Annotated in this window: 111 protein-coding genes and 9 pseudogenes (2 of these 120 cut by a window edge); 63 read left to right on the top strand and 57 right to left on the bottom strand. The window is 59.9% G+C overall.

Going from position 1 to position 112,044, the window contains the following annotated elements:
* The 3 genes in view from RGR602_RS33350 to RGR602_RS33340 are tightly spaced (at most 23 nt apart) and all read right to left on the bottom strand, a layout consistent with a single transcriptional unit that may run on beyond the window.
* A protein-coding gene (locus RGR602_RS33350; RefSeq protein ID WP_040116185.1) for a DUF2249 domain-containing protein crosses the window boundary here: on the bottom strand, positions 1-124 show its start. 401 nt of this gene lie to the left of the window's left edge; the window shows 124 of its 525 coding nt (coding positions 1-124); it begins with the start codon at positions 122-124; the stop codon falls past the left edge of the window.
* 5 nt (positions 125-129) lie between these two features.
* Positions 130-1,482: a hypothetical protein gene (locus tag RGR602_RS33345; RefSeq protein WP_052451880.1), complete on the bottom strand. Its 1,353-nt coding sequence runs from the start codon at positions 1,480-1,482 to the stop codon at positions 130-132.
* Between the two features lie 23 nt (positions 1,483-1,505).
* Positions 1,506-1,790: a DUF2249 domain-containing protein gene (locus RGR602_RS33340; RefSeq protein WP_040116184.1), complete on the bottom strand. Its 285-nt coding sequence runs from the start codon at positions 1,788-1,790 to the stop codon at positions 1,506-1,508.
* Between the two features lie 227 nt (positions 1,791-2,017).
* Here RGR602_RS33340 and hemN point away from each other — a divergent pair, with 227 nt between their 5' ends.
* On the top strand, positions 2,018-3,370 hold the full coding sequence (gene hemN, locus RGR602_RS33335; RefSeq protein ID WP_040116700.1) for an oxygen-independent coproporphyrinogen III oxidase: 1,353 nt from the start codon (positions 2,018-2,020) through the stop codon (positions 3,368-3,370).
* A gap of 62 nt (positions 3,371-3,432) precedes the next feature.
* Here the strand turns inward: hemN and RGR602_RS33330 are convergent, their stop codons facing one another.
* The 6 genes from RGR602_RS33330 to RGR602_RS33305 all read right to left on the bottom strand — a co-directional run bounded on the left by RGR602_RS33330 (position 3,433) and on the right by RGR602_RS33305 (position 8,912).
* Entirely contained in the window at positions 3,433-5,322 is a 1,890-nt protein-coding gene (locus RGR602_RS33330; RefSeq protein ID WP_040116183.1) for a nitric oxide reductase activation protein NorD, read from the bottom strand.
* Between the two features lie 10 nt (positions 5,323-5,332).
* A complete protein-coding gene (locus RGR602_RS33325; RefSeq protein WP_040116182.1) occupies positions 5,333-6,145 on the bottom strand; it encodes a CbbQ/NirQ/NorQ/GpvN family protein in 813 nt (270 codons plus the stop codon).
* A gap of 32 nt (positions 6,146-6,177) precedes the next feature.
* Positions 6,178-7,521, bottom strand: a complete 1,344-nt coding sequence (locus RGR602_RS33320; protein ID WP_040116181.1) for a cbb3-type cytochrome c oxidase subunit I — start codon at positions 7,519-7,521, stop codon at positions 6,178-6,180.
* 20 nt (positions 7,522-7,541) lie between these two features.
* Positions 7,542-7,994 (bottom strand): c-type cytochrome, encoded by a 453-nt coding sequence (locus RGR602_RS33315; RefSeq protein ID WP_040116180.1) that lies wholly within the window; start codon positions 7,992-7,994, stop codon positions 7,542-7,544.
* A gap of 133 nt (positions 7,995-8,127) precedes the next feature.
* On the bottom strand, positions 8,128-8,412 hold the full coding sequence (locus RGR602_RS33310) for a cytochrome C oxidase subunit IV family protein (protein WP_040116179.1): 285 nt from the start codon (positions 8,410-8,412) through the stop codon (positions 8,128-8,130).
* A complete protein-coding gene (locus tag RGR602_RS33305) occupies positions 8,409-8,912 on the bottom strand; it encodes a cytochrome c oxidase subunit 3 (protein ID WP_223844098.1) in 504 nt (167 codons plus the stop codon). The genes RGR602_RS33310 and RGR602_RS33305 overlap by 4 nt, the downstream gene beginning before the upstream one ends.
* A gap of 160 nt (positions 8,913-9,072) precedes the next feature.
* Between RGR602_RS33305 and RGR602_RS37905 the strand changes: the two genes are divergently transcribed.
* Positions 9,073-9,228: a hypothetical protein gene (locus RGR602_RS37905; protein ID WP_170250291.1), complete on the top strand. Its 156-nt coding sequence runs from the start codon at positions 9,073-9,075 to the stop codon at positions 9,226-9,228.
* Between the two features lie 13 nt (positions 9,229-9,241).
* Complete coding sequence (locus RGR602_RS33300; RefSeq protein WP_040116177.1) at positions 9,242-9,694, top strand: hemerythrin domain-containing protein; 453 nt, start codon at positions 9,242-9,244, stop codon at positions 9,692-9,694.
* A gap of 41 nt (positions 9,695-9,735) precedes the next feature.
* Here RGR602_RS33300 and RGR602_RS33295 read toward each other — a convergent pair whose 3' ends face one another.
* The 5 genes from RGR602_RS33295 to RGR602_RS33275 all read right to left on the bottom strand — a co-directional run bounded on the left by RGR602_RS33295 (position 9,736) and on the right by RGR602_RS33275 (position 15,474).
* Complete coding sequence (locus tag RGR602_RS33295) at positions 9,736-11,367, bottom strand: copper resistance CopC/CopD family protein (protein WP_040116176.1); 1,632 nt, start codon at positions 11,365-11,367, stop codon at positions 9,736-9,738.
* A gap of 23 nt (positions 11,368-11,390) precedes the next feature.
* Positions 11,391-11,918 (bottom strand): YcnI family copper-binding membrane protein, encoded by a 528-nt coding sequence (locus RGR602_RS33290; RefSeq protein WP_040116175.1) that lies wholly within the window; start codon positions 11,916-11,918, stop codon positions 11,391-11,393.
* A gap of 90 nt (positions 11,919-12,008) precedes the next feature.
* Positions 12,009-12,455: a pseudoazurin gene (locus RGR602_RS33285; RefSeq protein ID WP_040116174.1), complete on the bottom strand. Its 447-nt coding sequence runs from the start codon at positions 12,453-12,455 to the stop codon at positions 12,009-12,011.
* 338 nt (positions 12,456-12,793) lie between these two features.
* Positions 12,794-14,719, bottom strand: a complete 1,926-nt coding sequence (locus RGR602_RS33280; protein WP_040116173.1) for a hybrid sensor histidine kinase/response regulator — start codon at positions 14,717-14,719, stop codon at positions 12,794-12,796.
* A 23-nt stretch (positions 14,720-14,742) separates the two neighbouring features.
* Positions 14,743-15,474, bottom strand: a complete 732-nt coding sequence (locus RGR602_RS33275) for a Crp/Fnr family transcriptional regulator (protein WP_040116172.1) — start codon at positions 15,472-15,474, stop codon at positions 14,743-14,745.
* Between the two features lie 284 nt (positions 15,475-15,758).
* Between RGR602_RS33275 and ccoN the strand changes: the two genes are divergently transcribed.
* The 9 genes from ccoN to ccoS all read left to right on the top strand — a co-directional run bounded on the left by ccoN (position 15,759) and on the right by ccoS (position 24,025).
* Positions 15,759-17,375, top strand: a complete 1,617-nt coding sequence (ccoN, locus tag RGR602_RS33270) for a cytochrome-c oxidase, cbb3-type subunit I (RefSeq protein WP_040116699.1) — start codon at positions 15,759-15,761, stop codon at positions 17,373-17,375.
* A 9-nt stretch (positions 17,376-17,384) separates the two neighbouring features.
* The gene (ccoO, locus tag RGR602_RS33265; RefSeq protein ID WP_040116171.1) at positions 17,385-18,116 is read left to right on the top strand and encodes a cytochrome-c oxidase, cbb3-type subunit II; all 732 of its coding nucleotides are present in this window, start codon (positions 17,385-17,387) and stop codon (positions 18,114-18,116) included.
* Between the two features lie 9 nt (positions 18,117-18,125).
* Positions 18,126-18,278, top strand: coding sequence for a CcoQ/FixQ family Cbb3-type cytochrome c oxidase assembly chaperone (locus RGR602_RS33260; RefSeq protein WP_040116170.1), 153 nt, complete (start codon positions 18,126-18,128; stop codon positions 18,276-18,278).
* Position 18,279: 1 nt separating this feature from the next.
* Positions 18,280-19,143, top strand: coding sequence for a cytochrome-c oxidase, cbb3-type subunit III (gene ccoP / locus RGR602_RS33255; protein WP_040116169.1), 864 nt, complete (start codon positions 18,280-18,282; stop codon positions 19,141-19,143).
* Positions 19,144-19,152: 9 nt separating this feature from the next.
* On the top strand, positions 19,153-19,341 hold the full coding sequence (locus RGR602_RS33250) for a hypothetical protein (RefSeq protein WP_040116168.1): 189 nt from the start codon (positions 19,153-19,155) through the stop codon (positions 19,339-19,341).
* Between the two features lie 169 nt (positions 19,342-19,510).
* Positions 19,511-21,088 (top strand): cytochrome c oxidase accessory protein CcoG, encoded by a 1,578-nt coding sequence (gene ccoG, locus RGR602_RS33245; protein WP_040116698.1) that lies wholly within the window; start codon positions 19,511-19,513, stop codon positions 21,086-21,088.
* A complete protein-coding gene (locus RGR602_RS33240) occupies positions 21,085-21,582 on the top strand; it encodes a FixH family protein (RefSeq protein WP_040116167.1) in 498 nt (165 codons plus the stop codon). Before ccoG ends, RGR602_RS33240 begins: the two co-directional genes overlap by 4 nt.
* Positions 21,579-23,870 (top strand): cation-translocating P-type ATPase, encoded by a 2,292-nt coding sequence (locus tag RGR602_RS33235; RefSeq protein WP_040116166.1) that lies wholly within the window; start codon positions 21,579-21,581, stop codon positions 23,868-23,870. Before RGR602_RS33240 ends, RGR602_RS33235 begins: the two co-directional genes overlap by 4 nt.
* Positions 23,867-24,025, top strand: a complete 159-nt coding sequence (gene ccoS, locus RGR602_RS35215) for a cbb3-type cytochrome oxidase assembly protein CcoS (RefSeq protein ID WP_063828742.1) — start codon at positions 23,867-23,869, stop codon at positions 24,023-24,025. The genes RGR602_RS33235 and ccoS overlap by 4 nt, the downstream gene beginning before the upstream one ends.
* A 44-nt stretch (positions 24,026-24,069) precedes the next feature.
* On the opposite strand, the gene RGR602_RS33230 is transcribed toward ccoS, so the two are convergent.
* Positions 24,070-24,732 carry a Crp/Fnr family transcriptional regulator gene (locus RGR602_RS33230; RefSeq protein ID WP_040116165.1) on the bottom strand — a complete coding sequence of 221 codons (663 nt, stop codon included), beginning with the start codon at positions 24,730-24,732 and terminating at the stop codon, positions 24,070-24,072.
* Between the two features lie 248 nt (positions 24,733-24,980).
* On the opposite strand from RGR602_RS33230, the gene RGR602_RS33225 reads away from it, so the two are divergent.
* The 12 genes and pseudogenes from RGR602_RS33225 (at position 24,981) to RGR602_RS33180 (ending at position 33,447) form a co-directional block, all read left to right on the top strand.
* Positions 24,981-25,709, top strand: a complete 729-nt coding sequence (locus tag RGR602_RS33225; RefSeq protein WP_040116164.1) for a response regulator — start codon at positions 24,981-24,983, stop codon at positions 25,707-25,709.
* Positions 25,710-25,811: 102 nt separating this feature from the next.
* Complete coding sequence (gene ccmI, locus RGR602_RS33220; RefSeq protein WP_040116697.1) at positions 25,812-26,948, top strand: c-type cytochrome biogenesis protein CcmI; 1,137 nt, start codon at positions 25,812-25,814, stop codon at positions 26,946-26,948.
* Complete coding sequence (gene ccmE / locus RGR602_RS33215) at positions 26,945-27,397, top strand: cytochrome c maturation protein CcmE (RefSeq protein ID WP_039844359.1); 453 nt, start codon at positions 26,945-26,947, stop codon at positions 27,395-27,397. Before ccmI ends, ccmE begins: the two co-directional genes overlap by 4 nt.
* Entirely contained in the window at positions 27,394-29,382 is a 1,989-nt protein-coding gene (locus RGR602_RS33210) for a heme lyase CcmF/NrfE family subunit (RefSeq protein ID WP_039844360.1), read from the top strand. The genes ccmE and RGR602_RS33210 overlap by 4 nt, the downstream gene beginning before the upstream one ends.
* The gene (locus tag RGR602_RS33205; protein ID WP_040116163.1) at positions 29,379-29,831 is read left to right on the top strand and encodes a cytochrome c-type biogenesis protein; all 453 of its coding nucleotides are present in this window, start codon (positions 29,379-29,381) and stop codon (positions 29,829-29,831) included. The genes RGR602_RS33210 and RGR602_RS33205 overlap by 4 nt, the downstream gene beginning before the upstream one ends.
* A gap of 173 nt (positions 29,832-30,004) precedes the next feature.
* Positions 30,005-31,219, top strand: a complete 1,215-nt coding sequence (gene hemA, locus RGR602_RS33200; RefSeq protein WP_040116162.1) for a 5-aminolevulinate synthase — start codon at positions 30,005-30,007, stop codon at positions 31,217-31,219.
* A gap of 91 nt (positions 31,220-31,310) precedes the next feature.
* Positions 31,311-31,430, top strand: a pseudogene (locus RGR602_RS39060) (EAL domain-containing protein); the annotation flags it as partial.
* Between the two features lie 90 nt (positions 31,431-31,520).
* A complete protein-coding gene (locus tag RGR602_RS39335; RefSeq protein ID WP_267285126.1) occupies positions 31,521-31,937 on the top strand; it encodes a type IV toxin-antitoxin system AbiEi family antitoxin domain-containing protein in 417 nt (138 codons plus the stop codon).
* The gene (locus RGR602_RS39330; protein ID WP_040116160.1) at positions 31,918-32,349 is read left to right on the top strand and encodes a type IV toxin-antitoxin system AbiEi family antitoxin domain-containing protein; all 432 of its coding nucleotides are present in this window, start codon (positions 31,918-31,920) and stop codon (positions 32,347-32,349) included. Before RGR602_RS39335 ends, RGR602_RS39330 begins: the two co-directional genes overlap by 20 nt.
* Positions 32,346-32,792: a nucleotidyl transferase AbiEii/AbiGii toxin family protein gene (locus RGR602_RS39980; RefSeq protein ID WP_052451879.1), complete on the top strand. Its 447-nt coding sequence runs from the start codon at positions 32,346-32,348 to the stop codon at positions 32,790-32,792. The genes RGR602_RS39330 and RGR602_RS39980 overlap by 4 nt, the downstream gene beginning before the upstream one ends.
* Positions 32,793-32,799: 7 nt before the next feature.
* Positions 32,800-33,114, top strand: a pseudogene (locus tag RGR602_RS39975) (nucleotidyl transferase AbiEii/AbiGii toxin family protein); the annotation flags it as partial.
* A gap of 168 nt (positions 33,115-33,282) precedes the next feature.
* Positions 33,283-33,447 carry a hypothetical protein gene (locus RGR602_RS33180; protein WP_052451878.1) on the top strand — a complete coding sequence of 55 codons (165 nt, stop codon included), beginning with the start codon at positions 33,283-33,285 and terminating at the stop codon, positions 33,445-33,447.
* Positions 33,448-33,525: 78 nt separating this feature from the next.
* On the opposite strand, the gene RGR602_RS33175 is transcribed toward RGR602_RS33180, so the two are convergent.
* Positions 33,526-34,557 (bottom strand): LacI family DNA-binding transcriptional regulator, encoded by a 1,032-nt coding sequence (locus tag RGR602_RS33175; protein ID WP_040116159.1) that lies wholly within the window; start codon positions 34,555-34,557, stop codon positions 33,526-33,528.
* 164 nt (positions 34,558-34,721) lie between these two features.
* Between RGR602_RS33175 and RGR602_RS33170 the strand changes: the two genes are divergently transcribed.
* The 3 genes and pseudogenes from RGR602_RS33170 to RGR602_RS36735 form a co-directional block, all read left to right on the top strand.
* Positions 34,722-35,669, top strand: a complete 948-nt coding sequence (locus tag RGR602_RS33170) for a dihydrodipicolinate synthase family protein (RefSeq protein ID WP_040116158.1) — start codon at positions 34,722-34,724, stop codon at positions 35,667-35,669.
* A gap of 238 nt (positions 35,670-35,907) precedes the next feature.
* Positions 35,908-37,290, top strand: a complete 1,383-nt coding sequence (locus RGR602_RS33165) for an MFS transporter (RefSeq protein ID WP_040116157.1) — start codon at positions 35,908-35,910, stop codon at positions 37,288-37,290.
* 333 nt (positions 37,291-37,623) lie between these two features.
* Positions 37,624-37,770, top strand: a pseudogene (locus tag RGR602_RS36735) (conjugal transfer protein TraH); the annotation flags it as partial.
* Positions 37,771-38,345: 575 nt separating this feature from the next.
* On the opposite strand, the gene RGR602_RS33155 reads toward RGR602_RS36735, so the two are convergent.
* Complete coding sequence (locus RGR602_RS33155) at positions 38,346-39,140, bottom strand: ion transporter (protein WP_040116155.1); 795 nt, start codon at positions 39,138-39,140, stop codon at positions 38,346-38,348.
* 484 nt (positions 39,141-39,624) lie between these two features.
* Between RGR602_RS33155 and RGR602_RS39045 the strand changes: the two are divergent.
* Positions 39,625-39,767: pseudogene (locus tag RGR602_RS39045) on the top strand (LysR family transcriptional regulator); the annotation flags it as partial.
* A gap of 68 nt (positions 39,768-39,835) precedes the next feature.
* Here RGR602_RS39045 and RGR602_RS33145 read toward each other — a convergent pair.
* Positions 39,836-40,450 (bottom strand): LysE family translocator, encoded by a 615-nt coding sequence (locus RGR602_RS33145; RefSeq protein ID WP_040116153.1) that lies wholly within the window; start codon positions 40,448-40,450, stop codon positions 39,836-39,838.
* A 445-nt stretch (positions 40,451-40,895) separates the two neighbouring features.
* A complete protein-coding gene (locus RGR602_RS33140; protein WP_040116152.1) occupies positions 40,896-41,510 on the bottom strand; it encodes a LysE family translocator in 615 nt (204 codons plus the stop codon).
* 796 nt (positions 41,511-42,306) lie between these two features.
* On the opposite strand from RGR602_RS33140, the gene RGR602_RS33135 reads away from it, so the two are divergent.
* From RGR602_RS33135 to ansP, 3 genes are all read left to right on the top strand, one after another.
* On the top strand, positions 42,307-42,534 hold the full coding sequence (locus RGR602_RS33135) for a hypothetical protein (protein ID WP_040116151.1): 228 nt from the start codon (positions 42,307-42,309) through the stop codon (positions 42,532-42,534).
* Positions 42,535-42,648: 114 nt separating this feature from the next.
* A complete protein-coding gene (locus RGR602_RS33130) occupies positions 42,649-46,239 on the top strand; it encodes a hypothetical protein (protein WP_040116150.1) in 3,591 nt (1,196 codons plus the stop codon).
* 253 nt (positions 46,240-46,492) lie between these two features.
* Positions 46,493-47,977 carry an L-asparagine permease gene (gene ansP, locus RGR602_RS33125; protein ID WP_040116149.1) on the top strand — a complete coding sequence of 495 codons (1,485 nt, stop codon included), beginning with the start codon at positions 46,493-46,495 and terminating at the stop codon, positions 47,975-47,977.
* Positions 47,978-48,042: 65 nt separating this feature from the next.
* On the opposite strand, the gene RGR602_RS33120 is transcribed toward ansP, so the two are convergent.
* The 13 genes from RGR602_RS33120 to RGR602_RS33060 all read right to left on the bottom strand — a co-directional run bounded on the left by RGR602_RS33120 (position 48,043) and on the right by RGR602_RS33060 (position 59,349).
* A complete protein-coding gene (locus RGR602_RS33120) occupies positions 48,043-51,168 on the bottom strand; it encodes a LysM peptidoglycan-binding domain-containing protein (RefSeq protein ID WP_040116148.1) in 3,126 nt (1,041 codons plus the stop codon).
* A gap of 189 nt (positions 51,169-51,357) precedes the next feature.
* Complete coding sequence (gene sctT / locus RGR602_RS33115; RefSeq protein WP_040116147.1) at positions 51,358-52,179, bottom strand: type III secretion system export apparatus subunit SctT; 822 nt, start codon at positions 52,177-52,179, stop codon at positions 51,358-51,360.
* Between the two features lie 8 nt (positions 52,180-52,187).
* Positions 52,188-52,457: an EscS/YscS/HrcS family type III secretion system export apparatus protein gene (locus RGR602_RS33110; protein ID WP_040116146.1), complete on the bottom strand. Its 270-nt coding sequence runs from the start codon at positions 52,455-52,457 to the stop codon at positions 52,188-52,190.
* Positions 52,458-52,462: 5 nt separating this feature from the next.
* On the bottom strand, positions 52,463-53,116 hold the full coding sequence (gene sctR, locus RGR602_RS33105) for a type III secretion system export apparatus subunit SctR (RefSeq protein WP_040116145.1): 654 nt from the start codon (positions 53,114-53,116) through the stop codon (positions 52,463-52,465).
* A complete protein-coding gene (sctQ, locus tag RGR602_RS33100) occupies positions 53,109-54,164 on the bottom strand; it encodes a type III secretion system cytoplasmic ring protein SctQ (protein WP_040116144.1) in 1,056 nt (351 codons plus the stop codon). Before sctQ ends, sctR begins: the two co-directional genes overlap by 8 nt.
* A 4-nt stretch (positions 54,165-54,168) precedes the next feature.
* Positions 54,169-54,657 carry a type III secretion system stalk subunit SctO gene (gene sctO / locus RGR602_RS36730; RefSeq protein ID WP_082046750.1) on the bottom strand — a complete coding sequence of 163 codons (489 nt, stop codon included), beginning with the start codon at positions 54,655-54,657 and terminating at the stop codon, positions 54,169-54,171.
* Positions 54,654-56,000, bottom strand: coding sequence for a FliI/YscN family ATPase (locus tag RGR602_RS33090; RefSeq protein ID WP_040116142.1), 1,347 nt, complete (start codon positions 55,998-56,000; stop codon positions 54,654-54,656). Before RGR602_RS33090 ends, sctO begins: the two co-directional genes overlap by 4 nt.
* On the bottom strand, positions 55,997-56,602 hold the full coding sequence (locus RGR602_RS33085; protein WP_040116141.1) for a FliH/SctL family protein: 606 nt from the start codon (positions 56,600-56,602) through the stop codon (positions 55,997-55,999). Before RGR602_RS33085 ends, RGR602_RS33090 begins: the two co-directional genes overlap by 4 nt.
* Positions 56,599-57,288 (bottom strand): hypothetical protein, encoded by a 690-nt coding sequence (locus RGR602_RS33080; RefSeq protein WP_040116140.1) that lies wholly within the window; start codon positions 57,286-57,288, stop codon positions 56,599-56,601. The genes RGR602_RS33085 and RGR602_RS33080 overlap by 4 nt, the downstream gene beginning before the upstream one ends.
* Positions 57,285-58,085 (bottom strand): type III secretion system inner membrane ring lipoprotein SctJ, encoded by an 801-nt coding sequence (gene sctJ, locus RGR602_RS33075; RefSeq protein WP_040116139.1) that lies wholly within the window; start codon positions 58,083-58,085, stop codon positions 57,285-57,287. Before sctJ ends, RGR602_RS33080 begins: the two co-directional genes overlap by 4 nt.
* The gene (locus tag RGR602_RS33070) at positions 58,082-58,513 is read right to left on the bottom strand and encodes a hypothetical protein (RefSeq protein ID WP_040116138.1); all 432 of its coding nucleotides are present in this window, start codon (positions 58,511-58,513) and stop codon (positions 58,082-58,084) included. The genes sctJ and RGR602_RS33070 overlap by 4 nt, the downstream gene beginning before the upstream one ends.
* Positions 58,514-58,543: 30 nt before the next feature.
* Complete coding sequence (locus tag RGR602_RS33065) at positions 58,544-58,729, bottom strand: hypothetical protein (protein WP_040116137.1); 186 nt, start codon at positions 58,727-58,729, stop codon at positions 58,544-58,546.
* Positions 58,726-59,349 carry a type III secretion protein gene (locus RGR602_RS33060; protein WP_082046777.1) on the bottom strand — a complete coding sequence of 208 codons (624 nt, stop codon included), beginning with the start codon at positions 59,347-59,349 and terminating at the stop codon, positions 58,726-58,728. Before RGR602_RS33060 ends, RGR602_RS33065 begins: the two co-directional genes overlap by 4 nt.
* A gap of 404 nt (positions 59,350-59,753) precedes the next feature.
* Here RGR602_RS33060 and RGR602_RS37890 point away from each other — a divergent pair, with 404 nt between their 5' ends.
* The 10 genes from RGR602_RS37890 (at position 59,754) to RGR602_RS33015 (ending at position 68,251) form a co-directional block, all read left to right on the top strand.
* Positions 59,754-59,915 (top strand): hypothetical protein, encoded by a 162-nt coding sequence (locus RGR602_RS37890; RefSeq protein ID WP_166677379.1) that lies wholly within the window; start codon positions 59,754-59,756, stop codon positions 59,913-59,915.
* 124 nt (positions 59,916-60,039) lie between these two features.
* On the top strand, positions 60,040-60,948 hold the full coding sequence (locus RGR602_RS33055; protein WP_040116135.1) for an FHA domain-containing protein: 909 nt from the start codon (positions 60,040-60,042) through the stop codon (positions 60,946-60,948).
* Positions 60,949-60,972: 24 nt separating this feature from the next.
* The gene (locus RGR602_RS33050; RefSeq protein WP_040116134.1) at positions 60,973-61,347 is read left to right on the top strand and encodes a hypothetical protein; all 375 of its coding nucleotides are present in this window, start codon (positions 60,973-60,975) and stop codon (positions 61,345-61,347) included.
* Positions 61,344-61,679: a type III secretion protein gene (locus RGR602_RS33045; protein WP_040116133.1), complete on the top strand. Its 336-nt coding sequence runs from the start codon at positions 61,344-61,346 to the stop codon at positions 61,677-61,679. The genes RGR602_RS33050 and RGR602_RS33045 overlap by 4 nt, the downstream gene beginning before the upstream one ends.
* Positions 61,676-63,823: a type III secretion system export apparatus subunit SctV gene (sctV, locus tag RGR602_RS33040; RefSeq protein ID WP_040116132.1), complete on the top strand. Its 2,148-nt coding sequence runs from the start codon at positions 61,676-61,678 to the stop codon at positions 63,821-63,823. Before RGR602_RS33045 ends, sctV begins: the two co-directional genes overlap by 4 nt.
* Positions 63,824-63,905: 82 nt before the next feature.
* A complete protein-coding gene (locus RGR602_RS33035) occupies positions 63,906-65,249 on the top strand; it encodes a type II and III secretion system protein family protein (protein ID WP_040116131.1) in 1,344 nt (447 codons plus the stop codon).
* Positions 65,239-65,685 carry a hypothetical protein gene (locus RGR602_RS33030; protein ID WP_040116130.1) on the top strand — a complete coding sequence of 149 codons (447 nt, stop codon included), beginning with the start codon at positions 65,239-65,241 and terminating at the stop codon, positions 65,683-65,685. The genes RGR602_RS33035 and RGR602_RS33030 overlap by 11 nt, the downstream gene beginning before the upstream one ends.
* Positions 65,682-66,524: a tetratricopeptide repeat protein gene (locus RGR602_RS33025; RefSeq protein WP_040116129.1), complete on the top strand. Its 843-nt coding sequence runs from the start codon at positions 65,682-65,684 to the stop codon at positions 66,522-66,524. The genes RGR602_RS33030 and RGR602_RS33025 overlap by 4 nt, the downstream gene beginning before the upstream one ends.
* Positions 66,521-67,555 carry an EscU/YscU/HrcU family type III secretion system export apparatus switch protein gene (locus RGR602_RS33020; protein ID WP_040116128.1) on the top strand — a complete coding sequence of 345 codons (1,035 nt, stop codon included), beginning with the start codon at positions 66,521-66,523 and terminating at the stop codon, positions 67,553-67,555. Before RGR602_RS33025 ends, RGR602_RS33020 begins: the two co-directional genes overlap by 4 nt.
* Before the next feature lie 27 nt (positions 67,556-67,582).
* Positions 67,583-68,251 (top strand): L,D-transpeptidase, encoded by a 669-nt coding sequence (locus RGR602_RS33015; protein WP_040116127.1) that lies wholly within the window; start codon positions 67,583-67,585, stop codon positions 68,249-68,251.
* 228 nt (positions 68,252-68,479) lie between these two features.
* On the opposite strand, the pseudogene RGR602_RS36725 reads toward RGR602_RS33015, so the two are convergent.
* Positions 68,480-68,923: pseudogene (locus RGR602_RS36725) on the bottom strand (oxidoreductase); the annotation flags it as partial.
* 325 nt (positions 68,924-69,248) lie between these two features.
* A complete protein-coding gene (locus RGR602_RS33010; protein ID WP_052451877.1) occupies positions 69,249-69,956 on the bottom strand; it encodes a TetR/AcrR family transcriptional regulator in 708 nt (235 codons plus the stop codon).
* Between the two features lie 87 nt (positions 69,957-70,043).
* Between RGR602_RS33010 and RGR602_RS33005 the strand changes: the two genes are divergently transcribed.
* On the top strand, positions 70,044-70,817 hold the full coding sequence (locus tag RGR602_RS33005) for an SDR family oxidoreductase (protein WP_040116126.1): 774 nt from the start codon (positions 70,044-70,046) through the stop codon (positions 70,815-70,817).
* A 23-nt stretch (positions 70,818-70,840) separates the two neighbouring features.
* On the opposite strand, the gene RGR602_RS33000 is transcribed toward RGR602_RS33005, so the two are convergent.
* Positions 70,841-71,062 (bottom strand): hypothetical protein, encoded by a 222-nt coding sequence (locus RGR602_RS33000; RefSeq protein WP_040116125.1) that lies wholly within the window; start codon positions 71,060-71,062, stop codon positions 70,841-70,843.
* Between the two features lie 321 nt (positions 71,063-71,383).
* On the opposite strand from RGR602_RS33000, the pseudogene RGR602_RS37885 reads away from it, so the two are divergent.
* From RGR602_RS37885 to RGR602_RS32990, 3 genes and pseudogenes are all read left to right on the top strand, one after another.
* Positions 71,384-71,557 (top strand): annotated as a pseudogene (locus RGR602_RS37885) (ATP-binding protein); the annotation flags it as partial.
* A 252-nt stretch (positions 71,558-71,809) separates the two neighbouring features.
* Positions 71,810-72,118: a type II toxin-antitoxin system RelB/DinJ family antitoxin gene (locus RGR602_RS32995; protein ID WP_040116124.1), complete on the top strand. Its 309-nt coding sequence runs from the start codon at positions 71,810-71,812 to the stop codon at positions 72,116-72,118.
* Positions 72,115-72,407 (top strand): annotated as a pseudogene (locus RGR602_RS32990) (type II toxin-antitoxin system RelE/ParE family toxin). Before RGR602_RS32995 ends, RGR602_RS32990 begins: the two are co-directional and overlap by 4 nt.
* A 164-nt stretch (positions 72,408-72,571) precedes the next feature.
* On the opposite strand, the gene RGR602_RS36715 reads toward RGR602_RS32990, so the two are convergent.
* On the bottom strand, positions 72,572-72,982 hold the full coding sequence (locus RGR602_RS36715; protein ID WP_082046749.1) for a GFA family protein: 411 nt from the start codon (positions 72,980-72,982) through the stop codon (positions 72,572-72,574).
* A 284-nt stretch (positions 72,983-73,266) separates the two neighbouring features.
* Entirely contained in the window at positions 73,267-73,857 is a 591-nt protein-coding gene (locus RGR602_RS32985) for an SOS response-associated peptidase (RefSeq protein ID WP_040116123.1), read from the bottom strand.
* Positions 73,858-73,914: 57 nt separating this feature from the next.
* Here RGR602_RS32985 and RGR602_RS32980 point away from each other — a divergent pair, with 57 nt between their 5' ends.
* Positions 73,915-74,412, top strand: a complete 498-nt coding sequence (locus RGR602_RS32980) for an SOS response-associated peptidase family protein (RefSeq protein ID WP_040116122.1) — start codon at positions 73,915-73,917, stop codon at positions 74,410-74,412.
* Here RGR602_RS32980 and RGR602_RS39040 read toward each other — a convergent pair.
* From RGR602_RS39040 to RGR602_RS39035, 8 genes and pseudogenes are all read right to left on the bottom strand, one after another.
* Positions 74,409-74,501, bottom strand: a pseudogene (locus tag RGR602_RS39040) (DNA polymerase IV); the annotation flags it as partial. The gene RGR602_RS32980 and the pseudogene RGR602_RS39040 sit on opposite strands and share 4 nt — an antisense overlap.
* A 45-nt stretch (positions 74,502-74,546) precedes the next feature.
* Positions 74,547-75,836, bottom strand: coding sequence for an amidohydrolase family protein (locus tag RGR602_RS32975; RefSeq protein ID WP_040116121.1), 1,290 nt, complete (start codon positions 75,834-75,836; stop codon positions 74,547-74,549).
* 26 nt (positions 75,837-75,862) lie between these two features.
* The gene (locus RGR602_RS32970) at positions 75,863-76,807 is read right to left on the bottom strand and encodes an ABC transporter permease (protein ID WP_040116120.1); all 945 of its coding nucleotides are present in this window, start codon (positions 76,805-76,807) and stop codon (positions 75,863-75,865) included.
* On the bottom strand, positions 76,804-77,853 hold the full coding sequence (locus tag RGR602_RS32965; RefSeq protein WP_040116119.1) for an ABC transporter permease: 1,050 nt from the start codon (positions 77,851-77,853) through the stop codon (positions 76,804-76,806). The genes RGR602_RS32970 and RGR602_RS32965 overlap by 4 nt, the downstream gene beginning before the upstream one ends.
* Positions 77,843-79,375 (bottom strand): ABC transporter ATP-binding protein, encoded by a 1,533-nt coding sequence (locus tag RGR602_RS32960; protein WP_040116118.1) that lies wholly within the window; start codon positions 79,373-79,375, stop codon positions 77,843-77,845. Before RGR602_RS32960 ends, RGR602_RS32965 begins: the two co-directional genes overlap by 11 nt.
* Positions 79,372-80,784, bottom strand: coding sequence for an amidase (locus RGR602_RS32955; protein ID WP_040116117.1), 1,413 nt, complete (start codon positions 80,782-80,784; stop codon positions 79,372-79,374). Before RGR602_RS32955 ends, RGR602_RS32960 begins: the two co-directional genes overlap by 4 nt.
* 8 nt (positions 80,785-80,792) lie before the next feature.
* Positions 80,793-81,776: a BMP family protein gene (locus RGR602_RS32950; protein WP_040116116.1), complete on the bottom strand. Its 984-nt coding sequence runs from the start codon at positions 81,774-81,776 to the stop codon at positions 80,793-80,795.
* Positions 81,777-81,854: 78 nt separating this feature from the next.
* Entirely contained in the window at positions 81,855-82,019 is a 165-nt protein-coding gene (locus tag RGR602_RS39035) for a hypothetical protein (RefSeq protein WP_223844170.1), read from the bottom strand.
* Here RGR602_RS39035 and RGR602_RS39970 point away from each other — a divergent pair.
* Positions 81,949-82,365 (top strand): PHB depolymerase family esterase, encoded by a 417-nt coding sequence (locus RGR602_RS39970; protein ID WP_223844164.1) that lies wholly within the window; start codon positions 81,949-81,951, stop codon positions 82,363-82,365. The two genes, RGR602_RS39035 and RGR602_RS39970, sit on opposite strands and share 71 nt — an antisense overlap.
* A gap of 48 nt (positions 82,366-82,413) precedes the next feature.
* On the opposite strand, the gene RGR602_RS32940 is transcribed toward RGR602_RS39970, so the two are convergent.
* Positions 82,414-82,995 carry a dienelactone hydrolase family protein gene (locus tag RGR602_RS32940; RefSeq protein WP_040116114.1) on the bottom strand — a complete coding sequence of 194 codons (582 nt, stop codon included), beginning with the start codon at positions 82,993-82,995 and terminating at the stop codon, positions 82,414-82,416.
* Positions 82,996-83,540: 545 nt separating this feature from the next.
* Here RGR602_RS32940 and RGR602_RS32935 point away from each other — a divergent pair.
* Positions 83,541-83,762 carry a hypothetical protein gene (locus RGR602_RS32935; RefSeq protein ID WP_040116113.1) on the top strand — a complete coding sequence of 74 codons (222 nt, stop codon included), beginning with the start codon at positions 83,541-83,543 and terminating at the stop codon, positions 83,760-83,762.
* Between the two features lie 913 nt (positions 83,763-84,675).
* Here RGR602_RS32935 and RGR602_RS32925 read toward each other — a convergent pair.
* The 3 genes from RGR602_RS32925 to RGR602_RS36705 all read right to left on the bottom strand — a co-directional run bounded on the left by RGR602_RS32925 (position 84,676) and on the right by RGR602_RS36705 (position 87,388).
* Positions 84,676-85,467, bottom strand: coding sequence for an AMP-binding protein (locus tag RGR602_RS32925; RefSeq protein WP_040116111.1), 792 nt, complete (start codon positions 85,465-85,467; stop codon positions 84,676-84,678).
* Between the two features lie 455 nt (positions 85,468-85,922).
* A complete protein-coding gene (locus tag RGR602_RS32920) occupies positions 85,923-86,297 on the bottom strand; it encodes a VOC family protein (RefSeq protein ID WP_040116110.1) in 375 nt (124 codons plus the stop codon).
* A gap of 758 nt (positions 86,298-87,055) precedes the next feature.
* Entirely contained in the window at positions 87,056-87,388 is a 333-nt protein-coding gene (locus RGR602_RS36705; protein WP_082046747.1) for a YciI family protein, read from the bottom strand.
* 792 nt (positions 87,389-88,180) lie between these two features.
* Here RGR602_RS36705 and RGR602_RS36700 point away from each other — a divergent pair.
* Complete coding sequence (locus RGR602_RS36700; RefSeq protein ID WP_407692059.1) at positions 88,181-88,276, top strand: CGNR zinc finger domain-containing protein; 96 nt, start codon at positions 88,181-88,183, stop codon at positions 88,274-88,276.
* Between the two features lie 88 nt (positions 88,277-88,364).
* Here the strand turns inward: RGR602_RS36700 and RGR602_RS32905 are convergent, their stop codons facing one another.
* The 3 genes from RGR602_RS32905 to RGR602_RS32895 all read right to left on the bottom strand — a co-directional run bounded on the left by RGR602_RS32905 (position 88,365) and on the right by RGR602_RS32895 (position 90,722).
* Complete coding sequence (locus RGR602_RS32905; RefSeq protein WP_040116108.1) at positions 88,365-89,135, bottom strand: class I SAM-dependent methyltransferase; 771 nt, start codon at positions 89,133-89,135, stop codon at positions 88,365-88,367.
* A 25-nt stretch (positions 89,136-89,160) separates the two neighbouring features.
* Positions 89,161-90,024 (bottom strand): alpha/beta fold hydrolase, encoded by an 864-nt coding sequence (locus tag RGR602_RS32900; protein ID WP_040116107.1) that lies wholly within the window; start codon positions 90,022-90,024, stop codon positions 89,161-89,163.
* Between the two features lie 113 nt (positions 90,025-90,137).
* Positions 90,138-90,722, bottom strand: coding sequence for a glutathione S-transferase N-terminal domain-containing protein (locus RGR602_RS32895; RefSeq protein WP_040116106.1), 585 nt, complete (start codon positions 90,720-90,722; stop codon positions 90,138-90,140).
* 625 nt (positions 90,723-91,347) lie between these two features.
* On the opposite strand from RGR602_RS32895, the gene RGR602_RS32890 reads away from it, so the two are divergent.
* Positions 91,348-94,227 (top strand): helix-turn-helix transcriptional regulator, encoded by a 2,880-nt coding sequence (locus RGR602_RS32890; protein ID WP_040116105.1) that lies wholly within the window; start codon positions 91,348-91,350, stop codon positions 94,225-94,227.
* Between the two features lie 335 nt (positions 94,228-94,562).
* Here RGR602_RS32890 and RGR602_RS32885 read toward each other — a convergent pair whose 3' ends face one another.
* Positions 94,563-94,796, bottom strand: a complete 234-nt coding sequence (locus RGR602_RS32885; protein WP_040116104.1) for a hypothetical protein — start codon at positions 94,794-94,796, stop codon at positions 94,563-94,565.
* 138 nt (positions 94,797-94,934) lie between these two features.
* On the opposite strand from RGR602_RS32885, the pseudogene RGR602_RS37880 reads away from it, so the two are divergent.
* Positions 94,935-95,143: pseudogene (locus tag RGR602_RS37880) on the top strand (IS110 family transposase); the annotation flags it as partial.
* Between the two features lie 168 nt (positions 95,144-95,311).
* On the opposite strand, the gene RGR602_RS39325 reads toward RGR602_RS37880, so the two are convergent.
* From RGR602_RS39325 to tauA, 4 genes are read right to left on the bottom strand one after another with little or no spacing between them, the layout of a single operon-like run.
* Complete coding sequence (locus RGR602_RS39325) at positions 95,312-95,437, bottom strand: hypothetical protein (protein ID WP_267285115.1); 126 nt, start codon at positions 95,435-95,437, stop codon at positions 95,312-95,314.
* 37 nt (positions 95,438-95,474) lie between these two features.
* The gene (locus RGR602_RS32875; protein ID WP_040116102.1) at positions 95,475-96,329 is read right to left on the bottom strand and encodes an ABC transporter permease subunit; all 855 of its coding nucleotides are present in this window, start codon (positions 96,327-96,329) and stop codon (positions 95,475-95,477) included.
* Complete coding sequence (locus RGR602_RS32870; RefSeq protein WP_040116101.1) at positions 96,326-97,114, bottom strand: taurine ABC transporter ATP-binding protein; 789 nt, start codon at positions 97,112-97,114, stop codon at positions 96,326-96,328. The genes RGR602_RS32875 and RGR602_RS32870 overlap by 4 nt, the downstream gene beginning before the upstream one ends.
* A 55-nt stretch (positions 97,115-97,169) precedes the next feature.
* A complete protein-coding gene (gene tauA / locus RGR602_RS32865; protein ID WP_040116694.1) occupies positions 97,170-98,186 on the bottom strand; it encodes a taurine ABC transporter substrate-binding protein in 1,017 nt (338 codons plus the stop codon).
* A gap of 474 nt (positions 98,187-98,660) precedes the next feature.
* Between tauA and RGR602_RS32860 the strand changes: the two genes are divergently transcribed.
* The 12 genes from RGR602_RS32860 to RGR602_RS32810 form a co-directional block, all read left to right on the top strand.
* Entirely contained in the window at positions 98,661-99,134 is a 474-nt protein-coding gene (locus RGR602_RS32860; RefSeq protein ID WP_040116100.1) for an Hsp20 family protein, read from the top strand.
* Positions 99,135-100,239: 1,105 nt separating this feature from the next.
* Complete coding sequence (locus RGR602_RS32855; protein WP_040116099.1) at positions 100,240-101,586, top strand: Do family serine endopeptidase; 1,347 nt, start codon at positions 100,240-100,242, stop codon at positions 101,584-101,586.
* A gap of 358 nt (positions 101,587-101,944) precedes the next feature.
* Complete coding sequence (locus RGR602_RS37875) at positions 101,945-102,379, top strand: hypothetical protein (protein WP_203226222.1); 435 nt, start codon at positions 101,945-101,947, stop codon at positions 102,377-102,379.
* A gap of 84 nt (positions 102,380-102,463) precedes the next feature.
* The gene (locus tag RGR602_RS32850; RefSeq protein WP_040116098.1) at positions 102,464-103,558 is read left to right on the top strand and encodes a glycosyltransferase family 4 protein; all 1,095 of its coding nucleotides are present in this window, start codon (positions 102,464-102,466) and stop codon (positions 103,556-103,558) included.
* Between the two features lie 11 nt (positions 103,559-103,569).
* Positions 103,570-105,771: an amylo-alpha-1,6-glucosidase gene (locus RGR602_RS32845; RefSeq protein ID WP_040116097.1), complete on the top strand. Its 2,202-nt coding sequence runs from the start codon at positions 103,570-103,572 to the stop codon at positions 105,769-105,771.
* A 496-nt stretch (positions 105,772-106,267) separates the two neighbouring features.
* Positions 106,268-107,314 (top strand): Gfo/Idh/MocA family protein, encoded by a 1,047-nt coding sequence (locus tag RGR602_RS32840; RefSeq protein ID WP_210263401.1) that lies wholly within the window; start codon positions 106,268-106,270, stop codon positions 107,312-107,314.
* Positions 107,315-107,989: 675 nt separating this feature from the next.
* Positions 107,990-108,433 (top strand): acetyl-CoA carboxylase biotin carboxyl carrier protein, encoded by a 444-nt coding sequence (locus RGR602_RS32835; protein WP_040116096.1) that lies wholly within the window; start codon positions 107,990-107,992, stop codon positions 108,431-108,433.
* Positions 108,433-109,824, top strand: a complete 1,392-nt coding sequence (accC, locus tag RGR602_RS32830) for an acetyl-CoA carboxylase biotin carboxylase subunit (protein WP_040116095.1) — start codon at positions 108,433-108,435, stop codon at positions 109,822-109,824. Before RGR602_RS32835 ends, accC begins: the two co-directional genes overlap by 1 nt.
* Positions 109,821-110,243: an acetyl-CoA carboxylase gene (locus tag RGR602_RS32825; RefSeq protein WP_040116094.1), complete on the top strand. Its 423-nt coding sequence runs from the start codon at positions 109,821-109,823 to the stop codon at positions 110,241-110,243. The genes accC and RGR602_RS32825 overlap by 4 nt, the downstream gene beginning before the upstream one ends.
* Positions 110,240-110,947, top strand: coding sequence for a 5-oxoprolinase subunit PxpB (gene pxpB, locus RGR602_RS32820; RefSeq protein ID WP_040116093.1), 708 nt, complete (start codon positions 110,240-110,242; stop codon positions 110,945-110,947). Before RGR602_RS32825 ends, pxpB begins: the two co-directional genes overlap by 4 nt.
* The gene (locus RGR602_RS32815; RefSeq protein ID WP_040116092.1) at positions 110,944-111,939 is read left to right on the top strand and encodes a 5-oxoprolinase subunit C family protein; all 996 of its coding nucleotides are present in this window, start codon (positions 110,944-110,946) and stop codon (positions 111,937-111,939) included. The genes pxpB and RGR602_RS32815 overlap by 4 nt, the downstream gene beginning before the upstream one ends.
* A 31-nt stretch (positions 111,940-111,970) precedes the next feature.
* Positions 111,971-112,044, top strand: the 5' end (the start) of a protein-coding gene (locus RGR602_RS32810; protein ID WP_040116091.1) for a 5-oxoprolinase subunit PxpA. The gene runs 694 nt beyond the window's last position; 74 of the gene's 768 nt are visible here — the first part of the coding sequence; it begins with the start codon at positions 111,971-111,973; the stop codon falls past the right edge of the window.

Raw genomic sequence — 112,044 nt, 5'->3', positions numbered from 1 at the left:
AGATCACGCGGAGACGGAGACTTTCATCCGGATGCAGCGACTGGACTGTTTCCATGATGACCTGGAACGGCATGCCGCCGTCCTTCAGGAGTTGCCTGACATCGAGTTCTCGAACTGGCGACATTGTCGTTACCTTTCTGAATTGATTTTGGCGATCAACAGAGCTGGTTGATGGAAGGGGCTGCTTTTGGCGACGGCATCGACATGGGCAAGGATACGAACCTGGAACAATTCGAAGCTCAGGCCTGCAGAACATATCAGTTGAGCAAAGGCCGATATCTGAAATCCCGCGTCGGTGTTTACTGCGATCGATGCAGCGGCTGAAACGACCGCAAGGTAAAATCCGCCGAGCCAGAACGATGCGCGCCGCTCCTTGATCAGGTCTTGCAGCCGTGGCGTCGGGCGCCGGCCGAGCAGGGGACCGAAGGCTTCGAGCCAGGTTAGGAAGGGGACGATCTTCAGCAACTGTGCCAGACCAAGCCCAGTTAGCCAACCGAAGACGAAGAGATAGACGATTGCGGCACGAATACCTTCACCCGCATTGAGCGGCATGGAAATGACGAGTGCTGCCATCGACAGCGCCAGCAGCACAAATGCCGGAACGGAACCGATGCTGTTGAGCTCCAGCGTTTTGCGGCGTCTCGTGCGGTAGATGCTGCGCATTTCGGTCGCGTAGATTGCAATCGTTCCCAAGAACACGACAGCCGAAATGAAGCTGAGAGGCTCAATCACGTCCCGACGCGAAAACAGGCAGAACAGGGCGATGCTGAGCATCAGAATCGTGGAAGCGCCGCCCGCCAGCACCATCTGTGTTCGTAAGGTATCGGGTGACAGCAGGAACATGCTCATGAGTTTGTAGCTGACGCCGATGGCGGCAAGACTCATCCATCCTCCGAGCCCGAAACTGGCATGCAGCGGCACGGCGCCCAGCGCAAGATCGACGATCAGGGGAGCATCTGTTGCTCCCGATAGCACCAGCGCGAAACTAGCGCCCAATAGCACAGTGACGGCCAGGCAAATGATGCCAAGAAGAACAAATGGCGCGGCGGCATGAGCGCTGCGCCCGCGCCACAATCCGGTAAACAGCACGGCACCTATGCCAAGCAGGCCGGCAGCGAGAAGTGCGGTCGCGACCGGCATTGTCAAGCCGGCCGCTGACGATCCGTTCTTGATCGCGGCAAACCCGCAAATCAGCGCCGCAAGGCCGGCAACGATGGCGATGAGGGCGGGCAGGTTGAAACGTTCCGTAGCCAGCCCCACCCCCGTCAATACGGGTGCAAATTGCAACAATGCACCGATCATCAAAAGGCCGAGCCAGCCGATCGTCACGCAATGCACGATGATGAGCGTGATGGGATCACCGATGTCGACGGAGGGTCTCCAAAGACCCGCCGCGAGCATGCCCTCCGCCATAAGCAGAAAGAGCAGCGCTGCAGCGAAATAGGACATTGTCCATCGCGAGAGTGTTGCACCAGGGATCATCGACGCTGCCCGATTAACGCCGGTCAGTGGCTGCCGCAGCAGCAGTCACATCCCGATTCGAGTCGGGCGATCTCCACACGCCATACCTCAGGTCCTTGCTCTAGATATTCCCAGGCGAACTTGCCGGGATATCCGGTTTCGAGTTGATAGTGCAGCGGCCGGGGATCATGGTCGCTGGCAATCAGCAGCGAACCGCCTGGCGCAAGCGCATTGAGGGTATTGAAAATGCGCGGATGCCGTTCAGCCGGCGCCAGCGTGCGCACATCGATCAATGGCTTCTTGCTTTCAGTGATCGTCGCTTCAGTCATGGATTGGAACCTTTATGGGCCGCAGGCGAATGAACTCCGGGTCAAACCGCAGCCGTGATTTGCCGGATGGTCAAAAGCCTAATGGCAATTGCGGCAACGCAATTTGACTGTAAGCAAACAATTTCCTGGATTCTCGAAAATGCGCTGGCATCGTCATTGACCTATGACAAGGACAGCATCGCGCAGCGCCTTCAAAGTCGCCAAAACGTCTTATGAAGGAACGCATCATGTCTCATCCCCTCGTCGAGAAATATGGCGAAGCGCGGCTGCCGCGCTACACGAGTTACCCGACCGCGCCTGCCTTTTCTTCCGCGATCGGTGCGGGTACCTACGGGGATTGGCTGGCAGAGCTCGACAACAGGCACTCGGTCTCGCTCTATCTTCATATCCCTTTTTGCCGGTCGATGTGCTGGTATTGCGGGTGTCACACCACGATCACCAAGCAGGACCGGCCGATCCTCGACTATCTGGATGTTCTCCGTCAGGAGATCGCCCTGGTCGCGTCGAGGGCGAAGCAACCGCTGCTCGTCCAGAATGTGCATTTCGGCGGCGGCACGCCGACGATCATGCGGCCGAAGGAGTTCGTGGATTTGATGAAGCATCTGAGGAACGCCTTCAAATTGAGGTCGGGAGCGGAAATCGCCGTAGAGATCGATCCGCGTACACTCGCCAGAGAAATGGTCGGCGCGCTCGCTGAGGGCGGCGTTTGTCGTGCAAGCCTTGGGGTCCAAAGTTTCGATCCCGTCGTCCAGGCGGCCATCAACCGCAACCAGACTTTCGAGCAGACGGAGGCCGCCGTGCAGCAATTGCGAAAGGCGGGTATCGGCGGCATCAACTTCGACCTGATCTATGGCCTGCCACATCAGACGGTCGCATCTTGTATCGATACCGTGCAGAAGGCGGTCCGGTTGCGCCCCGATCGCTTTGCGGTCTTCGGCTATGCGCACATTCCGGCCTTCAAGAAGCACCAGCGCCTTATCGATGAGGCGACCTTGCCGAATGCAGAAGAGCGCAACGCTCAGGCCGAAGCGACCGCAGAAGCGCTGGTCGAGGCCGGCTACGTGCGGGTCGGCCTTGATCACTTCGCCCTGCCCGAAGATGAACTTTCGATGGCCAGTGCGCGCGGGGATCTGAGGCGGAACTTTCAAGGCTACACGACGGATACGTGCGAGACTCTGATTGGGCTCGGGGCGTCCGCGATCGGTAAGCTCCCGGCGGGTTATGTCCAAAATGAAGTCGCCCCCGGAGCCTACGCGCAACGGATTGCGTCCGGAAGCCTGGCGACCGTGAAGGGATACCATTTGACTGGGCAGGATCGGTTCCGCGCTGCAATCATCGAGCGGCTGATGTGTGATTTCGCCGTCGACCTCAATCGGCTTGAAGCATCTTTTGGCTATGAAGCCGAGCTGGTTCTTAATGGCAACGACCGGCTGCGTGCACTCGAAAGCGATGGCGTCGTAACAGTCCGCGACGGGCTCATCACCGTGCGCAAGGATCTCAGGTTCATGATCAGGGCGGTGGCGGCAGCCTTCGACGCCTATATCGGCGCATCCGGCCGTACCCATAGCAAAGCAGCTTGAAGGGGTGGAGAGACCCGAAGCCGCCCCAGCCGGTCGGGTCTCTCCTTCGGAGCTGGCACCCCTCAGCAAACCAGCCCGCGATAAATGGCCGGCAAAGCGGCCGGCAGCTTGGTGATGTCCGAAACGAGAGCGAATCCGCCTCTTCCGAAAATGGCGGGAAGATAATCCTGGGCATTGCGGTCAATCGTCACTGCGAAAACGGAAAGCCCCAACACCCGTGCCTCGCCGACAGCGCGCCGGCTGTCCTCCAGCGCGAATCGACCTTCATAATGGTCGACATCGTTGGGTTTTCCGTCTGTGAGTATCAGCAGCAGCTTCTTGCGACTGCTTTGCCTGGAGAGCTCCGCCGTCATATGGCGGATCGCCGCTCCCATGCGTGTGTAGTAGCCGGGCCGCATTGCGCTGATGCGCGAGACCGTTCGGAATGAAAAAGCTTCGTGGAAGGCTTTCACCGTTTCGATGCGCACCCAGGAGCGCCGCCGCGACGTGAAAGTGCTGATGGCGAAGTTGTCGCCGCAGGCGTCGAGCCCACGGGCGAAAACGTCGAGCGCCTGTTTTTCGACGTCGAGAACACGGCGATTGTCAACCCAGGAATCCGTTGATAGCGAAACGTCGACAAGGATCGACGTCGCAAGTTCATGGGCCATCGGCCGCGTGGCCTGATAGATGCGATCGTCGGGCTGTCCCGTCGCCAGGAAATCCGTCCGGGACCGAACCACCGCTTCGAGGTCGAGTTCATTGCCATCAAGCTGCGCTCTGAGGAGCTCCCGGCGGGGCCGCAATGTCTCGAATTGCCGCTTTACCTTGCGCACGAGCATATCATCGACGGCTGGCGCGGACGATGGAAGGGGCTCTTCCATCGATGTGACGACGACACGGCAATAGTCTTCCAGATAGGACTGCTTGCGGTAATTCCATTCGGGATAAGTCAATTCGGCTTCGATCCGGCTCGGATCGACGGCCTCCGGGGATAGGTCGAGGTCAAAGTGAAACCGTGATTTCGGACGGTCCTTCGTTTCGCTGAGCGACATCTCGTCCAGTTCGTTGGCGGCTTTTGCCTCATCATCGTCGCGGTCATCGGTCGGCCGGTCGACATTGACCATCTCGGCCATCGCAAGGATCTTCTCGAACCGGTTGAGAATGAACGGATCCCGCTTGCGGTCGTCGCGATCCTGCTTCCGGGTCGCTGCATGCGCCTGACGATCATTGGAGCCAACGTCGCCTTTCGAGGGAAGATCCTCGCGTTCGGTCGCGGCGATTTCGGACTTCGCCACAAAGTCCGGCCACAGGGGAACAGGCAGTATCGGCAGGTATCCCGCCGGCGCCCGCGAAGCCGATGGCATCGCATTTTCCGGCAACGAGTGACCAAGGGGATAGGTCAACGCCAGACGGACGAACGCCTCTACCTGGCTCTCGACGCCCGGCAGTCGGCCGCGGCTTCGCGCCGCAAGCACGCCCTGGCACAGGCGGTGGTAGCGCGAGCGCATTCCGGGAAACGATCTGACCACGCGCGCGGCGATGCTGCGGCCAAGCGCGATCTTGTGCAGGTCGAGGAGCAAGGGATCGGCAGGCGAGGGCACAGCCTCGCCCATCACCGCCATGTAGGCGGCCGTCCAGAAATAGAGGTCGCGGTTTAAGCCCTTGTCGGCAAAAAGGTCGATCTGGGCCGGCAGCATGATGGCCGACTCGTCACGCCGGGGTTGATCGCTCCGCTCTTCGCCAAGCCCGATGACCTGGCGCAGTTTCAGCCGGTGCAGCGATGTCTGTGGGCGCACCGTCTGTAATTGAACCGTTGCCTCTCCTCCGAACGCCCGGAAGCACACGCCCAGCGGCGCCTCCAGATCACTCAAGGCAACCGCGTGATCCGGGAAGCGCGGCCATGAACGTGTGTCACCCACCCACCGGTGCCAGGCCCGACCGACGGCCTCTTCAAGTTCGAGAAATTCCAGCATGTCCGTTCCTTCAAGCGACGACGGCGTTTGCGACCTCGATCAGGGCTGCCTTGACGTCGGGCTCGTCGGTCAACGGTTCGATCAATGCGGAGCGCACGGCATCGCGCACCTGCAGACCGCTATCGATGAGGCTGGCGCAATAGACGAGCAAACGCGTCGACACGCCTTCTTCAAGATCGTGTCCCTTGAGCGCGCGCAACCGCCGTGCGAGCTCGACCAGCGGCGCCACACGGGCTTCATCCAGCCCGCTTTCGGACGAGACCACGGCGATCTCCTGGTTCTTCGGCAGAAAGTCGAACTCGATTGCAACGAAGCGTTGGCGGGTACTGGGCTTCAGCGCCTTCATCAGGTTCTGGTAGCCGGGATTGTAAGACACGACGATCATGAAGTCCCGATGGGCCTGAAGAAGTTCGCCGGTCCGCTCAAGCGGCAGGATTCGCCTGTCGTCGGTGAGAGGATGCAGGACAACGGCGACATCCTTCCTGGCTTCGACAATCTCGTCGAGATAGCAAAGCCCGCCGTCGCGCACGGATCGCGTCAGCGGTCCATCCACCCAGACGGTGTCGCCGCCCTTGAGGAGATAGCGGCCGGTCAAATCCGCGGCGGTCAAATCGTCGTGGCAGGAAACGGTCGACAACGGCAGGCCGAGCCGCGCGGCCATATGATGGACGAACCGCGTCTTGCCGCATCCTGTCGGCCCCTTGAGCAGCAGCGGCAGTTGCCGCGTCCAGGCGCTCTCAAAGAGGATGCATTCGTTGCCGGATGGAACATAGGCTGGAATATCCGGCGGCAGAGGCAGCGGCTTGGTGAGGGCGATCGTCATGGCGAACTCCAATCTAAGGGGAGGGAGCCCGCCTATTCGGCGGGCTGTGCTGCGCTATTTGCGGCGGCGCGCTGCCGCCCGGGCACGAAGAGCGCCCACAGGAACATCAGCGCCGAGAGGAGGACGAAGACCCCTGAACCCAAACGGATCCAGTAGAACATCGCCAATTGGTCCTGCACGTCCATGTAGCCCTCGCCAAGGACGCGCTGCAGATGAACCTGGAGAACGCCGGCGAAGGTCAGTGCAAAGGTCATGACCGACATCGCCGTGCACATGATCCAGAAGCTGACTATCGAAAGTATCTGGTTATACGGGCTGCGGCCGCGTATTTCCGGTACTGCGTAGGCCATGACGGCGAGATTCAGCATCACATAGGCACCGAAGAAGGCGAGGTGGCCGTGGGCTGCAGTGACCTGGGTTCCATGGGTGTAGTAATTGACGGAGGAAAGGGTGTGCAGGAAGCCCCAGACGCCAGCTCCGAAGAAGGCCATGACCGAGCAGCCGATTGACCAGAGAAGTGCTGCGCGGTTCGGATGCTTGCGGCCGGCCCTCCAGGTCATCAAGAAGGTGAAGATGACCATGGTGAAGAAGGGCGCAACTTCAAGCGTCGAGAAGAGCGAGCCGATCCACTGCCAATAGCCCGGAGCGCCGATCCAGTAGAAGTGATGGCCGGTGCCGAGAATGCCCGAGAACAGGGCAAGGCCGACGATGACATAGAGCCACTTCTCGACCACTTCGCGGTCGATGCCGTTCAGCTTGATCATTAGGAAGGCAAGAACCGAAGCCATGATGAGCTCCCAGACACCTTCCACCCACAGATGGACGACGTACCACCAGTACATCTTGTCGAGTGCCAGGTTTGCCGGGTTATAAAAGGCGAACAGGAAGAAGATTGCGACACCCCACAGGCCGAAGATCAGGATGTTCGTGACGACCGTCTTGCGCCCTTTCAATACCGTCATGGTGATATTGAACAGGAACATGAGGCAGACGACGACGATCCCGACCTTGATGACGAACGGCTGTTCCAGGAACTCGCGGCCCTCGTGTATCTTGAAGAGGTATCCGACGACGGCGACCGCCGCTGCCGCTAAGAAGATCCAGAACTGGGCGATGGCGAGTTTCGGGCTGAAGAGCTCCGTCTCCGCCTCTTCCGGCAGGAGATAATAGGTGGCACCCATGAAGCCGATAAGCAGCCAGACGATCAGCGCATTGGTGTGCACCATGCGCACGATGTTGAAGGGAAGGAGTTCCGACAGCGTGTTCGGCAGGACGTAGATGGTACCTGCAAGCACGCCGAATAGGACCTGGGCGACGAAGAGGCCGAGCGCGCCGTAGAAATACAGCATCGCGACCTTCTGGGTTTGATATTTCATGATGATTCCTTCCCCTGAGATCAACCGGCGTCGTTCGGCGGCCAGTTCTGGGTCTTGATCTTGCTGGTCCACTCCAGGAAGTCTGCGAGATCGTCGAGTTCCTGTTCGGTCAGATCGAATTGCGGCATCTGCCGTCTGCCTTCGATCCCCGTCGGCTGGGCGGCCATCCAGGCCTTCAGCGTGGAGCGGGCGGTACCCGGGTCGGTATCTCCCCCCCAGCGCTTCCACACATTGCCGAGTTCCGGCGCGAAATAGGCGCCTTCACCCAGAAGCGTGTGGCAGTTGATACAGGAGTTCTTCTCCCAGACGTGCTTACCGCGCGCGACAGAGTCGGTCAGTGTGGTCTCGTCGGTGGAGGAGGTGCGCATATAATAGTGGCTGTGGGCCGTCAGCCCGACAAAGATCGTGAAGAAGAATATAGACCCGCCGTAAAAGACGTTCCGGGCCCCGGTTTTTGTTAGGCGTTCTGCCATCGATCATCCTTTCATCGTCGAGGGGCGCAAACGCCGCAGCTCGGCCGTTGAGCCGTCTGGCTCCTGAGCGTCAGCATCTAAAGGATCGATCGAAACCGTCTTTGCTATCGCGCAAATAAAATCCAAAGCGGCGTTAGCCGGTACCGGCGGCTAAGAGTGCAATCAGCTTGAGGCATGCCATCGTCAGCACAAGCGCCGCCCAGGCAACGACAGACGGAACGAGCGGACTTGCCCGCCCACGCAGATGCAGGAATTCCAGCAGAACGAGCCGCACTTTCATGAGCCCTACCGGTGCGGCGGCTATGATGAGGACACCCGGTCCAGCGACCGCATGTGCGAAATAGGCGATTGCAGATGTCAGGGCAGTCAGGGCGATCAGATACACAAGCGCACGATCGGCGAGCTTCTCGGACGTCATATCGCGTAAACCACCGGAAACATGACCAGCCAAACGATGTCTATGACATGCCAGAGTGTCGTGATGATCGCGACGTTCTCGCGCCCCGGCCGGCAAGCGACGACGATGAGCACCAGCGACCCGAAAATTACATGAACGAGATGAAAGCCGGTTGTCAGGAAATAGAGCTGGTTGAAGGTCTCGAGCCGCTCATCCGACAGGTGCGGCAGCTCTCGCAGATATTCGGCGATCTTGACGGCAGTGAACGCAAAACCGCCAGCTGCGGCACCCACCAATGCCGTTCGCTGCTTCGGCGCGCCGGTAGGGTAGCAAGCGGCTTTCGCGGCGCACCAGCCGCTGGAAAGCAGGATGACGGTGTTTAGCAGCGGATACCATAGAGCGAGATGACCACGTCCCTCGGCGAAGGCGGCTGGCTGGACGTAACCGGCGACCAGGAAGGCACTCAGGAGAGCGCCGAAGGCGACGAGTTCGCTCCATCCAAGCACCCATGCCAGGAGCATGTCATTGTCCTCAGATGCAGGGTGCACACGGCCGTTTTGCATTTCCGTCCATTTTTCTGGTTTCAGCCGACTTATTCCCTCAGCGGCAACAGCTCTTTGATCCAGAGCAAAGATTTTTGCGGCCTTCAGCGCTAGGTCACTGGTTGTTTGGAGACGCAAAATGACAGACGCACAGATCGGCCTATCGGTGGCCACCCCGGTCATCATCCTTTTTGCCATTACGCTGAACCGCATGGGCGTCCTGCAACGCGGCGCGACGCTTGCGGCAGTGTTTGCCGCCGGTGTGATCGCGGCCAGCCTGTTCTTGCAGAGATGATGGAAACGCAGCCATGAACATGATGCCGAAAACAGGTGACTTTGCTGAGCTCGAAGAGAATTATCGCGAGCTACTGTCATGGTGCAGTGTTCTGGAGGCTGTCGCCGACTTTCTCCCATGCCGCATTGACGAGCGGGTCTGCGAAGGAATCTGCTCGCGCCTGCTTCCCGTTTTGGAGACGACGCAGGCGCTGGAAGAAAGTCTGGTGTTTCCGCAAATGGAAAGCTGCTTCGGTCATGAAACTGCAGCCGATGCGATCGCTAGGCGTCGCGACGATCATCACTGGGACCGCAACGCTGCCCAGGAGATCGTCATCACACTCGGCGAGTTGAAGGCGGGCGGCTCAAGGCTATCGTGGAATTCGATCGGTTACATGCTGCGCTCGTTCTTCTGCTGCATGCGGCGCCATATCGTGGCTGAGCAGGAGGTGCTGAGAATGCTCAAGAAGGCGAAACTCGCCCGGTAAATAGGCTTTGGCCTATCCCCTGCAAGAAGAAGAGGCTGTCGTCACCGCCGAATTTCGGGAACAGTGATAAATCCGTCCAGATGAACTGCTTTGAAGTCCGATATCAGGATATCGACCGTCACTGCCCAACGCCCGCTGCGGACGAAGGGGATGCCATTGACCATCCAGCTGTGGTCGGCTTCCGGAACGGCCTTGAACTTCAACGGCTCTATTCCCTGTTCCGGGTTTGAAAGCCGCAGACCAACCTCCTTTACGGCCATCACACGCTGCCCCTGGTCTATGACCGAGATCGACGCCGAGCCGGTGCCGGCCGATTGAATGGCGATCTCCAGCTGCGCCATTGCGCTCGAAGAATGCAAGTGCGCCTGCAATCTCGCCGGTTGGCTCGCCAATGCAGCACGCGGCGGCTCGGTAAAACGCCACCCGGCGACAGCAGCAAAGATCGCCACCACGATGACGACTTCAGCAGAAACAGAGCGGCGCAACTTCAGACGCGCGCGCTCGTCGCCCCGAATGGCCGGAGCCGTGAGCCAGAATCGATTGAGGCAGGCCAAGGCGAGCAATGTCATGACGAACAGAAGCTTGATCGTCAAAATCAGGCCGTAGGATGACGTCCACAAGGACGACAGTTTTGGAACCTGCAGGCCGATGACGACCGCGCCTGAGACAATGAGGGCGGTAAGCGGAAGCGGGATGAGGCGGGAAAAGACCTCTAGGGCTCCTTCTTCCTTGCGATGCGCGCCCAGGCAGCGTTTCAGCAGAACCGGCAGGCTGCCGACCCAGAACATCGATGAGCCACTGTGAATGAAGATTGCCGAACGCGCCAGCCATCTCGGTTCGGCGGTGCTTGCATGGCCGGTCGAAGAAAAGGCAGCGGCCGCGGCAAGCAACGCCATCAATCCGATCCAACGGCGGCCATCTCCACGCGGGCGCATCCGCCAGGCGAGGCAAAAAGCTGTGACGCCAAAGGTTATCGAGACGCCGTAACCGCCATGGAAGGCGAAAACCAACGGAGCAAGCTGAGGTCTCGCCACAAAGGGAAGACCAAGTTCATCAAGGCCCTGCAGGTAGGCGGAGCCGACAAGGAGCGCGAGGCCCACCGGCGCCCAGTTGCGGCTGAGACTGGAGCTAGAAGCCGTGTCCTTCAGGCAAGTCTCGAAAAAAGCGCCCCCGACTGCGAAAGAAAAGCAGAGATAAAGTAGCCAACGCGTCATCCAGATCGACCAGTGCAGGACAGCCGGTTTCGGTTCCATCACAGTTGACGGCGAGGGGCTCGGCGCCCCCATCGAGAAGGCGATCGTGCCGGCAACCGGATGGCCATCTTCGGAGACGACGCGGAAACTGAAGAGGTAGGTACCAAGCGCCTCGAGATTGGGATCGGAAACAACAATCTTTGTACCGTCGGCTGCCGCCTGAAACGATCGGCTGCTCCCGTCTGGTGTACTTGCGGTCAGAGCGAGCGGAGCAACGGCTTCGTTGAACTCGAGAACGATAGCGCCCGGTGGTGCCGCGATCACGGCCCCTTGGGCGGGTGTCGATCTGACGAGGGAGGCGTGGGCAAATGCGGCGACCGGCTCGAGCAGCGTTATCAGGATAGCGAGAGTCGCAAGCCAAAGAAATGCACCCAGAGGGATGGAGGAACGCGCCACATTCCGGTTTCGCAACTCAGCCATGGCGGTTCCTCGATCGCTCTGTCTCAAGAGCGCGGCTGTGCGACGACTTCGAAGAAGGGAGCCGGCGTCTCGTAATCGTCCGAGGTCTTGCCAGCGGCGGGGATATCGATCCACCGCTCGACGGCACCTTCCGGACACTCCTGGACGACCGGGATGTAGACCCTGGTGCCGGGAGCGAGCTCGTTGGCAACGACGCCGCGGAATACGAACTCGTCATACTCGTCGTCGGCAAGATTACCTCCGGACCAGACGAGTTCGGTAACGCCTTCGGCTACCGGCTTGCCATAAAGCTCGTATGCTCTTGCATATTTTCCCGTGGCCTTTTCGATCGTCCAGCCGGATTTCGGCATGGGCTTGACCGAGAGAATGCCTTCCGGAATTTGCACGCGGATCTTGGTCGTAGGCTTGCCGTCGCAACCATGTCCGACGCGCAGGATCGCCTTATAGGCCTTGCCGGCGGGGGTTTCCGCCTTTTCAAGCGTCACATGGGCACTGGCGGAAGCTGCGCCTGCAACGCAAAGGCCAAGTGCGATGATGGTTGTTTTCAGCACTGTCGTTCTCCTGGGTCTGATTGCCGCTGGAAGCCCGCCTGCCGCTGGGCCGTGAAAGCCCAGCGCAGGGCATTTCAAGCGATAAGCTGATTATTGGGTGATCTTGGCGATGTCCGCATCGAGGCGCTTGCGGACCATGTTCGGGAGTTTAGCGGTCTTGACGGCCTCAAGATTTGCCGGCGCATCGCCGACCTGGACCAGCGCAACCATCCCCATGGCGACGTGCGGCGTGCACTTGATTACATAGGCGCCGGGCGCATCGAACTTGATCTGAACCTGCTCGCTTGGCTTCGACTTGAATGCAGCTGCGCCCTCTGGAATCAGACCTTTGAAGGACTCGACATTGTGAGACTTGTCAGTCGGGACAAAAGTGATGGTGTCGCCAGGGGCGACCTTAGTGAAGCTCGGCTCAAACACCATGGCACCGGCGGCGCCCTTGTTGAGCATCTTCACTTCGTGGTCGGCTGCCATCAGCGGCATGGTGGTAGCAGCAAGCACGGCCGTCGCGGCAAGAAGGCCTGCAAATATCGAACGCATTTCATATCTCCTAGTTGAATGACGGCTGAACTGGCCGTCGCTGATGTGATACGCGCGTTAACCGGGTGCTTCTTTGACGTTGGTCAAATAGAGCCATCAACATTCCAAAGAGACGATTGCCGAGGCTCGTTGAACGTGAGGGGAAAGGACGCTTGCAATGCTGAAGGCCGTGAGCCTCTCGGTGTGCCGCATCTGGACGGCAATGACCAAGCATCGTGCGTCACGATCGCTGGGGCAGTAGATCGTCAGTTGCTTGTGGATTCTGGGCGCTGACGAGCAGCTTCGCGCCCGGCTGCGTGCACGCCCTATCGATCAGCGCTCTGGCGATTAGAGGATCATCAGTCCAGCAATTCGCGAACCCGCACGGCCAGATCTTTTGCCGTATAGGGTTTGCGCAGCCAGCTGCCCGGCGTTGCGAACTCGCGGCCGCCGAGACCTGGCTCGGCGTAGCCCGACGTAAAGAGGATCTTCAGGTCGGACCGCATGACGCGTGCTTCCTTGGCGAGTTCGTCGCCTGTCATGCCTCCAGGCATTACAATATCGGTGAACAAAAGGGCGATCGTGGGATCTTCAGCCAGGATCTCGAGCGCGGCCTGAGCGTTACCGACCTCGATAACCTTGTAGCCCATCGACGACAAGCGCGCGACGGCAACCCGGCGCACCCGAGCGTCGTCCTCGACCACCAGCACCGTCTCGGCGCCGCCCGGCAGCACATCACGCGAATCGGATCGCGTGTCGGGAACCTCAATTTTTGCCGCTGCTGCCTGAACCCAGGGAAGATAGATGCGGATCGTCGTGCCGCGCCCGACCTCGCTATAGAGCTGCAGATGACCGCCTGACTGCTTTACGAAGCCATAGACCATGCTGAGGCCGAGGCCCGTGCCAGAACCGACATCCTTGGTAGTGAAGAATGGTTCGAAGGCGTGCTCCTTGACCTCATCCGACATGCCGACGCCGGTATCGGTGACGGAAATGAGAACGAAGTCTCCGGTACGCACCTGCGGATACATTTTTGCGTAGTCCGCATCGAGATAGACGCGCTTGATTTCAGTTGTCAGACTGCCGCCGCGCGGCATTGCGTCGCGGGCGTTCAGCGCAATATTCAAAAGCGCGTTCTGAAGCTGGGAGCTGTCGACCAGTACATTGTGGTTCGAGCCGACAATGACCGTCTTCAGGTCGATGTTTTCGCCAAGCGTCCGCCGCAGCAGATCGGAAAAGCCCGATACGAGCTGCCCGAGGTCCGCAAGCGTCGGATTGAGCGGCTGGCGGCGCCCGAACGCCAAAAGTTGCTCCGTCAGCTTAGCCCCATCGCCGGCCGCGTCCTGCGCCTCCCGCAAGAGCAGGCTGAGCGGCCCCTCTGGAAGCTTCGCTTCAATCATTTCGAGGTTGCCGCTGATCACCGTCAGAAGATTGTTGAAGTCGTGGGCAATACCTCCAGTCAATTGCCCAACGGCTTCCATCTTTTGCGCCTGCCTGAGATCTTCCTCGATCTTGTATCGGCTCGTTAGATCGCGGACGAAGCCGGTGAATATCCGCTCACCGTTTGCAGTCGTCTCCCCGACATGAAGTTCCATCGGAAATTTCGAACCGTCGGCTCGCTGGCCGGTCACGACCCGACCGTAGCCGATAATGCGGCGCTCTCCCGTCCTGATGTAGCGCGAGAGATAACCATCGTGGGCGTCACGATCGGGGTTCGGCATAAGATTGCTGATGTTCCGACCGCAAATATCGTCTGCCTGGATGCCGAACAGCTTTTCTGCTGCAGTGCTGAACGAGATGACAATTCCGCGCTCATTGATCACGATCATAGCTTCGGGGACAGTCGCGAGAATGGACCGGAGGTGGGCCTCGCGCGCGTTAACCTCGCTCTGGGCCAGCTTGAGATCGCTGATGTCATTGTTGGTCTGGACGATGACTGCTTCGCCGTCGGAGAGATTCACCACCATGCAGCGCGACGCCACATAGACTTCATAGCCATCCTTGTGGCGATGGGTGATTTCGCCTTGCCACGAATTATTTTCGCGCAGTTGCCGGTGAATCTCTTCAATTGATTCGGGAAACTGCGTCGCAAGAAGGTCGTCAACGGCTTTGCCGACAGCCTCGTCACGCATCCAGCCATACATATTTTCGCATCCGGCCGACCATTCGGTGATGACGCCGTCAAAGCCCTGCACGATGATGTTGTTGGCGCCGCCCATGATGCGGACTATGGCGCCGAGTTCTTCGGGCGATGTTGTGCGCGGTGAAATGAAGCGATGCGGCATATCTGTTTAACCTGTCGAGCCCATTAGTGAATACTGCAGCTATGGCTCTTTTCCAAAGAGAAATCATCCCCATTGCCGGACAATTGAATGAGACGCTTCAGGCTCAGGATCTTGATGTCGTGGCGTCCAGTCGGGACGAGAACGTTGCGGCCGGCGAGTTTGCTGATGGTGCGCGACACCGTCTCAATGGTAAGGCCAAGATAGTCGGCGATGTCGAGCCTGTTCATCGGTAGGGTGACGAGGTCGCCTGCCGCATTCGTCATTTCCCGGGAGATGAGCTGGAGCAGGAAACTGCACAAGCGCTCCTCTGCGTTCTTCTTGGACAGCAGCACCATCTGATCGTGAGCCGCAGCCATTTCCTGACACAGCAGCGATATGAAATCGGGACGCAGACAGGCCGAGCGGGAGATTTCGTCATGGAAATTCTTCCGGGCGATGCGGCGGACCTTGCAATCCGTAACGGCCTCGGCGGTGTAGAGGTAGCGCTCCTGTAGCGACGTACCGACGAGGTCGCCTGGATAAAGAAAGGCAGTGATAACGCGCCTGCCATCGCCGATGATGCGGTAAAGCCGAATGACGCCTTCAGCAAGTTCAAAAAGGTGGCTTGTGGCGTCGCCTTCCCAAAACAGCGCCTTGCCGGCTTGAAGCACTTCCTGTGGAATAGAATGAAAAAGTGATTTCAGGGACATCTGTCCCGCAATGTCATTCACCGAACCCTTGATGGTTTCGAACGCGGTATTTTTTTGCATCAACATCTGTGAACCCTCTGTCCCATTTGATGAGGGCAATAAAAACGGTTCGCGTTACACCGGAATGCTCGCAGCGTGCGTATTGGTGCGAAAGTGTAACAGTTTGTAACAGCGCACAGATTTGCTGGGGATGGAGACCAATCCACACACTGCCAGTTCGCCCGCCGTGAACATTGGCGATCGTTGACATAGATCAAGGATCAGCCCCCGCGCTCGTGTCAGCTCTCCCAGTACAAGATCGGAAAGAAGATTGCGCTTTTGCGTCGTCGTCTGTGCTTGGGGACAACGAGATGAACTATACGATGGAAACCGTGATCATCGCCGTGTGTGCGTTCTTCGCGCTGCTCGGCGCTGCTTTTGCGCACGACCACCTCTTTGCAGCACACATGTGGGTGCTGTTCTTCGTGCTGATGGGAAGCACGCTTGTGCTTCTTCGACGCGTCAATTTTGCGCCGGCGGGCCAGCGACCCAAGCCAGCTTCGTCCGAATATTTCGACGAAGTTGTTCGATACGGCATCATCGCCACTGTGTTTTGGGGCGTGGTCGGCTTTTTCGTCGGGGTCGTCGTCGCCCTTCAGCTCGCCTATCCCGATCTGAACATCGCTCCATATTTCAACTTTGGGCGTCTGCGGCCGGTCCACACGTCCGCAGTCATTTTCGCTTTCGGCGGCAACGCGCTGATTGCCACATCCTTCTATGTCGTCCAGAGGACCTGTCGGGCCCGCCTTTTCGGTGGCAACCTCGGCTGGTTCGTATTCTGGGGCTACCAGCTCTTCATCGTCATGGCCGCGACCGGCTATCTCTTGGGCATTACCGAGGGGCGGGAATATGCAGAGCCCGAGTGGTATGTCGACATCTGGCTGACGATCGTCTGGGTCGCCTATCTTCTTGCATTCCTCGGAACACTTTTGAAGCGCAAGGAACCGCACATCTATGTCGCGAACTGGTTCTACCTGGGCTTCATCGTCACCGTGGCGATGCTGCATGTCGTCAACAACCTGTCCGTGCCGGCTTCCTTGCTCGGCTCGAAGAGCTATTCAGCGTTCTCCGGCGTTCAGGATGCTCTGACCCAGTGGTGGTACGGCCACAATGCGGTTGGCTTCTTCCTGACCGCTGGCTTCCTGGGCATGATGTATTATTTCGTGCCGAAGCAGGCGAACCGGCCGGTCTATTCCTACCGCCTGTCGATCATCCACTTCTGGGCCTTGATCTTCATGTACATCTGGGCAGGTCCGCATCACCTGCACTACACAGCGCTGCCGGATTGGGCGCAGACGCTCGGAATGGTGTTTTCCGTCATGCTCTGGATGCCCTCGTGGGGCGGTATGATCAACGGCCTGATGACGCTCTCTGGCGCCTGGGACAAGATCCGCACAGACCCGATCATCCGCATGATGATCATGGCAATCGCCTTTTATGGGATGTCGACCTTCGAAGGTCCCATGATGTCGGTCAAGGCTGTCAACTCTCTCAGCCACTATACGGAATGGACGATCGGTCACGTCCACTCGGGCGCACTCGGCTGGGTCGGCATGATCACCTTCGGGGCCGTCTACTATCTGACACCGAAGCTTTGGGGACAGGAGCGTCTCTACAGTCTGCGCATGGTCAACTGGCACTTCTGGCTCGCGACACTTGGTATCGTCATCTATGCCGCCGTGCTTTGGGTGGCCGGCATCCAGCAGGGCCTCATGTGGCGCGAATACAACAGCCAGGGCTTCCTCGTCTATTCCTTCGCCGAGACCGTCGCCGTCATGTTCCCATATTACCTGCTGCGAGCCTTGGGAGGAATTCTCTATCTCGCGGGCGGTCTGATCATGGCCCTCAATGTCTACATGACCATCCGTGGTTACCAACGCAATGAGGCGCCGATGCCGGGTGCCCTCGTCGCCCAGCCTGCCGAGTGAGGAACGACCATGTCGATACTTGAGAAACACCAGATCATAGAAAAGAACGCGACGCTCCTGCTGGTGGGATCGCTCCTGGTTGTCAGCGTTGGCGGGATCGTCGAAATTGCGCCGCTGTTCTACCTGCAGAACACGATCGAAAAGGTGGAGGGGATGCGTCCCTATACGCCACTGGAACTGGCCGGCCGCAACATCTACGTGCGCGAGGGCTGCTACGTCTGCCACAGCCAGATGATCCGGCCATTCCGAGACGAAGTCGAACGCTACGGACATTATTCACTCGCAGCCGAATCGATGTACGACCATCCCTTCCAATGGGGTTCAAAGCGGACCGGACCAGATCTTGCACGTGTCGGTGGTCGGTATTCGAACGAATGGCAGGTCCAGCACCTTGCCGATCCGCGCGCGGTCGTGCCGGAATCGATCATGCCAAGCTACGCCTTCCTCAAGACCAACGAGGTCGCGGCGAAGGATGTCGGCATGGATCTCAAGGCAAACAGAGTTGTAGGTGTGCCTTATACCCCGGCCATGATCGCCAACGCCGAGGCCGACATGAAATTGCAGGCGGATCCCAACGCCGACACCACGGCGCTGCTCGAACGCTATCCGAAGGCCAAGACCGGCGACTTCGACGGTGACCCTTCGAAGCTGACGGAGATGGACGCTCTGGTGGCCTACCTGCAGATGCTAGGCACCTTGGTCGATTATTCGACTTATGACGACGCAACCGGATATCGCTGAGGAACGCTCATGGAAACCTACACAACAATGCGCCACTTCGCCGACAGTTGGGGCCTCCTCGCTATGACGCTGTTCTTCATTGGCGTTGTCCTTTTCACGCTCCGTCCGGGTGGCAGGGAAAGCGCCAATGAAGCCGCAAGCATACCTTTGAAGGATGACTGATATGTCGGACAAACATGTTGACGAATTCAGCGGCGTCGAAACCACCGGCCATGAATGGGACGGTATCCGCGAGCTGAACAATCCCATGCCGCGGTGGTGGGTCTGGACGTTCTATGCGACGATCCTGTGGGCGGTGGGCTATGCCATCGCTTATCCTTCCATTCCGCTTTTGACCAAGGCCACCGATGGGCTGCTCGGCTCTTCGAGCCGTGCCGATCTTACGCAGGAAGTAGAGACGGCAAAATCCACCCAGACCACCTATCTCGACCAGATTGCCGCAAAGACGGTCGGCGAAATCGACGCGGATCCCAATCTGCGGCAATTTGCCATCTCGGGTGGCGCTTCCGCTTTCAAGGTCAATTGTGTGCCGTGCCATGGTAGTGGCGCAGCCGGCGGCCCTGGGTTCCCGAACCTGAACGATGACGATTGGCTATGGGGCGGCGATCTTGAATCAATCCAAAAGACCATCGCCCACGGCGTCCGTTTCGACGGTGACGGCGACACCCAAGTGTCCGAGATGCCTGCGTTTGCTGATGTCCTCGACGCCACGCAAACCCGCAACGTCGCTGCCTATGTCTGGAGCCTGACAAAAACGTCGTCCGATATAGAGATGGCAAGCGCCGGCAAGCAGGCTTTTCTCGACAATTGCGCGGCCTGTCACGGCGAAGATGGCAAGGGCAGCAACGACATGGGAGCGCCCAATCTGGCCGATGCCATCTGGCTGAAAGGGGAGGGCGAAGAGGCGATCACCCGCCAGATCATCGCTCCAAAACATGGCATGATGCCGGCCTGGGCCGCCCGCCTTGGCGAGACGACCGTGAAAGAACTGACCGTCTTCGTGCATTCGCTGGGCGGCGGAAAATAGGAGATCATTATGTCCAAACGCGATACCAATCCGCTGATTTCGCTCTACGGAACGCCGCGTTCGGTCGTCCACACGCGCGTTTCCGTTCGGGCCAAGATGCCTGTCACGGCAGATGAGGAAAAGGACGACTCGGAGAGGCTTGGTCAGGCGATGATCAGTTTGACCTGTCTCAAGGATCAGTCGACCACAAGCCGCTAATAGGCGGACATCCGCTGCAGGTCTCTCGCTGCGGCCTCCTGGCCACGCCTTCGCGCGTGGCTTTTTTTGCACGTGAGCGTTCGGCGTCGGCTGGCCTGCTTCTTGACCTACGTCAAGGAAGGCGGCGCTGCGGAATGCGACAAGGGGGCATCAATGATGGATGCTGACGATGAATCTCTACACCGCCCCGGCCCCACGCGACAAGAACACGGTCGAACACCTTCAGGTGGAACCGGTCAACGCGGCGCGCAATCGTCAGCCTCTTTATGCAGCGCGTGAGAAGGTTTTCCCCAAGCGGGCGGAAGGCCACTTCCGCCGCTTCAAATGGATCGTGATGCTGATCACGCTCGGGATTTACTATCTCTCACCATGGTTGCGGTGGGACAGAGGTCCTTACGCGCCCGACCAGGCGATCCTGATCGATCTGTCCTTACGGCGCTTCTTTTTTTTCTTCATCGAGATTTGGCCGCAGGAATTCTTTTACGTGGCCGGCCTGCTGGTCATGGCGGGCTTTGGCTTGTTTCTGGTGACGTCCGCAGTCGGGCGAGCATGGTGCGGCTATGCCTGTCCCCAGACGGTATGGGTCGATCTGTTTCTCGTCATCGAGCGCGCCATCGAGGGCGACCGCAACGCACGGATCAAACTCGACAATGCGCCATGGAGCACCGGCAAATTATTGAAGCGCGTCGCCAAGCACGCGATCTGGCTCGGCATCGGTGCAGCAACCGGCGGCGCATGGATTTTCTACTTTGCTGACGCGCCAACATTGGCACTGAGTTTCTTTTCGGGCCAGGCACCGGCCGTCGCCTATGCAACCGTCGCCACGCTTACCACAACGACCTATGTGCTCGGCGGTCTGATGCGCGAGCAGGTCTGCACATACATGTGTCCGTGGCCGCGGATCCAGGGCGCCATGATCGACGAAAACTCCCTCGTCGTCACCTATAACGACTGGCGCGGCGAGCCGCGCTCCCGTCATGCCAAGAAAGCGGTCCTTTCGGGCCAGGCCGTTGGAGACTGCGTCGACTGCAATGCCTGCGTCGCCGTCTGCCCAATGGGCATCGATATCCGCGACGGTCAGCAAATGGAATGCATCACCTGCGCGCTCTGCATCGATGCCTGCGATGGTGTCATGGACAAGCTGAACAAGCCGCGCGGCCTCATCGCCTATGCAACACTGAGCGAATATGCCGCCAACATGGCGCTTGCCACCGACAATGGAAAGACCGGTGTTCAGCCTCAGCGCGTTCGCGATGACGACGGAAACTTCATCGCCGCAATCCGGCATTTCAATTGGCGCGTCATCTTCAGGCTGCGCGTAGTCTTTTACGCTGCCGTCTGGGCAGCAGTTGGCATCGGTATGCTCGTCCATCTCGCACTGCGCGAGCGGCTTGACCTCAACGTGGTGCACGACCGAAACCCTCAGTTCGTTCTCGAATCAGACGGCTCGATCCGTAACGGCTACACGCTTCGTATTCTCAACATGCTGCCGCAGCCCCGCACGATTGCCTTGCATATTGAAGGAATGGATGGCGCGACGATGAAGATTCCGGAACTGTCGGAAGAGGAGAGCCGGCATTTCATGATTGAAACGAAGCCCGACACGGCAATGGCGCTCAAGGTCTTCGTCACAAGCAAGAATGCCTCCAGTGCCCTCAGCGAATTTCTTTTCGTGGCCGAAGACCCGGTCGGCACGGATCGCTCGGTCTACAAAGCCGCCTTCAATTCGCCAGGAGCCAGAAAATGAGCGAGCACCAGATCACCAACGGCAAAGGCTTTACCGGCCGCCACATGCTTTTCATCATGCTTTCCTTCTTCGGCATCATCATTTCCGTCAACATGACGATGGCCTGGTACGCCTCGTCGAGCTGGAGCGGCCTGGTGGTGAAAAATGCCTATGTCGCAAGCCAGGAATTCAACAAGAAGGCGCAGGCAATGCGCGCTATGGCCACAAGCGGCGTTTCTGGCGAATTCGCGCTTCAAGACGGGTTGATCGTTTATGGGTTGCGCGATCGCGGCGGTTCGCCAGCCGCCGCTGACGAGGTCACGGCGCATTTCAGGCGGCCGGTCGGCGACCAGGAGGATTTCGTCATTCGATTGCGGAAGAGACCTGACGGCCATTTCGAAGCGCGCCACCGCGTCCTGTCGGGCGATTGGATCGTTGAAGTCATTTCGAAGAACGAGGGCGTGACCGTGATGCACGAGGCACTCAGGATCAATACCGCGGGGTTCGTCCAATGACATGCTGCACCATGGATGTAGAAGGCGTGCTGTCGCTGAGCAGCAACGTGATCAGCGCCGAGGAGGCACTGCTGGCCAGCCAGCCTTTGGGCTCCGGTCTCAGGCAATCGGATTTCAGCGTCCCAGGCGTTCACTGCGGCGCCTGCATCTCGACCATCGAAAAGGCGCTGACGCAGTTGCCTTATGTCAAGGGCGCGCGGGTAAACCTCACGGCAAAGCGCGTGAGCTGCGTATGGCACGAGGAGATGAACGGCAAGCCGGTCAATCCAGCCGGCATTCTGTCTGCAATTGCGCGCTGCGGCTATCAAGCGCATTTGTTCACGGCTGACTTGAGCGACGATGATCGCGTTCGCAATCAACTGCTGCTGGCCGTCGGTGTCTCGGGCTTTGCTGCGGCAAACATTATGCTGCTTTCCGTATCGATCTGGTCCGGGGCGGAGGCTGCAACGCGCGACATGTTCCATTGGATATCGGCAATGATCGCGGCGCCCACGCTGATTTATGCCGGCCGTTTCTTCTATCAATCCGCATGGAACGCTTTAAAGCACGGCCGTACCAATATGGATGTGCCTATATCGCTCGCCGTGACGCTTTCTTATTCGATGTCGCTCTGGGAAACGATCCACCATGGTGAGCACGCCTGGTTCGATGCATCTGTGTCCCTGCTGTTTTTCCTGTTGATTGGCCGCACTCTCGATCACGTCATGCGCGACAAGGCACGTGCGGCAATCACCGGCCTGGCGCGGCTTGCCCCGCGAGGCGCGCTCCTGATCAACCGGGACGGCCCCAAGCGTTATGTGCCGTTGGACGAAATCAGTATCGGCGATTTGATTGCCGTGCCGGCCGGCGAACGTATTCCGGTCGATTCCACCGTCGTTACCGGCAAGAGCGAGATCGACCTTTCGATCGTCACGGGCGAGAGCATTCCGATCGCGGTATCGACGGGAAGCGAACTGAAGTCCGGTGCGATGAACCTGACGGGATCGTTGACGATCAAGGCAGCGGCGACTGCAAGAAACTCGTTGCTTGCCGAGATCATCGGCCTGATGGAAGCCGCAGAAGGCGGCCGCGCCCGCTACCGGCGCATCGCCGATCGCGCCGCGAGCTATTATTCGCCGGCCGTTCATCTCCTGGCACTGGTATCCTTTCTCGGTTGGGGTCTGATCGGGGGCGATTGGAAGCAAGCGATGCTGGTGGCCGTCGCCGTCTTGATCATCACGTGCCCCTGCGCGCTCGGCCTGGCGGTTCCCGTTGTTCAGGTCGTGGCTGCCGGGAGGCTGTTCCGGCGAGGCATTATGGTCAAGGACGGCTCGGCCATGGAACGCCTGGCGGAGATCGATATGGTCGCCTTCGACAAGACCGGCACCCTGACGATGGGGCAGCCGCGTCTCGCTTACCACACGCATGCCGGCCCAGGTGAACTGGCCGTTGCCGCCGGCCTGGCGGCTCATTCCCGGCATCCATTGTCACAGGCACTTTGGCGCGAGGCCGGACCAAATGTCCTGGCATTTGATGAGGTCGAGGAGATCCCGGGCGCTGGACTGGAAGCCGAATGCGGGAAAGGAATCTACCGTCTCGGCAACGCGGCCTTTGCTTGCCCGGGAAGTCCGCGAGGCGCACAACAGAGCGATGCATTCTCCGAGGTCGTCCTATCGAAGGATGGGATCGAGCTTGTACGCTTTTACTTCGAGGATACCCTGCGGCCAGGTGCCGATGGCGCGATCGAGAGCCTTGCGCGTGAGGGGTTTGCCGCGATTATGATGTCGGGCGACCGGCAATGTGTCGTCGAGGCGACAGCCAAGACGCTCAAGATCGACCGCTGGCTTGCAGGATTGACGCCCCGGGGAAAGATGGAGGAATGCGAACGTCTGGGCAAGCTCGGCCATCGCGTCCTGATGGTCGGTGACGGGATCAACGACGCACCGGCGCTCTCGGTAGCTCACGTGTCGATGGCACCGTCGACGGCGGCAGATGTCGGCCGGCAGGCAGCAGACCTGGTCTTCATGCACGATAGCCTTGAGGCCGTGCCCGAGGCGATCTCCGTGTCGCGCCTGGCGGCTCGGTTCATCCGGCAGAACTTCGCGCTGGCGATTGGTTACAACATCATCGCCGTGCCGATCGCAATCGCGGGCTATGCGACGCCTCTGGTCGCGGCCGTGGCGATGTCGACATCGTCGCTCATCGTAATCGCAAATGCCCTGCGAATGAACGAAAGGGCAAAGGTCCCTGGCAGGCGCCATGCGATCCGCAATACGAAGCATTCGGCCGTGGGGGGCGTGTGGCCATGAACATGTTGATTTACCTCATTCCGATCGCGCTCTTCATGGGAGGATTGGGCCTTTTTGGTTTCCTGTGGTCTCTGAAGAACGGCCAGTACGACGATCTCGAGGGAGCGTCATGGCGCATTCTCGATGACGAGGATGAAAAGACGCCCCGGCCGTAAGGGTATGACCGTTGCCAGGAGCGGCGGATCGTTGCCGCCGGCCGCTACATCTGGCGCAGAGCCGCGATATCGTCGATGCGCACCGTTCTGCCTTTGACAGTGACGCCCGCTTCCTTGAGCGCACCGAATGCGCGCGAAAGTGCTTCAGGAGCAAGGCCGAGCTTGCCGGCGAGCAAGCTCTTTTGGTAGGGGAGACGAACGGTTTCGCTTGGTTTTCCTGCCGAACATTGGCTTAAAAGATAGTTGGCAACCCGCTGAGGCGCGGTGTGTAAACGGTCACTAGCTACACATTCCATCGTCGCAAGCAGATGGTCGGCCATCAACTGCATGATGTTCCTATCCAGAGCTCGGTCCTCTTGCGCCAAGCGTCTCACGCCGTCGATGGTAAAGCGTGCTAGCGCCACGTTACCTGCCGCCTGGGCGTTGTAGGCATAGACGCCACCGCCGCCAATCAGATATTCGGCGAAAGTATCACGCGGCTCACAGATCCTGATGTCTGCTGCGCGACCGATCTCGTTCGTCTTGAACAAGCGAACATAGGCTTGGAGAACGCAAAAGAACGAGTCTGCTCTTTGGCCTTCCCGGATGATGAAATCGCGAGGCTCGTACCTGGTGATGTCAGCCAGCTTGAGCAGCCTGTTGGCGGTGTTGCTGCCCAGCCCGGCAAATAGCTTTGAACGCGCCAATACGGACGTCTCGACGGACATTTTCCTACCCTTGTTGAATCCCAAACCTGATTTAGCCTGCGCAAGCGAATTCCTGTTTGATCTTGATCAACCGCCCAGGCGAGAAAAGACCGCAAAACTGGATCTTTCGTGGTCCTTGCGAGCCGCTTGACCATTCTTTGGGGAGAAGCATGATCGGCGACGTTCCCATTTCCCGAGAAATTCGATAATTGAGGAAAGCAACTGGTGGTTCGCGGGTGTCTTTCGGAAAAGCCCTAGGGAATGTAGAAATGACGGACAGGCAATCCGAGCATATTTTGGTCGTAGATGACGACGCCCGGATTCGGCAGATGCTGATCCGCTATTTTGAGGACGAAGGATATCGCGTCACGGCGGTCGCCGATGGGACGGCCATGCACGCTGAGCTCGCGAAGACCGACTTTACAGCGATTTTCCTCGATCTGGTTTTACCTGGCGGCCAAAACGGACTTCAGTTGGTGCGGGAAGTCCGCGCAAGTTCGGACGTGCCTATTTTGATGCTGACAGGCCGCGACGATGTGACCGACAAAGTCGTAGGCCTCGAAGTCGGAGCAGATGATTACATCGCCAAACCATTCCACCTTCGCGAGGTTCTTGCCCGGCTGAGAACCATCTTGCGCCGCCGCCAGCCTGCCGAACGCCCGGCAGTGCCGCAGGCCGGCGATGACGGCGTCCTGGAATTCGATGGATGGCAACTTCATATCCATCGGCGCAAGTTGACGGACCCTTCTGGACAAGACACACCGCTGACAACCGGGGAGTTCGATATACTGCTCGTCTTTGCGCGCAACCCAGGCCGCGTGCTGTCGCGCGAAACGCTGATGGATCTCACGCGCAGCCGCAACCTCGAAGCGTTTGATCGAACGATCGACGCACAAATTGCCAGGCTGCGCAGAAAAATCGAACAGGATCCCAAGAACCCGACCATCGTCCAGTCCGTTCGCGGCGTCGGCTATGTCTTTACCGGCGGCCGCCGATAAACGTCGTCACAACGCTGGTTATTTGATTACTGTCAATGTTGGCGGCGGTTGAAGCGCCTATGTCCGTCGAAAACGGGATAATAATCGAAGAACTGGATGCAGATGTTCCTTTGGCTTGCATTTGCGGCTCTGACAGCTGCCGTTGCGGCTGTGCTGTTTACGCCGTTCAATGGACGGCTCGCAGTGACTGGCCGGCGCGCCACAAGCGCGTCGCTGGTCTACCGCGATCAACTGTTGGAAGTTGACCGAGATCTGGCGTCCGGATTAATCGGCGTACTCGAAGCCGATTACGCAAAGGCCGAGATCGCCCGGCGCCTTATCTGCGCTACCAAGCCGGAAAACGGCGCGACCGGTTTTTTTCGCGCATCGCCAAAGTGGCTGAAATGGACCATCGTTGTCTTTCTGCCTTTTGTCTCGATTTCCCTTTATTTGCCGCTCGGCCGTCCTGATGTGCCGTCGCGGCCGTTGGCGGGTCGGCTGGCGGATCCTGGCAACGACATGGCGGTGCTGATTGTGAAGGCGGAGCGGCATCTTTCGGAGAATCCGGATGACGGCAGGGGCTGGGACGTGCTGGCGCCGATCTATTACAATGCGATGCGCATCGCCGATGCGGAGAAGGCCTACCGCAATGCCATCCGGCTGCTCGGGCCGAGCCCGATCCGTCTTGACGGGCTGGCCGAAACGCTGATGGCGGGCGCCAACGGTGTCGTGACCGAGGAGACGCGCAAGGTGCTGGAGCAGTCGCTTTCGCTCGAGCCTGACAATGCGCGTGCGAAGTTCTACGTGGCGCTGAGCCTGGAGCAGGCGGGGCAACCGGGGCAGGCGAAGGTGGCTTTCGAGGCGCTGGCGCAAGAATCGCCCGCCGATGCGCCATGGCTGCCGCTGGTCAACGAGCATATCGCCAAAAACGGCGGCGCTCCGGTGGTGGCGGACGGCAAGGCGCCGGGCAATCCAACAGAGGAAGATGTCGCAGCGGCGCAGGATATGAGCAGCAGTCAGCAGCAGCAGATGATCCGCGGCATGGTGGAAAGCCTCGATGCAAAGCTTGTTGCAGAGCCGAACAATTTCGAGGGCTGGATGCGGCTTGTCCGTTCCTATGCGGTCTTGAACGACAAGGATCGTGCCGCAAGCGCGCTGAAGCGCGCCCTTTCGGCCTTTCCTGCCGAAGGCGAAGAGGGCAGGCAGCTGATGGCGCTGGCGCGCGAACTCGGCATTGCGGCGGAAGGAGGAACGGAATGACGCGCAAGCAGAAGCGCCTTGCGGTGATTGGCGGCGGCATGGGCTTCATCCTCGCCGCGGTGCTGCTCGTCATGTTCGCCTTCAGCCAGTCGGTCGCCTATTTCTACATGCCGGCCGACCTTGCCAAAACACCGGTAGCGCCGGAGACGCGCATCCGCCTCGGCGGGCTGGTCGGCGAGGGCAGCGTCGTGCGCGGCGCAGGCTCGACGGTGGAATTCGCCGTCACCGACGGCAGCGGCGATCAGGTAAAGGTCAAATATACCGGCATCCTGCCCGACCTGTTCCGCGAAGGGCAGGGGGTCGTGACGGAAGGCAAGTTTGCGGCCGGCAGCCGGGAGTTCATGGCCGATACGGTGCTTGCCAAGCACGACGAGAAATACATGCCGAAGGACGTTGCCGACCGGCTGAAGGCGCAGGGTCTGTGGCAGGAAGGCGAGGGTACGCAATGATCATCGAGATCGGTCACTACGCACTTGTCCTGGCGCTGGCGGCAGCGATCGTTGTTTCGCTGGTGCCGGCAATCGGCGCGCGCAGACTTGACCAGGCGATGATGGATGTCGCGCCGCTCGGCTCCCTCGTGCTCTTTGCGCTGGTGACCTTCTCCTTTTGCGTTTTGACCTATGCCCATGTGGTCTCCGACTTTACCGTCCGGAACGTCTGGGAGAACTCGCATTCGCTGGTGCCGCTGATCTACAAATATTCCGGCGTCTGGGGCAATCACGAAGGCTCGATGATGCTGTGGCTGCTGATCCTTGCGCTGTTCAGCGCCCTGGTGGCGCTCTTCGGCCGCAATCTGCCGGACAGGCTGAAGGCCAATGTGCTTTCGGTTCAGGCGTGGATCTCCGCCGCCTTCATCCTCTTCATCCTGTTGACCTCCAACCCGTTCGTCCGTCTCGATCCGGCACCGGCCGAGGGCCGCGACCTCAATCCGGTGCTGCAGGATATCGGGCTCGCCATCCATCCGCCGCTGCTTTATCTCGGTTATGTCGGCTTTTCGGTGTGCTTCTCCTTTGCCGTCGCCGCCTTGATCGAAGGCCGGATCGATGCCGCCTGGGCGCGCTGGGTCAGGCCCTGGACACTGGCGGCCTGGACCTTCCTGACGCTCGGCATCGCCATGGGCTCCTACTGGGCCTATTACGAACTCGGCTGGGGCGGCTGGTGGTTCTGGGATCCGGTCGAAAACGCCTCCTTCATGCCATGGCTTGCCGGAACCGCACTCTTGCATTCGGCGCTGGTGATGGAAAAGCGCGAGGCGCTGAAGATCTGGACCGTGCTGCTTGCAATCCTTACCTTCTCGCTGTCGCTGCTCGGCACCTTCCTGGTGCGCTCCGGCGTCTTGACCTCGGTGCATGCCTTTGCCAGCGACCCGAGCCGCGGCGTCTTCATTCTTTGCATTCTCATGCTCTTCATCGGCGGAGCGCTGTCGCTGTTTGCGTTTCGCGCACCGCGTTTGAGTGCGGGCGGCCTGTTTGCGCCGGTCTCGCGCGAAGGCGCCTTGGTGCTGAACAACCTGATCCTCACGGTTGCCTGCGGCACCGTCTTGACCGGGACACTCTATCCGCTGCTTCTGGAGACGCTCACCGGCGACAAGATCTCCGTTGGCGCGCCGTTCTTCAACATGACCTTCGGGCTCTTGATGGCACCGTTGCTCGTCGCCGTGCCGTTCGGTCCGCTGCTTGCCTGGAAGCGCGGCGACCTTCTGGGCGTGCTGCAGCGGCTCTATGTCGTGGCAGGGGTTGCCTTCGCCGCGGCGATCGCCGTCTTCTACATCGAGCACGGCGGGCCGGTGCTGTCGGTGCTCGGGCTGGCGGCCGGGCTGTTCCTGGTCGCAGGTGCGGCTGCCGATCTGTGGTATCGCGCCGGCATCGGCAAGGTGAAGGCGCATGTCGCCTGGAAGCGGCTGACAGGCCTGCCGCGCTCGGCCTTCGGCACCGCACTTGCGCATGCCGGACTTGGCGTTAGCGTCATCGGCATCGTTGCGGTGTCGGCCTTTTCGACCGAGCATGTGCTCGAGATGAAGCCGGGCGAGACCACCGAGGCTGGAGGCTACACGCTTTCCTTCGACGGTCTCAAGCCGGCGAAAGGGCCGAACTATAGCGAGGAGCGCGGACACTTCACGGTGCGGCGCGGCGGCGCCGTGGTCGCCGATACCTGGTCGGCGAAGCGCCTTTATGCCGCCCGCCAGATGCCGACGACGGAAGCCGGCATCCTCACCTTCGGGGCAAGCCAGCTCTACGTGTCGCTCGGCGATCCGACCAAGGACGGCGGCATCGTCGTGCGCATCTGGTGGAAACCGTTCATCCTGTTGATCTGGGGCGGGACGCTGCTGATGGCGGTGGGTGGCTTCGTGTCGCTCTCCGACCGGCGGCTGCGCGTCGGCGCCCCGCGCCGCAAGGCAAGACCGCTAAAACCGGTCATGGAGGCGACGGAATGATCCGGCCGATCCTCTTCGCCATCGCGTTGTTTCTTTCCGCAGCACCGGCCTTTGCCGTCAATCCCGACGAGGTGCTGGCCGACCCGGCGCTCGAGGCGCGTGCCCGCTCGCTGTCGGCCGAACTGCGCTGCATGGTCTGCCAGAACCAGTCGATCGACGATTCCAATGCCGACCTCGCCAAGGACCTCAGGCTGCTGGTGCGCGAGCGTATCACCGATGGCGACACCGACGAGGAGGTACTGAACTACATCGTTTCGCGCTACGGCGAATTCGTGCTGCTGAAGCCTCGGCTCAGTACCCGCACCATGCTGCTTTGGGGCGCGCCAGTGCTCCTTGTGATGGTTGGTTTTGCCGCGATCGTCTTTACACGCCGCCAGCACGCGGCTCCCCACGTGGCCTTGCTGACCAAGGCCGAACAGAAAGACCTTCAAGGCCCTCGCTGCGATTGATCAACGGTCTTCGGTCGCCTGCAAAGCTCGCTCGAAATTTGATTCGGCTTAAAGAAAGCCGCAGCCTCGGCAGAAGAATGGTGAGCGCTTGGCGGTTCGTCTTGATTTATGTCAAGACCATCAAGTTCGATAAGCGCTAGTTGATTGATTGTTCGTGGCTATGGAGCACATGCATGGATTTCGAAGGATTTTTTAGGAGCGAGCTGGACGGGCTTCACAAGGAAGGCCGCTATCGGGTTTTCGCCGATCTCGAGCGTCATCGCGGCGGCTTTCCGCGCGCCACGCGCCACACGGCGGACGGTCAGAAGGACGTTACCGTCTGGTGTTCCAACGACTATCTCGGCATGGGCCAGAACCCGAAGGTGATCGAGGCGATGAAGAACGCCATCGACCACTGTGGCGCGGGTGCGGGAGGCACCCGGAATATCTCTGGCACTAATCACTACCATGTGCTGCTCGAGCGCGAGCTGGCCGATCTGCACGGCAAGGAAGCAGCACTGATCTTCACCTCCGGCTATGTCTCCAACTGGGCGTCGCTCGGCACGCTCGGCGCCAGGATCCCCGGACTGATCATCTTCTCCGACGCGCTGAACCATGCCTCGATGATCGAAGGCATCCGCCATGCGAAATGCGGCAAGGTGATCTGGAAGCACAACGACGTCGCCGATCTCGAAGCCAAGCTTGCGGCCGCCGATCCGAAGGCGCCGAAGCTGATCGCCTTCGAATCCGTCTATTCGATGGATGGCGATATCGCGCCGATCAAGGAGATCTGCGATCTCGCCGACAAATATGGCGCGATGACCTATCTCGACGAAGTGCATGCTGTCGGCATGTATGGTCCGCGCGGCGGCGGCATTGCCGAGCGCGAGGGGCTGATGGACCGGCTGACCATCATCGAAGGCACGCTCGGCAAGGCCTTCGGCGTCATGGGCGGCTATATCGCCGCCTCAACGGCGCTGTGCGATTTCATCCGCTCGTTTGCCTCCGGCTTCATCTTCACGACGGCGCTGCCGCCGGCGCTTGCTGCCGGTGCGGTGGCCTCGATCCAGCACCTGAAAGTCAGCCAGTTCGAGCGCGCCCGCCATCAGGACCGGGTGCGCAAGCTGAGATCATTGCTTGACCAGCGCGGCATCCCGCATATGCCGAACCCGAGCCACATCGTGCCGGTCTTGGTCGGCGATGCGGCGAAGTGCAAATGGATCTCGGATCTGCTGCTCGACAATTTCGGCGTCTATGTCCAGCCGATCAACTATCCGACGGTGCCGAAGAAGACCGAACGGCTACGCATCACCCCGACGCCGCTGCATTCCGATGCCGACATCGAACAGCTGGTCGCAGCACTCCACTCCCTCTGGTCGCGCTGCGCGCTCGCAAGGCAGGTCGCATAAATGCTCCAACGGTTTATCCCAAAGGCTAAATTCGTCTGTCCAATCATCCTCGGTGGGCCATCTCCATGACAAGGCGCGCACGCGCATTCAGCTGCAGGAGATCGGCAAGTTGGATGTGACGATCGCGCTCGACGATTTCGGCACAGGCTATTCCTCGCTCGATACGATGCGCGTTTTCCCCTTCGACAAGATCAAGCTCGACCGTAGCTTCGCCATTCGCCCCGACCAACTCGATGAAGATATTCATCTTCAATTGCGCCAATCATATGCAAAACCCATATTAATTTGTTTGTTTTTGCGTATGATTAGCGGATGCCATCTCTCGAGATTACATCGAAAAAAGGTAACAAGCGGGTACTCGACGTTTACCCGCGCAGAGGCTTTGGCTGAGCTGTCGCTTAAACCCAACGCCTTCACTGCAGCTTTGACACGTCAAATCTCCAAGAAGAGATTAGCCAATCCGAGGCATGGATTTTACATCATCCTGCGGCCTGAGGACAAGATTGCCGGTGCTCCAGATCCGGCGCGCTGGATCGAGCCGCTGATGAAATATCTGGGCATAGACTACCGGATTCCCTTCTTACGCGCGGCCGCGATGCACGGCTCCTCGCACCGGGCCGCGATGGTGCTTCAAGTTGTCGTCCCGCAGCAGTTCCGCTCGATCGTGATCGGGCGCCACCGCATCCCAGTTCATCTATTTGACGCCCGCCATCTTTAGCGCAACCAACCAAAAGGAATGGCTGACTTCCCTGAAAACGGATGCCGGCTACGCTCAGGCTGCAGGCGTGGAGCTAACGCTTCTGGACTGCATCCGCTACTTTAAGCGCGCCACGGGTATCAATGGTGTTGCGCAAATTGCGAAGGACATCGGCGACAGAGCGAATCCGAAGAAGTTGGCGTCGATTGCGCAGCACTTCGGAAATACGTCAGTCCGACGCCTCGGCTATTTGCTCGAATTGTCGAAACACAAAAAACAGGCTGACGCATTGCAACCATTTGCCAAGCAAACGGACAAGTATACGCCACTCGATCCATCGGTAAGGCCTCTGATCGAGGGCCTTTCCATTTCTGAAACAAGAGATGATCGGTGGCGTCTCGACATCAATGAAACCGTGGAGATCGATTTTTGATCCCGAATTCGCATCTAACAGTCTGGGCTACCCAGGCGCCTTGGCCGGACTCTCGCCAGATCGAACAAGATCTCATTATTTCTCGCGCGCTCTGTAACCTCTTTTCGGCACCGAAGCTCCAAGGCAAGATCGCCTTTCGAGGTGGCACGGCAATCAACAAACTGCTTTTCAAACGGCCCTTGCGCTATTCAGAAGATATCGATTTGGTTCCAATCGATGCAATCCGCGGCGCTCTGTCATGGCTAGGAAAGTTCAAGAGAGAGCAGGCGGGCCATTCTACGCACCTCATCTTCCGGTTCGCACCGGAGGCGGAGCTTGAACCGACACTCAAGCTAAAGGTGGAGATAAACACACGCGAGCACAAATCGTTGTTTGGGACGCGCATACCCCCTCAAGGTAGAGAATGGGTGGTTCGTCTGTGCCGCCGATATCGTATGATATGACAAGGAAGAGCTGTTTGGCACAAAGCTCCGGGCTCTCCTGCAGCGGAGAAAGAACCGCGATCTCTTTGATCTACATGAAGGTTGGCGCGAGCTTTCTCTCGACGCGGGGCGGCTTGTCGCTGCTTTCGAGCATTACCTTTCGCTCGAGGAGAATGTAATCTCGCGGGCGAACGCGGAGCAAAGAATGCTTGAAAAGCTGACAAAAAGCCTGACAGAGGACATCGCGCCCTTGGCTTCCGCCAGGCGTAGAATTCACGGGCGACGATGCGATTCATGCGTTCGGCGTCATTTGGACCCATGTCTTACCGCTGTTCAAAGGTGAGCCATGGACGTCGTCGGAAAAAGCGACAGAGCAAATTCGCGAGAAGAAATTCCCTCGGCTTCTCCTGTGGCCGACAGCCAGGTAAAAGGTTGAAATTGACAGAGAATATCTTCGCCGGGCGCCCGTCATGGTGCCGCTTGATAAGCGGGTCCGCGGTTCATATCCCGCTTGATCAACGCCGCCGAGATACTTGGGATTCGCGGCGTTTTGGTGCATGCGATTTCGGATGACGCACGAGCCTTCTACGAAGCGGTTGGCTTTCTGCCTTCCCCGTCCGACCCCATGATGCTGCTGGTCGGGTTGCATGACCTCAACAATGCGCTGACTTCCTGACCAAGCTGATTGCTAGATCGCTGAAATCAAATCCTGACCTCCGGCGCAAGAAATGAGGTGCCGAGGGTTCCGATCTGTTCAAGATCTGGGCTTGGCGGACGATTTTCTGGGTATGAGGGTCGGAGCCGAAATACGGACTCGATCGTCAGCTGAAATGGCGCCGCTCGTGAGCAGATCCAAAGCGTTTGACGCAATCTGCTCGAAGGGGACGCGCAGTGTCGTGAGCGGTGTCGGAAGATGGCTGACGATCGGGATATCGTTGTATCCGACGACTGAGACATCGTTGGGTACGGATACTCCGAGGCGTGACAGGCCGGAAAGAGCACCGATTGCGGTGTTGTCGTTCACGGCAAAGATCGCCGTCGGACGATCTTCGAGGCGCATGAGCTGCAGGGCCGCATCCGCTCCGGCGTCGATCCCGAAGGTCGACGGCACAATGCGATCCGCGCGGACCGAGATGGCGGCCTCTTCCAGTGCCTGCCTGTAGCCTTCGACGCGCCCGCGCGAGCTGGAGGCATATGAAGGACCGGCAATTACTCCGATACGACGATGACCGAGGTCCAGGAGGTGGCGTGTCGCCAGATATCCGCCCAGCCTGTCGTCGCCCACCGAAGACAGGCTCCGTCCATCCGTACGCAACGCCAGGACAAAAGGTACACCTCGGGCAACCAGCTCGTCAGGAAAATCGTCATCCTCGCGTGCAGTCGAAAGAATCAAGCCGTCGACGCCTCGTTTCAGAAGTGACTCGGCAGCAAGTCTGTCGGCCTGGGGTTTATCATCGGTTGTCGCGACAATGGCGAAGCGGCCACTTTTGCTGCACGCTTTTGCCAGGGACTCGTAGAGCATTGCCATGACGGTATCGGTCAGCCGGGGCACGATCACGCCAACCGTCATCGTGTTGCCGCGTCGGAGGCTCGCCGCAGAGACGTCTCTGACATAACCCATGTCTTCTGCGATTTTCCGGACGCGGCGCGAGGTTTCGTTGTCGGATCGGGGAAGTCGCTCATCGAGGATCCGCGACACTGTAGATTTTGAAACGCCAGCAGCCGACGCAACGTCGAGGATAGTCACCCGTGTCTGGCGGTTCGCTTCTTCGGGCTTTGAATCCATTTCACTTTTTTCCATTTACGGCGCTCTCGCGATCAATGCTCCCAAGCATGCATCAAAAAAAATGTTGACTCCAGCAAAATCGGAAACGATAGTGGGAACGTTCCCGTTAACGATCCCATCGCTGATCACGAAGGCGACAGCGGCTATCAAGGAGGAGACAACCTATGCCAACGATGGATTTGAGGGGCCTGAGCCCGGCACCCGTTACCGCGTTTACCCGCGACGGAGGGGTCGATTATCCGGCCAATGCCCGTATCGCCAAATGGCTTGCCGGCATGGACGGCGTCAAGAGCTTAGTTATCCTTGGTCATGCCGGCGAAGGCACGTTCCTGACCGAGGAAGAGCGCCTGCAGCTCATCCGCACCTATGTCGAAGCCGTCGATGGTCAGGTTCCAATCATTGCCGGCATCACCGGCGAGGGCACCAAGGTCGCCGCTGAAGAAGCCAAGAAGTGCAAGTCTGCCGGCGCGACGGGTGCTCTTGTCTATCCTAACCATGGCTGGCTGCGTTTCGGGTTCCAGAAAGGCGCGCCGCAAGATCGCTACAGGGCCATCTGGCAGGAATCGGGCCTGCAGTGCATCCTGTTCCAGTACCCGGATGCCACCAAGGCTTCCTACGACCTCGACACCCAGCTTGCGATCGCGACCCAAGATGGCGTCGTCGCCACCAAAAACGGCGTTCGAAACATGAAGCGCTGGTACGTTGAGATTCCGGAACTCAAGAAGGCCAACCCGAACCTGCAGATCCTGAGCTGCCATGACGAATGGCTGCTGCCGACCATGTTCGATGTCGACGGCCTGCTTGTCGGCTACGGCAATATCACACCGGAGCTGCTGATCGACCTGATCAAGGCAGGAAAGGCGCAAAACTATCCGGAAGCCCGCCGGATCTTCGAACGTCTCCTTCCGGTCACCCGTGCCGTCTACCACCGTGGTTCCCATATGGAAGGCACCGTCGCCCTCAAGCTTGGGCTTGTCCATCGTGGTGTGCTTGACCATGCCACTATCCGCGAGCCGCTGAAGAACCTCGGCGAAACGGCCGAAGCGGAGATCTTTGCAGCCTTTGATGCTGCCGGCATCGGCCGGGTTGAGCAGCTTCTGGCAGCTGAGTGACTGAGGACGCCCCCGCCTCTTAAGCGGGGCTTCTTGCGGGGAGGGGATTGCGGGCGCATCGGGGAGTGATGCGCCGCGGTCGCACCGTCTGTCACGCTGGTGCCTGACTCGCCGATGAGACAGCCATGCCTTCCGGATCCACAGCGACACCATGCCAAAAAGGTCCCCGAAGTTTAAGACATCCAACGCGTAGGTTCGACGCCGGGCCGGGAGAGCAGGCCAGGCAGAGGGAGGAAACATGAACATGGAACAACGGATGGCCGCGCCGTCGCCGGCCGTCGATACCCAAGCTGAAATCAGCGCCCGCCTAGAACGGCTACCAGTGACCCGGGAGGTCTTCTGGGCTCGAAATATCGTCGGCGCAGCGACGTTCTTTGACGGTTACACCGTCATCGCCATAGCCTATGCCATGCCGGTTCTTGTCCGCGAGTGGGGTTTGACCCCGGGACAGACGGGAATGATCTTGTCGATGGGCTACCTAGGGCAGTTGATCGGCGCCATTTGCTTTGGCTGGCTTGCCGAACGGATCGGCCGTCTCAAAGTGCTGCTATTCACCATCCTGCTATTCGTCAGCATGGACGTCGCATGCCTTTTTGCGGCCGGTGCCGGCATGATGATGGCATTTCGTTTCATCCAAGGTATCGGAACCGGCGGAGAAGTTCCGGTTGCAAGTGCCTATATCAACGAGTTGATCGGCTCGAAGGGGCGGGGCCGCTTCTTCCTGCTGTATGAGGTGTTGTTCTTGCTCGGCCTCGTCGGTGCGGGCTTGATCGGCTACTTCATGGTCCCGGTCTACGGCTGGAAGGCGATGTTCGTCGTCGGCCTGGTCCCTGCGATCCTCATGATCCCGCTGCGTTGGTTCCTCCATGAATCACCGCGCTGGCTGGCCGCCAACGGTCGCTATGAGGAAGCCGACCGCATCGTCACCAAGTTGGAGAACAGTGCCCGCGCTGCCGGCAAGGAACTGCCGGAGCCGAAAGTCGTGGCCGCCCCCGTCCGCCGCAAATCCGACTGGCGCGAACTTTTCCAGGGCATCTACCTCAAGCGCACACTGTCGATCTGGGCCATGTGGTTCTGCGCCTATATGGTTGCCAATGGAACGATCACCTGGCTTCCGACCCTCTATCGGCAGACGTTCAAACTGCCGCTTGAAACCAGCATCTTCTACGGCTTTGTCACTTCGATCGGCGGTGTGATCGCGGCCGTTATATGCGCACTGCTCATCGATAAAGTCGGCCGCAAGCGCTGGTACACGGGTGCACTTCTGATCGCGCCGATACCGCTTGTCATCCTCGCCTGGCTGGGTGCGACATCACCGATCCAGGTTCTGATCCTCGCCGGTCTCGCCTACGCCATCGTCCAGACTGTGACCTTCTCGCTCTACCTCTATTCAGCAGAGATCTACCCGACCCGTCTTCGTGCCATTGGCACGGGTACAGGCAGCGCCTGGCTGCGTCTCGGATCCTCTGCGGGGCCTATCGCTGTAGGCTGGGTCATGTCATCGATGGGCATCCAGTATGTCTTTGGCGCTTTCGCAGCGATCCTTCTGGTTGGCGCCCTGGTCACGGTCCTCTTTGCGGTTGAGACCAAGGGCCAGGTCCTGGAGGAACTTTCGCCGTGACAACCTGAAACGTCAGCGATCAAAAAGACTTACGGATCGAAGGCTCGGTTTAAGATCGACCGGGCCTTGATCTTCTTTCTCCTTGGTAGGCGAACTCCGGCGGTCAAGCCGAGGGACATTCATTCCCGACCCGGATATCGACGCTCTGAAATTCACAGCCGGAATACTTAAAAATCCAGCGCGATGGGTCTTTGATGGGGGAATTGGTAGTGCGACCGATTCTCGCATACAGCAGGTCCTCCTTACAAAAATATACTGTCAGAGGCCGCAGTTGTACCGGGTATGGATCAGCGGCGACGCCCTCGATGTCGCCCTTATCGAAAGGATTTGGTTGAGGCGATGGCGATCGTGCGGCAACACGCTGGTCAGGCGGTCGTCCATGTTGGGCTGACTCAATATCCCGCTGGCGTGGGAGTCAAGGAACCGGCGGATCTGAAGCAGGACCTCGTCGATGCCTGCCAAAACCACCGCAAAGGCACGGGGGCATCGTCGCCCGAACACTGGCGCCAGCTCACATCATAGCCGTGGCGTCACCCACCTACCGTGCCCGATGTCCTGCCCGAACTGGAAAACGACAGCCTCGTCCTTGTCGTTGAGACAATCTGGCCCAACGTCTTTGCAACGGCCGTCGCTTGGTCGTTAATAAAAATGCGGCTCTTCCGGCGAAGTTTGGCATTTAAATATGGGAAAGTCGGAGGCAGATAGGGGTCTCCAAATGCAAGGTCGGAAGCGATTACAATTAGTATATCTAAAGTTATAGGGAGAATTCAAAAATGCTCGGCCATAATACACGCCGCAGCCCGACCTCAGTTTACGTACAAACGGCTCGCTCTTCTCAATTTAAGCGCCAATTCTCAATTCCTGCTATGCTAACTATTTGATATCAATGAAACGGGATTCTTACAACTAGCCGCCAAACGACACCGGCATATCGCAGGATCGCACATGGTTCGTTTCGCTTACTCATTCTGGCCTCGGCCGCTGCCGCATTCGTCGGCCCTCTTCCTTGCCTGCCAGCCATACCCCGACGCCGCTGTCCGTCCAGAGAAGTAATTTTACGATCCCTCATCGGGGATGTTGAGGACTTCCCCGCAGGCTTTGCAGTGCACAGCGTCGGCGTCGTGCCGCTGGAGACCGCAACGGTGGCAAGGGTAAGTCACCTTGTGGGGCCGGACAACCGCCTGGGCGAGCCTCACGAACAGCGAGATGCCCACGATCATCGTCACAACGGAAGTGAGCTTGCCGAGCGTTCCCGGGAGCGTGATATCGCCGAATCCCGTCGTTGTCACGGTCGCCACCGTGAAGTAGAGCGCATCGACGAATCCTTCGCCGCCCTCCCTGTTGTAGAAGAAGGACGTATAGACAAAACCCGTCGCCATGAAGAGAAACACGAGTAGGTTGATTACCGCTCTGACGACGTCGAGGAGGTGGGAATAGCCGGCCTTGCGCAACGCTTCCTTGAGCAATGGACTTCTGCCGATCGCCCAGAATCGCATGATCCGCAGAAAGGCGAAGTTGAAGAGCAGGTCCGGCAGCAGCAGCGTGGCCAGCACCACGAAATCGATCCAGGTCATCGGCCGCCGGATCCAATTCCGGACGGAAGGTGCGGCGACGGCCAGGACGGCCATCTCGGCGGCGATCCACACCGCGATCGCGTAGTCGATGATCAAATAGGAGGGTCCGGAACGGAGGTACGGCCCGAGAAGGAAGAAGGCAAGAATGGCGACGTCGATCACGGCGAAGATGAGCCGGAGGGTGAAGGCCTGTGCTCCCTCGGCCCTTTCGAGCCGTCGAAGAGCGTGCCGGAGTGATTCGCGGTGGGAGCCCACCTCGGCATTAAAGATTTTCATGCGGGGGATGTAGATCCTCCTTCGCTGATCCTCAAGGTGCCAAGTAATCTACTTTGCCGGACGAGCCCGCGCCCATCCAAGCGGACGGTCCCAGGTTGTCAGTATGTCCGAACCATCCCGCCGCTCCGGCGCCGATTAAGTGCCAGCGCGATCCCGATTGCGAAAGGAAGACACTTCCTAGTCTCTCATCAGCCGTCGCGCATTAAGCACATTTGCAGATCTCAAGCGCGGGAGAACGGGTGCTTGCAACGCTCGCATGGCAACCCTTCCCAGCGTAAAGTCCTGGACGACGATCGTGAAGATTACGATGGCATAGGTGGCCGCAAGGAGCGCCGAATTGAAGGGCGTCGTCGGCAAGGACAGCGCCAGCTCGATCGAAATGCCGCCTCTTAGGCTGCCAGTCAAGCATATGCAGCTGAAGGAGGGGATCGGTTGGGGCAATGTGCCGGAACCCATGGCGCGACGACATCGAGGCTGAAGACCTGCAGGCGCGCTCTGCCGGACTGCCCAATCGGCGCTTTGTAACCATGTGCAGGCCCTGGAACGGGAACTCGGCTGCCAGCTGTTCACCCGCTCGACCGGATGGTGGTATTGGCCAGGGCAGGGGAGAGCTTCCACGGGCGCTGCGAGAGGGCGTTATATCCTCGACCCCGCCCCGCAATGTTTTTGGAGCGTCGGCCTCTCCTGGGGAGGGTTTAGTTTCGGACGGCGATCGAGACCGCGGCGCCCCCCAGACCGACCGCAGCTCCCCGATTAAAGAGCCGCATCGTCGAAGGTGACTGAAAGGAGCGACGTGCCCTAGCACCTGCGATTGCGAACGGAAACTGTGCCGCGGACAGGACGACGGCTGTGATGAAAACGAGCGTGGCTCCATCCCAAAAAGTAACATCCTCAATGTTAAGCACTGTCGGCACAATCGAAATATAGAACAGGATGGATTTCGGATTGCCGATCGTCACCAGCACCCCCGAGACAAAGGCGCTGCGCCCTTCGCCATCAACGTCCTCGTCGTTGACATGTAGCCGTTCGCGAGCTGTCCAAAAACGAAATGCCAACCAGAAGAGATATGCAACGCCCACCCATTTGATGGCGATCAGGAGTACGCTGAACGTTTCAGCGATATAGGCGAGGCCCGCCAAAACGCTTATAAGATAAAGCGCGTCGCCCACCACCATGCCAGCAGTTGCCCATAATGCGCGCCTGTAGCCGCTTTTCAAGGCATGTGCGACGATCGCAACGATCTGAGGGCCTGGAATGATGGCGGCGACTGCCAAGGCGGTAGAATAGGCAATGAAACCGGACAGTGTCATCTGATTGAACCTGCTAACGGAGTTATAATCCGAGCTGACGTAGAGCGCATTTGTGGGCGAGGCAACCTAGTCTTGATCATCCGGTTTCGTTATCGGTGAGATAGGGCCGACGCCGCGGAATATTGAACACCAGCGCTGGCCAAAAAGTCTTCGGGTGGAATTCGGGAAGTCCCTTGACGATAGGACCGGCGGTACGATCGTCGATGACGAGTTCCGCTGTTGAGCTATAGTGAGATGTACGAGGAGGGTCGCGCCGAATGGGTTAGGTCGGCGAGACCTATCGCACCTCATGCCGCAGGACCTTCAAAACCTGCGACGATTAGATGGAACACCCCAGGCCCCTTACACCTTGTTCCAACGGGCAATGCCAGACGGATCTGTACGACCGTGAGGATGCGAAAAAAGGCCTGCGAGATGGAGGTGGGCGGTTGGAGGCCAGGTCGCCTCATGGCCGCGCAGCGATGAGGACTCCGGTTCCGATCATGGCGCCACCAGCGGTCCGGTTCAGGGCGCGGATCGCGCCCGCGGAGCGAAACCATCGCGAAGACGCCCCGGCAAGGACCGCGTAGGTTCCCATGGTGAGGGTGTTGACGCCGAAGACGACCATCATGATGATTGCGACGTCGAACGCGCTCAGCGAGCCCACATTAAGGATTAGCGGCATAAGGCTGGCGTGGAAAAGGATCGCTTTCGGATTTCCCAAGGCGATGGCAGCCCCCAATCCTAGCTGCCGCGTGGCACTGGCTGGCTGGACGCCCTCCGGAGCCTCGAACCCGCTTGCAGCCCTCCACATGCGGTAGCCAAGAAAGATGAGATAGCCCGCACCTGCATACTTCATCGCCGTGAAAAGCCAGGAAAAGGACTGGGCGATCGCGACCAGGCCTGCAAGCGCGATATTGACCAAAACGACGTCGCTCAGTGCTATACCCAGCCCGACGGTGAGCGCGGAGAATGTGCCACGGCTTACGCCGGTCGTAATGACGGCGAACATTGCGGGGCCGGGCGTGGCGACTGCCAAAAGAAGCGCAAGACAGTATGCGATAAGCGCAGTGACACTCATTCTGCGAGCTCCAATTTTCTTCAACGTCACCAGCACAAAGATCTAGCACAAGGCGCCGTTCAAACAATAACCGAGATGCCGCCAGCCATTCAGGCAATCGGTATGTAGACTGTGCGCCACCCAGATCGCCGAAATCCTTTGGCGGCAGGATCAATGATCATGCTGTTTCCTATGGTGCCGTTCGAGAGCCGCTTTACCCAATCGACGGCTTCGAGCGCATAGGGAGCGAACAGGAAGTCGCGGATAGCCTCGATCCGAATTCCCCCGCCAGTCGATCAGGATGAAATGCGTCGGCTTTTCCATCGGGCCGGTATTGTCAAAGACCCGCATTGCGGGCTGTCCTTCGACGGCGCCTTGGGAGAAGTGCGCCTCGCAAGAAAGGCATTTCGGCGACTACGCAGATCGAAGCAGCAGTCACGAGGCCATTGCGCGACCGTCGTCATTCCTTTGAACAGAGCTCCAACCCGGTGCGCCACCGGCCTGCGTTACTCTGCTAGAGGTTGCAGACAGAGCCGCTAACGGCGAGACGGAATCCCTTGACGACCACCGGATGCGGAGTGCTCGCCAAAACTTGGGCCAGGGTAGAAAACGAGAGATCAATCCGTCCATTATGCTACTATATGGCGTAGAATTCTTCAAATGTCCATATATTTGCAATCGCTAATAGTTATCGTGGTATCTTTTCATCTTTGCAAACACGTCGTATGGAGAACGCCTAAAGTAGTGAGCCGGTTAAACGAAACGCCTTTCAGTAGGCATAACTCCACCACGATCGACGCACGCAGGGGAGGTAATCATGGCGTTCACTTTGGAGGTCGTCGTCAAAGGGTTTCGGCCGAAGAGTGCCGACAACATCCGGGAAATCGATGTCTCGCCGCAACAGGCGAAGGCCTGGCGGGAGATTTTCTGCGCGTTGACGCAGCATTCATGGTCATCGGAAGCGTCAAATGACAGAGCCATTGATGACAAGCGCATGAACAATTTTATCGGCGACCATGCACGCACTGCATATTGCATCCACTAGGGTGCCCATCCCCAGGTCCTGACGTTCTCAAAGGACGGCACCGCCGCCCTTTGATTTGCATTCTGCGGCACTCTTGCCGATCCGAGTTTCAAAAAACGGAGCAGGGAATAGCTAATGTCTTCGATCAATTTCTTCGCACGCAACCGTTTCGTACGTCCTGACCCATCGAAGTCGTTCGACACGATCATCGATCAGACGCCGAAGAGCGGCAAAAAGAACGAGTTTCCACCCGCACTGCCGTGGAATGGCGGTCCGTCCGGCATCATCGAGCGCCAGGTGGAGCCGGGGCTTTGGCCATTCCGTATCTATGAGGAGGCGGGAATCGATCCGAAGGATAACAAGGCGCTGAACGAGCAAACGGCGGCGACACCCGAGCTCGATCCGAAGGCTTTCGGTAACCGGTCGTCTGCGAGCAAAGAGGCAGACAAGGCGCTGGAGCAGGGAGACGATGTTTTCGTCCTGAGCCCGGAACGGCTGGACCTGCTCGAAAAGCAGCGAACGGCACTCGGCACGGCCAGCGACAAGGCCAAGAGCGAGACCGATCGAGACAAGGCGAAGGACGATCTCGTGGTCGCGATCGCCGAGGAGGTCGATCTGGCCTCAAAAAGCCTCGGAACGCCGAAGTTCGGCACGGACAAGAACAACGACAAGAAGCTCGACGTGAGCGAGGTGAGCGATCTCATCCGCCCCATCGCCGAGCGGGCACCGGACGACCCGATCTTCATGGAGGCACTCAATCAGGTGCGCGACATGAAGGAGAAGGAATGGAAGGCCGACGGCAAGACCGACGATCAACTCGGACGCATCGCCAGCCTCGGCGACAAGAAGGACTATGACGCGGTCGCCAGGGAGACAAAGGATCAACTCATCGATGTTGCCCGCGCCGCCGGCAGCGAGGAGGGCGCACAGGTCACTGCGCTCACGAATCGCGCCTCGATCTATGCGGGCTACACCGCCGGCGACCCGGAGAAATACGGCGCCGCTCTGAAGTCGGGGATCAAGGACGCGCTTCAGGAGGTGCGTGTCGATCGCCACGTCCGCGATCTCGAAAGCGCCTATGGAAAGGGAGGCGTCGAGGGCGCCGAGAAATTCCTCGCCAAGCTCAGCGAGAAGACCGACCGCGCCCATGCGCTTCCGAGTTTCGATACCTCCGGCAAGGCATCGGGAGATATCAAGAAGCTGCTCGATCAATCGAGCGGCTCGCTGATCGCCTCGGACCCTCGCGTCCGCAAGATGATCGACCAGTCGATCGACAGCTTCGCCGCTTCGGGACTCGACGGAGACACCAAGGCAAAGATCAAGGCTGTGCAGGATCTCGCTGTTGCCTCGCAGAACATTCTTTATGGCGACGGCAAGAGAGCTGGTGCCGGCAAGGAGATCGTCGACCATATCGCCAATCGCCTCGTCGACAAGATGAATACCGATCTGCCCGGCAGCTCCATCAACGTGCTGTCGCATCAGCGGATCTTTGACATTTTGAGCAGCGAGGACGCAAAGGGCAGCGGCACGACGCTGTTGACCGCGATCGCGGCCCGCACGGCCGATCTCGGAAGTGCGAAGAGCGACGATCTGAAGGGCAAGGGCGAACTTGGCTACAATGAATATCTGGAGCAGAACTCCGACGCCCAATGGGCGGTCCGCCGCAGCATCGAGAATTTCGGCAATGTCTCGAAGGCGCAGGACGAGAAGATAACGACGGCCTACAACGAGCTCTATCACGGCCTGTCCGGCTGGAATGGCGTCAAACGCGACGAGCCGGTTTCGGGCGCCACGCAGCTTGCCCGCGACATGGAGGCGATCGACAACCTTAGCCCGGAGAACAAGCAGAAATCCAAGGATCTGGCGAAGGACGGCGAGGTCCGCCAGCAGCTCTGGGAGCAGCAGGAAAGCATCGATCTCGCCCTAAAGATCTACGAGACGCCGCTCAACAAGGTCGATGGCCTCAATACCGAGGCGCCGATACCGTCGCTGTTCGGCACCGGCATCATGATGACGAAATCGAAGTCGATCAGCGAGGCGATGAAGGGCCTTCCGGATATGCCGAAGAACGAAGGTCCGGATCCCTACGCCAATGTGGAAAAGGGCGCCGATCCTGCCGCTACCGGCACGATCTGGGTGGAGCGCTCGGCGCGTGCGCTCGCAACATTTGCGGTTACCGAAACGCTCAAGGGCCGTGTTGGCGATATCCACACGGCGCTTGCGGAGAACCGAATCCAATCCGCTTTCGCAAACGGTGGGGCTGGCTTGAGCAAGGCGGAGCAGGACGCCGTCACGAAGTATATCGAGGGGAAGGGGGACGACAAGAATCCCGACCTCAAGAAGTACGTCAAAGACGTGGCCGAGAAGATCGGCGAGGGCCGCCTCAAGGATATCGTGGCCGGCCGGATCCAAGCGACCGACGCCGAAAGGACCCAGATCCAGCAAATGGAGAGGCTCAATGTCGGGACCAATGTTATCAACAGGGTTTCGGGAGGAGGCAGCGCGATCCTGTTCGGGCGCAATCTCGACGCGCTGGGCACGACCGGCGACGACATGGTCTATTACGTGCCGCACACCATGATGATGATGACGGCGGCGAAGACCGCATTGATGCCGAACGCCCGCAAGATAATCCTTGGCAAAGGCCCTGACGTCCCGACGACGGCAGAAGCGAGGATCGACGCGATCAAGGAGCGCGTTAACAGCAGCGGTCTCTCATCAAGCCAGAAGAAAGTCTGGAGCGGCGCGTTGAATTCGGGGCATTTCCTTCGTGGCACTGGCATCGACGCGCTCTATGTCGGAGCGGATCTTAGCAACGCCATCATGCAGGGCACAGGTTGGATCGTCGGAGACAAGGCCGATGGTGTCAAGGCGACGGGCTACGGCATTGCGACCGTGAGTGATGCGATGTTCGCAGCCGCTGGTGGAGCCGGTGCGCTCGAAGCCAAAGCGGCGAACAACGGACTGGTGCGGCTCATGAACCGGCTCGGTCCGCTGAAGATTTCCGGCGTTGCGGCAGTGCTGCAGCTCGCCGGCGCCGGTATTGTCCAGGGCCGAAGCGCCTATAATGCCTCCCATACCTATGACAAGGCGGATGCGGACGCGATCCAGGTGATGTTCGGCGTGAAGGATCGCAAGGTCGCCGAGGGCCTGGCGGAACACAATGATCTTCTCGATGAAGGGGTCATGGGCATCCTGCAGACGGTCTTCCCAGGTGATGAACATTTGATGGGCGGAGACAAGGGGACGCGCAGTGCCGACGCTGTTCTGACGGGGACCTACGGCGCCGAGGGATATACGCGGGCACGTCTTGGCCAGCTCTTCAATCGGCTGACGCCGGAGCAGGCGACCGAATTGTCCGAAACCATTCGCGACATGACCGCCGATGGCAAGGGTAAGCTGCCGGCGACGCAGGACGACTTGAAATATCTCCAGCTTCCGGTCGATCCAGCAAAGGTGGATCTGTCAGACTACCCGACGGTGACATACAACGCTGAGCGCAAGCGCTACGAGGATTCCGTGACGACAATGTATTGGGACGGCAGCCAGTGGTGGATGCCGCAGAAGAAGGTTACCGCGGAGGATGCGATGCTGCCGAGCGACGATCCATTATGGTACCAACCCTCGGACGGGACGCTGATGCATGAAAATGCCTTTGCCTCGTACGTAGAGCCGCGCAGCACCGAGGGACTGAAGGCGTGGCTCAGACGAAAGGGTTATCTCTAAGCGCCCATAAACGGGTCGGGGCCTGCAGCGCCCACCGTCGCGGACGGGCGCTGCCGGCGGAAACACAAAGGCTGGCTTCAGAGACGATTGGCGAACCTTGCCGCCGCCCGAACCGGAAAATCCGAGACAAAACCGGGGATAACCCACGCACGGCTAAGGATAGGGCAGTGCGCCTTGGATTCGGCGTGCCTGTCGCGGAGGAAGCGGCGCGCTGCACGCGACGGCAAATTGCCAAGAAGGAGGAAGAGTTCTGATGACTGTTATGGAAAAGTCGCGACCGGACGATGCAACCGCCGTCTTCGACAAAAGAAGCTGGCTGGAGTCTCACGAGGCCGACTATCACAAGGCACTCGGCAATCGTCAGGTGCAGATGATCGCGATTGGCGGGGCGATCGGTACGGGATTGTTTCTCGGCGCTGGCGCCCGTCTGCAGGCAGCAGGTCCATCGCTGGCGATCGTCTATCTCGTTTGCGGCGCCTTTTCCTTTCTCATCCTGCGCGCGCTTGGCGAACTGGTGCTGCATCGGCCGAGCAGCGGCAGTTTCGTCTCGTATGCCCGTGAGTTTCTCGGCGAGAAGGCCTCCTTCGTGGCCGGTTGGATGTATTTTCTCAATTGGGCAATGACCGGCATCGTCGATATCACCGCCGTTGCTCTCTACATGCACTATTGGGATGTCTTCGCCGGCCTGCCGCAATGGGTCTCGGCGCTCGGCGCTCTGCTGATCGTCGGCTCGATGAACCTTGTCGGGGTCAAGTGGTTCGCCGAGATGGAGTTCTGGTTCGCCCTCATCAAAGTGTCGGCGATCTTGCTCTTTCTTGCCATTGGCTCGTTTTTCCTTGGAACCGGCATGGAGGTCGCCGGCAGTACTGCCGGTCTGCATCTGATCAGCGAGAACGGCGGCCTCTTCCCGAACGGTCTGCTTCCGGCGCTCGTGCTCGTGCAGGGTGTCGTCTTCGCTTTTGCCGGCGTCGAACTGGTCGGTACGGCGGCCGGGGAGTGTTCAGACGCGAAGACCATTCTACCGCGTGCGATCAACAGCGTGATCTGGCGCATCGCTGTGTTTTATGTCGGCTCGGTCGTGCTTCTCGTTTGCCTGCTGCCCTGGACCGCCTACAAGGCAGGAGAGAGCCCGTTCGTGACATTCTTCGGCGCGCTCGGCATACCCGGCATCGGCACGGTGATGAACATCGTCGTGCTGACTGCAGCCCTGTCGAGCCTGAACTCCGGCCTCTATTCCACCGGCCGCGTGCTGCGCTCGCTGGCGCAAGGTGGTTCTGCGCCGGCGTCGCTTGCAAGGATGAATGCGCAGGCGGTGCCGCATGTTGGCATATTGGTGACCCTTGCAGTCTACGTCTTCGGCGTATTGCTCAACTATCTCGTGCCCTCGCATGTGTTCGAGATCGTCCTCAACGTCGCCTCGCTCGGGATCCTGAGCACCTGGGGTTTCATTGTCGTTTGCCAGATGGCCTTCCGCCGGGCTGTTTCCCGCGGCGAAGTCGACGATGTGTCGTTCAAGATGCCCGGCGCTCCGGTCACGTCGTGGCTGACGCTCGCTTTCCTTTTCGGGGTTGTGGTGCTGATGGCGCTCGACTATCCGAACGGGACCTATACCGTCGCCTCTATTCCTGTCGTCGCGCTGGCGCTTTGGGGCGGATGGAACTGGGTCAGCAAGCATCGGCAGACGGAGACGCCGGCGACGCTGCCCGATGTGATGCTGGCGCAGCAAATGCGTCAGTGACCGCCATAGGGCCTCAAGGTGCGCCGTCAACTTGGTGGCGCCCCTTGATCTTAAAGGAAAGTCGTTTAGGCCACAGGAATTCCAATTCCCAATTCGACAAGAACCACGTCGATCTGCTTTGCCGAGGAAGGAGCGGCGTCGCCGTTTCTGATCTTGTCGGCCAGGCTCGGTATATAGACCTGCCCGCTGACGTAGCGCTCGTTCAATCGCTGCGCGACTGTGTAGCTCTCGTCCGAGCCGCCGGCCGCCGGCAATTTCGCCGGATCGCCGCCGAACTCGTCGAGCGTATGGTGCAGATTGTCGCGCAGCTTCTCCAGCCCTTCCTTCGGAATGCCGTTCAGCCAGTCGATAAAACGTTGGCGATCGGCCGGTTGGTCGAGACGATAGCCCTTCAGTTCCGCGTATCTGGCGAGGATCGGGACCGGACTATGGCCATCGCCGCTTTGATCGACGAGCGCGCCGGCGGCGATTTCGTTGAGGTTGGAATGGGCGAGGAAGCGCTTTGAGGTGTCGCTCATGTATTTGTTCGAGTCGCGTGTATCGGCAACGATCATCTGGCCAATCACGGCGGCCCCGACTATGACGAGCCCGGCGGGGCCGAACATCGTGCCGGTGCCGAGCGCCGCCATGATGGTTCCGCCGGCTGCTGCGGCTGAAAGGCTGCCCATGAGCGGGTCGCCGGCCTTGAAGTAGTCGAAGGCCACCCATGCATCGAACCCGCCGCTCAAGGCGCCAAGAAGCTTTACGGCCGGCCTGCCGCTGCTGCCGAAATGCCTGACGGCGGCCGAGTCGGTGTTGAGGCGGTCCATTCCGCCGAGAATCTCCACCGTTCGCTGGCCGAGCCCGACCGCATCGATCACCACTTTCAGATCGTTTCTGAGGGTCGGGTCGTTCTGCGCCACAGTCGCCGAATTTGCAACGCTCGCTCCCGTGGCCGCAATGCCGATCAGCCGCAGCATCTGGCCAGGGCCGGTCGTGTTCGCAAAAGACCTGACGCCGCTCGAACTCTTCAGATTGTTGAGGTCGTCGTTGAGGGTGGTCATCTTTGCGCGGGATTGCTCGACCGTCTCGCCCGGCTCGGGCAGGGACTTGGCGACCGCATCGATCGCCCGGTCCATGTCGGACTTGGGAATGCCGAGCATCTGCGAGAGCTTGCTTTGCTTCAGCGCCTCAAGACTGTTTTGGGCTTTACCAAGTGCGGCCGGATCGCCGGATTGCAGGTCGGCAAACGACGGCAGGACCTTGTGGCGGATGATCTGGGTCGTTGCCTCTTCGGCGAGCTTCCTGCCCCGATCGGTCAGGCGAGCCTGAGCGCCCATCAGGCTCAGCACAGCCGGACTGTCGAGCAGCGCCGGGTTCTTCTTCATCGCGATTTCGACCGCCATCGCGGTCTTTTCGTCCGACAAGATCTTGCCGATCTCGTCGTTAACGGCTTGCTGTTGCGAGGCGAGTTCCGGCGGCAGATTGCCGAGCGACGTCAATTGTTGCAGCAGTTTTTCGCCGCTGGCTGCGATGTTGTCTTCCAGGCGCTTTTCTGTTTTGGCCCATTCCGGCCCTTTTTCCTTCTTGTAGTCCTCGATCGCCTTGGCGAGTTGCTCGGGGGTCATGGTCCTTCCGTGGTTGGAAACCAGCCACTGCAGCTCCTGCATATGGGCCGAATAGGCAATGACGTCCTGGTTGACCTTGCCGGCGCCATATTGCTTCACGTTTGGAATGATGTTCTTGACGACGAAATCCGGTGAGACCGCCGCACTTTTGGCCGCGATGGCAATCGGGTAGTCGAGGCGGGAACCGTTGCTGATCGCCACTGGTACGGAGTTCGGGTGATAGCCGCCGATCTCGGCAAAGCGCTCGACGATTGCACCGGCGCCCGGACTGCCGCCGATGCGGTCGATGATCGTCATCATGTCAGCCTGGCCGTTCATTCCGATCAGGTCGCCGCCAATCTTTTCCTGCTTCCTGGTATTCGCCGCTTCGATGGTCGGCATGGCGGAAGAGACCAGCTCGACGGCCAGCCGCGGATCGGTGCCGGCGGTCAGCTTCTCGAGATTGGCCATCGTCGTTGCGGCATCGCCCTGATCGCTCATTTCCTTCCCAGGCTGGTAGTCTGCGAGCGGCTTCGCTGCCCAGTCCGCGGCCCTGTCGATCAGGGCCACCGCGTCCTCGGAGCGCACGAGAACGCGCTGGATCTCCGGCGTAGCAGAAACGTAGGACGAAGAGAGCTTACGGAACGCTTCGTCCGGCCGGCCGGCAGCGTTTGCAAGATCGATGATTGTGCGTGCCTTGGCCTCAGTGTCGACGCCGGCATGCGTCGAGGGGCGCAAGCTGACATTCAGCGCTTTGGCGGTATCTTCGATCGCCATCCGGGCGGGCGCCGCATCCGTCCACTCGCGGTCGTAAAGGCGTTGCAGCGCCTCGGATCGCTCCTTTTCCGGCAGCTTTTCGACGTGATTCTTGAGGTCCCTGGCGATCCCGCCGGTCTCCGCCTGATAGTCGATTTTCGGGTCGTCGGAATACTGGATCCGGTTGCCGCGATCATAGATCTCGTCCGCTATCACCGATCCCCCGTCCGTCTTCAGGCCGCGTTCCTCGATCGCCGCCTTGACGGCGTTGCCGGCCGGGCCTGCATCCAGCCAGTCGCTGTCGATCAGCCTGAGGGCTGCGGCCTGCCGCTCCGCCTTCGGCAGGTTGTCGAGATAGGCTCCGACGTCGCGCTGCATGTCCCTACCTTCGGCGGCATAGTCGATTTTCGAAGGGTCGTCGGCATAGGCGAGCTTGTTGCCGCGGCCATAGAGATCGCCGATGAAGGCGGCCTCGCCCTTGGGCACGCCTTTGCCGTCCACGGGACCTTGCGCGACGAGCTCGGGCGAGGTGAGCGGCACGATCACCACGTCATTGGGGTCGATCGCCGCCGTGTTCGCCGTCAATTTGATGCGGTTGGCGGCCATGAGGTCGTCGAGGCTGACATGGTTTTCCTTGGCGATCTGCGAGAGACTGTCGCCCTTCTCGACGACAATCACCTTCTCGGTACCAGGATCGATCGTCTTCGGCCCACCTTGCTCGGTCCGCTCGCGCACGGCCTGGTTGATCTGCGCGATGAAGAACCGGCGCTGCTCATCGGACACGCCAGTGGCGCGGCCGCCGCTTGCGTCGTAGCGGTTCTTGCCGTCGATATCGATGCGATAGGACATGGGGCGTGATCTCCTTGGCTTTATGCTGCACGCGAGGGATGCACATCCGGCGGAAGTCGCCGGAAGCAAAGATTGGTCTCTGGAATCAAGACGCTGGTCGTTGCGCGCGAGCGCGCGGGCCCACTATGGCGGGTCTGCTTAATGGTTTGATGACAAGGGCCAAGTTTCTTGCGTTGGGGGCGGAGGCCTTTATCGAGGTGCCGTTCCAAGGAGGCTGCGCAGCATCGCTGGAGCCTCTTTCAGGACGGCGAGCTCTGCAACCATGTATTGCAGGAGGTAGTTGAGGTAGAGGACGATCAGCACAGCGAAAATCAGGTTCTTGATCGCCAGGGAAAGATCAAACACGTGCAATTGCGGCGACATGCGCGACAAGTAGGCGAGCATGAGGTCCGCGATCAAAAGGGCGAGCACGATCGGTGCGATCAATAGAACGCCGGTCTGCATGATCCGGTCGAGGATTGCGAGCACGGCCATGGCCGCCCCCGAGCCCAGCGTCGGCGAGAAGCTCGTCACCGGCCATATTTCGTAGCTTCTGTAGAAGGTGTCGGCGAGGAGCGAAAAGCCGCCGGACTTGAAGAACAGGGCGACCAGCGCCAGGACGAAAAAGGTTCCGGCGATGCTGGTTTCCGTCGCCTGCAGCGGATCGACGAGCTGCGCCGATGTCGAGCCTCGCTGCAGATCGACGAGATCGCCGGCCACCTCGGCGGCCCAGAAGGGGATGCCGAGCACGACACCCAGAATGACGCCGATGATGATTTCTTTCAGGATAAGCCCGGTCACCATCAGGCTCGAGAGGCCCTGTCCTTCCGTGAGCGTTGCGGTGAAACTTGGTATCAGCGGCAGGGCTATGGCGATCGCCACCCCCGACCGGATCAGCCCCGTAAGGCCGAGCCGCACGAAGGCAGGGGTGACAACGATCATGCCGAGCGCGCGCGCCAGGGCAATGGCTGTGCCCGCGAGTACCGGATAGATGGTATCGAACAGCGCTGACGTTGCGGCGAGAAGGTCCACGCGCCCACCTACCGCGTCAAGGCCGGAAAGATGTCGAGCGTATTGCTGGCAAAATTGGCGACCTGTACGGCAAGCGCCGGACCGAGAATGACGAGGACCAACATGACGGCGACGAGCTTGACGGCTTGCGGCAGCGTCTGGTCCTGGATCTGGGTCAGTGCCTGGATAAGGCCGACGGCGACCCCGATCACGATCGCGATTGCCAGCGCCGGGGCCGAGGCGATCAGCACGGTCAACATCGCTTTCTGCATCTGGGCGAGGAAGGCGGTTTGATCCATCGGCGCTATCCGTAACTCAGGATCAGGCCGTGCATCAGCCGCGACCAGCCATTGACCGCGACGAAGAGGAATATCTTCAGCGGAATGGAAATCAAGGTCGGGGAGACCATCATCATCCCCATCGCCATCAGCACGGTTGAAACGATGAGGTCGATGACGAGAAATGGAAGATAGAGCAGAAAGCCGATCTCGAAGGCGCGCGTCAGCTCCGAACTGACGAAGGCCGGGACGAGGATGAGAAGGCTGTCGGTCTTCACCGAGGCTCTCGCTTCTTCCGACCAGATGCGCTCGGTTGCCTGCATAAAGAACTGGCGTTCATTCTCATCCGTGTAGCGCGTGAGATGCGCCTGCAACGGTGCGCGCAGGGTCTCCGCCGCCCGCATCATGCTGTCCATCGACTGCACGTCGACCTGCTCGTTCGACAAAATGCGGTACATCTCTCCGACCAGCGGCGTCGTCACATAGACCGTGAGGATCAGCGCAACGCCGTAAAGCACGAGATTGGGCGGCGACTGCTGGATTCCGAGCGCATTGCGAATGAGGAAAAGAACGATCGAGATTTTCAAGAACCCGGTCATCGTCACCACCGCGAGCGGAATGAGCCCGATCGTCGAGACGATGATAATGATCGGGATGAGATTGGTGGTCGTCTCACCCATCTGTCGAAAGCCGCACCACGCGCACGCCAAGGCCATCGCCGATCCTGATCAGTTCGCCCTTTCCGACGAGCCGCCCATTCGCCATGATGTTGACGGGGCTAGAAAGGCTCGGGCTTGTGTGAAGAACGGTCCCTTCGCCCATCCTGGCGATTTCCTTAAGCGGGAACTCGGCGCGACCGATCTCGAATACCAGCTGGACTGGAAGGTCTGCCAGCGTTTCCAGCTGGCCGGTCGGAGGCGTATCCTGTTTTGACATGGCGGAATGTTCCCAACTTGCTCTTAGATCTCGCCACGTAGACGTGAGTACGAGGCCGGAATCGCCTCGGCGCAACGAGGCGATCAGATGGTTGCCGATAAGGGCGAAGGGTTCTTCGGCATTGGACCGCTCGCACATGACGATATCGCCGACGCGCAGACTTTCGTATTCGCCGGTGGTCAGGTGCTGGATGCCGGCGCATAGGTGGATGGGCTGAACCAGGTTTGCCGTCAATGCGTCCAGGCCGCTCGCAGGCTTACCGAAGGCATTGCCGATCTTGAACGCCGCCGCAGCACTCAAGTGCAGTTCCGCATGGTGGGGCAAGCCACCGCAATCGATTGTCCAGCAAAGCTTGACGGGACATTCAACCGCAGCATCAGGCGGGCCGGTGCGAACCGGTTCACCGATACGCTCTTCCAGTTCTGCAAGATGGGAGGCGAGTGCCTCTTCGACGAGGATGTCACGCTGGAGAGGTGAAAGGGCGGCGATTTTTCCGCGAACTCCAAGGCTCGGTGCAAGCTCGTCGAGCGCGGCTGCGGGGACCGTGAAGCGGCCGGCCGAGGCGCCGATGAAGAACGCAAGCTCGACCGGGTCGGCCAGCGACCGCGTGCCGTCCTCGGGCCGAATGACAATGGTTGCCGTCGCCAGCGAAAGCCGAAAAGCCACGCGGATCCTTGCCAGCATGTTGAGTGCGTCGACATGGGCGGCGGCGACTTGCGGAAGGCAGGACGGGTCCTCGACAAGGGTACGAACTTCCTGGGCGCCGGCGCGCGTCTGCGTTGAGATGCTCATCCTGTCACCTTGCCCGCTTGTTGCTCTTCGGGTGGATGATGTCCTCGTCCTCTATCTCGCTGACGACGTCGGCACGCCTTGCTTCCTCGCGCCGGTTTTCTTCGGCAAGGAACAGGATGCGATCATGCAGTTTCTGTTTGCGCCGGTACTCGGCCGCAAGCTCCTGCTTTTGCTTCGCCTCCTGCCTCTCGCGCATCTCGGCGGCGTGAACCTGCTCCTCGAGCTGGCGGGCGCGGTGGTCCATGGCAGACAGCGCGCCTCGGTATCTTTGGAGGTCGCGGTGACCGGCAGTGCCTTGAGCGAGATGGGCGTAGAGAACGTCTTCTTCCCGTCTGCGCTCTTCCTCATGGGAAAGACTTTCGTGTCTTGCCAATTCAGCGGCCCGGGCGGCCTGCTGGTGGCGGCCTAGCTGACGCTGCGCCTTTTCTTGTGCCCGTCGCATTCTAAGCGCCCGCAACTCGACGAGTTGCCGCAAATCGATCTTCCGGGTCACGATGCGATCCTTTTCAACTGTTCCTGGGTTTCTTCCAGGGAAGAAAAATCGCCGCTCTCCTGCCGCAGAAAGGCTTCGATGGCGCCGTGCTTTTCGATCGCTTCATCCGACAGCGGATCGACGCCGTGCTCGTATTCGCCCACCCGGAGCAGGAGTTCGATCTGCTCGTAACGGGCAAGCAACGTGCGGATATGGGCGGCGTGATCGCGGTGTGCCTTGCCTGCGACGCTTTCCATCAGGCGGCTGCGGCTCTTCAGGACGTCGATGGCTGGGAAGAAGTTGCGCTCGGCCAGGCTGGAGCCGAGCATGATATGACCATCGAGAATGGCTTTTGTCTCTTCGGCAACCGGATCGAGCATGCCGTCACCCTCGGTCAGTACTGTATAGAGGGCTGTGATCGAGCCGCCCTGTCCAGGGCCGGCGCGCTCCAACAGGCGCGGCAGCGCGGCGAAGAGCGAGGGCGGATAACCGCGCCGCGTCGGCGGTTCGCCCGCTGCCAGGCCAATTTCCCGCTGCGCCCGGGCAAAACGGGTAACGCTGTCCATCAAGAGAAGGACGTCGTGACCCTGGTCGCGAAAATATTCGGCGATCGCTGTCGCACCGTAGGCCGCTTTCACCCGCTCGATCGCCGGACGATCGGACGTTGCGACCACGACGACCGAGCGCTTGCGGCCCTCTTCGCCGAGCTGTCCCTCGATGAACTCCCGCACCTCGCGCCCGCGCTCGCCGATCAGCCCGATGACGACGACATCCGCCTTCGTACCGCGGACGATGGTGGAAAGGAGCGAGGACTTGCCGACGCCTGGCTCGCCGAAAACGCCGACGCGCTGCCCGCGGGCAACCGTCAGAAGCCCGTCGATCGCACGGATCCCAAGTTGCAGCGGCTCGGTGATCAGGTCGCGCTGGAGCGCATTGGGCGGTGGCCGGTGGGTCGGATAATAGGTGTCGGTGACGACCGGAGTGGCACGATCATCAGCAAAGTCGAGGAGCTCTCCCAGGGGATTGAGCACACGGCCGAGGAGGTCGTCGCAAACCGGGATCTGCAGGGTCTTGCCAGTTGCGATCACCTCCGCGCGCGTGGACATGCCCTGAAGATCGCCGATCGGCGTCAGGATGGCCTCCTCGTCCTCGAAGCCCACCACCTCCGCCGGCACGGTCGCGCCGGAAACGGGATCTCTGAGGTGGCAAAGTTCGCCGATCCTGACCATCGGGGCGGTCGCATGCACGATGATGCCGGTGATCCTTCGGACCCGGCCGCGAACAGGCCGCGTCTCGCTCGTGAGCGCCCGTTGGCGCAGGCGCTCGATGAGCGCGCCTGGATCCGACAGCACATGCTCGTTCATGCGGCAGGTTCCGATCGGCTGGACTGGACGCCGAGCAGGGCCTCGCGGATGACCGATAATTGGGTATCAAGGCCTGCATCAACGACGGCGACGGCGCTGGCGAGAACGCATTTGTTGCCGTCGAGCCGCGGATCGGCAAGCACTGCGATCTTCAGCGCGCCATTGCCGTTGTGGCGCTCAACGAGTTCGCCGACCCGGTCGGCCAATGCGGGAGCGACGGTGATCGTTACCTCGCGCTCATGCTGAAACGATTGCAGCGCCTGCTGAGCCAGATTGGCGACCAGCTCCGCCTGGTCGAAACGGCCGAGCAATTTTTCGGCGATCGCCAGGCCGAGTTCGGCAATCTGCCGGTCGAGGCCGGCCAGATAGGCATTGACGTCGGCGGTGGTCTTCATGAGCAGGGCCACTGCTTGCCGTTCTCCCTCCAGCCTGCCGGCCTCATAGCCCTTTCTTCTGCTCGTCTCGACGACGTCACGAACCTGCGCAAGCTGCTGATCCGCCTTGACCTTCGCCGCCTCCAGGAATGCGAAGCCTTCAAGCCAATGATCGCCTTCGGCCTGCTTGAGGATCTTCTTGGCCGGGCTCGTAGGGATTTCGTTCATCGCGCCTCCTTGACGGTGGCGCCCGTGTGATCGTCCATGGCGGTTTCGTGCCGCAACAGACGCCTGACGATCGCAGCGCCCGTGGCGGCGTCTCTCGGCTCGGTGAACGGAGCAGCGTCGCCGTCAGTCTCACCTCTCAGTCGAAGCCATGCCGCCAGTGGAGTGGGCAGCGCGGCCTGCCAGCTCGCCCAGCATCTGCGGCCGTCGACGTCAATCGCCCGCACCAAGGCGTCGAGGCCGCCGGCAATCTCATGGCCCGCGGCAAGGTCGCGGTTATCGACGGCTACCCGGAAAGCCCGATCTCCGACGCGCTCCTTCATCAAGGCGACCTCGCGGCTGCGGATTTCGCCGGCAAGCGCATGACCCCAGAACACGGCCCCGGCCAGGTAGCTATGTTGCGCGACAGCCTCCGGCGGCAACGCCAGGAGTTTGAGATCGTCCGGTTCGGGGCAAGGGCATAAGCCGGCATCCGGAAGGTCGAATTTGTCCATCAGCAGTCGCATAAGCGGTCGCTGTACCCGATCGGATTGCTGTAGCCTGACGGCGGCCTCGATCGAGATCGCGTCGTCATAGGCTTGAACGATATGGCGGTGATGGACAAGGCGGGCCGGGGCGGTGCGGAAGGCCGCCCAGACGTTCTCCAGTCCGGCGGCTGCCGCGCCGTTTGCCGATGAGCGATCCGTCACTTTGCCGGACCGTAGGGCTGCAGCGGGTAGACTTTCCGCCGGCTGCTCTGCTTGCGCCATGCCAGATATCCGAGGCCGGCGATCGCGGCAAACAGGGCGCCGGCAAGACAGCCGACGATGAGCTTGGCCCTGGCCACGCTCGCGGGCAGCATCCAGATCCCCAGGAAAGATGTGAGTTGCGCCCCGGCAACCGGCTCGCTCGCCCGCGCGCTCGCCACGGGCACGACCGAGACTTTTTCGTAGGTGAGGCCGGATATGCTGTTGGCGACCAGCGTCTTGATCCGCGGTATCAGCGGATTGACGTCGAGATCTTTTTCGTGGCGGATGAAGACAGAGGCGGAGGCCGGTACGGCGTTGCGCTGCAGCGGGTCGTTGTCCGGGAGCACGACGTGGACGCGCGCCGAGAGGACGCCGTCAATCTCGGAAACAGTCCGGGAAAGCTCCTCGCTCAACGCGTAGATCATCTGTGCGCGTTCCTGCACGGGCGAGGCGACAAGGCCTTCCTGCTTGAACACGGTGCCGAGTGTCGCGAATTTCGCCTTGGGCAGCCCGGTCATGTTGAGCGCGGTCACGGCTTGCGAGAACTGATCCTCGTCGACCGTCACCGTCAGCTTGCCGTCCTTCTGCACGACCCGGCTCGCCGCTATGCCTTTCGAGAGCAGGGTTGCGACCATCTCGTTCGCCTCGCGTTCGTCAAGATTGGTGTAGAGATCGACGCTGCAAGCCTGCAGCGTCAAGACCATAAGCGCGAGCAGCAGACCGCGCGCAATCGATGAGGAGCGCCAGGAGATTTTCATTGACCTTTGACGAGGGTCATCGTTGCGCTTGTGAATTGCGTCGGGCCGCGCACGACCATCTGCGTTTCGATCGCATGATCGAAGATCCTCCCCAGCTCCTCGACCAGCCGTCCTGCTTCGCTGTCCGGTGTTCGCGTCACGCCCGATTGAGCGCCGGCCGCATCCGGCGCAAACGACTGCAATCCCGCAGATTGGTCCATCGGGGCGAAGAGCTCGGTGTTGCTTGCGAATTTGCCGGCGCGCTCCACGAAACCTTTCAGGTTGTCGACGATCGTCCGGCCAAGATCGGCCGGGCTTGCGCCGTGCGGCAGGGTTTGGGCGTTCTGCGCCGAATACTCGAACAGGCCATGCGAGGTGGCAGAGGCCGGATCCTGCGGCGCAGGGGACATTGCAAGCGTTGCATTCTCAACTGGCGGGACAACCGTCATGGTTGTGTCTCCTGCTGGCAAAAAGGGGGACTATTCCTCGTCGGACAAGGCTTCGTTCAGCACTTCCTGGGCGATCTTCATCATTTCCTGTCCGATCAACTGGCTACCGCCGCTTGCAACGGCTTGCTGCAAGGCCTCCTCGAATTGTGCCTGCGAGGGGTCCTCATTTTGCGTCTGGGTGGGTGTGTGCGCTGTCACGGCTACCGATCCGGTCATTTGTGCTCTCCTGCTGAGGTGTCGCCTGTGCTTGAATTTGCGGCCGTCTGGCGGCCTTTGCCGGCCAGATCGTCCGCAACCTCGTTGTGCTGGCCGCCGCGGAAGATCCGCACCCGGGGATCGTCCATCTGGGTCATGGGGGGCGGTTGAACGGATGAAACGACCTGCTTCACCATGGCGATGAAGGCAGGCGGACCTGAGACACGAATGGCCGGGGCGTTGGCGGTCGCGAGAACCGAGAAGCGCTCGTCCATGAGGTCCAACCGCTTGATCTCGTTTATGACCGACTGGCCGTTTGCCCTGCCGATATTGATGATCTGTGTCGCGAACTCGTCACTGGTATTGACGTGCAGAACCGAGCCGTCGAAATACCAGATCAGCCCGTTGGCCTGCGTCACCTTGTCGAGGAATCCGCCCGCCGTTTCGGCACGAATCTCGCCGCGTACTTGGCCACGGATTCGATCCGACAGGATGACCGGAATCGAAAGGTTGCGCCCGAACTCCTTCAGTGCGTCACGAACTTCCTGGCTGATCAAAACGTAGCTGTATTTGCTGCTGTACCAGCGCGGCATAGCTGCAAGGGCGGGATATGTGGGTGCCAGTATAGCCGTAGCTAACATAAAGAGCTTCCCCGCAACCATGACGTTCTTCATTTAAAACGTTCCGATTGTTCGCGTCGAGCAGCCAAAAAGCTATTACAGCAGCCGGGAATGCGCAACTCGCAGTTGGACAAAAATGATACCAATGTTATTTGCTAAACAAGCGAGAGCTGAAACACACTGAAAAATAACTGTGTTTCTTCAATGAGTAACAGTTTAATGACACTGAAACGTCGGTTTCAATCGTTTTAAATCACGACACATTACGCATTGTAAGATTATGTGATGCGCTTGGAAATTGTCAATTCCGAGCTTCAACTTTAACCATTGCTGCGCCCCTATGGAGGGGTGGTCGACTCGATGAGAACTGTACACCGGCGCTGGAGCCTTGCTCCCGGCCGGAATGAATTATCAAGGAGAAGACAATGGCAGTTTCCGGTGTAAGCGGTACGCAGACCTCGGACAATTCAATCAAGACGATGACGGAAGCCTTCGACAAGGCGATCGAGAAGTCTGCCGAGATTACCAAAATCACGACCGAAAAAAAGGTCGCCCTCGACGCCGCGAAGCAGCGTCCGAACGGCTAAGCACTAGCCGAGGGGCGACTTGCGTCGCCCCTCTCATCTCCATTGCAACGACTTGGCTGGACCGGGGCCGCGCTTTCAAGGTGGCGTCGGCATCTTTGGTATACGGCGAGCGAGGTGAGAGTTCATGGCATCCCATCTGGTCTTGAGGAATGCTGCTGCCGATTTGACACTCGACGTCCTCAACGGCGTGCACAGCGGCGTCTCCTTGCCTTTGGAAACCGGCTCCTACGTGATCGGTTCGGCCCCGGACTGCGATCTCATGCTCAGTGATCGCGACGTAAGCGCGCATCATATGCGTCTGCAGTTTGCAGGTTCCGAGGTGATGATCGAGGCAACCGGCGCGGACGTGATGGTGCAGGATACAAGCGTGCCCGTTGGCCACGGCCTTCACGTCAAAACCCCTGTGACTATTTCGCTTGGCACTGCGCGCCTCCGTCTTTGCCGGCCGCAACAGGCAGCGCCGGACAGGAAAGCGGAAAAGTCGAAGCGCACAACCTGGATGATCGGCTGCGTGGCGGCTTTCTCGCTTCTCACGATTGCGGCTGTCCAGGCAGGGATTGCAGACGTCGGCGACCGGCTGCCGATGGCAAGCTTTGACGAAAAGACGATAACGGCCGGAACCGTGAGCGCCTCTATGCCCTTGGCCGATGAGGTGTCTTCGGCGCTTGCTGCAAAGCTCGCCGCGGCGGGCTTGAGCAATCTTCAGGTCAAGGCGGACGGGACGCGGTTTGCCGTTTCCGGTGCGCTCGACGAGGATGCGCGCAAGTCGTGGAGCGATGTCCAGACCTGGTTCGACCGGTCCTACGGCACCAACTACGTCTTGACGAGCATGGTCGGTGAGGCAGCGGCCAAAACGTCGCCTAAATTCAATCTCCAGGCCATTTGGTTCGGCGAAACGCCTTATGCGATCGGTGCCGACGGGGCCCGCCTCTACAAGGGTGCCGCGCTCGAGGACGGCTGGTACATAAAGGACATTCGCGACGGAAGCCTGAAGGTGGGGCGGCAAAGCGAAGAATTCGTTCTTCGCTTCTGACTGCGCGACGAGAGGAACAGCAAGATGAGTTTGGAGGTCCGCCGACACGACAATCGCCGCGCCCAGTCAAGCGCGGTTTCCGTGCGACCGGACGCGGCCGTGGAAGCACAGCATCTGGCCTTCGACGCCAGGGTCGTGCAATCGGTTCGCCAGGCCAGGCAGAAGGCCGAGGCGCGTGGCGCGCGCGCCAGCTCGGCTGCGGAGAGGGCGAGGCTCTCGAATGCTTCCCTGTTCGACCTGTCGCGGTCTCAGGAGATCCTAGCCTATATCGTCGAGGAAGTGTTGCCCGGCCTCGATCTCGACGAGGATGTCGCCAAGCTTACGGCGTCCATGCTGAAGGACGAAATCGAAAGCCGACGCGATCTTCAACACCGTCTCATGCAGGCGCAAAGCAGTTGACGCAGCAACGCGCGGACAGCCTCGAATTTCTTCATGCGCTCGGCCTGCTCTACTGTCGCGCCGGACACCTTGAGCGAGGCCTCGTCTTCCTGCTTCTCGCAGCACGAATGGCACCGGAAAACGTCTCGATCTTGCATTCGCTGGCCGATGCTTTCGTCGAAACCGACGCTGGAACGCGTGCGATCGCCTCTATCGATCGTATCGGAGAAATCTCAAAGGAGACCGATCCGGATCTTGCCCGCCTGAGGAGCAGGGCGCATTGGCTGCGCGGACAGGAAGACCAGGCTCGCGACGCCTTCAAGGCCTATCTTCAGGCGAGGGCGGCGAAATGAGCGCAATCGCCACTGTCAACCAGTTCGCCAGGGCCGCCTCCCGCCGGTCGGATATCGTCGTCGCGGCACTGGTGATACTCGCGATCACGATGATGGTCATTCCGATGCCGACCTTTCTGGTCGACGCGCTGATCGGATTTAACTTCTTCTACAGCCTGCTTATCCTTGTCGGCGCGCTCTATGTGTCGAGCCCAGTCCAGTTCTCGTCCCTGCCGTCGATCATTCTGCTCGGAACGCTTTTTCGCCTCGCGCTTTCGATCACGACGACCCGGCTGATCCTGACACAGGCGGACGCCGGACAGATCGTATCGGCCTTCGGAGACTTCGTTGTCGGCGGCGATGTGCTCGTCGGTCTCATCGTCTTCCTGATCATCACCATCGCTCAGTTCGTCGTCATCACCAAGGGCGCCGAGCGTGTCGCCGAGGTGGGCGCCCGATTTGCCCTCGATGCCATGCCGGGCAAGCAGATGAGCATCGACAATGACGCCCGCAGCGGCGAAATCGACCAGCAGGAGGCGCGTCGAAGGCGCGAAGAGCTGGAGCGCGAGAGCCAGTTCTACGGCGCCATGGACGGAGCCATGAAATTCGTCAAAGGAGACGCTGTCGCGGGCCTGATCATCATTACCATCAATCTCATCGGCGGGCTTACGATTGGGTCCCTGCGACGTGGCATGACCGTCGGCGACGCTGCTCATACCTATTCGCTGTTGACCGTCGGTGATGGCCTGATCTCACAGATACCCGCGCTGATGATGGCGGTGGCGGCCGGAGCGGTGGTAACGCGTGTGCCGTCCGGCCGGCGCCCGCAGGACTTGAGTTCCGAAATCCTCGGGCAACTCGGTGCAAGCGACCGCGCGCTGGCGCTGGCGGCAGCCATCCTCTTCGCCTTCGGCTTGGTTCCGGGCTTTCCGCTGATTGTCTTCTGGACGCTTGCTGCTGTAGCCGGCCTTCTTGCCCATACCGCGCGCCGGCGGCCTGCCGCCGGCGCTGCGGCAGGAACCGCATCGATCCGACGCGAAGCGTCACGGCCGGTCGCTTCCGGCAGCCCCGTCGTCGAGCATATAGCCGGCAGTTTGCCGGGCGGTCCCGGCAACCTCGCAGGGGTCGCGCACAGGATCACTGTATCGCTTGGAGAGGATCTTGCCGGGGCGCTTGCGCCGTCGGTCTTCGCCGAGCGGACGGAGGCGCCTGCGACAGCGATCCTCGACGACCTCGGTATTCGCGTCCCGGCGATCGGCCTGGTGGCGGATCCCCGGCAGGCGCCGGCTGGGTTTCGTATCGATTTCGAGGGCGTTCCGGTCGTCGAAGCCACGCTCTTGTCCGGCCACGTCATGGTGTGGGACGATACGGTCGATCTCGACATCATGTTGGTCCCCTATGTGAGGCAACCGGACCTCCTGGGGTTGAAGCTCGTCTGGGTCGAACAAGTCCATGCGGCAGCACTTGACGCTGCCGGCGTTGGCTATTGCGAGCCGGCCGATGTCGTGATGTCGCTTCTGGAGCGTGTCCTGCGCCGCTATGCGCCGGAGTTCGTCGACGCACAGGAAGTGCGCGCGCTCCTTGGCCGCCTGGAGGAGCCCTATGGCGATCTGATCCGGGAGGTTCTGGAGGCAGTTTCCGTGCAGAAGCTTGCCGAGGTCTTGCGCAGGCTGATCGAAGAAGACGTTCCGATCACCAATATGCGCATCATTCTTCAGGCGATTGCCGAGCGGGGCGCTCAAATTCAGGGTGTGCAGGCCTTGACCGACAGCGTTCGAGCAAGCCTCGGCCGGCAGATCTGCTTCCGCCTTGCTGACGACAACAGGATCGTTTCGGCCTATCTGCTGACGCGGCCGTTCGAAGACGAGGTGAGAGCGGCCATCGAAAAGAATATGGGGCCGGCGGGCGCCATTCCGGACCGGCTGGCGGCACCGATCCTGGAAGAATTGAAGAAGCGGCAGGAGAAGGCAGATCTGCGGCGCCGCACCGCCGTCCTCACGTCGATGGACGTCCGGCGGCACATCCGGAACCTTCTGACGCGCCACGACGTCAATGTGGCGGTTCTTTCCTACCAGGAGATCTCGCCGGAGTTCAGCGTCCAGTGCGTTGGCTATATCGCGCTTCCGGTCGCCGGAGCGGCGGAGCTCGAAGGCGGCCGTCCATGAATTCCCCGGGTCACATCATAGAAGACAAGGCTTTGACTTGCCCGCGCGGGGACGTCGGTGAGGGGAACGAATAGGAAATGGCATGCTGAACTTGCGAAGCCTCCGCGCGATTGCGGTAGGAGATTTACTTTCATTCGTCCTGGTGGCCACGCTTGCGCTCGGCTTTGCGCCATCTGCAAACGCGCAGGTGAAGGTCGATGCGAAAAACGGCCAGGTCCTTGAGCTTGCCGTCGGGGAGGGCCAGATCCTGCGCTTCGACGAACCGGTCGAGTCGGTCTTCCTCGCCGACACGGCGATCGCAGATGTGCGCGTCGTCTCGCCGGGCGTAGTCTATATCTATGCGACGAAGATCGGCGACACCGATCTCATTGCGCTCAGCGCCGACCAGAGCACGCGCGGTACGGTGCAGGTTCGCGTCAGCGGCAATCCGCGAGCCGCTAACCAGTCGGCGCGGGCGCTGCAGCCAACGACCAAGGTCGATATAAGCCTGTTCGGCGGACAATATGTCGGCACCGGTCAGACCCGCAATGTCGGTGAAGCGATGGACATGGAAAATGTCCTGCAGAGCTATTCGACCCCGGAAAATCCGGCGCTCAACAATACGACGATCGCCGGCACGAACCAGGTCAATATTCGCGTCCGCTTCGCCGAAGTCGCCCGCAACGAATTGACGCGCTACGGCATCGACTGGAGTGCCTTCGTCAACAGTGGATCGTTTTCCTTCGGCATCATCCGGACTGGCGGCGCCAGCAACGAGGACGACACGGGGATTGCGATCGGCGCAAGAGGCGAACACGTCAATGTCAACGTGCTGCTCGATGCGCTCCAGGCGAATGGCATATTGACGATCCTTGCCGAACCGAACATCACTGCCGTCACCGGCCAGAGCGCCAGCTTTCTCGCAGGCGGCGAGATACCGGTGCCGGTGCCGGTCGGCAACGAGCAGATCGGTATCGAATACAAGCAGTTCGGCGTCTCGCTCCAGTTTACGCCGACGCTACTGCCGAACAACCGCATCGCCCTGCAGGTGCGTCCAGAAGTGAGCAGCGTTTCGCAAGACAGCGTCGTTTCGATCGGCGGCCTGGTGGTGCCGTCGCTGCGCATTCGCCGGGCAGACACGACCGTCGAGGTCGGCAGTGGCCAGACATTTGCGATCGCCGGCCTGTTTCAACGGCAGGAATCGCAGACGCTGAACAAAACACCGGTCGTCGGCGACGTCCCGATCCTTGGCGAACTGTTCAAGTCGAAGCGGTTTCAGCGCAATGAAACGGAACTCGTCATCCTGATTACCCCTTACCTCGTGTCGCCGACCTCCGAACGCAAGATGAAAACGCCGCTCGATAGTCCTGCAGGCGCCATTACGGCGCCGCGCAAGAAGGCGAAGCCCGCGGTCAACAACAACGGATACGGTTTCTATGTCGAGTGATCGTTTGTCGGGTGATGGTGTGGCGAAGGCCCGCGTGGTGCTGGCCGCGGGGCTGCTGTTTGCCCTTGCGGGCTGTAGCGGTTCCCATCCGCAACCCTACTCTCCCAACTACAGCTATGTTTCGACGCACGGCGTGCCGGCGAAAGGCGGGCTCGTTCGCAAGGGTTACGATAAGGAGGAAAGCCGGACGCTTGTTCCGGACGCCTGCCTCACCCCCGATACCGCCGATCAGCCGCTCTACCTGCCGCCGGGCTGCGCCAACAATCTTAATCTGCAGTTCATGGCAGAGGACCAAAGACATCTTATCCAGGGCCGTGAAATGGGTCCTGCCATGGCTGCTCCGGTGGCGCGCGCCGCGAAGAACTACCTCGACGGTTACAGCGAGGAGGGCCGCAGACGCCGCAACACGGCGAACAACAATACAGGTGAAGAATGAGAGCGCGTTCCTTTCTGAAATTCGGCGCACGAAGGAACGGCGTTGCCGTGCTCCTTGCGCTTCACGCGCTTTCCTCATGCACGACGACGTCCGCCGACAAGGAGAAGGGCAAGCCTTCGAGCGAGCAGGCGAAACTGTTGAGCATCGCCCACAGCATCGAGGCCAAGGGAGAAAGCGCAACGGCACTCGCACTTTACGAGCGCGCCGCCGCGAACGCTCCTGACGACGTACCGCTACGCGTTCGGCTTGCGAATGCACGCCTGAGGGCAGGCGATGCCGAAGGGGCAGAAGAAGACTTTCGCGCCGCTCTGCAGGCGAGCCCCCAGGATCCTGAGGCGCTGCTCGGGCTCGGCACCGCCCAATTACGCAAAGGCGAGGCGGCATCGGCTGCGCGGACCCTGGCGCCGGCCGCCCAGGCGCTTAACTCCGTCATGGCCTATAACCGGCTCGGAACGGCGCTCGTCTTCAGCGGTAGTGCGGCCGCGGCGGAGGAAGCCTTTTCGAAAGCGCTTTCGTTACAGCCCGCGAACCTCGACACAACGACGAATCTTGCCCTTGCTGAAGCGCTTGCGAACGACCTGCCGCAGGCGGTAACGCATATGAGCAGCGTAGTCGCGTCGCCGCTCGCCCAAAGGCGGCATTTCGTCAACTATCTGATCGTCCTGACCATGGCCGGGGAGACGGATAAAGCGCGATCCGTCGGCGTGCCCGACATGACGGAGAAGCAGAAGAACGCGATCCTGGCGAAAGCGGCAAGGTTGCGCTCGATTTCCGATACGGCCAGGCGCGCCCAGGAAATCGGCCTGCTGGCGTCGTCCAAGGACGGCGGCGTCACATGAGCGGGACAAGCGAAGAAAAATCGCTTCCGGCTTCCGAAAAAAAGATCCTGGACGCGCGCAAGAAAGGTCAGGTGCTTCACAGCCCCGACATGGTCTCGGGGATCATGATCCTGTTCTCGACGCTCTTTCTCTTTTATGCCGCGCCTAATCTGCAAGTGAAGGTCAATCTGCTTCTGGACGAGGCGTCGCATATCTACGAACGGCCGTTCGCGGATGTCTGGTTTCGGCTGAGCACCATTGCCGTCGATGCGCTTTGGGGGGCGGTGCTGCCGATCCTCGGGATAACGATCGCAGCGATCCTTGCGACGAACGTCGCGATCACCAAGGGATTCGTCTTCTCGGCAAAGCCGATCGAGCCGGATTTCAGCCGCATCAATCCGGCAGCGGGCCTAAAGCGCCTGACCTCGCTTAAGAGCGTTGTCGAGTTCGGCAAGGCACTGTTCAAGATTCTTGCGCTTTCCGTGGCGTTTTCGGTTGTTTTCCATGCGGGCCTGAAGGCGCTGTTCCAGGCGCCTGGATGCGGTTTTGGCTGCCTGCATGCGACCTCGCTGTCGATGCTGAAAACCACCGCTTTCATCGCAATCGCGGCTTTCCTCGTCATGGGCACCTTCGATGTCTTTCTGCAACGCTGGCTGTTCATGCGCGAAATGCGGATGACCAAGTCGGAGGCCAAGCGTGAACACAAGGACACGGAAGGCGATCCGCTAATACGGCAGGAACGCCGTAAATTCGCGCGCTTGCTCGGCACGAGCAGGACCGGTCTTGCCAATGCGGTTCTGATGATCGGAGAACAATCGGCAATAGTCGGGATCCGCTATGTTCGGGGCGAGACGCCTGTGCCGATCGTCGTCTGTCGTGCCGCCGGTAAAGCTGTGGCCTCGATGAGGGAGCAAGCGAGAGATCGCGGAGTCCCAATGGTGACTGATGCGAGACTCGCCGCAGAGCTTAGCAAGACGCCGGTGGGAGCGCCGGTTCCCGACCGTCTCTTCCAGCAGGTGGCGAACACTTTGGTGGCCAACGGTTTGATTTGAACGTCGCAATGTCGATGGAGACCTCATATGTCGGAACTGCGAGCACTGACTAGGCGCGCCATGGGGGGGCTGCTTTGCACTGTTCTTTTATCAACGGCGATCAACCACGCGGCAGCAGACCAGGCCTCGCCGCCATTGTTGGACAAGAAAAACGACAAGGTCTGGATCGACAGCGGCTATATCGGCTTTCTGATGTCGCCGCCTGCTTACCCATCACGGCGAGCCCAGGGGGAGGGGTCTTATCCGCATGCCGGGACGTTCGTGCGGCGGCACATAGTGGACTATCAGACCCGGGAAGCGCCGGGTACGATCATCATCGAAACCCGCAAATACGCCCTTTACTACATAGAAGCCGGTGGAAAGGCGCTGCGTTACAGTGTCGGCGTTGGACGTGAAGGCTACGGCTGGCGTGGAACCGAGGTGGTGAGCGCCAAGCGCCCTTGGCCGGATTGGCGTCCGCCGGCGGACATGCGCAAAAGGCGGCGGGACCTTCCTGCATACATGACCGGGGGCACCGACAATCCGTTAGGCGCGCGCGCCATCTATCTAGGAAATACGCTGTACCGCATCCACGGAACGAACGAACCACAGAGCGTCGGGAGGTCCTCTTCATCGGGGTGTTTTCGCATGACGAATGACGATATAATCCATCTCTATGAGCGAGTAAAAATCGGCGTGAAAGTCATCGTGCTATAGTATCGTACGATGCGGCACCCGTGTTCCGCGCGTCGGCGCGGGCGACTCTTCGTGCCGTGGGTGCATAAAGTGCCGGGCAGTTCTGAAAGACCACTGCGGCTCCCGATATTAGGATTCAAGCAAAGGCGGTCGTTGACGAAATTACGGAGTGGCGATGCACGCCAAGTGCTTTGATCTTATCCATGACTCCTACAACTGCAGTGCCCCACGACCGATCGAAGCTATCGGGCTGATTTCCCGTGGCACCTTCCACAGACCGCCGCCGAATGCAATGGCAGAGGGTGCGATGGTCTCCCAACCGCGCGGATCGTCCTCGGCGATATGATTGTCCCCTTCCCAAGGCCGGTTTTGCACTGGCCTTGTGGCCGGCGTGGCCGATCTGGATACCTGCGACCGCGTCCGCTTTTTCAATGCCAGCAACAATTGGCGCGAAAGCCTGAGCCTGGGCGTCACTCCAAAGGCCCGTGCAACCGGGTGTGATCCGGCCCTCGGGAGACAGCTGTGGCTTCGACGTTAACTGGCCGGCGCCACCACGCGCCAGGCTTGTGAGATGGACGCTGTGCCATTCGTTGGGGACGCCATCGATCGCGGATACTGGCACATCGGCGAAACCGCGATTCGGTTTCGGAGCGTCACGCCTTTCAGCGTGAATTGGTCGAATAAATTGGGCACTGGACCTCTTCAATAACGAAAGCAAATTTCCCACACGGACTGCTCACGCCGGCTGACACATGCATTGCCCCATGGTCTATCCATTGGGTTTTTCACTGGCTGATGTTGCGCGGTGGCGGGGTGCAGGTTCGCCCGTACCCGTAGCCGTTAACTGCAATAACTGAAAGTTTACGAAATGCGATTGAGTTAGTGGATTTGGCCGTCTGACCGGAGCCGCCAGAATTTCATCTCTAAATCAGATATCTAATCTGTTGGACCGGTCGCGATAGGTTCGAGGCTTTCAAGAGCAAAACGCTCACATACAATTACTATGCCAGTGCATCCCTCAAGGCACCCGTGGCCGAACCACCGATGGAGTTCTGCGGGCCTTGCGGTCAGTATGAGTGGTTGACGTGTCTTCAATCCGAACTCCCAGTTGGGTCCTACGCTTCCCGGGCCAGGCCGTGAGTGCGATGTCGATCAGCCGCTTCAGCCGCGCATTGCAGGCGCCGTCGCAGGCCTGGGCGGACATGCCCTGGATAATCGCACCATAGAACCGCGCGAGCGTATCGGTGTCGGTTTGCGTCGGCAATTCGCCTTCCTCGACGGCACGGTCGAAGCGGGCTTTGAGGGTCTGAATCGACGCCTCGCGCAAGGCTGCGGTCATCCGCGCGACAGATGCATTTTCTTCCGCATGCTGCAGGACGGCCGTCGAGACCATGCAACCTCGCGGCTTATCCGGCTGGGTGTCGCCGTCAGCAATATCGTAGAGGTAGAGGCTCAGGGCGTCGTAAGCCGGAAGATGGGAATGCAGGATTTCCGACCGGCGGCTGTTTTCACGGGCAATGCTGAAGTCGAGCGCCTGACGGTACAATTCTTCCTTTGAGCCGAAGGTCGAATATAGCGTCGGCGGATTGATCCCCATGGCCTTCGTGAGGTCGGCGATCGAGGTTCCCTCGTAGCCGCGTTCCCAGAATAGGCGTGCCGCGATGTCGAGCCCCACGTCGCGATCGAGCACGCGCGGTCTGCCTCGTTTGCGGATTGGCTCACCCATTATATAGTGATCCCTATTAAATGATTGACAGGCCTATTTCGCCTCTTATTATACCGATCACTATTTAATTTCGCAACGGAGTGATCTATGTCCCAAAGACTCGCAGACAAGATAGCCCTCATTACTGGAAGCTCGCGTGGTATCGGCCGGGCCGCCGCCCTTGCGTTCGCGAAGGAGGGTGCCGCTCTGATTGGCGTGCACTACACCGCCAATGCGGATGCGGCTAATGCCACCGTACGCGACATTGAGACGCTCGGCGTCAAGGCCGTTGCCGTAAAAGCCGATCTCAGACACGGCAAGGACGCGGCTGACAGCCTCTGGGCGCAGTTCAGCGAAGCTGCGCGCATCGAGAGGGGCTCCTCGGCTCTAGACATTCTGGTAAACAATGCCGGCATCGCGCCCGCGTTGCCATTGAAGCAGACGAGCGAAGCCGCGTTCGACGAGGTGATGACGATCAATTACAAGGCGCCGTTCTTCCTGATCCAGGCAGTCGCCGACCACATTCACGACAATGGCCGCATCATCAATGTCTCGACCGGGTTTACGCGGATCGCGGCACCGACGCATCCGGCCTATGCAGCCTCCAAGGGAGCGCTAGAGACGTTGACACTCGCGCTGGCACCTGAATTTGCGGCTCGCGGGATTACGGTCAATGCCGTGCTGCCGGGTGTGACGGAGACGGATATGAATGCCGAGTGGCTGGCATCACCGGACGCGCGCGCAGGCGCCGAAGCGCTCTCGGTCTTCTCCCGTGTCGGCCGGGCGGAGGACGTCGCCGACGTCATCGCTTTCCTTGCATCGAACGATGCGCGCTGGACAACCGGCCAGATGATTGATGCAACAGGTGGTGCCCGGATCTGACGTAACCCGAAGCTCCACTATGTTTACAGCCGTCCAAACCAAGCGGCACAGGGCATATTCGTGACGAGATGCCGGTTGAGATCAGCTTGCCCGTCAGTCCACCAGGCAGGACCGCGCTCGCCGAGCGCGATCTTGGCTTCATCCGCCCAGCGGCTCGCTTCCGCCAGGTTTGCGGGGTCATTCATCGTATCCCGGATGGCTCGCCACGCCGACATCGACTCATCGACCAGACGCTGCCTGGCCATCCCTCGCACGCGCAATAGCGCCGAGTGGAACCGCCAAGGAAATGCAAATGGCCCAAATTCCCGCAGGCGACCCGGGTGTCGCGAGGCGCGTTCTTTATGTCGGGCGGCGCATCGCATCCCAATGGGAAGGTGGCGTATCTCGTCATGAACAAGACAGCCAAGAACGCGAGGAACGGGCCAAAGGCGTCGGGCCGTGGGCAATCTGGTCGTTAATGCCATTCGCTATGGTCGGGAAAGCTACAACGGTCCGGCTGCGGTCAGCAGTGCTGGCGATAAAATGATCATCGAGGCCGGCAACGAGGGGGCGGGGCTTTCACAGAGTTGGGCCGGTTGTTCGACCGCTTTTACCAGGCGGACGCGGCCCGCAGCGGCAGCTCTTCCTCGCACGGATTGGGATTGGCGATCGTCGATGCCATCATGCGCCTGCATGCGGGCGTGGCGGATGTTTCATGCCCGGAGGAGGGGATCCGCTTTCGCCTCTCATTCCCGGCATGAGTTGTCAATCGCAACTGGGAAGCCGCCGGTCAGGTACATGGTCCGGCGTCGATCAGGATGAAACCAGCCTGAATCGCGCGGCGATGTTCGTGTTTTGGGCTTGTCGGATCGCATAATATCTTCTGTGGAACCGTGCCGTCAGAGGGCCGAATGCGAAGTCAATTCGGAAAGAATGCGACAGAATTCGAGGCGCTGCTCTAGAATTTGTCATGCAGGTGCATTACATTCACCACTGGCGAAGGAGGCTCGAACATGGCATCAAATGCACTTGTCCAGACTCGGATTGGTGCCGACGTCAAGGAGCGCGCCACGGCCGTTCTGGAAAATATGGGTCTAACGGTCTCGGATGCTGTCCGTATCCTGTTAACCCGGACAGCGAATGAAGGCGCCCTGCCGCTGGAACTGGTTAGCCACAGCGAGGCCCACGACGCCTGGTTCCGTGCGAAGGTCTTGCAGGCGCTCGAGGACACGCGACCCGACGTCGACGATGCCGACGCCGATGCGCGCTTTCGCGAACGCCATGCGGCGGCTTTGCGCAGGGCCGTGGCGGGTGATCGATGAGGCTCGTCTGGGCGCAATACGCGCTTGACGACGCGACACAATCTTCAGCTACATTGAGAAGGAGAGCCCCAGGGCGGCGGTCCACGTGGACGAGGAAATCGTCCGCGCTGCCCGTCGACTTGTTGACTTTCCCGAAAGCGGCCGTCCTGGCCGGATTGCTGGAACTCGCGAACTTGTTATCCCGCGCACGCCCTACATCGCAGCCTACGTGGTTTTAGCGGATAAGATTCGTATTTTGCGTGTTTTACACGGCGCCCAGATGTGGCCCATCGAGCTCGGCCACGAGTAGACGTGCTACATCGCTTCAGGTTCGATTCCGTTCAAGGCGAGGAATGGCCAGTCGACTCCCGACGGCGACGGTCGGATCGGCCATCCACGATCGTCTCAAGAGGATCGAAAGCGAAGTTCGGTGCGCCCACTACTACTACTACTTACCTCGCCGCGTCGATCCAGCTAATATTGGCCGATTGGTAGGGCTTGGAAGTGCTTAACCGTTTTGTCAAGCTGCACCCACGTATGTTTAGATTGTTCGAATACTGATATGGCAGGTGGCGCGAAGACCGGGTCGGCAAATGACCCTACCGCAACCCCGATCCAGGGCGGCGAAACATCGGCCTTCCAATAGACGGTCGAGCCGCAAGTTGGGCAAAAGTGCATTCGGACCTTGCCACCGCTCTCGCCGGTACGAATAAACTCTGTAGACGTTCCAGATACTTCGACACAGTCAATCGAGTAGAACGCATTAGCACTGAACGGCGCACCAGTTCGTCGCTGGCAAGCCAAACAGTGACACAGCGCAGTCAATTGTGGCGAACCGCTAAGCATCAGTCTAAGAGCGCCGCAGGCGCATTGGGCATTGGGCATGAAAACTCCTCCCGCTTGCACGGTGAAATTGCGTTGGATTGAGGGCTGAGGCGCGGGTCCGAACCGCAAATCATTGCGGTGGGCGATGAGAAGGACCTGAGACCTGATACAATTTCAGGATCACAGAAGCCTCGAGTGTAGATCGCGCAAATGCCGAAGTCCAGGGGAAAACCCATCCGACCGGTCAGGGTTCGAGAGTAGCCACTGATCGGAAACCGTCGCGCGACTGCTGTTGGACAACAGTGAGCTTCATTCCCTGGCGGCGGCTCGCTTGTGCGAGGTTCTCAGCCTACTTGCTCGACTGCCAATGTTCCTGCCGGCAGAGGCTTGATCAGCGACTTCGCAGAAATGGCGGGATCCAGCCATTCCACCCAGGCGTTGCGCTCGAGGATGACGATCTGCCGGTCGTGGTAAGGGGCGATGTCCGAACCCGGCTCCATCGTCAGCATGGTGAAGGCTTGCCCCACCTCAGGCGTCTCACGCCAGATGCCGGCAATGCAGAAGATCGACTCATCCTTCTTGGTGAAGAGCCATTTGTCCTTGCGCGTCTTCTTCGGATCCTTGGGCTCGGTGAACTCGTAAAAGCCATCGGCGATGATCAGGCAACGGTTGGAATTGAACTCCCGGCCCTCCGAGCGGAAATTATAGACCGGCCGCTTGTTCGGACCCGGCCAGCTCCAGCGCCGCTGCACGAGCTCCGCCTCATCGCGCGCGCCGTTAATGGCTCTCACGATGGGGCCGACGTCGGTAATCTTGATGTCCTCGCGCGCTTCAAGGTTGGGCGCGCCCTCACCGAAACGGATCTTGATCTTGAGGTCGGCGAAGTCCTCGAAGATCGAGGCGACATCCACCATCAGCCGATAATCGTTGCACATGCATCCTCCGTTTAGGTTCTCGTTGTCTTGAAATGTTGTTCCTGCTATGTTCTATTTATGATGAGCCCGAAGGTTTTCCAGTCTGACGCCCCGCTCGACGAGCGCCGCGTCATCATAAGGCGCCATGACGGCGAGACGGAGATGGTGGAACTTCCATGGGGACTGCGCCCCCGCGATGGCGGTCCGCGTGCTGTGAGCGTTGTTCGAGCGGAGGGAAGGATCTTTTCAACCCACCGCTGCCTGGTGCGGGCCTCGGAGTTTCGCCACAAGAGTTTCGGTTTCTCGCTCGCCAACGGTGATTGGTTTTATTTCGCGGGGATCTGGCGCCCCGCGACGGCGGATTGGCCGGAGGCCTATGCCTTACTGACGATTGAGGCGAATGCCGATATCGCGCCGTTCCACGACCGACAAATGGCGGTTCTCACCCGCGAGCGACGCATCGCGTGGCTCGACGGACTGGTGCTCGAGGACGAAATCCTGCGCCCGCTGCCGGCATCGACATTCCGAGTTAGACGCTATTCATCCTCTCCCGTTCAGGCAATGCTGGCCGTCTAAAAGGCCAGCCGCAGCTGCGGTTCCACTGTGGGCGCTCGACGCTCCAGGGAAGACGGCGACACGCCCAGCAGACGGATCCCTTTTCCCGGCTCTGGAGCAACAAGCGCGGCGGCTGAATTGTGCCGGCCCGCATCTCAATGGCGAGGTGCGTAACCCATGCCGCTATCGACCTTTGCGGGGCGTCCATCGAGGAAAAGCGCGCCGATGCGCGGTGCCGAACGGGCGATGACCTTGCCGCGCCGGATGACCGCGAGCCGGTTCGGCTTAAGCCGCAGTGCTTCCAGCGTATCCTGCGCCTGGAGGATGACGAGGTCCGCGTTGCAGCCGATTTCCACGCCATAGCCTTCGAGGTCCATCGTCTTTGCCGAGTTGACGGTCAGCGCATGGAAGATCTTCTTCTTGTCCTCGACGCCCGCCATCTGCGCGACGTGGATCGCCATGTGGCCGACCTCCAGCATGTCGCCCGATCCCATCGAGTACCAGGGATCCATGACGCAATCATGCCCGAAGGAGACATTGAGGCCGGCATCCATCAATTCGCGCACGCGGGTCATGCCGCGGCGCTTCGGATAGGTGTCGTGCCGGCCTTGCAGCATGATGTTAATCAAGGGGTTGGGGATCACGTTGATCCGCGCCTCCGCCATCAGCGGGATCAGCTTGGAGACGTAGTAGTTGTCCATCGAGTGCATCGAGGTCAGGTGCGAGCCGGCGACGCGTCCCTGCAGGCCAAAGCGGATGGTTTGCGCGGCCAGCGTCTCGATATGGCGCGAGAGCGGATCGTCGGTTTCGTCGCAATGCATGTCGACCGGCAGGCCGCGATCGGCGGCGATGCGGCAGAGCGCCTCGACCGAAGCCGTGCCTTCGCCCATCGTCCGTTCGAAGTGGGGAATGCCGCCGACGACATCAACTCCCATATCGAGGGCGCGGTTGAGCGCGTCGATCGCGCCCGGCGAGCGGTAATAACCGTCCTGGGGGAAGGCGACCAGCTGCAGATCGATATAGGGCGCGACCTTTTCGCGAACCTCGATCATCGCCTCCACGGTCACCAGTCTGGGATCGCTGGTATCGACATGACTGCGGATGAAGAGGAGCCCCTGCGTCACCGCCAGATCGCAATAGCGCAGCGCACGATCGACCAGTTCCTCCTTCGTGACGATCGGGCGCAGCTCTCCCCAGAGCGCGATGCCCTCGAGCAGGGTGCCGGATACGTTCATGCGCGGCAGTCCGAGCGACAGGGTGGCGTCCATGTGGAAATGCGGATCGACGAAAGGAGGACTGACCAGCCGGCCGGTTGCGTCGATTTCTTCCCCCGCTTGCGCTTGGAGACCGCGCTCGACAGCGATGATCCTGCCGCCCTGGATGCCGATGTCGATGCTGGTTCGGCCATCGGTGAGATTTGCATTTCTGACGATCAGATCGAACATCGGAGCCTCATTGGATGCGAGTGGTTTCAACGTTCGCCGCGACGATAGGGTTGCATCAGCGCCTGCGGGACGCGGGCACGGCGGGCCATGACGGCAAGCGCGGCGATGGAAAGAATATAGGGGGTCATCAGAAAAAGCTGATAGGGCACGAGCCCGCTCAGCGCGGTTTGCAGCCGAAGCTGGAAGGCATCGAAAAAGGCGAAGAGCAGGGCACCGAACAGCGCGCGGCCCGGCCGCCAGGAGGCGAAGACAACGAGCGCGATGCAGATCCAGCCGCGCCCCTGCACCATGGTGGGGAAGAAGCTGTTGAACGCCGACAATGTCAGGAAGGCGCCGCCCATTCCCATCAGCGCGCTTCCAGCAACCACTGCGCCGTAGCGCACCTTCATCGGATTGACACCCTGTGCTTCCGCCGCGTGCGGATTTTCGCCGGCCATGCGGATCGCAAGCCCAACGGGTGTGCGGAAGATGATGTAGGCCATCAGCAGGGCAATGGCAATCGCCAGATAGGTTGGCGCCGTCTGCGTGAACAGAGCCGGCCCGACGAAGGGCAGCGTCGAGAGGCCAGGAATGGCGATCGGCTGGAACGGCACGATGGTGGGTGGGGTGCTGGCAAGCGGCACGATCAGCCGGAAGACATAGTAGCTGAAGCTGGAGGCAAACAGCGTGACGCCAAGGCCGGAGACATGCTGGGAGAGGCCCAGCGATACGGTCAGGCCCGCATGCAGCAGGCCAAAGACCCCGCCGACCATCGCAGCAATCAGCAGGCCGGTCCAGAGATCGGCGCCGTGATAGACGGAAAGCCAGCCGATCATCGCGCCGATGGTCATGATGCCTTCGATGCCGAGATTGAGCACGCCAGCCCGTTCACAGACGAGTGCGCCGAGCGTGCCAAAAATCAGCGGCGTGGCGATCCGCAGGATTGCCGCCCAGAGCCCGGCGGAAGCGAGGATGTCGAACAGTTGCATCATCGCCGGATCCTGTATTGGGTGAAGAACAATGCGATCAGCATCGTCAGCAGCGACAGCGCCACCGTGACATCGGCGATATAGGTCGGGATGCCGAGACCACGGCTCATGCCATCCGCGCCCACGAACATCATAGCCGTGAAAATGGCGGCGAAGACGACGCCGAGTGGATTGAGGTTGGCAAGCATCGCGACAACGATGCCGGAATAGCCGAAACCGGGCGACAGGTCGGTCGTCACATAACCCTTGACGCCCATGACCTCGATCGCTCCGGCGAGGCCCGCCAGCCCACCTGACAGGCAGGCGACCTTCACCAGCGTTCTGCCAAGCTGAACGCCGGCGAAAACAGCGCCGGCCGGATTGAGCCCGGCGGCGCGCGATTGCATGCCGAACACGGTGCGCGACTGGATGAAATGGACGATGATCGCCAGCGCAATCGCGATCGCAAGGCCGATATGCAGGCGGGAGCGGGCAACCAGCTTCGGCAGCATGGCGTGATCGCTGACCGATTGCGACTGCGGCCAGCCGAAAGCGAGCGGATCCTTGAGCACCCCGTCGATCAGCATCGAGACGAAGAGCAGGGCGACGAAGTTCATGAGCAGACTGGTCACGACCTCATCGACCGAAAAGCGCAGGCGCAGCCACAGCGGAATGAGGATCAGGACCATACCTGCGACGGCACCGACAAGCAGCAGCAAGGGAATAAGAGCCGGAGCGGGGAGAGTGCCGAAAAGCTTGGCACTCGCTGCGGCAACCGCGATGGCACCGAGATAGAACTGACCCTCGGCGCCGATGTTCCAGAGCCTCGCCCGGAAGGCGACGGCGGCGGCAAGCCCGGTTAGCATCAGCGGCGTGGCCCGCGTCAATGTCTCGGTTGCCGAAAGCCGCGAGCCGAAGGCGCCCGTTAGGATGCGCCAATAGGCCTCAAATACAGGGGCACCGGCGATCGCGATCAAAATGCCGGAGAGAGCCAGCGCTGCGACCACGGCGAGCAGCGGCGTCAGAACGAGAAGATAAAGTGGACGATGCTCGCGACGCTCAAACCGCATGATCGGCCTCTGGGGATTGCTGCCATTCACCGGCCATCATCAGTCCGAGTTCGCGTGCGTCTGCGACTTCAGCTTCGACGGGTGGCGAAAGCCTGCCGCCCACGATCGCCTGAATGCGATCGGCAAGCGCGATCACCTCGTCCAGATCCTCCGAGATCAAAAGCACAGCGGTCCCTTGCCGGCGAGCCTCCAGAAGACGCGCATGTACGGCTGCCACGGCACCTTCATCGAGGCCGCGCGCCGGCTGGGCCGCGATCAGGATGCGCGGCCGCCGGTGCAGATTGCGGCCGAGGATAAGCTTTTGCATATTGCCGCCCGAAAGCAGCCGCGCGCGGCTTGCAGGGCTGCCGCCGCGGACGTCGAATTGGTCGATGATCTCCTTGGCAAAGGCCATGCCTGCCTTGCGGCTCACAAGCCCACGTTGCGAAAACGCCGGCGAGGAAATGCGCTCCAGCACGGTATTTTCCCAGATCGCCATTTCGCCGATCACGCCTTCCTCATTGCGGTCTTCCGGAATGCGGCCAATGCCGGCATTGACGACATCGCCTACGCCGAGATTGCCGATAGGTTCCCCGAAAAGCAGGAGGTCGCCGGATGAGCGCGAGAGCGTGCCGGAGAGAAGATGCGCCAGCGCTGCCTGGCCATTGCCCGAGACACCGATGATGCCGAGGATTTCGCCTTCGCGCAGATGGAAGCGGACGGACTTCAGTCGCTCGACGCCGTCGATCTTCACCGTGACATCGGCGGCCTCCAGCGCGACCATGCCGGGCGTCGATGGCTCGCGTACCGGCCGCGTTACGCGGCGGCCGACCATCAGCTCGGCCAGTTCGGCCTTGCTGGTTTCGGATGCCCTGCGTTCGGCAACCATCTTGCCGCTGCGCAAGACGACGATACGGTCGGCCGCAGCCATCACCTCATCGAGCTTGTGGGAGATGAAGATCAGCGAGAGGCCTTGGCGGGCCATTTCCTTCAGTGTCGTAAATAACTTTTCGGCCTCGATATTGGTCAGTACCGCCGTTGGCTCGTCAAGGATCAGGATGCGGGCGTCGCTATAGAGCGCCTTGAGGATCTCGACGCGCTGCTGCTCGCCGACCGACAGGTCGCCAAGACGCGCGCCCGGATCGACCTTGAGACCAAAGCGCTCAGAAATGGCTAGAAGCTTTTTGCGCGCGGCGGATGTGCCCGAACGCCAGGACCAGAGATTTTCCGTACCGGTCATGACGTTTTCGAGAACGGTCAGATTGGGCGCCAGCGAGAAATGCTGGTGGACCATGCCCACGCCGGCGCGGATCGCGGCGCGCGGCTTGCCCTGCGGGAGTTCGGTCCCGTCGATCAGAATCCGGCCGGCATCCGGCATATAATGACCGAAGAGGATGCTCATCAGCGTGGTCTTGCCCGCGCCGTTTTCGCCAAGCAGGGCTACGATTTCGCCCTTGGCAAGCGTCAGCGAGATGGCGTCATTGGCCAGATTTGTGCCGAAGCGCTTGCTGACGCCTTCGATTTCGAGAACCGGAATTGTCATGCTGCAAGCCCTGCCACCGGAAAGCGATGCTGCCAGCGTTCCTCGGCCTCCAATCGTGCGGCGAGTGACAGCAAAAGCGGCTCGTGGCCCATCGGAGCCATGATCTGGACCGGTAGGGGCAAGCCGTCCGCATCGGTTCCAAAGGGCAGGGTCAAGGCCGGAAATCCTGAAATATTGGCGAGAGATGCAAGTGGAGCAAAGGCAGCCATCCGCTCAAGCTGCAGCTCGGTATCACCATGATCGAACGGAAATGACCCGATCGCAAGGGGCGCCTTCGCAAGCATCGGCATCAACAGGCAATCGACCCTGTCGAAGATAGTCCAAAGCGCGCGGCTGGTGTGCACGGCGCCATTCAGCGAAGCCCAGAGTGTCGGTCCCGTGAGCGCGTGACCGCGTTCAATGAATGCCTGGGTCAACGGCTCGGCGCGTGAAATATCGAGTCCGAGCGTATCGATGAAGGTTGCGAGATTGACTGCGATGATGTCGCCGAGCGCGCGACCGCTGGCATCGACGCTTTGCTCGAATTCGGCCCAGCCGAGCGGGACGATGTGATGTCCATCCGCCTCCAGCGTGAGCGCAGCATCCTTGATCGCTTCGAGCCGCTTACTATCCGTCGGATATTTTGACCCGGTCTCGGCCAGCAGACCGACCCGCAACCGGCCACCTCTGTCCGCCGCGGTCTCCGGATCGGGGAACGGTCCCTTTGCCTTACCGCGCAGCGTATCGAAAATCAGCGCTGTATCCCGCACCGAGCGACAGACGGCAAGTTCGCTGGCGATGCCGCCGAGATGATTGCCGAAGGATGGGCCGGCGGGCATGGCGCCGCGGCTTGGCTTCAAGCCGACAAGACCGCAGCACGCCGCCGGCACGCGGATGGAACCGCCCGCATCCGTTGCGTGGGCAATCGCTACAATGCCGGCTGCGACCGCCGCTGCTGCGCCGCCGGAGGAACCGCCGGGCGTGCGCGCCGGATCGAGCGGGTTGCGGCAGATCGGCCCAGCCGCCGGTTCGCTCGCCAGCGAAAGGCCGAATTCCGGGCTTGTCGTCACCCCAAACAGGCAGAAACCCGCTGCGCGGAAGCGGCTGGCGAGATCCGAATCCGGCTCGCTGCCCGCTCGTTTGAAGAGACGTGACCCGGACGTTACCGGCAAGCCTTCGAAAGGACCGCCCAGATCCTTCGCCAGCGTCGGCACGCCGGCAAACGGCCGGGCAGCAAAGCGGCCCGGCTTCACGCGCCGTTCTTGATCCACGGCTTCGGCCGACGCCATGCCCAACGCTTCGTCGAGATGAGCAATGGTGCCGAAGGTTTTATGGTCCCCCGCCGAGGCAAGCGAGGCCTGCATCGCGTCGACAGAGGTCAGGCCGCCATTCCTGATCGCCTGTGCCAGGTCGGTCGCGTCACGGCGCATCGGTCGAATTACTTGGGCTCGTCCATCATCTTCGGGACTTCGAAGGTGCCAGCCTTTATTTCCGCCCGCTTGGCTTCCATCGCAGCTTCGGCGTCGGCTGGTGCCACCCCTTTGACGAAGACGATATCGCTGCCGCCTTCCTTCATCAGGCCATAAAGGGTGTAGTTCTTGCCGACCGGCTTGCCGGCTGCGACATCGGCGATTGCCGCATTGAGGATCGGGCGGAAGTACCACATGGCATTGGCGAACACGGTGTCCGGATAGCGCGGCGTGTAGTCGATCAGCGAGCCCACCGATTTGATGCCGCGTTCCTTCGCGGCGTCCGCTGTGCCGATGCGCTCGCCGAAAAGAATGTCGGCGCCGGCGTCGATCTGAGCAAGGCCGGCTTCGCGGGCCTTCGGCGGATCGAAGAAGGTGCCGATGAAAGAAACCAGATGCTTTGCATCGGGATTGACGGCCTTGACGCCTTCCGCGAAGGCATTGATCAGCATGTTGACTTCGGGGATCGGAATCGCGCCGACAGAACCGACGATATTGGATTTGGTCATCTTGCCGGCCAGCATCCCGGCAAGATAGGCCCCGTCATGGTTCCAGGTTCCGAAGACGCCGAAATTGCCGCCGGCCTCAGTGCCGCTCGACCCCAACACAAAGGCCGTGTCCGGATAGTCGGCGGCCACCTGCCGCGCTTCTTTTTCGACGGCATAGGCCTCGCCGATGATCAACTTGTTGCCCTGTTCGGCATATTCGCGCATGGCGCGCGGATAGTCGGTGCCGGAAACTCCCTCGGAGAAGACATATTCGATGACGCCTTCCTTGGCTGCATCCTGCAAGGCTTTATGCAGACAGGAATTCCAAGCGTTCTCGACCGGCGAGGCATGAATACCGGCAACCTTCATCGGGGCCGCTCTTGCCAGCGGGGCGAACCCGCTGACCCCGAGGGCAATGCCTGATGCAATCACTGCACGGCGTGAAATCAAGATGTCTCTGGTCATTGATTTGCTCCCCTTTTTTTACCAGTTGGTTCAAAAAACATAAGGAGCGCCTAAAAAAGTGTCAAGCGCCAAATTGGCTTAAAAATCAGGCTGTTCGCCCCTTGTGATTGCGACATTGACGATCTTTTCGCCATTGGCCTGCGGTTCGATCTCGTGCAGACCGAAACCCGGCATCACGGTCACCACGGCGGAAAGGGGCGCAGGACAGCGCAGCAAATCGCAGCGATCATTTCGACGCTGCAAGCGGTTTTCCAGGCTCGCTGCCCAGCGCGGATTTGTTCTTCTTTATCCGCAACAGAAGAATGCCAACGATGCCCATGGCTGCTTCGACTGGTTTCAACCAAGCGCAGTGGCCGCGCGACCGCGGCGAGCTGATGTCTGTCGAGCAGATGATCGAACTGCAATTGACCGCCACCGGCGTCAGACGCATTGTCGCCTTTACCGTCTGTATCAAGATCTCGCCGGTGCGGCGGATACGCAGGGTGAAGCCTGCCTTGAGGAGTTGACGGTCGGGCTTCAGGTGACGGCTCGAGTCTCATCCGATTTCGGCAGCCATGGGTGTCTACAAGGTTCAGAAAAAGAACATTAGAAACGTTCGAAGCCCGCAGATAATTCAGTCGTGTCACGATATTATGGATCAAACGCGATCCAGGAACTCAAGCACTCGAATGGTGAGTAGTGCGGTTGCATTCGCGTCATACGATGGGAGCGAGCTGTCGGCGAAGTAGTGCTGATCACCAGGGTACAGGAAAAGCTCCGCGTCCTCGACCTTCTCCACGATCTCGCGGGCGGCGTCTATGTCGCCCTCGCCGACGAAGATCGGGTCGTTTTCCTTGCCGTGAATCTGGACCGCGACGCCGTCTGGCCAAGGTCCGAAGGCCCACTCGCCACTGATCGGCAGGCAAGAATGGAAGAGGAGGGCTCCGCGTGCTCCGGGCCGTGTCTGTGCCAGCTTCTGCGCCGGCAGCACACCGAACGAGAACCCGGCATAGACGAGCTCGGGAGGCAGCTCGTCGGCGACGCTGACGCCGCGCTCCCGCATGTCGTCGAATCCGATCTCACTGATGTAGGCGAGACCCTCATCGATGCTCTGGAATGTGCGTCCGTCGAACAGGTCCGGAGTGTGCACGATGTGACCGGTAGCCCGCAGGTCGTCGGCGAAGGCGCACACACCCGGGGTCAGCCCCTGTGCGTGGTGGAACAACAAGATCTCGGCCATACAAAGCCTCCGAGTGGGATGGTCGGGCGCACGTTCGCGCGACCCTACAGCGTCGTCGCCTCGCTGGAAAGAGTGCTAGACGAATGCTCGCCACCGATTGCGAGACTAACGGCGGTCGTCATCGCTAAACGGCCACAGCCGCTTCCTATTGGAACACGATGAAATTGCACCACTGTTCAACGACCATTGTGACCGTGTCGATCCAGGTATCATCGAGGGGAAGTAAATCGTGAAGAGCATCTTGTGCTCCTCCATGATGGCAAGAGCACGCATAATCTCCCAACCGGTCTCAGCCGATAATCGGGGCGCATTTATCTCAACCTCCCCAGCCGATCGTGCGCCCGCCAGTGGCGATGGGCGATTAATACCATCCCTTGGCAGAAGCAGAACATCCTGCCTCTCTACGGCTGGGCATACGGCGCGAGAGGCATCCAGAAGGTCGAAGAGCTATACGAACGAGCAGATCGCTGCATAGCGATTAACCTTTCATCCTGCGTTCAGGATCGATCTTCGAAAATAACCCATCTTCTTGGGAGTGTTGCACCATGACCAGAGATGATTTCGCCGCCAACGATGCACCATTGCAGAACGAAGATATTGTGATCTGCAAAAGAGTCTTCGATCATATTTGCGCGGCCGGGCACATAACGCGTGACGACGCCTGCGACGAACTCGCAACCCAGATCATCTATTTCTATCAGCACGGCGTCAGGAACGAAGACAGCTTGGAACAGTTACTCACGAGTATTGCCGAGAAACAGAGGTAGACGTGAATATGAAAATACGCCCGCAGTATTACGCCAGACGCGACGGGGATGGCAGCTGGTCGATTGTCCATACGCAAACGCACAAGGTCGCTGTCATTGCTGAAATTTTGCCGCTCACACGCCTTGATGAATCCACCGCCATGGAGATTATCGATGCCCTGAGTGAGAGGCATTCGGCGTCCGAAGCACCTGGTACCACTCCCGAAAGGGACGCGGGGATCGGACTTAGCCGTTTCAGCTAGTTTGCTCACTTTGATTCGACTGGTGAGTGGCAGGAACAGAGCTAGCTCCCTGTCCTGTCGCGCGGTGCGAAAGGGCTCGCGTTGATGCGATGAGCGCGAGGCCCCGCATCATACTGATCAGGGCAGCTGCATCCATCAGATTTCGAGATTCCGCTTAGGATTTGAGGGTCGGGGTTATTTCCCACGTTATGCCGGCCAAGGAGGATCTCCCCCTGCGCCGCGTTACCAGCTGCTCGCCGGCGCACCGATGATGATAGGATACACCAGCCCCTGAATGTCGTAGATTGTCGTAGATTTTCGCAAGAGCGGATTTCTCTTCTGGTCGATCGCACGGAACCTTCCCTTCCACTGGGCGTTTATTATGGGATCACGCCTTTCGGGCTTCCACAGCTACTGAAACTGCGTGATCCCCAAGTGCCAAGGGGTTATCCCCCGGTACTCATGGCTTGGGCTCGCCTTTGACCTCTCTTAGACGAGTCCTTGCCGCGTGAAGGCGGTATACCCCGCTTCCGTCGAATTCCATTTCATTCAGGCGAGCACCTTTAATCAGCTCTCGAGCCTCCTGCGCTTATTGTCGCCGGGAGGGCCGACAGGCGACGGTGGCCTCGGCTGCATTGAAGCTTAGTCGCTCCACGAGCAGGGACAAAAGCTTTATCTTTGACATCAGATTGCTAGCAATAAGTGAAGCGATGCTGACAATGATAATGGTGATCAACGCGCGCGATGGAAGACGGCACAAACACGGTCTGAATTATCCACAGGAACAAAAGGTGGATACAGTACGATCCGAGTTCATAGGTATAGGGTACGCCAGAGAGATTTGTGCAGTTGCTCTCGTCGATGATGCGGGCGAAGTCGCCGTCCATTACACAAATGCCGGGAAAGAAAACGCTGCCGCCCGCAATCAGATGGGAATTCAGGATCGACAGTCCGTAAGAATAGTGGAGGGGTAGGACCAATGCGGTACGATCGGTGGATGAGAGTTCGAGGTAAGCCGCGATCGAGCGTAAGTTGGCGTCGAGATTAGCAAAGGAAAGACGCACTGCTTTGGCAGTGCCCGAACTCCCTGATGTCATGAGCAGCAGGGCGAGATCAGGGTGGATCCCCTGGCTGCCATTACCAGGCCGGACCTCCTCGATCAGACGCCAGTGGCCATTGGCTGGACGGAAGATGAAATCCGGTTGGAAGGCGTTAAGAAAATCATCCCACGGCCTCTCATCACAGGGTGGCAGCATGGCGATCGCGTGTCCCGCCCTCAGTGCTGCGAGATAGGCGACGATCGCATGCACGGAGACTTCTGCAGCAATCGCCACAAGCCGCTTTTGTCCCTGTCCCAACCGATTTGCGAAGCGTCGCGTTTGCTCGTCGAGTTCCGCGTAGGAAAGGATCCGTCCGCTGCCGAAAAGAAGCGCCGTGCGATCTTCTCTGCGAGCGATTACGGAAACAATGTCGGTCAGGGGCATGATTACGTTTCGATTATGAGACTTGAAACGCAAGCGCCTATATTCCTTGAGTATTTCTAGTCAACTAATCCGGTAAGCCGCACTACGCAATTGCAGCATCGAGGCCGAAGGGCTGCCAAAATATTGCGGAAAACGGATATGAGCTGCGGAATACGGAGGCTTCACGGTTCCTAGCCACGATACGCAAGCTCCATCGACTATTGCCGCGAGCCGCATGACGGTCGTGCTCGGTACCGAATGCTCGGTATCTGTGACCGTATCCAGCCAGAGGGGTGTTGCGCACCTGGCCGTCGGTCGACTGGGTGTCGATTTGACGAAACGCAGCATCATCACCTGCCAGGCGGGGGATGGGCGAGAGATAGTTGATTGGTCACGCTGCCGCGACGCCGTCGACGGATGTAGGGGCGGTCGCAGGTGAGCCATGCCCGCTCATGAGCGCTCCCCGATGTGAAGAGTTAGGCTTCGGGTTTGTGGCAAACCACTTCAATGTTGTGCCCGTCCGGACCGATAACGAAAGCTGCATAGTAGTTAGCGTGGTAGTGCGGGCGCAGACCAGGCGCACCATTGTCTTTGCCACCTGCCTCCAGAGCTGCGCGATAGAAAGCTTCGACTTGCTGGCGATTATCGGCAGTGAATGCCAAGTGAAGATGCGCCGGCGCTTCCTCGGTTTTGAATATGCACAATGAAGCCTTACCCTTTGAGCTGAGCTCGACACCGTAGGTCGGCGGTCCTTCCGAGACAACCGCAACACCGAGCGGTTCAAGTGCCTTGAGGAAGAACACTTTGCTCGCCGCATAGTCGCTGGCTCCGAATTTAACGTGGTCGAACATCACTCCTCCTGAAGTGTGTAAGCCTGCCTGACAGACGAGCAATCGGAGCATGCTCCGCGCGTTGCAATGTCTGCTTGCGCCGCAAGCGGTGCTTCGCGGCAGCTTTGCTTCTCAGACCTTAATGCCATGGGTCAGCCATTCATGGCAAGGAACAGAGGGGCGGGCGGGAGGGAGCGGCCGTTTGGCTATTGCCGGTGTCGACCAAGCCTCCCTCTCAAATTTTGGTCATGTCTTTGTGGGTATGGCGGGTTGCGATGTTGAGTGATCGGGGAACACATGACGTCCTTGAGAGGATCGCATCAAATAATACGCGCCTCGACTGATTGCCACCGGGCTTCCGGAGGAGCCGACACTTGTTTCGAAATTCCAGAGCACGGAAAGATCGCCGATCGCGTCGCCGGGCTGTGCACCGTAGTATGACTCGACAAGAACCGTCTCCGGCGATGTTTGCCGCGGTGCGATTTTTCTCGGCATCGGTGTCCCTATCGACGGGCGCCGGGGGGGGTGAGAAGAAATGCGCGACGACCGCGGCGAACATTGCGCGAGGGCTCGGGCATCGCCAACGTCAATCATGGCGATCTGCGCGCCTTTTGACTTGAGAGAGGCCGCCTTTGCGGTGCTCCGCATGACGGCGGTAACCCCAAGCATTCGTTCAAAAGGTTTCGGCAACGACCGATCCGATTTGACCTGTTGCGCCCAGAACAACGAACATTCTTCCTGCCTCCCAAGAGCGATGTGCGGTCAACTTGATCCGCGGCCTACTTCGGTTGCTCCAACGGCCATACTTCCACGACCCCTTGCGCGACAGCGCAGGGTGTCCACGAAACCATGTCGATTGCGTCTTGAAGGCTGTCCGCTTCGATGACGGCAAAGCCGGCGAGTGGCAGGGGTGATTGCAGAAACGGGCATGGGGTCGTTTCGATTTTCGCGCCATCGTGGTTTCGGACCTGAACCGGGGAGCCGGCGATCCCAATCAGGACCCCTCTGTCGTGAAGGTCCTTGTCATGCGCGTGAGCCTTGTCGCGGAGAGCCGGTTCGGTGCGGTCATATCCCGCTTGATCGCCGTATCCGATGGTGATGAATTTGGGCATGCGGATATCCTCCTGGATCGTGGATGCCACCTTAAGACGGCACGCTCGCTGATGTTGCGCAGACCGATCGCGCCGCTCCCCTCAAAGCTGACCGGTCTCACATTGGCGGGGGTCATCAAGCCCTGGTTTCGGCCAGCGCAGGTAGGCCAGTCCAGAAAACCGATGATGTCCGCCACGGTCATGCTCGCTATGACGTCGCTTGGAGGAATCTAAGCGCGCGCCGCGTCCACGTCGAGCATGAAGCGGCCCACAAGAGCTGCGCATCCTCTGTCATGGGTTTCCAGCAGCGTGTCCGCTCTCGAAGACGTGGATTTCCAGCGCATCAAGGATGCGGTTGTTTGTATGCCATGATCTCGTTGATATCAAAGGAGGGGTCGTGCCCGCCCCAAAGCAGAAGGCACGGGCGGCTGGTGCTCGCGGTGGTAGGCCCGGATGGCCGGGAAACGCGATGTGCGACCCGTAGTCGGAGAAGATCTTGAATTGGATGTCGATGTTTCCGGGCCGTGACAGGCGCTCCCAGTCGAGATGCCAGCCCATCTGGAGGATAGAGACCCATCAGGCGCTCAGCTGTTCTCCGATAACTGGTAGCGAGTTGTCTCGAATTGCGTCCAGTCGGGCCTTGGCCCTATTTTCCTCGATAGGATCGGCAAGGAAGGCCTTCGGGGCGTCCCAACCTGGCCCTCGTCCGGTGGCGGGACCCCGAAGCCGTAACCGCCCTTCCGGCCATGCTCTCGATCGAAGGCTATTTCACCTTGCCGCGCGAAGGGTGCGTTCCTGCCCCGTTGCGGCGGGTTGTTCCTGGATACGTCGCGCGGCGGCAAGCGCCGCTGGTGCAGCATGCGGACCTGCGGAAACCGCGAGGTCACGCGCCACAGGGAGCATGAATAGATCGGCTTCGTCCGCGACCAGGCGTGGCGACCGAAACGCACATGCAGCGACGAGGACACCCACTCGTCAATCAACCTCCGGCTCTAATTCACGCCCTGCGGGCGGTTACGACCCACGCGCGCGAGTCAAAGAGTACCCCCTGCGTGGTCATATGTGCCTCGAGTAAATCGCGCAGTCTCTGCAATGCCTTATCGGGCGCTTCATCGGTTCGCGCAAGCGCGTCCTTCACCAGGTAGAGGTCGATGAGCGCGTCAAACGCCCTATCGACGTCTGGTCCATAAAAAACCGGTTCGCGCACCTCGGCAAAATCGATCGAAACAAAGCCGGCCGTGCTCAGAAGTTCTGTGGTGATGGTGGGATCGCCAAGTGAAAACGGCATGGAAGCATCTGCGGAAACCGCGGTTGGTGGGGCCAAGGTTCGCCTGATCGCGCCGGACCACTCGTTGCGCTCCTGGCTCTGCCACACCATCCATACAAGGCGCGCGCCTGGACGCATCGCGCGGGCGACATTGGCAAACGCTGCCGCCGGATCAGCAAAGAACATGACGCCAAACCGGCTGATGCAGAGGTCGAAGCTGTCAGCGGGAAATGGGTGGTGCTGGGCATCACCCTGCTCAAACGCAACATTTCGCAACCCCGCTTCGTTGGAACGTCGTCGCGCAACCTCGAGCATCTCCAAGGACGTATCCAGGCCGAGCGCGTCGCCTTGCACAGCGACACGGGCGGCCTCACGAGTCGATTGTCCTGCCCCGCAACCGATATCGAGCACGCGGTCACGTACGCCAACGCTCGCGGCGGCGCGCAAATGCGCATTGTGCCGCTTTAATTCAGCGTCATAGAAGTCAGCACGATCCAACATCTCCACCTCACTTGGTTTTCCTCGGTCACTTGACGGACGTTCGCCTTCCGACATGTTCATCGATGGCAGAAATGATCTCTTCCCAATCATGGGGATGAATTTCGTGGCCGCCACCTTCGATCTTCACGAACTTCGCATCCGCTACAGCTCGCGCGAGTGCCTCGCCGTGCGCCAGCGGGAAAACCGGATCGGCCGTGCCATGAACGACGAGAAGGGGAACTTTCATCTCGTTCAGCCGGCCCTGCCATGTGTCGCCCACCTCAAAGAGGATGCTGTGGTTGGTGGCGCTGAGATAGCCTCCGGACCGGTCGAAATCCCGTTCGAGGAAGGCTCGGGTCCCGGCTTCGTCGAACGGATGTGCCGTGCCCGCAGTCAGGCGCGCGTCATCGACCACGTAGGCGACTGCGTCTGCCCGGTCCGACCAGTCCGCCTCCACGGCCATGTGTTCCATCCAGGCCTCACCGCTCGGAGGGAAGTGCGATTGGTCCACCCCGACCGGCGAGCTGCTGATCGCCGTCAGGGAAAGTACGCGCTCCGGATTCTTCAAAGCGGCCACCTGGCCGATCATCCCCCCGAGAGAAAAGCCGACGAGATGGACCATCGAAATTCCGTAGCCGTCGAGTACGCGGAAGACGTCATCGACGGCGTCGTCGAAGGTGTAGCCCGGCCGACCGGGGGGATATTTCGTAGAAAGACCGGAGTCGCGCTGGTCATAGCGGATGACGAAGCGACCTTGCTCTGCCAAGCGTACACAGAAGCTCTCATGCCACCACAACATCGACGCCATCCCCCCCATAATCAGAACTACGGGCGGGTGCGCCGGGTCGCCGAACGCTTCCGTGGCGATTTCCAGTCCACTGCAGCGGATCGCGCGTTGATTTGTTTGCATCCTGTCCTCCCATTGGTTTGAGCTCTGTGGTGATGACCCGGGTTCCTCTCGCCAAGCGAGGTCCGACCGAGCCATTTCCGCTCCTCCTGAATCATGATCGAGGTGGAGGAGGCTTAGGTGAGACCTTCACGTCGTTCTGCCTCCCGTACGGAGGAACGCGTCTCGATGCGGCCCACATAATCGCGAAAGCACTTGGCAAGCGGGAAGCCGAGTTCCTGCGCGCCACGCGCCAGCATAAAGAGGTAGGGGTCCGCCACGCTGAAGCTCTCACCAAAGAGATAGTTCTCGCGCTCCACCCTGCCGGCCAGAAGGCCGAAGCGCTGAAGAATCTCTTCGCGGAGGACCGCTTTCGATTCCTCGGACACTGAGAAATAGATGGGAAAGCGCTTGTGAATCTCGCTGGCGAGGAAGCTCAGCATCTCGATCAGCCTGTACCGACCGAGTTCGCCGCGCGGCGCCAAGTTCGGAACACGATCCGCCACCCAGGCAAGGATCGCGGCATTCTCCGTCAAGAGTTCTCCATCATCGAACATCAAGGCCGGGATGTACCCTTTGGGATTGATGTCTGTGTAGCTGCCGCCGCCTTCGATCTGCTTGGTCAATATATCCACTTTGACGAGATCAAACCGAAGCCCGGCCTCTAGCATCGCGATGTGGTCGGCGATGCTGCTAAATCCGGGTGCATAGAAGAGTTTCATCGAACCGAACCTTCCCTCGTTTCATATGGCCATGGTCCAAAAAGCCTGCCGGGTTAGGAGCCTACTCGATTGCGGAAGGCACCGGCCTGATGGCGCCTTTCCAACGTCCGCTTTTTGTTGGCTGACGAAGCCTTAAGCTCTGGTGTCAGCAAGCGTCTCGCCACGGCATAGCAAATCAGGTTGCCGTAATCCGGATATACGCTTTCAGGGGCGTTGCTGGCGCATGTCATAGACGACTTCCTTATTTGCTCGCATTGGACGTCTCAAAGATTCTTGCGAAATCGCTCGACGTCCGCATGTTCCCCATGTTGTGGCTAAGGTAGGGGGTGCCGCATCGGGCATTTTGAGTACGACTGGCTTGAAACACACTTTTGGGAGGATGGATGATCCAGTCTGACCGACTTATTCTTCGGCGTTGAGCGGTAGCGAGTTGGCGGAGCGTTCTGCATCAGATCGCGATTCTGGCGCTGAAAGCTGGCCCGCCCACGCGTCGGGCATCTCCCGCAGGGGATTCGGCGCCGGCGCTTGCAGATCGGCACATCGCTACTTTGCTGATGTCCGTGGCACACTGGATGACTATGTCTCCATCTCTGCTAGTCTCGAACTCCACGTATCGGAGCATTTTGTGTCGACATCTCTCAGAAGGTCGCGGTTCTCAGGCCGCGCAGCAGAACTCGATTCGATGGAATCCGCTTTTCGAGATGTCTCTGGCGGGCGGCAACGTTGCTTTCTTCTCGGGGCAGAAGCAGGCGGTGGAAAAAGCCGGTTGGTAGAGGAATTCGCCGACCGGCTCGCGGGCCGTGCACTGATCTTGAAGGGCGGGTGCATTGAGCAGCGGGAATCGGCATTGCCCTATGCGCCGGTAACGGCTGTGCTGCATGAACTGGTTCATCTGCGCGGTGGGCCGGCGGCCAGGTCGCTTGTCGGCGCCGAGGGTGCGCGAGAACTGGCGTGGCTTCTTCCCGAATTTGGCGTGACCGGTGAAAGGTTTGATGCGGGCATCGCAAGAGCGCGGCTGTTCGAGGCGCTGCGAAGGTTGTTCGAGGAGTTGGCACGGGAGATGCCGCTCGTCGTAGTCATCGAGGACATTCACTGGGCCGACCAAGCCACCTGCGATTTGCTTCGCTTCCTCACGACGCGGCTGAAGAAAATTCGGCTCATGCTGATCGTCACCTATCGACCCGAGGAGACGAACGGCACCAACGCACTGCGCACGACCATCGCGGACCTCTCCCTTTGCGAGGGTGCTGAAGCGTTGAAGCTTCCCCGCCTTACCCGCGCGGAGGTTTCCTTGCAGCTTGAGGGGCTCCTCGGTCGCCCACCGACACCTGCCATGATCAACGAGGTCCACGCGCGGGGCTGCGGAATCCCGCTGTTCACGGAGGCACTCATCGATGCGAGCGGCAGTTTGCGGACAGATTTTCCCGGTTCGCTCAACGACTACCTGCTGAGAGCCGTCAGGGACATGCCGGCGTCGACGACGGAGGTGTTAAAGGTGATGGCCCTCGGCGGCCCGCAGATGACCCATGCGCTTCTTCGCAGGGTGGCCAACAAACCTGATCTTGAGTTGGCCGCATTGCTGCGTCCTGCGATTTTGGCGGGGATTCTGTTGCCTGATGGGGACGGATATGGGTTCCGCCATGCACTGATCCACGAAGCGGTGCGGGGTGACTTGATTGCCGGCGAAAAGGTGGCCATTCATCGCGTCTATGCCGACGTGCTCGAGCGTGGACCCGTTCCAAGCTACCGTATTTGGCATTCCGTTGCGCTCGCACGGCACTGGTACGGCGCCGGCCAAGCCGAAAATTGCCTGAGATGGGCCTGGCGTGCTGCGGCGGAAGCCGCTGCCGCTTTCGCCTATGCAGACCAGATGGAGATGCTGAAGCTCGTGCTGGCAGCGTGGCCCGAGGTCGATAAGGCGACTGAATTGATCGGCGCGGATCACTGCAAGGTGTTGGAACTCGCTGCCGATGCCGCCTGCTGGGCAGCGGAAGCGGAACAGGGCCTGGCCTTTGTCGAACGCGCACTCGCCGAAGTGGATGCCGACCGCGACGGCGAACAGCTGGCGGCGCTTCTTCTGCAGCGCGCTGTGATGCGTCAACACGCGCTCATCCCGGGCGAGATCGCCGACCTTGAGCGAGCGCTTGATCATGCGCTCGATCCCACAAGGCTGCGCGCGGACGGGCTGGGACAGCTATCCCGCGCGCTGATATTGCGGGGAGAGTTCGATCGCGCCAGGCGCTTGGGCGACGAACTGAAGGATCTATCGGAGAGGCTCGATGACGAAGAATACCGCATCGAAGCACTGATCGTCGAAGCGTCGGTAGACAGTGCATCGAACAGTTCTCGCATCGATGCCCATTGGAGCGTGGCTGCGCGCGCAGGGCAGGTCTCCATCGGCCGGGTCGAGGTGCTGGCGGGGGCGGCACTGCTTCAAGCTCTGCTTGACACAGGAAAATACGCTCAGGTCATCGAAGTCGGACCGGCGATCTTTGCGCGGACCGTCGAGTTCGGCCAGGCCCGATATATCGGGGCGATGATGGCTTCGCCTTTGTGCCGGGCCTACCTCGCCATGGGCCGCGTTTCCGATGCCATTGAGACGTGCGAACGGATGGCGGCCTTGGATCCGTTGCCGCTGGGGCTCGTTCATGTCTTCGAATGCCAGGCAGAGATCGCCTTGGTATTGGGCGATGCGGATCGAATTGCCGCTGCGGCAAGATCTTTACGCAGTCTGCCGCCGGGGCCGCAGGTTTCAAGCCGCATGGCCGCCAATCTTTTAAGGTTTGATATCGAAAGCCGAGCGCTCGCGGGCGACATGGGTCAGTCTGCGGTCTTGGTAAGATCCGCTCCTAGATATTTGGAAAAGCAAGGAGGCGTCTCTTGGCCGCTCCTCGCCTCAGCAATGCGCGTGGCCATTGATACGAACCAGAAAGAGGTCGCCCGGCAGTTTGCGGACCTTGCCGCCCGGACGCAGTGTCGTAATGCGGTGGAGCAAGCTGAGAAGCTGGGCATAGCAGCCGAGATGTCACGCGCGACGGTTTCCGACGTCGATGCCTGGGAAGCGGTTGCCCGAAGCTGGGCTGATTTGAGCCAACGCTTCCGACAGGCATATGCCCTTATGCGGGCCGGTGGTGCGGCAGTGAATGCCGGCAAGCGCGCGAAGGCGGCGAGCCATTTCCGGGGAGGAGCGGACCTTGCCCATTTGATCGGCGCGCGCCTCCTGTGCAGCCAGATCGAGGCCCTCGCCGCGAGGGCCCGCATTGATCTACGAGATGGGGAGGACGGCGGTATGTGGAAGGCACCCCTCGGCCTGACGGAACGAGAACTCGAGGTGCTCCGGCTTGTCGCCGCGGGTCAGAGCAATCGCGAGATCGCCAACAATCTGTTCATTTCCTCGAAAACGGCGAGCGTTCATGTCTCCAACATATTGAGCAAACTCTCCGTCCCCAGCCGTGGCGCCGCGGCTGCGATGGCGCACCGGCTGCGGATCGTTGATCCGGGCTAGCGGTTAGCTTGCCTGGCAATAAGCTGCTGATGCGGCCGCATTCAGGGGGAAGGGGACGTGTCACCTCGTCGCGCACAGGCTGACGGATCCTTCACGCTGGTTTGGCACTGCGGGCTCACGAGATCAGGCCCCGTTCCCTTCCATGTGGGCGAGAGATCGGGTGGACCGTCGAAAGGCCGCGTCCGCGTGATGTCGTCGTTACCTTGACGCCAAAGACATGGATTGCCGGTAGGGAAGGGTCTTGTTCGCTAGCCTCGGCATGCAATAGACGCTGGGGCGGCCATGAAATTGGGATGGAGCCATTGCTGGCCGCCGTCGCCTTGCTGATTCGATGCTCACTCGGCGGCCTGCGATAGAGGAATGATATCGGCCTCCGGCAAGGCAATCCTTGCCAGGAATTCGAACTCGTCCACCATGTGGTGGACATCCGATCCGGTTCTGGCGACCGTCCAGTAGTCGCGGCCGGCGCCGAAAACTGTGGAAATTTGCACGACCTCCCATGCCCCTCCGATTTCCCTGCGTCTCGCCCAGTAAAAGCATTCAGGCTCCAAAGCCGACAACTCAAGCATCCGCGAACTCCCACATTGCCTAATTTGCATGCTACCATTGAACCGTGCACCGGGCCGAAGTCCTACTGAGTGCCGGCACCCCACCGGGCGGCGACCATACATGAGGATCCCTCGGCTGTCATCGGCGTTGATGCCGGCGCGATCGCCAACGCCAAGATCAAGACGGACAAGATCGATGCGACGGTGCTGGCGCTTCTGCTTCAAGCCGACGGTGCCGGAAGCCTGGGCAGCGAGCCAAGGCCCGAGGGCTACGCGGCGCGCTCCGTGAGCGGATGTTTTACGTGCGGCTGCGCAGCACCGTCTATCCGTCGATCACCGGCGTTCCTTGCAGATTGCCCACAAGTACCGGATATCCGTATTCTATTTCCAGCGGCAGTGTGAGCTATGCGGACCCGGCAAGCGTCCGGCGGCAGTTCTCGGCGGGTCCAATCTGACCTCGGTGTATTCAGTCAATTCCTGCGTTTCTCAGGTCGATAAAGGTGGGAGCGCTGCCAGGGCAGTAAGCTTTTTGAAAACTAATCCACCCAGATCCAGATGATAACCACCGCCAGCGCAACCAATGCCGCCCAAGCGAGCCAGAACGCTCGCGGCCAGCGCTTTTGTGACGGGTGGTCCGAATGATCCGGAATATCGTCTGTCATTCCGTCGCTTTCTCACCCGCTGTCCGTCTATGCTTCATCAAAGTTTCCCCTTCCAGGGCACCAGCAGAGCCTCCAAAAACCGGATCGCGGCGGAAAATGCGAAAGCGCAGATGGCGATCATGCCGATGCCAACGAAGACGACGTCGGTTGCGAGGAATTGGGAGGCCGACATGATCATGAAGCCGATACCCCGTGTGGAGGCGATCAACTCGGCAGCGACAAGGGTTCCCCAGCCGATGCCGACGGCGATTCGCACTCCAGTCAAGATTTCAGGCAGTGCCGATGGCAGTACGATATCTATGAAAAGCTGCAGGCGGCTTGCACCCAGCGAGCGGGCCGCGTTGACGCGCTCGATCGGCAAGGAGCGGACACCGGCCTGGGCCGATAGGCAGATGGGAGCGAACATCGCGAGCACCAGCAACGTGATTTTCGATGTCTCGCCAATGCCGAGCCAAATGATCATCAAGGGTAGATAGGAGAGGGGAGGAAGCGGCCAGTAGAACTCGATGGGCGTGTCAAGAATGCCCTTTGCCCATCGATTGAGCCCCATCAGCAGGCCCAGCGGAATGCCCGCGCTAACCGCGACGATCCCGGCAACGACGATGCGGAACAGGCTGGCGCTAATATGCTCGAACAGGGACGCACCCGCATAACCATCGCGATAGACGGCGCTGATCTGAGTGAGGACTTCGTTAGGCCGCGGAAGGAAAAGATGTGGAACGAGACCGAGTTCTGAGACGAGCCACCAGAAAACGACAATCGCCACCCCAGTTGTGATGCTGATCGAAACCGTCGGCTGTTCGCCGACGCCGAAACTCGCCATTTTCACGAGCTTGACCTGCGGGCTCGCAAGCGCCGTGGCGAGTGAAGATGTATCTGTTACCTCGCTCATGCGGCGCTCCTGAAATCGTTGCCTCGGTGGAGAATGCTGCGGATCTCCTCGCGTAACTGCGCGAACTCCGGCGAGGCCTTGATGGAGCGGGCATCGCCCGTTTCGGCAAAGCGCTTTACGAAATCGAGATCGAAATGAGCTATGACGCGGCCCGGCCGCGGCGACATCAACAGGACCTGAGTGCCGAGAAACAGCGCTTCTTCGATCGAATGGGTGATGAAGAAGATTTTTTTGGCGGTTTTCGCCCAGACAGAAACCAATAGTTCCTGCATCTGCTCCCGCGTCAGGCTGTCGAGCGCGCCGAAGGGCTCGTCCATCAACAGGATGTCCGGATCGGTCGCGAGAGCACGGGCGATTCCGACGCGCTGGCGCATGCCGCCGGAAAGCTCGTGGGGAAAGGACTTGGCGAATTCGGCAAGGCCGACGAGACGGAGCAATTCCAATGCCAGGTCATTTCGCGCCTGCCTCTTGACGCCAGCGAACTTCAAACCGAGAGCCACGTTTTCGACGACGGACGTCCATGGAAGAAGCGAATCCCTTTGGAAGACGACGCCGCGATCGGCGCCAGGGCGTTGGACGGCACGGCCATCGAGTGTGATCGCTCCCTCCGAGAGCGGAAGAAACCCTGCGATGGCGTTGAGAAGGGTAGACTTGCCGCACCCCGAAGCACCGAGCGCGACGACGAAACCGCTCTCGGGGATATCGAACGATACCCGATCCAGCGCATGAATGGTTCGGCCATCGCGGGCCGCAAAGAAAACGCTGGCATGATCGACTTTCAACATCTGTCATTCCATAAGGTTGCCGGCGCACCGGATTGCGCGCCAGCGTCAGGGAGGGTCAGTTCGTGGCGTTGTTCAGCGCGTCGGCGGTGACAAAGTTGCCGTAGTTCGGCAGGACCTCCGACACTTTGCCCTGTTCTTTCAGGAAGGCTGCGGTGTCCTTGAGGATCTTCGCCGCGCCAGACTTCTCGCCGCCGCCAAGCCAGGCGACGGACGCCTGCACTTCTGGCGTCAAAAGCGTCAGGTTCTTGAGAGCCGCAGCCTGCTGTTCAGCGGTGCCACCCAGGAGCTTGGCAAGCGACTTGGCGTTGTCGCTGTCTGGACCCCATGCCGCCTTGTCGGCTGCGAACGATGCATAGTTCTTGGTGATGACAGAAGCGAAGCTCTTCAGGAATTTGGGATTGTCTGCCGCAAATTGCGATGTCGCCACCCAGGCGGAGAAAGTCGGCGCGCCCCTGTCGGCGACATCCTTGGATGTAACGAGCACCTTGCCGTTCTTCTTGAGTTCGGTCAGCGCCGGGTCCCAGACGAAGCCGCCGTCGATGTCGCCGCGGTTATAGCTCGCAACGATCTCAGGCTGGGGAATTGCGAAGACCTGAACATCCCTCTCGGACAGGCCGAGTGACTTGATAAGCGCGAGCAGTTGATAGTGGTCGGTGGAAACCGGCGCTGCTGCAAGCTTCTTGCCCCTGAGATCATTAAGGCTCTCAATGCCCGCGCCGTTGCGCACGACCAGCGCTTCGTCGATGCCCGAGATCGACGAGAGGTAGAAGGCCTTGACCTCCAGCCCGCGTGAGGCCGCAGCTGCAAACGGGCTCGAGCCGACATAGCCGATCTGTACGTCACCGGAGGCGATGGCGGCGAAGATCTCGGCGCCGGAGTTGAATTTGCGGAAGTCAATATCGTATCCGGTCTCCTTCGCAAAGTCGCCATTGGCGATGGCAACGGACGAGGGAAGGGCATCGGTCTGATAAGCGACGACAACCTTCCTGTCCGCTGCATCAGCTGCGACAGCTGCGATGGTCAGGCTGCCGACGCCGAACACGACTGCAGTCAGTAGTTTTTTGATATTCATAGTGATGCCCTTTATTTCCTTGGCCTTCGCGCCGGATAAAATCACGCTCAAAGCGTAGCGTCGGGGAAAGGGAAGGAAGAGAAATACCAAACTATAATTATAGATTTTGGAGATAAATATTTCGTCGTTCTGGGACGTGCTGACATTCTTCATGTGAGTTGCGCCTTGGCGCCATTGCCGCTACCGCTTGCAATCGGTCAGGTGCTCTGTCGTAACCGCTGTAACCGCAGGCTTTGCGGATGGCTCTATGAGTGTAGAGCCCCCGCGCCCGGGTCAAAACTTCCTCCAAGCTTGGTGACCGCCGCGGGCCGCGCGACAAAAATATCACACTTCCTCTTGCATGCCCTTGTCTTCGAATTAAATTTATAGATGCCCGGTCGCCCAGTAATGGGGCCGGCTGAGTCAAGGAGGCGTCAAGACGTCTTCGGCTTGGCGCTGTCTTGTATCCATGTTGCTTCGAAGGAGGATATGGCTATGAGAAGCACTTTCGATTTCTCTCCGCTCTTCCGGTCGAGCGTCGGCTTCGACCGAATGTTGAACGCACTTGAGGCTGCGAGCCAAACGATGCCTGCGGAAAACTGGCCCCCGTACGACATCGTGAAGTCCGGCGAGGACGACTATCGTATCGTCATGGCGGTGGCCGGCTTCTCGCAAGACGATCTGAGCATCACTCATGAGCAGAATATGCTGATCGTATCGGGCGAAAAGGCTGACAAGGATGCTGTGCAGTACCTGCATCGCGGCATTCCAAGCCATATGTTCGAGCGTCGCTTCGAGCTTGCCGACCATGTCAAGGTCACGGCAGCCAAGCTTGTCGATGGTCTGCTGACGATAGACCTGAACCGCGAAATCCCCGAGGAGATGAAGCCGCGCCGCATCGAGATCGCAGCCGAAACGGCACTCCAGCAGGGGAAGGTGCATCAGATCGACGCCGAGGCGGCGGCTTAAGCACCCCAGATCCAACGTTGCAGGCAGGTGCCGGGCAAGCGCCCGGCACCAAGAGTGATGTCTGCGAAAAGAAGGGAGAATCGGATTGACCGTCCGTGACTTGATCCCGTGGAGCCGGAACAACGGCTCTAAGGTTCCTCACTCGGCGACAAAGAGCACAATCCATTCTTGTCGCTGCACCGTGAAATGAACCGAGCAGTGTGATGACGTCTGGTTCGGCCTCCGCCAAAGGCTGGTGCCTTGCGTTCGAACGCCGGCGGCCGCGGTTCATCGAGCCGTTGATGGGCTGAACGTGCGATAACGATCCGCTGACGCAAGTCGAACTCCGCTTCCCGACACTGCAGTCGGCCATATGCTGTGCTGATCGCCAAGGGTCGCGCTATGTCGTGCGGGTGTTTTTCGGAAAACTCAAAGTCCTCTCATCCCAAAGGGTTCGAACATCCATTGATGAAACCAACCGCAAAGAAGCGATGCTAAACGCGCAGCCCTTCAACAGACGATCGGATTCGACATCGTCAACACTTGGCGGTGTCGCTCTTGCCCTGTCACCTTACATCTTGGTTGTTCCGTCGGATTATGCAGCGTGTCGTGCAGTGTCGGGGCCCTGTCATCGACCTTGTTGGCCTGGCGGCGCTCAAGACGTTCATCAAGCAGAGGAATGGGGCTTAGTATCTAGGCTCTCGTGGCGAGCCTTCGATCCTTGGCTTATCAGCGCCGACGACCACGTCAATTGGTGCATGTTGTTGCGGGGCGTTGTCGCTAGCGCTACGGCGCTGTGGTTTTGCAGCAGTTGTCCTGGTCCAGCATGCGACAGCCTCTGATTTCCCCAGGCCCTGGCTAAGCAGTAAGTCAAAGAAAAACAGATTTGGCACTCGGCAGCATCGAGTGCTAAATTTTTGATGTCAACCTCTTGAAACCGATTTGCTCCCAAACCAAATGGATTTTCCCCATAGCCCAGAAGATCAACCTTAAAGGCAGATTTGTCTAAACGACATGGCGTTTTGTTGGGGCATGGGGCGGCCTGGCACCGATTGTCGTCTCGCATCCGGGACGACAACAGTCGGTCCCGGCGCCAACAGGAGGATGCGAGAGGCGAGGGACGAGGATGACGACGCATTCGACCTTTGCAGCACCGGCAATTGGTGCGTTCATTTCATTCTTCATGGTTTTGGTCCCTCTGCCGGCCTTGCCGGCCGAGCCGCAAACGGAGGCCCTTGCTGCCAAGGCGGGTAGTCTTGCCGATGTACTCGATGGTGTGACGCCGGCCGTCGTCAACATCGCCGTGAGATCGGGAAGCCCCGGGGAAGCCAATCCTCTTTACAATGATCCTTTTTTCCGCCGCTACTTCAACCTGCCCGACCCTCAGCCGCGGATGAGCGCCGGTTCCGGCGTCATCGTCGACGCTGCAAACGGCTATATCCTTACCAACCACCACGTCGTTGCGGACGCCGACCAGATCATGGTAACGCTGAAGGACCGCCGACGGCTTTCTGCTGAGCTGATCGGGAGCGACAAGGCGACCGATATCGCATTGCTGAAGATTAGCGGTGACAATTTGACGGCGCTGCCCTTTGGCGAATCCGACAAACTGCGGGTCGGCGACACCGTCGTCGCAATCGGCAATCCGTTCGGCCTTGGCCAAACGGTCACGTCAGGCATCGTCAGCGCACTTGGACGAAGCGGCATCAATATCGAGGGCTATGAAGACTTCATTCAAACGGACGCATCAATCAACCCGGGGAATTCCGGGGGCGCCCTGGTGAGCGCCGAGGGCCGTTTGGTCGGGATCAATACTGCAATCATCGCGCCAGCGGGCGGGAACGTCGGCATCGGGTTTGCCGTTCCGATTGCGATGGCCTCAGCGGTGATGAAACAGCTCATCGAGCACGGCGAGGTGCGCCGTGGCCGCATCGGCGTTGCCATCCAGGATTTGACCCCTGACCTTGCACAGGCGCTTGGAATTGCCGACACCAAGGGCGCAGTTGTGAGCAGCGTTGAGGAGCGCTCGCCGGCTGCGGCTGCCGGGTTGCAGGCCGGCGATGTGATAACCAATGTCGGCGATCACGCGATCGCGGGCTCAACTGATCTTCGCAACCGGATTGGCCTTGCCGAGGTAGGCTCTGAAATCGCACTTACGTATATGCGCGATGGTGCGCGCAACACGGCAAGGTTGCGCATCGAAGCCGATCGTGGCGCAGCAGAAGCCCAGATGCCTGATCGGTTGGGCGGCGCGCGATTTGACGAAGGGTCCGGCAGTGTCTCGGTGACCAGTGTCGAGGAAGGCAGCCCAGCCGCGCGTGCCGGACTTCGCCGCGGCGATGTGATCGTTGCCATCAATCGCAAGCCGGTCTCGACAATTACGGATTTGAACGCGGCGTTTGAAGGAGCGACTGAAACGATCGCGCTCGAACTCGTTCGCGACGGTCAGAAACTGTTCCTCGTGATCCGCTGAGAGATCACAAAGGTTCATGCGACATGTTCATCGGTTGGAAAAAGAGATGAGAAGATCTGCTCGACGGATAACTGCAAGTTGGAACCGTAGTGTCCAGTCGGGTGTCCGTTCCGGCGCTTTCCCGGCGATCGTTTGTCTGCCTGACTGGCTTTTGGCTGACAACGCCGCACCCGGAGCAGTCGATCCGGCGGCGTTTCCAGGTTCAAGAGCACTTTGGCCGAAAACTTAGCACTCTGTGCATGAGAGTGCTAAAAATTGTCGTCACGGTCCTTGAATCGCAGTTTCGTGCATGACATTTTTTTGAAATGGCGCTCAAAAGGCGGCGGCATTGGTTCCAACGGAGATGTTGGAGTTGATGATGAGGAAGGATAACGGCGAAATATCACCTTCAGGTTTCGAGCATGCAGCAGAAATCGCTCCGCGCCGTCTGCTGCGTCTTCGGATACATTTTTCCGATCCTGGCGACCTATTGAGCGCGCCGGGCCACACTCACGTCGACAAGCAAGCAAGCCTCGCTTCTTGGGCACCAGACAGGTTTGTTGTTGAATCGGTCGCGGCGCAGCGCTGGCTTCCGGGCAGTCCGCGGCCCCTAAGCTATGATGAAGTCATGTCAGGGCGCAAATCGCTCGACGGTGACATGAAACCGAAAAGCGCGCGTCAATGCGCGGCACCGGATCGACCCCAGTCTCATCACGCCCTTGCCGGCATGTTCCATGCTGATTCGGCTGACGCTATGCTATGTCGCCACAACCACCAGTACGAGAAAGGAGATAGTGCCTGTCAACCACCCTGATCTGCTGCCACTGACATATACGCCGCGCGTCTGCGGGCGTGGTTTTTACCGCCGATTCTCTGCTCACATGAGGAGGTTTTGTCGATGAAGATCGCTCAGATAGCACCACTTGCAGAACGAGTTCCGCCGAAATTCTACGGAGGGACGGAACGGATCGTCTCGTACCTGACAGAGGAGCTCGTCCGGCAGGGACATGACGTGACCTTGTTCGCCAGCGGCGATTCCATTACGTCCGCTAAACTTGTTTCCTGCTCCGACGTCGCCCTTCGTCTCCATACCAGCATAAAAGACCCTTTGCCGTACCAGGTCGTGATGTTGGAACAAATCCGCCGGCGCGCTCAGGATTTCGATGTGTTGCATTTCCACATTGATTTCCTGCATTTTCCGGTGATCCGGGAATTTGCCGATCGAACGGTCACAACGCTCCACGGAAGGCTGGATCTTCCCGACCTGAAGCCCCTGTATAGAACGTTCGCGGACATTCCACTCGTGTCGATCTCAAACGATCAACGCGTGCCAATGCCTCCCGTTGGTTGGGCAGGAACCGTCTATCACGGGTTGCCCACCGATGTCCTTCCGTTCGCCGAACGTCCAAGCGGCGGATATCTCGCTTTCCTCGGGCGAATTTCACCAGAAAAGCGTCCTGACATCGCAATCGAGATTGCAGCGCGCGTTGGCATGCCACTCAAGATCGCCGCCAAGGTGGATGCCGTCGACTACGTCTATTGGGACAGCGTCATCAAGCCGATGGTCGAGATGCATCGAAATGTGGAATTCATCGGCGAAATCAACGAGCATCAGAAGGCTAGCTTCCTGGGCAACGCCAGTGCTCTTCTTTTCCCGATCGACTGGCCGGAGCCCTTTGGGTTGGTCATGATCGAAGCCATGGCCTGCGGGACGCCGGTGCTGGCATTCCGTCGCGGCTCGGTTCCGGAAATAATCGAAGATGGCGTTTCGGGGATTGCCGTCGATAGCGTTGCGGAAGCCATTGAAAATATTGAGTGGCTTTTGAAGCTTGATCGCCGGCAGGTCCGCGCAGCATTCGAGCGCCGTTTCACTGCAGAACGCATGGCCGGGGATTATCTGGCAATCTATCAAGGATTGCCTGGTGTGCGCTCGAAAGCTGCGCCGTTACGCCGTGCTGCCGGAGGGACTACAGAACTACAGATAGTCGCATAGGAGGATCCGTCATGCCGGTGCATAGTCAGGAGATCGCGTCGCCCGCTGTTCGGGGCGGCGGGCCTCCGGTCCAGTTCTTCATTCCTGCAGCTGCGTCTTTGCAGGAGAGGCGGCCGCGCACGTTGAAACATGGCGATACGTTTTGCGTTTTCGACCATAACGGAGATGCTCTGTCAGGCCCAGGCAGTCCAGAGGGACTGTTTCATCGCGACACGCGGCATCTTTCCCACCTCTACCTGACGGTCGGTGGACAGCGCCCGCTTCTCCTGTCGTCGTCGCTCAGGGACGACAATGCGACGTTGACTTGTGATCTAACCAATACAGATCTCTACGACCACGACCGCTTGGCGATCGCCCATGATCTGATCCATGTCCGCAGATCGCGGTTTCTGTGGCAAGGGAGCCTGCATGAACGAATGACAGTGCGCAATTTTGATGATGTGCTACATACGGTTTCCCTGGAGATCGCCTTTGGCGCAGACTTCGCCGATCTTTTCGAAGTGCGTGGTACAAGCCGCGCCCGGCGGGGAAAGATCGGCAGCCCGATCGTCAACAGTGATTCCATTTTCCTGAGCTACGACGGTCTCGATGGCAGGAAAAGGGTCACACGCATCAGCTTCTCGCCTCCGCCTGCCGAACTGAGCGCAGGAAAAGTCCGTTTTGAGCTCGATCTGCAGCCGCAGAGGACTCAGACCTTTTTTCTGCGCATTGATTGCAACCCCGCAGATGAGGACAAAGCGGGTTTGAAACCATTCTTTATCGCCATGCGTGACGCCCGCCGTGCGCTGCGCACCTCATCGAAGCGAGCGGCTTCAATCATTTCATCAAACGACATTTTCAATGAAATGGTCCAACGCAGCATGTCGGATCTCTACATGCTCGTCACGGATACGGCGGAAGGACCTTATCCATACGCCGGAATTCCTTGGTTCAGCACCGTGTTCGGACGCGACGCGTTGATCACGGCGCTCGAGACATTATGGCTGGATCCGGCAATTGCCAATGGGGTCCTGCGGCATCTCTCTGCCAATCAGGCCACTGAATTTGATCCGATCGCCGACGCCGAACCGGGAAAAATTCTTCATGAAGTACGCTACGGCGAAATGGCGGAGCTGAAGGAGGTGCCGTTTCGACGCTATTACGGCAGCGTCGACGCAACACCGCTGTTTGTAATCCTGGCTGGCGAGTACTTCAAAAGGACCGGAGACCTGGAAACAATCAGAAGTATCTGGCCAAACATTCGGGCGGCCCTTGATTGGATCGTCGAGCATGGCGACCGCGACGGTGACGGCTTCGTTGAATACGGCCGACAGACGCACGAAGGGCTGATCAACCAAGGTTGGAAGGACAGCCAAGACAGCATTTTTCATGCCGACGGCTCCTTGGCAACTGGCCCGATCGCGCTCGCCGAAGTGCAGGCCTATGCGTATGGTGCCTTTATGGCAGCAGCAGAGCTTTGCCGCAAACTTGGCGAACGCCCGCGCGCCGTTGCCTTAACGGCACGCGCAGTTGCCCTGCAGAAGAACTTCGACATTGCATTCTATGACGAGGAATTGGAAACGTATGTTCTGGCCCTCGATGGGTCGAAACGCCCCTGCCGCGTGCGCACATCCAATGCCGGACATGTCCTGCTGACGGGCCTTGCGCTTCCGGGACGTGCCGCGGCCGTCGTCCGCACGCTTTTGAGTGGCACTTCGTTTCCTGGTTGGGGAATACGCACAGTGGCATCGACTGAGGCGCGCTACAATCCCATGAGCTATCACAACGGGTCTATCTGGCCTCACGACAATGCGCTGATCGGGATCGGAATGGCGCGTTACGGACTTAAGCGGGAGGCGGCCAAAATTCTCGAGGGGCTGTTTGCCGCGGCGAGCTACATCGATCTCAGGCGATTGCCCGAACTGATCTGCGGCTTTCCTCGTCGCCGCGCTCAAGGACCGACTTTCTATCCGGTAGCTTGCGCGCCGCAGGCCTGGGCGGCGGCGGCCCCCCTGTCGTTAATACAGTCGTGCCTCGGCATTCTCTTCGACCCGATCGAGGCCCAGGTGACCTTCGATGAACCAGTGCTGCCGACGTTCCTCGACGAAGTGATCCTCAGGAACCTTTCGATTCCCAAAGGAACAATCGACGTTGCAATTCGCCGCTCCAGAGAAAATGTGGTGGTCGATGTGCTTGACAGAAAGGGAGATGTCAAGATTTTAACGGCTGCATGAGAGAGGGCGACGGCCTCAGGAAGAACGTCGCCAAAAGGTCGTAGCAGCAATCGAAAGGCTCGCCGAGACTGATGGGACGCCCTTATCAGGTTTTGGAAGAATTTCACTTTACGAGGATTTCGAACGGCGTTCGCATTTGATTGCGCTGTCGTGTTTTAGAACCGCGGGCTCGAGTGACAGGTATCGCTCTCTGGCTGACGTCTCCGTCGAAGATGCTTGAGAGGACCCCGGCTTTGGTCTGCTGGCGCACGCGCAAACGCTCGAAGTCGCGTCAGTAAGCGATCAAGCCAGTCTGCTTCGGCAACAACAGCCAACGGTCTGGCCCGGCCACCTTGCAGCGGCGGCGCGCGGCTGTAAATTCCACGGGGAATCGGTGTGCTGGTCGAGTAGATGCCGGCCCATTTCGTTTTTTGGGCTTTCCCAACGACCACCGCAGAGAAACTTTGGGCGATCGTCAAGGCGAGACGGTCCGCCCTCAAGCAAAGGAGCGAATTTCGTGTCGCAGAAAATCGTGCTGATGGGAGCAGGGCTGATCGGGCGGGAACATGCCGCGATGCTGCGCGCCAATCCCCGGGTAGAGCTGGTGGGCATCGCAGACGTCTCCGAGGCGGCGAAAGCCGTCGCCGACGAGTTCAGCGCCCGGTTTTTCACGGACGTGCGCGAGATGCTTGACCGGATGAAACCAGACGGTGCCATCATCGCCCTGCCGAATGCCCTGCATGTGGAAGCGGCGCTCGCATGCGTCGAGCGCAACGTTCCCTGCATGGTCGAAAAACCGATCGCCGACTCGCTCGAAGCCGCGATGCGGCTCGTCACGGAGGCCGAGAAGGCGGGCGTGCCGGTGCTCATCGGTCATCAGCGCCGCCACAGCCCGGATATCGCCAAGGCCCGTCAGATCGTTCGCGACGGCGCGCTCGGTCGACTGGTCGCGGTCAACGCCATGTGGATGACGGACAAGCCGGTTCCGTACTTCGACGTGGCGTGGCGCCGCCTGCCGGGAGGCGGCCCGCTCCTCATCAACCTCATCCACGACGTCGACTGCCTCCGCTTCATCTGCGGCGATATCAATGAGGTCATGGCATTCACGTCCAACGCCATACGGTCGTTTGAAGTCGAGGACACGGCGAGCGTCAGCGTCCGCTTCGCGGGCGGCGCTCTCGGGACGCTTTTGATGAGCGATGCGGCCGTATCGCCGTTCAACTGGGATACGGCGGCCGGCCAAGCGCTCTACTTTCCGCATCAACCGGAAAATTCCTATCATCTTGCAGGCACGAAGGCTACGCTGTCGATACCAGGCATGGATATCTGGCGGCATGAGACGGAAGCCGGTCACTGGCAGCATGCTCTGGTGCGCCAGCACGTTACCCTCGACGGCAGCCGCGCCTACGAAAACCAGCTCGACCATTTCGCCGATGTGATCGAAGGCAAGGCCGAACCGCTCATTTCCGCCCGAGATGGCGCGATAACGCTCGCGACGGTGCTGGCGATCTCCCGGGCGGGCCGGGAGCATCGGACGGTCACTGTCTCCGAAATGCTCGCCTGAGCCCTAGGTGGACACAGGGCCAACAGACGGTCCACGCAAAACAGCTCGTCGCGCGACAGATATTAGATCTCCATCGAAGCCAACAGGCTCGGAATGGGCGACACTTCAACCGCTCAACCGAGAGCCATGGAAGTCGCGGGCCTGTAACGACATCGTCGTTATGGCCTTGTAACGCGGATTTTTAGTGATGTCGCAATGGCGGGCCAACTCGAATATGCAAATCAAAACGTCTCCTCGAGTTAGGTGTCCCTGGTTTCTGATCCCCATCAAGGCGAAACCCTGAGACGATTCCAGAAACCAAGATGCGCTGGCCTTTGGCGGTCGATCGCCACCCTTTCGAGCTTGGGCTCTGATCCGTGCCTGCATCTACATCGGGAATCCCACGGCCGCAAAAGTCCGTGTCGGCGTGCTCATTGATCGACGGTCGCTCGACATTCCCCAGTTCGCTGTCCGGCCAAGTTACATGCCGTCAGCCGCACATAGAGAACTGCAAGAACGCCTAAAGGTCGGTCGTGACGCGGCAGCACTCTTGAACGTCTTTCTTTGCGAACTGAGGCCGTCCATCAAAAGTTCTTCTGACCCCATCGTGCAGGTCATCGTGTTACGAAGAATTCAGCCGAACGCGGTCTGAATTGTGCGGACCGTGCTGAGGCAATTTGAATACCGAGTGTGCTTATGGACCTGTCGAAGATAAAGACGCTAATCGCTTTTGTCGGGCGATCGAACATTAGCGAGCTGACGGTGACGGAAAAAGGCGTCACCGTTCGGATCTTCACGACCCCCGGTCAGGCAGCATCACAGGGCGCGGCGCAAGCGCCGAAGGCGGCATCAGCTGGTTCCATCGAGTCCGCTCGCGATGCGTCTTCGGCAACTGCCGAGACCTCGGCTTTCCCCGTGAAGGCGCCTGTCTTCGGCGTCCTGCATCGGGCGCCTGCACCAGGCCAGGAGCCGTTCGTCAAGGTCGGCGACGTGGTGGAGGAAGGACAAACCCTTTTCATCATCGAAGCGATGAAGGTCTTCAACAAAATTGCCGCGCCGCATGCCGGCCGCATTGCGCGACTGACCGAAGTCGACGGCGGAGAAGTCGAGACAGGCGACGTGCTGGCGGAGATTGCGTAATGGCCGAGCCTCTCGACAACACTGCATCTCCTAAGCAAGGTTTCGATACGGTTCTGATCGCCAATCGGGGCGAGATCGCCGCACGGATCCAGCGCGCCTGCAGTGAACTCGGCCTAAAGACTGTGGCCATCTGTTCCGAGGCAGACAGGCAGGCGCTTTACGGCAAGACCGCCGAGAGCTTTTTATGCATCGGTCCCGCGAATGCGGCCAAGAGCTATCTCAATCAGGATGCGATCCTCCTGGCAGCGCGTCTGACCGGCGCGGGGGCCATCCATCCGGGCTATGGCTTCCTGTCGGAAAACGCTGCGTTCTGCGAAGCTGTCGAGAGGGCGGGCTTTGTTTTCATCGGTCCGGAAGCTTCATCGATTGCCACCATGGGCGACAAGATATCGGCTAAGCGGGCGATGATCGCCGCCGGCGTGCCCTGCGTGCCCGGCCCGGATGCGTCGCTTCCCGATGATCCCGCTTCCATCGAGCGCATCGCGCAAGAAATCGGATATCCTGTGATCATCAAGGCTGCCGGCGGCGGAGGCGGAAGAGGCATGCGCGTCGTCCCGGAGGCCTGCTCGCTGCACGAGGCGATCACCTTGACCAGGGAGGAAGCCCGTCAGGCCTTCGGATCCCCAGTGCTCTACATGGAGAAGTACCTCCAGCATCCTCGCCATATCGAGATCCAGGTGCTTTGCGACACCCAAGGCAATGCCGTCTGGCTCGGGCAGCGCGATTGTTCGATGCAGCGCCGTCACCAGAAGGTGGTGGAGGAGGCGCCGGCGCCAGGGATTTCGCCGGATGCGATCCGGCCTGTCGGGATGGCTTGCGCGGAAGCCTGTCGGCAGATCGGCTACCGAGGCGTCGGAACCTTCGAATTCCTCTACGAAAATGGCGCCTTCTATTTCATCGAGATGAATACGCGCCTGCAGGTGGAACATCCCGTCACAGAAATGACCAGCGGCATCGATATCGTCCATGCTCAGATAAGGGTTGCGCAGGGGGAACCCCTGGATTTGCTTCAGGACGACATGAGATGCGAGGGGCATTCTTTCGAATGCCGCATCAACGCCGAGAATCCCGACAGCTTCCTGCCTTCGGCCGGCATTATCGCTGATCTCGCGTTGCCTGAAGGACCAGGCATTCGCGTCGACACCCATATCCATGCCGGCTACCGGGTTTCGCCCTATTACGACTCGTTGATCGCCAAACTCATCGTGCATGCGCCGATCCGGGCGGAAGCGATGGCGAAAATGCGAGAGGCGTTGGCTGCCACACGCGTAGAAGGGATCGCTACCAACCTTCCACTCCTGCGCGCGCTGTTCGAGGACGAGACGTTCATCCGTGGCGAGACGGATATCCACTACCTCGAGCAATGGCTCAAGCAGCGGAGGCCGACATGAGCGCGATCGACTTCAGCGATCCTGCGGCCATTGCAGTCCTGACGGACGCGCTGACGGCAGCCGGCGTGGACGGCCTGGAAATCTCCAAACCGGGCGGACAGCTTCGCATCGTCGTTTCGAAGGAAGAGGGTATCCAAGTCGCCCGGACAGGAAACGCGCAGCCGACGGCGGCACTGTCAGTGATCGTCAAGGCGCCGATGGCGGGGCGCTTTTGCGTCTCGCATCCCGCAGCACCGGTTGACGTCAAACAACTGCCGCATGAGGTTTCCGAAAAAGACGTGATCGGTTTCATCCGCATCGGTTCCGTCCTGCTTCCCATGACCGCTGGCCGGTCTGGTTTGCTGACTAGGCTGCTTTCAGAGCGCGATGCCCTAGTCGGTTTTGGTGATCCCCTGTTTGAAATCGAGCAGCAATCATGATTGCCACATTGAACAACCTTTCGCCGCAACGCGAAATCGTCGCGGCCGCCAAAGGCCGGGCGCGGGTCTCCTTCATTGGGGCGCGATCCTTCCTGCTTGAAACTTCAGGCGATTTCGATCTTGCCTCCCAGCGATGGATCTGGGCTTTGTCGCAAACAGTAAAGGGTTGGGCGGACATCGCGGAAGTGATACCCGGCATGACCAATCTTCTGGCTATCTGCAAGGAGACGCCCGAGGATCCCGAAATCGTCGTCAGCCGATTGCTGGAGGCATGGAATAATGCCCAAAGCCTCGATCTGGCGGGGAAGACGATCGAAATTCCGGTCCACTACGGCGGGCCATATGCGACTGATCTTCCCGCCTTGTGCGAGTTTTCCGGACTAAGCGACCGGGACGTCGTACGCATTCACTATGAAGCGACCTATCGCGTATTCGCCTTGGGCAGCGCCCCGGGCTTTGGCTATCTGCATGGCCTCGATCCCCGGATATGCATGCCCAGAAAGGCAGTCCCATCGTTGAGGATGGAGAAAGGCTGCGTGACGATTGGCGGAATGCAGACGGGCGTTGCGATGCTGACCGGACCGAATGGATGGAACTCCATAGGCTATGCGCAACTGCAGATGTTCGATCCGGCTTCATCGATACCGGCCCTGATGGCGCCGGGCGATACCGTGCGCTTCGTGCCGGCAAGGATCGAGCTATGATCGAGATCGTCGAAACCGGCCCATTCAATACGGTGCAGGATCTTGGCCGCCCCGGCTATCGCGATATCGGTGTGTCTGCCGGCGGCGCCATGGATCCGTTCGCTGTCAGGATCGGCAACATCCTCGTTGGCAACGATGAAGATGCGGCGGCAATAGAGGTGCAGACCTTTCCATTCAAATTGCTCTTCGACGTGCACACCGTCTTCGCCGTAACAGGCGCCGACGGCCAACTGGTGCTCGATGGCAGGGAACTGCTCGCCTGGTGCACGCATGTCGCTGAGGCGGGCCAGGTTCTCGAACTGAAGCAGCCGCCGACGCTGGCGCGCGCTTATATCGCGATCGGGGGAGGGCTTGATGTACCGGTTCTCATGGGCTCGCGAAGCACGGCGCTTCGGGGCGGATTCGGCGGCAATGCCGGGCGTCCTCTCATCAATGGGGACAGGATAGAAATCGGCTCAACACTTGATGAACTCCCGCTGCCGGCCAACGGTATCGCCGTCGTTGCGCCGGCCGTCGCGCTCGGCGATGTCTTTCCCGCCCCCATCGACGGCGCGTTGCCGGTCCGAGCGATAGCCGCCGGCGAGCAAGAGCTGTTTGTCTCAGATGGCGACGCCTTCTGGAGCCAGATCTGGCATATTTCTTCTCGCAGCGACCGCACCGGCTATCGTCTGTCCGGGGAGCCAATCAAGCCCACGAAGACGATCGAGATGCGCTCCCATGGCGTCGTTCCGGGCGTGATCCAGGTGCCGCCTCAAGGGGAGCCGATCATTCAGATGAGTGACGCCAATACGGCGGGTGGCTATCCGAAAATCGCCGGAGTCATCGAATGCGATCTGTGGCGGCTCGGCCAGGCGCGCGTGGGCAGCCGGCTGCGGTTCGTGCGCTCGACGCATGCTGAAGCGCGTGCCGTTGAGCAGGCCGTTGCCCGGTATGTCGAGGATGTCCAGCGAACGTCACAAATGGTCAAGCGCGCTTTGAGGGCGATGGCATGACGATAGTTCAACGGCTCAATAGGAGGAGGCGGTGAAGTTCGATCTGAATTCCGACATGGGCGAAGGTTTCGGTCCTTACCGGCTATGCGATGACGAGGCGATGAT

Source organism: Rhizobium gallicum bv. gallicum R602sp (assembly GCF_000816845.1).
GTDB lineage: Bacteria > Pseudomonadota > Alphaproteobacteria > Rhizobiales > Rhizobiaceae > Rhizobium > Rhizobium gallicum.
The sequence above is the reverse complement of the archived record's forward strand: the minus strand, read 5'-3'. Positions and strand labels throughout refer to the sequence as shown.

Excerpts from the sequence above, each read along its gene's own strand:
- RGR602_RS32925 (WP_040116111.1), bottom strand. The coding sequence starts at position 85,467 with ATGCCCCTGACCGACATTGTTTCCGTAATCGCTCGCAGAGAAGATCGC.
- pxpB (WP_040116093.1), top strand. The coding sequence starts at position 110,240 with ATGATTGCCACATTGAACAACCTTTCGCCGCAACGCGAAATCGTCGCG.
- RGR602_RS33005 (WP_040116126.1), top strand. The coding sequence starts at position 70,044 with ATGTCCCAAAGACTCGCAGACAAGATAGCCCTCATTACTGGAAGCTCG.
- sctR (WP_040116145.1), bottom strand. The coding sequence starts at position 53,116 with ATGGGTGAGACGACCACCAATCTCATCCCGATCATTATCATCGTCTCG.
- RGR602_RS39325 (WP_267285115.1), bottom strand. The coding sequence starts at position 95,437 with ATGACAGACGATATTCCGGATCATTCGGACCACCCGTCACAAAAGCGC.
- RGR602_RS32845 (WP_040116097.1), top strand. The coding sequence starts at position 103,570 with ATGCCGGTGCATAGTCAGGAGATCGCGTCGCCCGCTGTTCGGGGCGGC.
- RGR602_RS32825 (WP_040116094.1), top strand. The coding sequence starts at position 109,821 with ATGAGCGCGATCGACTTCAGCGATCCTGCGGCCATTGCAGTCCTGACG.
- RGR602_RS32970 (WP_040116120.1), bottom strand. The coding sequence starts at position 76,807 with ATGATGCAACTGTTCGACATCCTCGCTTCCGCCGGGCTCTGGGCGGCA.
- RGR602_RS33310 (WP_040116179.1), bottom strand. The coding sequence starts at position 8,412 with ATGACGTCCGAGAAGCTCGCCGATCGTGCGCTTGTGTATCTGATCGCC.
- RGR602_RS32855 (WP_040116099.1), top strand. The coding sequence starts at position 100,240 with ATGACGACGCATTCGACCTTTGCAGCACCGGCAATTGGTGCGTTCATT.
- RGR602_RS33090 (WP_040116142.1), bottom strand. The coding sequence starts at position 56,000 with ATGAACGAGCATGTGCTGTCGGATCCAGGCGCGCTCATCGAGCGCCTG.
- RGR602_RS32965 (WP_040116119.1), bottom strand. The coding sequence starts at position 77,853 with ATGCGGTTTGAGCGTCGCGAGCATCGTCCACTTTATCTTCTCGTTCTG.
- RGR602_RS33285 (WP_040116174.1), bottom strand. The coding sequence starts at position 12,455 with ATGCGTTCGATATTTGCAGGCCTTCTTGCCGCGACGGCCGTGCTTGCT.
- RGR602_RS33235 (WP_040116166.1), top strand. The coding sequence starts at position 21,579 with ATGACATGCTGCACCATGGATGTAGAAGGCGTGCTGTCGCTGAGCAGC.
- RGR602_RS32995 (WP_040116124.1), top strand. The coding sequence starts at position 71,810 with ATGGCATCAAATGCACTTGTCCAGACTCGGATTGGTGCCGACGTCAAG.
- ccoP (WP_040116169.1), top strand. The coding sequence starts at position 18,280 with ATGTCGGACAAACATGTTGACGAATTCAGCGGCGTCGAAACCACCGGC.
- RGR602_RS32940 (WP_040116114.1), bottom strand. The coding sequence starts at position 82,995 with ATGGCCGAGATCTTGTTGTTCCACCACGCACAGGGGCTGACCCCGGGT.
- RGR602_RS33060 (WP_082046777.1), bottom strand. The coding sequence starts at position 59,349 with ATGTTAGCTACGGCTATACTGGCACCCACATATCCCGCCCTTGCAGCT.
- RGR602_RS32920 (WP_040116110.1), bottom strand. The coding sequence starts at position 86,297 with ATGTTCGACCACGTTAAATTCGGAGCCAGCGACTATGCGGCGAGCAAA.
- RGR602_RS33230 (WP_040116165.1), bottom strand. The coding sequence starts at position 24,732 with ATGTCCGTCGAGACGTCCGTATTGGCGCGTTCAAAGCTATTTGCCGGG.
- RGR602_RS33025 (WP_040116129.1), top strand. The coding sequence starts at position 65,682 with ATGAGAGCGCGTTCCTTTCTGAAATTCGGCGCACGAAGGAACGGCGTT.
- RGR602_RS33145 (WP_040116153.1), bottom strand. The coding sequence starts at position 40,450 with ATGACACTGTCCGGTTTCATTGCCTATTCTACCGCCTTGGCAGTCGCC.
- RGR602_RS32870 (WP_040116101.1), bottom strand. The coding sequence starts at position 97,114 with ATGTTGAAAGTCGATCATGCCAGCGTTTTCTTTGCGGCCCGCGATGGC.
- ccoN (WP_040116699.1), top strand. The coding sequence starts at position 15,759 with ATGAACTATACGATGGAAACCGTGATCATCGCCGTGTGTGCGTTCTTC.
- RGR602_RS33085 (WP_040116141.1), bottom strand. The coding sequence starts at position 56,602 with ATGAACGAAATCCCTACGAGCCCGGCCAAGAAGATCCTCAAGCAGGCC.
- RGR602_RS33010 (WP_052451877.1), bottom strand. The coding sequence starts at position 69,956 with ATGGGTGAGCCAATCCGCAAACGAGGCAGACCGCGCGTGCTCGATCGC.
- RGR602_RS33030 (WP_040116130.1), top strand. The coding sequence starts at position 65,239 with ATGTCGAGTGATCGTTTGTCGGGTGATGGTGTGGCGAAGGCCCGCGTG.
- RGR602_RS33050 (WP_040116134.1), top strand. The coding sequence starts at position 60,973 with ATGAGTTTGGAGGTCCGCCGACACGACAATCGCCGCGCCCAGTCAAGC.
- RGR602_RS32985 (WP_040116123.1), bottom strand. The coding sequence starts at position 73,857 with ATGTGCAACGATTATCGGCTGATGGTGGATGTCGCCTCGATCTTCGAG.
- RGR602_RS33110 (WP_040116146.1), bottom strand. The coding sequence starts at position 52,457 with ATGGATCAAACCGCCTTCCTCGCCCAGATGCAGAAAGCGATGTTGACC.
- RGR602_RS33065 (WP_040116137.1), bottom strand. The coding sequence starts at position 58,729 with ATGACCGGATCGGTAGCCGTGACAGCGCACACACCCACCCAGACGCAA.
- RGR602_RS33240 (WP_040116167.1), top strand. The coding sequence starts at position 21,085 with ATGAGCGAGCACCAGATCACCAACGGCAAAGGCTTTACCGGCCGCCAC.
- sctV (WP_040116132.1), top strand. The coding sequence starts at position 61,676 with ATGAGCGCAATCGCCACTGTCAACCAGTTCGCCAGGGCCGCCTCCCGC.
- RGR602_RS32895 (WP_040116106.1), bottom strand. The coding sequence starts at position 90,722 with ATGAAACTCTTCTATGCACCCGGATTTAGCAGCATCGCCGACCACATC.
- RGR602_RS32960 (WP_040116118.1), bottom strand. The coding sequence starts at position 79,375 with ATGACAATTCCGGTTCTCGAAATCGAAGGCGTCAGCAAGCGCTTCGGC.
- RGR602_RS33170 (WP_040116158.1), top strand. The coding sequence starts at position 34,722 with ATGCCAACGATGGATTTGAGGGGCCTGAGCCCGGCACCCGTTACCGCG.
- RGR602_RS32955 (WP_040116117.1), bottom strand. The coding sequence starts at position 80,784 with ATGCGCCGTGACGCGACCGACCTGGCACAGGCGATCAGGAATGGCGGC.
- RGR602_RS32815 (WP_040116092.1), top strand. The coding sequence starts at position 110,944 with ATGATCGAGATCGTCGAAACCGGCCCATTCAATACGGTGCAGGATCTT.
- ccmE (WP_039844359.1), top strand. The coding sequence starts at position 26,945 with ATGACGCGCAAGCAGAAGCGCCTTGCGGTGATTGGCGGCGGCATGGGC.
- RGR602_RS33055 (WP_040116135.1), top strand. The coding sequence starts at position 60,040 with ATGGCATCCCATCTGGTCTTGAGGAATGCTGCTGCCGATTTGACACTC.
- RGR602_RS33280 (WP_040116173.1), bottom strand. The coding sequence starts at position 14,719 with ATGCCGCATCGCTTCATTTCACCGCGCACAACATCGCCCGAAGAACTC.
- RGR602_RS32885 (WP_040116104.1), bottom strand. The coding sequence starts at position 94,796 with ATGCTTGAGTTGTCGGCTTTGGAGCCTGAATGCTTTTACTGGGCGAGA.
- RGR602_RS33345 (WP_052451880.1), bottom strand. The coding sequence starts at position 1,482 with ATGATCCCTGGTGCAACACTCTCGCGATGGACAATGTCCTATTTCGCT.
- ccoO (WP_040116171.1), top strand. The coding sequence starts at position 17,385 with ATGTCGATACTTGAGAAACACCAGATCATAGAAAAGAACGCGACGCTC.
- RGR602_RS33140 (WP_040116152.1), bottom strand. The coding sequence starts at position 41,510 with ATGAGTGTCACTGCGCTTATCGCATACTGTCTTGCGCTTCTTTTGGCA.
- RGR602_RS32950 (WP_040116116.1), bottom strand. The coding sequence starts at position 81,776 with ATGACCAGAGACATCTTGATTTCACGCCGTGCAGTGATTGCATCAGGC.
- RGR602_RS36715 (WP_082046749.1), bottom strand. The coding sequence starts at position 72,982 with ATGCCCAATGCCCAATGCGCCTGCGGCGCTCTTAGACTGATGCTTAGC.
- hemN (WP_040116700.1), top strand. The coding sequence starts at position 2,018 with ATGTCTCATCCCCTCGTCGAGAAATATGGCGAAGCGCGGCTGCCGCGC.
- RGR602_RS33165 (WP_040116157.1), top strand. The coding sequence starts at position 35,908 with ATGAACATGGAACAACGGATGGCCGCGCCGTCGCCGGCCGTCGATACC.
- RGR602_RS33120 (WP_040116148.1), bottom strand. The coding sequence starts at position 51,168 with ATGTCCTATCGCATCGATATCGACGGCAAGAACCGCTACGACGCAAGC.
- accC (WP_040116095.1), top strand. The coding sequence starts at position 108,433 with ATGGCCGAGCCTCTCGACAACACTGCATCTCCTAAGCAAGGTTTCGAT.
- RGR602_RS32980 (WP_040116122.1), top strand. The coding sequence starts at position 73,915 with ATGATGAGCCCGAAGGTTTTCCAGTCTGACGCCCCGCTCGACGAGCGC.
- tauA (WP_040116694.1), bottom strand. The coding sequence starts at position 98,186 with ATGAATATCAAAAAACTACTGACTGCAGTCGTGTTCGGCGTCGGCAGC.
- sctJ (WP_040116139.1), bottom strand. The coding sequence starts at position 58,085 with ATGAAAATCTCCTGGCGCTCCTCATCGATTGCGCGCGGTCTGCTGCTC.
- RGR602_RS32900 (WP_040116107.1), bottom strand. The coding sequence starts at position 90,024 with ATGCAAACAAATCAACGCGCGATCCGCTGCAGTGGACTGGAAATCGCC.
- ccmI (WP_040116697.1), top strand. The coding sequence starts at position 25,812 with ATGTTCCTTTGGCTTGCATTTGCGGCTCTGACAGCTGCCGTTGCGGCT.
- sctQ (WP_040116144.1), bottom strand. The coding sequence starts at position 54,164 with ATGAGCATCTCAACGCAGACGCGCGCCGGCGCCCAGGAAGTTCGTACC.
- RGR602_RS33340 (WP_040116184.1), bottom strand. The coding sequence starts at position 1,790 with ATGACTGAAGCGACGATCACTGAAAGCAAGAAGCCATTGATCGATGTG.
- RGR602_RS32905 (WP_040116108.1), bottom strand. The coding sequence starts at position 89,135 with ATGTTGGATCGTGCTGACTTCTATGACGCTGAATTAAAGCGGCACAAT.
- hemA (WP_040116162.1), top strand. The coding sequence starts at position 30,005 with ATGGATTTCGAAGGATTTTTTAGGAGCGAGCTGGACGGGCTTCACAAG.
- ccoG (WP_040116698.1), top strand. The coding sequence starts at position 19,511 with ATGAATCTCTACACCGCCCCGGCCCCACGCGACAAGAACACGGTCGAA.
- RGR602_RS33000 (WP_040116125.1), bottom strand. The coding sequence starts at position 71,062 with ATGGCCAGGCAGCGTCTGGTCGATGAGTCGATGTCGGCGTGGCGAGCC.
- RGR602_RS37905 (WP_170250291.1), top strand. The coding sequence starts at position 9,073 with ATGACAGACGCACAGATCGGCCTATCGGTGGCCACCCCGGTCATCATC.
- RGR602_RS36705 (WP_082046747.1), bottom strand. The coding sequence starts at position 87,388 with ATGCCCAAATTCATCACCATCGGATACGGCGATCAAGCGGGATATGAC.
- RGR602_RS33225 (WP_040116164.1), top strand. The coding sequence starts at position 24,981 with ATGACGGACAGGCAATCCGAGCATATTTTGGTCGTAGATGACGACGCC.
- RGR602_RS33250 (WP_040116168.1), top strand. The coding sequence starts at position 19,153 with ATGTCCAAACGCGATACCAATCCGCTGATTTCGCTCTACGGAACGCCG.
- RGR602_RS32835 (WP_040116096.1), top strand. The coding sequence starts at position 107,990 with ATGGACCTGTCGAAGATAAAGACGCTAATCGCTTTTGTCGGGCGATCG.
- RGR602_RS33175 (WP_040116159.1), bottom strand. The coding sequence starts at position 34,557 with ATGGATTCAAAGCCCGAAGAAGCGAACCGCCAGACACGGGTGACTATC.
- RGR602_RS33325 (WP_040116182.1), bottom strand. The coding sequence starts at position 6,145 with ATGACGATCGCCCTCACCAAGCCGCTGCCTCTGCCGCCGGATATTCCA.
- RGR602_RS33070 (WP_040116138.1), bottom strand. The coding sequence starts at position 58,513 with ATGACGGTTGTCCCGCCAGTTGAGAATGCAACGCTTGCAATGTCCCCT.
- ccoS (WP_063828742.1), top strand. The coding sequence starts at position 23,867 with ATGAACATGTTGATTTACCTCATTCCGATCGCGCTCTTCATGGGAGGA.
- RGR602_RS37875 (WP_203226222.1), top strand. The coding sequence starts at position 101,945 with ATGAGGAAGGATAACGGCGAAATATCACCTTCAGGTTTCGAGCATGCA.
- RGR602_RS33035 (WP_040116131.1), top strand. The coding sequence starts at position 63,906 with ATGCTGAACTTGCGAAGCCTCCGCGCGATTGCGGTAGGAGATTTACTT.
- RGR602_RS33295 (WP_040116176.1), bottom strand. The coding sequence starts at position 11,367 with ATGGCTGAGTTGCGAAACCGGAATGTGGCGCGTTCCTCCATCCCTCTG.
- RGR602_RS33210 (WP_039844360.1), top strand. The coding sequence starts at position 27,394 with ATGATCATCGAGATCGGTCACTACGCACTTGTCCTGGCGCTGGCGGCA.
- RGR602_RS32935 (WP_040116113.1), top strand. The coding sequence starts at position 83,541 with ATGACCAGAGATGATTTCGCCGCCAACGATGCACCATTGCAGAACGAA.
- RGR602_RS33155 (WP_040116155.1), bottom strand. The coding sequence starts at position 39,140 with ATGAAAATCTTTAATGCCGAGGTGGGCTCCCACCGCGAATCACTCCGG.
- RGR602_RS33015 (WP_040116127.1), top strand. The coding sequence starts at position 67,583 with ATGTCGGAACTGCGAGCACTGACTAGGCGCGCCATGGGGGGGCTGCTT.
- RGR602_RS33300 (WP_040116177.1), top strand. The coding sequence starts at position 9,242 with ATGAACATGATGCCGAAAACAGGTGACTTTGCTGAGCTCGAAGAGAAT.
- RGR602_RS33130 (WP_040116150.1), top strand. The coding sequence starts at position 42,649 with ATGTCTTCGATCAATTTCTTCGCACGCAACCGTTTCGTACGTCCTGAC.
- RGR602_RS39335 (WP_267285126.1), top strand. The coding sequence starts at position 31,521 with ATGATTAGCGGATGCCATCTCTCGAGATTACATCGAAAAAAGGTAACA.
- RGR602_RS33320 (WP_040116181.1), bottom strand. The coding sequence starts at position 7,521 with ATGAAATATCAAACCCAGAAGGTCGCGATGCTGTATTTCTACGGCGCG.
- RGR602_RS33315 (WP_040116180.1), bottom strand. The coding sequence starts at position 7,994 with ATGGCAGAACGCCTAACAAAAACCGGGGCCCGGAACGTCTTTTACGGC.
- ansP (WP_040116149.1), top strand. The coding sequence starts at position 46,493 with ATGACTGTTATGGAAAAGTCGCGACCGGACGATGCAACCGCCGTCTTC.
- RGR602_RS32875 (WP_040116102.1), bottom strand. The coding sequence starts at position 96,329 with ATGAGCGAGGTAACAGATACATCTTCACTCGCCACGGCGCTTGCGAGC.
- RGR602_RS32975 (WP_040116121.1), bottom strand. The coding sequence starts at position 75,836 with ATGTTCGATCTGATCGTCAGAAATGCAAATCTCACCGATGGCCGAACC.
- RGR602_RS33305 (WP_223844098.1), bottom strand. The coding sequence starts at position 8,912 with ATGCTCCTGGCATGGGTGCTTGGATGGAGCGAACTCGTCGCCTTCGGC.
- RGR602_RS33020 (WP_040116128.1), top strand. The coding sequence starts at position 66,521 with ATGAGCGGGACAAGCGAAGAAAAATCGCTTCCGGCTTCCGAAAAAAAG.
- RGR602_RS32850 (WP_040116098.1), top strand. The coding sequence starts at position 102,464 with ATGAAGATCGCTCAGATAGCACCACTTGCAGAACGAGTTCCGCCGAAA.
- RGR602_RS33330 (WP_040116183.1), bottom strand. The coding sequence starts at position 5,322 with ATGCTGGAATTTCTCGAACTTGAAGAGGCCGTCGGTCGGGCCTGGCAC.
- RGR602_RS33135 (WP_040116151.1), top strand. The coding sequence starts at position 42,307 with ATGGCGTTCACTTTGGAGGTCGTCGTCAAAGGGTTTCGGCCGAAGAGT.
- RGR602_RS32860 (WP_040116100.1), top strand. The coding sequence starts at position 98,661 with ATGAGAAGCACTTTCGATTTCTCTCCGCTCTTCCGGTCGAGCGTCGGC.
- RGR602_RS37890 (WP_166677379.1), top strand. The coding sequence starts at position 59,754 with ATGGCAGTTTCCGGTGTAAGCGGTACGCAGACCTCGGACAATTCAATC.
- RGR602_RS33275 (WP_040116172.1), bottom strand. The coding sequence starts at position 15,474 with ATGTTGATGCAAAAAAATACCGCGTTCGAAACCATCAAGGGTTCGGTG.
- RGR602_RS33260 (WP_040116170.1), top strand. The coding sequence starts at position 18,126 with ATGGAAACCTACACAACAATGCGCCACTTCGCCGACAGTTGGGGCCTC.
- RGR602_RS33205 (WP_040116163.1), top strand. The coding sequence starts at position 29,379 with ATGATCCGGCCGATCCTCTTCGCCATCGCGTTGTTTCTTTCCGCAGCA.